The organism is Proteiniphilum sp. X52 (assembly GCF_003712195.1).
GTDB lineage: Bacteria > Bacteroidota > Bacteroidia > Bacteroidales > Dysgonomonadaceae > Proteiniphilum.
In genome coordinates this window covers 1-115,343 of record NZ_RDSD01000003.1, presented here as the reverse complement: position 1 = coordinate 115,343, position 115,343 = coordinate 1, and the positions used below count along the sequence as shown (strand labels likewise).

Here is a 115,343-nt window from a genome sequence, read left to right as displayed (position 1 = left end):
ACGGTAACATATCTCTTTTTCTCCAATTCATCTAAAATGACTTTATACCTTTGGGCACTGTTTCTTTTTTTAAGGGATTCTTTCATTGTATTATTACAAATTAGCTGTCAATTAATAGAATAACTTATTTTCTTCCGGCGTTCAAAGCGACGTACGATGTATTTATCTATGCAAAAGCAAAACTACTAAAAAGAATGCCCATCTCAAAATAACATTTGGAAAATAATAATGACAAGGGATGTTTAACCATATATTCAAAAATTTCCTATCTTTGTATTTCCAGCAAATGTGTAGACTACATGACTGTTCGGTGAGGGAGGCTGTGCCTTTCAGTTCCTGCGTACTAATTATTCGGTTAATAACAGTAGTGGGGAGGAACGCCCCCGGCCATTTATTAAATTCTTTATTTCAATGAGAAAGACTTATCTCTTTTTTTGCCTATTCTTTATTTCGGTATTGGTTCTTGCACAGGAAATAAGACCTGTGAAAAATGTGATCATGATGATCCCTGACGGAACCTCCGTGGGTGTTTATTCGGCGGCACGGTGGTTCAAGTATTATAACGGCATGGAAAACAGGCTCAATGTGGATCCCTATCTTACGGGGACGGTTTCCACTTTTTCCTCCAATGCACCGATCGGTGACTCCGCGCCCACCGGCTCCACCTACGCTACCGGGGTGTTACAACAGGTGGGCAATGTGGGGATTCACCCCGAAGTTTCCGATAACGACCTGTTCCGGGTGGATGCATCACGCACCTATCAGCCTGCCGCCAACATCCTCGAAGCTTCTAAAATTGAGAAAAAGAAAGCGGTGGGATTGGTCGTTACTTGTGAGTTCCCGCACGCCACACCGGCGGATTTTTCGTCTCATTATTACAAAAGAAGCAATTACAAGGCGATTGCCCCGCAAATAGCTTATCAGAACCTGGATGTGATGTTCGGGGGAGGTCACGGTATACTGACCGACGACATAAAAAATCATTTCGCGAACAATGGAACGACGCTTATCCAAGATGACAAAGAAGCGCTGCTCAGTTATAACGGCGACGGAAAGGTATGGGCACTGTTCGGCGAACGGGCTTTGCCTTACAATATCGACAGGAATCCGGATAAAGTGCCTTCTCTCGCGGAGATGACCGAAAAAGCGTTAGAAGTGCTATCGAAGAGCGAAAACGGATTCTTCCTGATGGTGGAAGGAAGCCAGATAGACTGGGCGGCACATGCCAACGATGCGGCGACCATCATCAACGAATTCCTTGCATTTGACGAAGCGGTGGGTAAAGTGATGGCGTTTGCCGAAAAGGACGGGAATACCGTAGTGGTGGTCGCTTCCGATCATGGTAACAGCGGCTTTTCCATCGGCTCCAGAAATTGCTCAGGATCCAGCAAACTTTCCCTTGAACAACTCTTCGGCGCCGTATCCAGATACAAGATCAGCGCGGTAGCCTTGGAGTCAATCCTGATCAATACCAAACCGGAAAAAATCAAAGAGACATTCAAAGAATATACCGATATCGATCTTACCGACGAAGAGATGGAAATGCTCCTCTCCTCGAAGAACTATAAGGAGGCCGATTACACCCAAGTAGGGACAAGCGACAACCTGGCATACAACATCGTAAAAATATTGAATTCGAAAACCTGTTTTGGGTTCACTACAGGTTCACACACCGGGGAAGAGGTGATGCTTGCCTCTTATCACCCACAAGACGATATACTCAGGGGAAATATAAAGAACACGGAATTGAACGAATACCTGCAAAAAGTAACAGGATTGGAAATATCACTCCGGGAATTATCCGACCGGATATTCGTCAAACACGACCAGGTTTTTGCAGGGATGAACTATTCGATAGAAAAGAAAGACCCTGATTTTCCGATACTTAAAGTGAGAAAAGGAAGAAATACCCTTGAAATAAAAGCTTTCTCTTCGGTGGCCCGGCTGAACGGAAAACCGTTCGACATAGGCTCCGTGACGGTCTATATCGATAAAAACGACACATTCTATTTGCCGACCGAACTTGCGAAGAAATTATAGATACCACCGGCCATAGCAAAAGGAAACAAATACAAAACAAAAAATCCACCGGAAAGTGGATTTTTTGTTTCGCATAGGCGGCGGGAGGGCTGTCAGCCTCACTCTTTGTCCGCAAGCCTCACTCTTTGTCCGCGATTACAAGATCGCCCTGAAACGCGATCGATTGCCTGTCCGTATCGTTCACATTGAGGCGGGCCGTTCCGTTCTCCCATATATCAAAGCGAAAGGCAAGGGGACGGTGCTGATCACGTATCATGACCGTTACATTCCAATTTCCCCTCTTGTCTCCCTCTTCCACACGGTAGTCAAAGTCGGTACTGGTAAACCGGTATCCGCCTTCGTCCGGATTCATGGGTGCGCGATAAGCACGGCCATAAAAAGGCAAATAAGCTTTCACCGTGTCAGGCGATATTTTCACATCATAATAAGGGGAAAGGTAGACCGACTTGTAACCGGTGGGGTAAGCATAGGTGGCTTTAAATGTAAAATCGGGTATTTCCACCGCGTTCCGTACATCTGCGGCGAGTTTTTCCTTCTCAGCAGATGTTTTCGCACTTCCACAAGCATGAAAAACCAATGCTAAAAAAAGCGCTTCGAATCCAAAAGACACCCATTTCTTCATCCTATGATCCTCCTTTGATAATTTGCATGGCGGTAATACCATGCCGCGGGTAAAGTAATCATATAATGAACAAATAAAAAGAGAATTTTGTTTACTCCTTCCCTGTTAACGTATTCTGAGCATTTCCTGTATTTCTGCCAGATTTTCCGCAATAATATCGGGTTTCAAGTCGGATTTGCCCACTATCTCCAAAGTCGTCTCGCCCGACATCACAAGGATGCCGACAGCTCCTGCATTGTGGGCCATACGCACATCCGTATAGATACGATCACCGACCATCGCCACCTCATACGGTTGGAGCGCATAACGGTCTAAAATTCCACTCAACATGCGGGGATCGGGTTTTCCGATCACGATATCCGGTTTTCTGCCGGAAGCACTCTCAATACAAGCGCAAATAGATCCGCAATCCACTAAAACGGTAGGTTTATCCGTAGGACAAACCCAGTCAGGATTGGTAGCTATATATGGGATCCCCAGGCTTGCCCACCAGGAGGCCCGACACAAGCGGGAATAGACCAAGGACATATCAAAACCCACCACCAACATATCCGGCACATCATCCGCATCGTCGGCCGTGGAAACAAAACCGGCTTCCTCAAATTCCCGTATCATACTGGGAGTTCCCAACATAAACAATCTTTGGACTTCCGGATGATGGACTTTGATGTAATCAATCGTTGCTTGAGCCGAGGTATACATTTCCTCTTTTGTCGCTTTTATCCCGATTTTCTCCAAATGGGCAAGGTAATCAGCAGTGCTTTTTGACGGGTTATTGGTGAGAAAAGAAAAGCCAATTCCATTCTTTTTTAAAAAATCAAGAAAAGGGATGGTGAAAGGGAAAAGAGTTCCCCCATTGTAAATCGTTCCATCCATATCCAAAGCAAAATGCCGGATTCTTCCCAAGCAATCCTTTAGCCGGGAGCTTGTATTAAGTCCCATTTTATCTATGTATTTAAACATACCTGCGTTAAATTTATCGGTTCCTTCTCATGCGTCACCCGTCTCCTCGTCGTATCCGTCAGCCTTGGCCTTCCACATCAGCAGGAAGACGAAAGCACACAAGACCGCTATCCCTATCATCCCCATGAACACATAATCCCAGCTCTTTTCCGGATTTATCCTGTTCATCACGTCCACGAAATAACCCACACCGACACCTGAGACAAGGCCGCTGGCATAGCCAAACAAACCAGTCAGTCCATTTGCCGTGGCTGCCGCGCGATTTGTCGCCTGGTTGGCCGCAGCTATCCCGATAAGAGCTTGAGGGCCGTATATGAAGAATCCGGCCATAGCCAGGGTAGAGATCATTACCCAGGAGGACGCCCCGGAAGGAAGGAGAAGGAAAAGGGTCATAAACACTGCCACACCGACCATACAGAAGACGCACGTGCGGTGGGCCTTACCCTTCAGGTATTTGTCCGTGAACCAGCCGGACAGCAGCATTCCCACAATTCCGAATATTTCAAACACCGCCACCGTCCAGCCAGCGTGCGACAATGACATCCCGTGCGCCTCCTTCAGGAACGTCGGGCCCCAGTCAAGCACGGCGAACCTCACGATATACACGAAGAAGTTGGCGATGCCAAGTATCCATATCCATTTGTTACGGTAGACGTACTTGCGCACAAACGCCCTGTATTCCGCCGAGGAATCCTTGCCTTTCCTGTTGACCTTGTGCAGTTCGGGAAGACCCACCGAGGAGGGGGTGTCCCTCAGGGAGAGGAACAGCCCGAGCGAACCCAACAGGGCTATCGCACCGGGTATCCAGAAGCACCATTTCCAGGCGCCCATATGAGAGGCCGACTCGAGCACGCTCCTCATCCTTTCGGCATCGCCCATGTCAACGTTCAGGTTGGCCGCAATCCGGGCGACGATCTCAGGATGGGCGCTCATGTCGGTTCCCATCGTGCCCATGATGTACCCGCAAAGGATGGCCACAAGGCTCGCCCCGATGGAGTGGGAGGTATTCCACACCGACATCTTGGTGGCCAGCTCCTGTGGCGGAATCCAGTGGGTCAACAGACGGGCTACGGGAGGAAATCCGCTCCCCTGGACGAAATTGTTCAACACCAGGATGACCCCGAAGGTCAGCACCATCGTGTTGGTGAACATGGGGCCCCCGGTCTCCCCCGTGAAGATCGAACTCAGGTCGGCCCCGAACCCGAAGGCGAAGTTGGCGATGGCACACAGGAACAGACCGACAGACATGTGGTAGCGGGCATTCATCCGGTCGGCAACGATGCCGTTCAGGAAACGCGAAACTCCGTAGACCACCGTCACCAGCGTCATGATGACACCGAAACTGGTTTTGGTGATGCCGTACTCGGCACTTAACCCGGGAATGGCAAAGGAGAAGTTCTTCCGCACGAAGTAAAAGAAGGCATAACCGATCATCGTGGCTATCAGGGTGCGTGTTTGCCAGTATTTAAAACTTTTGTGTGTCTTGGCTTGCATAAGTGGTAATCGTTGATGTAGTTGAGCTCATGTGGCGATATTGCCGGACAAAAATAATGCTTTATTTTATGTTGTCAAAATATTCTAAATTCAGCCGGTTGAAAGTCCTGTTTTTCCTAAATAACGTGAGCTCGATGCAAGCGGCTTAAAAATTAAGATCATAGCAGAAAAACCAGCAACTTTAGAGTGTTGAAAATAAACAAACTCGCGTTAAATAATTTTTTTGTTTTATAAAAAAGCCGCCATCGAGGGGAGAAGATGTGACAAATAGAGTAGCAACATCAATGAAAGCATGGCATATGCCACATAAATATGGTTTTTCAAGATCGTTCTCGAGTAGAAATAAGCGCTCAGATAGGAGGTCAATGCAAGGGAAAGCAAGAGGAAGAAAAATGTTTCCTGCCAGTACACCATCTGAAGAATCAATAAAAAAACAATCAGGAAAACCACAAACTGCATGAATGAAAGAGTGAGCGCCTTATCACGACTATATATCCTGATACTGAAAATCATATTGGATATAAAAAACAACCCCGCAAACAATACTCCTCCCCATTCCAGCATAGAAAACCGTGGGATTTCGGGTATTGAAAAGGAGACAAACTGCAGAAACGGCCTGACGAAACGGGGAATCTCATCAACCAGCCAATAAACAGAGAACAGCGTCACGTACACAAGGAAGAGACCGAACCAGGACGAAACAAACGAACGAAACTGGGGTCCCCGCATCGACCGCTCTCCGATCCACCATAAGGGAAATAACACAAAGGCATAGATCTGAAACAGTGAAGCTACCGCAATCAAGATGGATGCGCGAAAGGAAGAAAGATAAGCGTCAGGTTTCTGATACGACTCCAGAAGCGGAAAGAATGCCAGAAGAACAAAGATAATACTGATATAATCACCCGACATCACTAAAAAATAGGGATGAAGGCTCAATAAGCACAACGGCGCAGTAAAAGGCAGGTTGGAACGTGAACGAAGAAGATTGAACCTGCTGTTTAACAGGGAGAGGAGCCAGGCGATCACAAAAACAGCCAGCGTGGAAGTAATCAGCGAGACCAGTGGATGGACAAAAAGACACGCTATTGGCTCCCAAACATAATTGTCGCCAACGGAAGTAATCCGGGGCAACCCTCGCCTATGGAACAATGCAAGCCGCATACCCATCATTCCAAAAGCGGCGAGCAGAGGAGCAAAACGCCCCTCGACAAAAGCTGCACGAAACGACCTGACAACAGAATGCATGAGCGCCTTGGATTGTTATTTGCTGAGATCGAAACCTATATCTTTTCTGAAATAACTATTCTCAAATTTTATCTTCGCTATATTCTTATAAGAGGTCCCCAAGGCGTGATCCATGGTTTTCCCGTAAGAGGTGAGGGAAAGTACGCGCCCTCCCGAAGTAACCACTTTCTCCCCCAGCTTTTTCGTGCCGGCATGGAATACGATACTGTCCCGCACATCATCCAACCCCTCGATGATTTTTCCATTTTCATATCCTTCGGGATAGCCGCCGGAGACCATCATCACAGTGACGGCATGACGGTGGTCTGTCTCCAATGTTTTCTCATCCAATGTTTCGGTAGCTACCGCAGTAAATAATTCCAAAAGATCCGATTTGATCAGCGGCACCACCACTTCCGTCTCCGGATCACCCAACCGGACATTGTACTCAATCACTTTCGGGTCCCCTCCCACATTAATCAGCCCAAGAAAAATAAACCCTTTATAGTCTATCTTTTCTTTCTGTAATCCTTCGATAGTCGGTTCCACAATCCGGCTACGCACTTTTTCCATAAACATTTCATCGGCAAAAGGCACAGGCGACACCGCCCCCATTCCTCCGGTGTTCAGGCCGGTATCACCCTCTCCGATCCGCTTATAATCTTTCGCTACCGGCAGGATCTTGTACGATTTCCCGTCGGTCAGCACGAAAACCGAGCACTCGATGCCCGACAGGAATTCCTCTATCACCACGCTCTTGCTGGCGGCTCCGAACTTTCCGTTAAGCATCTCCCAGAGTGATTGCTTCGCTTCATTGAGATCATTGACAATCAATACGCCTTTCCCTGCCGCCAGCCCATCCGCTTTCAGCACATAAGGCGATGAAAGCAAATCGAGAAAAGCATTCCCTTCCATCACATTCTCCAGGGTAACTGTCTTGAAACGCGCGGTGGGGACATTATAGCGGGACATAAACCTTTTGGCAAAATCCTTACTTCCCTCCAACCGTGCCCCTTCTTTAGAGGGCCCGATCACAGCAATATGGCAGATATCCTCATCTTCATGGAAGTAGTCATACACACCCTCCACCAGGGGAACCTCGGGCCCGACGACGATCATATCTATGTCATGATCGAGCGAAAACCGCTTCATCGCTTCAAAATCCGCCACATCTATATCGATGTTCACACCCAACGATGCCGTACCGGCATTCCCCGGAGCGATGTAAAGATTATTCAGGAGTCTGCTCTTTTGAATTTTCCAGGCCAACGCATGCTCGCGTCCACCGGAACCAAGAAGAAGGACGTTCATATAATTTTCAATTACAAATTAGCCATCACCAATCACCAATCACCAATTACCAATCACCAATTATTAACTATTAACTGTCATTTACAGTATTCTTATTGACACATTGGCACATTAGTCACATTAGCACATTAGTCACATTGATTATGCAAAGCTACTAAAAAAATTGAAACTGTAATGTAACGAAAATTGAAATTCGGATGGATAGAAGCAGGGATAAAATTGATTTTGTCCTGCCACAATGCGGTAAAATTGTCGGGAGGTTGCTATCTTTGTGACTTCATACAACAAACTCCGTTCAACGGAGTGAAACGCAGTTAAATATCTCAAGCATGAATATAAACCGAATATCGGCTCTTTTTGGCATTCGCTATCCTGTCATCCAGGCCGGAATGGTCTGGTGCAGCGGCTGGAAATTGGCTGCGGCAGTAAGCAACGCCGGAGGGCTGGGACTGATTGGAGCGGGTTCGATGCATCCCGAAACGTTGCGTGAGCATGTTCAGAAATGCAAGGTGGCAACCGATAAGCCTTTTGGGGTGAACATCCCGCTGATGTATCCCCAGATGGATGAGATCATGCAGATCGTGCTCGGGGAGAAAGTACCGATAATCTTCACCTCAGCCGGCAACCCCAGAACATGGACAGCGACACTCAAAGCGGAAGGGATAAAGGTCGCGCATGTGGTCTCAAGCTCTAAGTTCGCGATCAAGGCCGCTGAAGCAGGTGTCGACGCCATCGTTGCCGAAGGGTTTGAAGCCGGGGGGCACAACGGGCGGGAAGAGACCACGACCTTTACACTTATTCCACAGGTGAGGAAAGCTGTCGATCTGCCGTTGATCGCCGCCGGGGGTATTGCTTCCGGCGAGGCGATGGCCGCCGCGTTTGCCCTGGGAGCCGAGGGGGTGCAGGTGGGTACCCGTTTTGCGCTCACCGAGGAGAGTTCCGCCAGCGACGCCTTCAAGCAGAAGTGCATCTCCCTGAACGAGGGTGACACTATACTATCGCTCAAGAAGGTGAGCCCCACGCGGATGATAAAAAATGAGTTTTACCGTCAGGTGCAGGAGTTGGAAGACCGGGGCGCATCCGCTGACGAGCTCCGCTCGTTGCTGGGGCGCGGTCGTTCCAGACGGGGCATATTTGAAGGAGACCTGGTGGAGGGCGAGCTGGAAATAGGGCAGGTCGCGTCGCTGATAGACGCTGTTGTTCCCGCCGAACAGGTGGTCGAGGGGATGATGAAAGAATATCACGAGACAGTGGAAAAGCTGAACAGGGAAGATCATAGGCTACTCCAACCGTGTGATAGAAAAAGCTTTGGTAAGCAAGACTCTTATCGCGACCAACGTATGGTCTGATTATTATGTCTTATTCATAGACGCCGCCGAGGAAGGGAAAGGGAGCGACATCATTACCATGCGGAATAAGGAAGGAGATTTGGCTGCGGTAAAAGTTATCGTGAAGTAAAAATCCCGTATAAAAAACAGACACATTTCGTGTGACCCTTACAACTTTCCGGCGGAAAAATGGTAACTTTGCATTTACAAATGCAATATAACTTGTTTTCTTCCGATAAATTCTCGTTTTTCAGTTTGAGCAGCGGCAGTTGCGGTAATTGTTATTACTTGGGAAACAGCCACTACGGGATGCTTGTCGATGCCGGATTGGGGCCGCGCGTCATCAAAAAGCGGCTTGCCCATTATGGAGTCGAGCTCTCCTCCATTATGGCGATTCTGGTCACGCACGACCATTACGACCATATCAAATCGGTGGGTTACCTGGCAGAGAAGCTGCATATCCCGGTCTATGCCACCCGTGAGGTGCACAGGGCGATCATGAACCACCCCCTTGTGCGCAACAGCCTCAACGGATCAACCCGATATATCGAGAAAGGAAAACCGTTTCAGATTGAAGATTTCCAGATCACCGCTTTCGACGTACCCCACGACAGTGTGGACAATTCCGGCTTCTTTATCCGGTTCGGCGACCATAGGTTTACCCTGGCCACCGATGTGGGCAGCATTACCGACGAGGTGGCCCATTACGCCGGAAAAGCCAACCACCTGGTGATCGAGAGCAACTACGACGAAGAGCTGCTCCACAACGGCCGCTATCCCTACTTCCTTAAACAGCGCATAAGTAACGGGACGGGACATTTGAGCAACCGGCAGACCGCCGAGTTCCTGGCAAACCACTGTGCATCGCATCTTCGCAATATCTGGCTTTGCCACCTCAGCGGTGACAATAACAACCCCGAACTGGCCTACCAAACGGTGGAGAACCGGCTGGCGGAAAAGGGTGTCAGAGTGGGACGGGATGTGACGCTGCATGTCCTGCTGAGAAACATTTTATCACAGAAGACAGAATTATAAACAGGCAAAGAGTTTTAAAAAAGTTGTGAAATCATCCGTTACACTTATACCTTACGGGGGACTGGCAAACCGCATGAAAGCCATTGAAGCGCTTATCGCCCTGACACTGGATACCGATATACATGCCACTGCCATCTGGTTTAAAGACCAAGGATTAAATTGTTCATTCGAGCAACTGTTCCAACCGTTGAAAATTCCACGTCTGACATTGCGGAATGCCACCCTCACGGATCATATACTGAACGACCGCCCACGGAAAAAGAATTTCTGGATTCCCTATCTGTTCCAAAAGACACGTTTCGGGAGTTGCTTGCATGAAGACCAGGTCACACAAAGAACATACAGGAATTTCGATTTTCGCCGGTGGGCACTGTCCCATAAAAGATCTTATCTGTCGGCGTGCCTGCAATTCCATCCCGGTGACGGGCAAAGGAGTTTCGCGTCTTTCATCCCTATTCCCGGATTGCAGGAGCGAATCGATGAAAGATGTAAAGATTTCACAACACATACCGTAGGCATCCATATCCGCCGCACCGATAATGTCATTTCCATAGAAAAAAGCCCTACGGAATTATTCATTCAACGAATGGAGGAAGAAATCGGAATGAACCCGGATGTACGCTTCTATCTGGCTTCCGACTCCGCCGAAGAGAAAAAAAGACTGGCAACTATTTTCGGAGACCGTATAATCACCCATTGGAGACCCGTTTCCCGTTCTACCTCCGAAGGAGTACAAGATGCTTTGGTGGAACTATATGCCCTGTCCCGCACACAAAAAATAATAGGGTCATACCATAGTTCTTACTCCGAAACGGCCTCCGAAATAGGCAAAATACCCTACGAGAAAATAGAACGGAAAGCATAAACGTTTTAATTCGCATTCAATCATTTAATATCCCGTTCATTTATGTCGCACGCCCCCATATTACTCTTTACGTATAACCGCCCGTCCCATACGCGGCAAACACTGGAAGCATTGTTGAAAAACAAACTTTGCAGTGAAAGTGAGTTATTCGTGTTTTCCGATGGATACAAAAATGAAACGGATAAAAAGCAGGTGGGGGAAGTACGGAAAATCATTCAGACTATCGAGGGATTCAGGAAAATCAACATTCTGGAAAACACCCACAACGTTGGATTGGCGAAAAACATCATTGGCGGGGTTAGCCGGGTGATCGAGGAGTACGGGAAGGTCATTGTACTGGAGGACGACCTGGTAACATCCCCCTATTTCCTTACGTTCATGAATGAAGCCTTGGATATGTTTGAGACCGAAAACAGGATCGGCCACATACATGGCTACTGCTATCCCCTGCCGGAATTGCCGGAAGCCTTTTTGATAAAATGGACGGGAAGCTGGGGCTGGGCCACATGGAAAAGGGCATGGCAACAGTTCAATCCCGATGGGAAAGCGCTGCTGGATGAAATAAAAAGCCGCAAGCTATCCCGGTCGTTCGATTTTAACGGGAAATATCCCTACACCCGGATGTTGGAACGACAGATAAACCGAAAGAACGACTCGTGGGCAATCCGCTGGAATGCTTCGCTATTCCTCAAAGATATGCTTTCGGTCAATGCCGGGAGATCGTTGGTAAAGAATATCGGGTTTGACGGCAGCGGAACACATAGCAGCAGCCAGAATATTTATGCGACGAATTTATATCCCAAAAAACTCTCTATCACTATTCCTGTAATAGAAGAAAACCAAGCTGCGCGAAAATCAATTGAAAAATATCATGTAAAAACCAATTCATTTTGGGCAAAAGTGAGACGAAGGATCCGAAAGCATTTGATATTCCGATAATAAAATGAACCGCACCCTCCCGCCTCTTGCCTATATTTAATTTTATTTAACCAACAAGGTGTTGCGAAATAGAGAGAAATTCCCCTATTTTGTTTTGCAAACGATTTACAACCTGTGCGCCACAGGTCATTATAAATATAATGGGCGGATCTATTTGGATGAACAGAACGGCGTACCTCCACGGTTCGGTTATCCCTAAAAAGCAAGAAAACGTATTACCCTTATCGAAGAAAGATGCAAAAATTCATCAACTCGGTTATGGCCATGAATCCGGTGGAATATAACCTCAAGCAGGTTGATATTGAACCGGTAGGTGATACTGCAAGCGTTCCACAAAAATTGTACGACCTGTCAATCACCGAGGGTAAGGACGACCGTTTTGGACGTGTGATGACCGGCAAATCGTTCAATGAAGACGCGACCTGATCAAGACAGCGTTGGCCCGCCGTACCTACCTGAATATAATCGTACTAAAAGCATCCATCAACATCCTGTGGCCCTCAGGGGGCCACTTCGGGCTGAAAGTGAACGACCTGTTCACTAATACAATGAAGAATTATTATGACACTAAAAGCCTATCAATCATTAAACAATTCTTTCAAAAAAGAACTTGTCTATAAAACCGGAATGAGCGCGGGTTTTTTCTCGGAATATAATTGCATGGTTCTCTCAATGTTATATTGTTTGGAACATAAAATACAGTTTAAACTTTGCTCCGGAGCTACGAACTTCCATCTGGAAGGTTGGAACGGTTTCTTTCTCCCTTTTTGTGAACAGGTAGAAGATAACAGTAAACATTTTAAGACTTGTAATTGGAATTATGCCCTTAAATTAATCATAAGAGACGGCAGGTTTTCCAACTACAGAAGCCTGATGCCATACCTGTTATGGACAAAAAAGAGACTCAAGACACAGGATGTCTTCGGACGCAGCAGATCCTCCCATAGGGCAAAAAAGAATTATCAAATACCGGGATTGGGAATCAACGGCAACATACAGGAAGCCTGTTCCAAATTGATCGAGATCACATGGCGTTATAATGAAAAAACAGAAAAAAGTATTGACGAATTGAAGAACTCAGTCAACATCTCAGGGGAATATATCGGGTTTCACATCCGTGGGGGAGATAAATTCATTGAACATAAAGTAGAGCCGGTAGAAGCCTACTTCGACAAAGTGAGTTACCCGAATATCAGGACGGCTTTTGTACTTACGGATGATTATTCAGTCATCGATTATATCCACAGGTCATACCCCGAATGGAATATCAAAACTTTATGCCGGGAGGAGGAAAGGGGATATTTCTTCAATGATTTCTTGTCGCAACCGGAGGAGGTGCGACAACAACAACATTTGAGACTATTCGCATCGGTTGATATACTTTCACAATCGCGACAGTTTATCGGAACATATAGCTCCAATCCAGGAATGTATTTAGGAATGCGTAACGCCAAAATATGCACCGGGGTTGATTATGACACATGGGTACTGCGGTGAATTAAAATAAACGATCGGTTTAATACTTCCGGGATGCATTATGAAAACATCCGGGATGAAGTAGCCTGGTCAGAAGAAGTCCGTTTTCCTGAAAAAACTGGTTTTACAGAAGGCATGCTGAAAAAATACTGGCCCCTGAAATTCCTTCTTTTCCCATATACCGGAATTTTGAAGTTCAGGAAATCCCGCCAGGTAATAATTCCGCTCCGTGTTATCCACCACCAGGTATCCGCCTTTCTTCACATGTGGAATAGCGCGTTTTATACAGCAATTACGCACTCGGCCGTCCACCACAACCATATCGAAATAATTATCGGGATATTCGTCAATGGCTTTTACATATCTCTCATAAGAAAGCCCGGCAGAATTCTTGTCACTGGAAACAAAATCATCGGGATTCCGGTAATCCCTTTCTGCCCAACCGGTAATTTTCTCTCCCGGAATCTCTGTATAATCCACATTATTCGCAGAAAAATCTTTCAGCTTATCGGTTAAAAGTGCGCTCCATTTCCGGTCATGCTCAATACTTGTTACACGACGGCATCGTCGTGCGAAAAAAAGGGTAGACCCGCCCGATCCCCACTCAAAGACCGTCATATCGGGTTTACAGATCGACGAGAGGAAGTCGATCGCATCATAGGTCATCCACGGCAATTCCCGCATGAGGGTAGTGTCTCCGGAACGTTTGTCTCCCAGCCACCGCCGGAATTGTTTAATATGTGACAGGGTAGCGTTTTGGAAAGCAAACGTCAAGGCAAAGCGGATATACAGTAAAAGATCTTTCATACGTTTGGATTATTTTTTCTTTGTGTTATTTGGAATCTTTTCAGACTTTTTTCTTGAGGCAAACCATTCATCGATTTCTTTTGTCATCTCCAATTTGAATAATTTGCATAACGCAATGTAGAGCAAGGCAATCAGTACCGGGTTTACAAGAACAAAAAGAAGGTTGTTTGTAACATAGCGGGTGGAAAAACAGGAAACAGCGGCACTGATCACAGCCATAAAGAGATAGGGAAATGTATCTTTAACGAATTCAGAGAGAGAGTAATGTATCACCTTTCCAGAAAATATTATTGACAGTATTAACGTTATAACCATATACACAACCCAACTGGCCGCCAACCCCATGATTCCTTTCGGAAAAAGAAGAACGATCAATAGGATCAGCACCCCCCCTTTTACGACTTCAAGTCCGAGAAAAAAAGCGGATCGTTCCTTTGCAATGAATAGCTCATTGAATATAAACGTGAAAGGCAAAAGCATCCCGGCCAGTGTCAATACCTGGAAATAAGGTACCGAAGCCAGCCACTTCTCCTGAAAAAAGAGATAGAACAGGGGCTCGGCAACCAATATCATCATAAGGCCTACCGGGAAAGAAAGGAATGCAATGGTTTTTACCAGTTTGCGCACTACCCGCTTCAGACGTTCGGTTTGGTCGTTGATTTCCGACAGGATCAGCATGGCCACCGAACGGAAAGTATTGGAAAGCGTAAGGAACGGGATCTCCTGGTATTTCTTGGCCTGGTTGAAAAACGCCACATGGTTCATCGGATAGAACACTGCGATAAGGCTTGGATAGATATTGTTCACCGTAGTGGAGATCATCGAGCACAACATTAATTTATAGCTGAATCCGAAAAAAGATTTCAACCGGGGAAGACTGAACTCTGTAATCGGCTTCCAAGATGTGGAAAACCACAAAAGCATCGTCCTGAAGAAAGCGAATAACACCATCTGCGCTACCAATGCCCAAACACCGTGTCCCATGAGACCCATCGCGATAGCAACGATATCGGCAATAAGCAAAGCCCACATATTTATCTTTGTGATCTCTCTGAAATTTGCTTTTTTTGTCAAGATGGTATAATGGATCGATCCGGCAGCATTGAAAACCAGCGCCAAGAATATAACCCTCGAAACGGGGACAAGCGCGGGGGCATTGAATAAGCCCGCAATAAAGGGGGCCAGAAAGAAAAGGATAAGGTAAAGGAAAACACTCAATCCGGCGTTAAAATAAAAAACGGAACTGTAATCCGTAGCGGAGATCTCCTTGCGGTTCAGCAACGCCCGCCCGAAACCACTGTCGATAAGGATCGTGGAGAACGCCGTAAACACAGCCAGCGATCCGATCAACCCGTAAGCTTCCGGAGCGACAATGTTCATCAGCACAAGCATGCTCGCGAAGTTGAGGATCTGTTGCCCGAACTTATCAACAAAGCTCCAGAACAGCGAACGGGTCGTTTTAGTCTTTAAAGCGGAATCAGCCATCAATACCATGAATTAATACTCCTGCAAAAGTACGCAACTTTTTAACAAGGATAAAGACAGAAGCCAAGAATGATGTGGAAGATGGGGTATTTTATGTAATCTTATGGGTGACAAGGAGTCGATCAGCAGGAATTTCCCCTCAACTATCATAATACGCTGAAATAAAAAAACGCATTATTTAACCTTTCTTAACCATAAATACACTGCAAAATACGGGTAGGACGGAAAACGTTATGTCGATTGTCTTTCCCGTGTTATTGGATACCAGTATGATGATACTACGTTACGACTCTATTACTCGGAAAAGGAATACCTGCAATACCGTCCCGCGGTCGACGACACTTCCTTCAAGGAAGAAATCGACCGGCTTTTCGGCGGAATAGCATGGTAATAAGGAAAGATCGAATTTTAACCATTCAAGAAAGGAGGCGTTGCCGGGAAAAGGGATGAATTCCCATAATTGTAACCTGAACAGTATAGTGACTCTGTTGCCAAGAAAATTACGGCTATCGGTAAATTACAGAGTTTTGCCCGCACTCTGTTATTCGCAACTCATTACGAATGAGGCACCTGTATCCTGGTCGTCACAGGATGTTTTGCTGCAAAGGCAAACACCCGACATACCCCAGGCTGTCGCTTCCCAGCTCGACTTAGCCAGGCTTCAACAGGAAGATCTCATGGACGAACAGAACGGCATACCTCCACGGTTCGGTTATCCCGAAAAAGTAACCATTACTCCCGCTGACGAAGGTATGTAAAAACCGCAACTTTTTAACAGGGATAAAGGCAGAGGTGTCGATCAAATATCACACAGCCTTATTTCATCACCGCATCCATATCAACGATCTGAATGAGCCCATTATACCGAACGTTGATTGCCGGAAGAGGATTTTATCATTCCATGATAGGAAGGGGCGGGATAACGCCTGATTTTTTATAGCTTTTCGACCTCCTCGGCGGAAAGACCGGTAAGGTCCGCAATAACATCCACAGCCATGTTTCTCGCTTTCATGTTCCGGGCGATTGCAAGCTGCTTATTCCTTTCGCCCTCCGCTCTACCTCTTTTCTCACCTCTTTTCTCACCCTTCTTCATACCCTCCTTCATACCCTCCTTCATACCCTCCTTCATACCCTCTTCTTTGGCTATCTCCTTGGCGGTACTCATTATGGATAAATAGTCGCGGTAAGCTTTGAGGTCGGCGTCATACAACCGGCGCTCCTCCCTCGTCAGGGAAGAGAGGTCGGCAATCTGTTCAAGTTTCTTGAAGACCTCCTTCTGGTCTTTGAAAGGGATTGTTTCCAATGTCTTCATATTTTTCAGGATATATAACCATTGTTCAACATTATTCTTGCATTCCTGTTCCTCTTTCGTGAAGAAAGGGAACTCTATAAATATAAAACGCAGCTTGTCGCTGAATTGTTCGCGCGTGTCGCGGTCGGCCAGGATGATATCGCTACGCAACTTCCCTGTTAATGCAAAACTCAGGAAAAACACCCCGTACACCGCTTTGACGTCGTAATTCCAGACGGATCCCGTTTCCCCTTGGTTGACAATCGTCTGGGAAAGGTAAAACAATGCCCTCTCGGGGAACGTTCGCTGTGGTTCATACTGCATTTCAACAATGAAATACTCTTTTTCTTCCGTCAGGCAGACGATGTCGCAAATTCCCCTGCGCCCTTCGGTGTGCAAAGGCTGCCGTTCCTTATCCATCAGTTGGATCTCCTTGATCTTTTTCTCTCCTTCGAGCAGGTCGTTCAGGAAGTCGAGCAGCAGGTCCTTACTGTTTTCCTGCCCGAAGAGCCGTTTGAACGCCGTGTCGTACCTAGGGTCAATAAACCGTGCCATTACACTTGTTTTTAATACCTTACAAAGGATTCATTGCTCCTTTGCAAAAGTAAATGAAAAACTTCTTATTCCAAAAGATTTCTTTGAAAAACAGCACCCTATGTCCTGCTCCTCCTCTTTGGGGACGGATCAGGGAAAGGCTTTTTTCTTCTCCATATCGACTTTACCGAAGAAATATGCAAAATACGATGCAAAATGTTTTTCCAAGAAATAACTTATCATCCAAAATCATTACTTTTGTAACAGTATAACAGATATTCAGACATGAAGGTACTTTTCATCAGCACATACGACATCCAGGGAGGGGCGGCCATAGCGGCAACCCGGTTACTGCATGCAGTGCGCCATGCCGGATGCGATGCCTCGATGGTGGTGCGTGCCAAACTGGGAGATGACACGACGGTATTTACCGCGGAAAGCAAAAAAAAGAGGAATACGTTCCCGTTCTATCGGGAACGCGGTGTGATTTATCTTTTCAATGGCCTGTCAAGAGAGGGCCTGTTCGATGTCTCAATCGCCAATACAGGAGTATCGATTACAAAACTTCCCCAATTCAAAGAGGCTGAGGTTATCCATCTGCATTGGATAAACCAGGGGATGCTCTCCATCAAAGAGATAGGAAAAATCTTCTCCTCCGGGAAAAAAGTGGTGTGGACGATGCACGACATGTGGCCAATTACCGGCATCTGCCACTATGCAGTCGCCTGTGACGCCTATACCTTCGGATGCGGGTATTGTCCTTATCTGAAGATACCCTCCCGATACGACCTCTCATTTATTATTTTCAGACGGAAGCATTCTACCTACTTAACCGGCAATATCACTTTCACTGCATGTAGCCAATGGTTACGGGAGTTGGCCGAGCAGAGCCCCCTTACATGGGGGCACAGGATCACGTCTATCCCCAATCCTATCGATACTGAGACCTACCGCCCGATGGATAAAAGCGAAATGCGTGAAAAACTGAATTTGCCACTTGATAAAAGGATTATCCTGTTCGCGGCAGTGAAAGCAACCGACAAGCGCAAAGGGATGGACTATCTGGTGGAGGCGAGCGGATTGATGGCACACCATTCGGAAAACCTGTTTTTTCTTATTGCGGGAGGTGGAGAGGAAGAGATAGAAAAACAACTTGCCCTGCCGGCAAGGAGTATGGGATATATTTCTCCCCAGCAGATGCCGGAGCTCTATAATGCCGTCGACCTGTTCGTCACTCCCTCCCTCCATGATAACTTGCCTAACACCATTATGGAGGCAATGGCCTGTGGCACGCCTTGTGTAGGTTTTCACACCGGGGGCATCCCGGAAATGATCGATCACCGGAAGAACGGATACGTGGCCGAATACGGAAACGCACAAGATCTGGCAAACGGACTACTCTGGACATTGTTCGAAGCAGATACCGGAACACTTTCCTCCAACGCCCGCAAAAAAGTGATGGAGCATTACGCGCAGGAGATAGTCGCGCAACAGTATAAAAAAATCTATGAATCGTGATGGTGACTAATGGACCAAGGAGACTAATGAGCCAATGAGAATAATGAGCCAATGAGAATAATGGGTCAATGAGAATAATGGGAATAATGTGCCGATGGAATTGAACGGTTCAATGATTTAATTGGCATATTGGCATATTAAATCATTGGCACATTATTGAATCTTGGCTCTAATTATTAATCGTATGAACGGAAACAACAATATAACCGATAAAGAATACTGGGACAACTATTGGAAGAATTACCAATACGACAAGATACCCAAAAAAGTAGTGTTCGAAAGGTTCATGCCGAAGCTGACAAGGGGAATAAGCTTTATCGAGATCGGCGGCTTTCCCGGGGTACATGCCGCTTATTTCCACCAACGGGGCATGCGCGAGGTGACCATACTCGATTTCCATATCAATAAAGAGATTGTCCGCAATTTCGAGAAAATCAACGGTTTGCCGGAGGGAACTATCCGGTGCGTCGATAGTGATTTCTTTACCTTCTCGTCCGAAAAGAAATACGATGTGGTTTTCTCGTCGGGATTTATCGAGCACTTTCAGGACACGCGCGATGTGATCGCCCGGCATGTGGACTTGCTCTCTGAAAAAGGGCAACTGTTGATCATCATACCCAACTTCCTGGGTCTGAACGGAGAGATCCAGCGACGGTATGACAAGGAGAACCTGGATGCCCACAACCTGCAATCGATGAAAATATCCTACCTGAAAAAGATCATGCAGACTTTCGATCTGTATGATGTTTCGGTAGATTATCTCGGAAAACCCATGCTCTGGCTCGAACCGAAACCGGAACACGTCAAGAGGAGAAAGTGGGTGAAAATGTTGAGTCACGCCATTAAACTATTTCCCATAAAAGGGAAATTATTATCGCCTTATATCGCCATATACGCCCGAAAATGATGAAACTATCCGTTATCACCGTCACCTTTAACGCTGAAGAAACGCTTGAAAGAACCTTGAAGAGCGTACAGGAGCAGACCTACCCTGACCTGGAACATCTGATCGTGGACGGAGCGTCGCGCGACGGAACAGGGGAACTGGTACACAAATATGCGAAGGGAAAGGGGAATGGACAAGAAGGAGAGGTGACTGCGGAAAGGAAGGCAAATGCGGAAGAGAAGATGAGTTCCCATACCCAGTTGAGATGGGTCAGCGAACCCGACCGGGGGCTATACGATGCCATGAACAAGGCCATCGGCATGGCTTCGGGCGATTATCTTTGCTTCCTGAACGCGGGCGACACTTTTCATTCACCGGATACGGTGGAGAAAATGATGCATTCACTCGATACAAACCAACCACCCGATATCCTCTACGGTGAAACAGCTATCGTGGACGACAGGGGCACTTTCCTCCATATGCGCCGCCTACAAGCGCCCGAGAAACTCAATTGGAAAAGTTTTAAACAAGGCATGCTGGTCTGCCACCAGGCCTTTATTGTAAAGCGTGAGCTGGCCGAACCCTACGACCTCTCCTACCGCTTCTCTTCCGATTTCGACTGGTGCATCCGCATGATGAAAAAAGCCACATCCATCCATAACACCCGTCTCACACTGATCAACTACCTGAACGAGGGGACGACCACGGCTAATCGCAAAGCGTCTTTGAAAGAACGTTACCGCATCATGGCAAAATATTACGGGCAGATCTCCACCTTTTCCCATCACGTCTGGTTTGTGATCAGGACAGTTTTGAAATAGCCGATTATTCTTTTGTATTTATTCCTTATGCAACGACGAAAACTAAAGATTGAAGAACTGAACCGCATCTCGGTCGAGGAGTTCAGGGAAGCGGAGAAGATACCGCTGGCAGTGGTGCTCGACAACGTACGCAGCCGCCACAACATAGGGTCTGTATTCCGCACGGGTGACGCTTTCAGAATAGAGGAACTGTTGCTCTGCGGCATTACCGGGACTCCTCCTGACGCGGAGATCCACAAAACAGCCCTTGGAGCCGAGGATTCTGTAAAATGGCGTTACTTCGGGGAGTCTCTCCCGGCTCTGGAAGCATTGAAGGAAGAGGGGTATACCGTCTTCTCCATTGAGCAGGCTGAAAACAGCATCTCGCTGGATACCATTGAATTGGATAAAGGAAAAAAATATGCGGTGATCTTCGGACACGAAGTGCATGGCGTAGCACAGGAGGTGATAGACGCGTCGGACGGATGTATTGAGATCCCACAGTATGGAACCAAACACTCCCTCAACGTATCAGTGACGGCAGGTATTGTAATATGGGATTTCTTCCAACAACTTAGAGGCTAGGGAACTTTTCAAACCAAAAATCGATATCCCTGAGGGAGCCCGCATATATCCCTATGTCCATTGCTTTAACTGTACACTCTCCCCGTCGAATTCCGCATAGGAAAAAAGAGTGATCCAATCACCCAGCATGATCACGCGGCTCTGCCCAGCGATAGGCAGATCGACCAGCACGTGGCGGTGCCCAAATACAAAGTAGTTGATATCGGGCATCTCTTTTAGCTTATCTTTCGCGAAACGGACCAAGTGCTCCCGCTCCTCTCCCAGATAGGGCGTTACCCCCCCGCTCTCACGGCTGCTGTTCGACCAGGTGTGTGCCAATGGGATAGTCCATCTGGGATGAATGCCTGAAAAACATTTCTGAAGGAATTTACTGTGAAACAGTTTCCGGAGAAGATGAAACGAACGGGAGTCATCGCCCAAACCGTCTCCATGGGCAAGGAAAAACTTTTTCCCTTCCATTTCGGTGATATAGGGTTCCAAATGCAGGATCATCCCGCACTCTTTGGAAAGGTAGTCTGTCAGCCATAGGTCATGATTGCCCGCAAAGAAATGGATTTCCACCCCCGAATCGGTCATCTCGCCCAGCTTACCCAGCAAACGCGTAAAACCCTTTGGCACCACATACCGGTATTCATACCAGTAGTCAAAGATATCTCCCATCAGAAAAATCACGGCAGCGTCATCGCTCACGCTATCGAGCCAGCGGCATAGTTTTCGTTCCGTCTCCATGGAGTCGGCATGCGATTTGGATCCTAAATGGGCATCGGCAAGAAAATAGATTTTATTTCTCACGATCAATTTGTTCAACTATCCCTTTCGACCAACTACATCATTCCCAGCTCCAACAATGCTTCTTCGCTCATCATCGACCGGTCCCACGGGGGATCGAAAGTGAGATTCAGGTCCACCTTATTCACCTCGGGGATCGATTCCACCTTCAATTGCACATCCATCAGGATATAATCGGCTGCGGGACAACTGGGAGAGGTAAAGGTCATCTCAATGGTCACATTATTCCCCTCATCGATATCCACATCATAAATCATTCCCAAGTCATAAATATTCACGGGGATTTCGGGGTCATACACCGTGCGGAGCATCACCACTATTTTATCTTGTAAAGCTTGTAATTCTTCGTTCATAATCTCATTTTTTTATTAAACCGATTGCCCGGCATATTGTTTAGTCGCTTCAGATGATTCCCTCATCGGCAAAACTGAAATAGTTCTCTCCACAGACGATAATATGGTCGAGCAGGGAGATGTCCATCCACTGGGCTGCCTCTTTTAATTTTTTGGTTAGATGCGTATCCTGGGGACTTGGCCGGCATTGTCCTGAGGGATGATTGTGTCCAAGAATAATCCCCGATGCATACCGGCTGAGCGCCTCCCTGAGCACCAACCGTATATCCACCACCGTTCCCGAGATGCCGCCCCGGCTCACCTGAATGGAACTCAACACCTTGTTGGAGCGGTCGGTCAGCAATGCCCATGTCTCTTCATGGTTCAAGTCGGAAAGCAGGGGATAGAAATGCTCATAGGCAGCCCTCGAGGAAGTGATTTTCTTCTTTTGGGGCTTTTCAACGCCCTTTCTGCGTCGTCCCAACTCAAGCGCGGCTATCAAAGCGACCGCCTTGGCCTGTCCAATTCCCCGGAAATTATTCATCAAATCCGACACACTCATCCGCGCCAACTGGTTCAAGTCATTACCGGCTTCCAACAAAATATGCTGTGCCAGTTCCACCGCACTTTGTTTATCGTTGCCCGAGCCGATAAGGATTGCCAGAAGTTCCGAATCGGAAAGCACTGAAACTCCTTTCAGCAGTAATTTTTCACGGGGACGGTCTTCCTCCGCCCATTGCTTGATACTTAACTTGCTCATAACGGACAATTTCGGGAGTAAACAGAGCAAATATACAAAGAAAATCCCGAAAAGACCTCCCTCTGTTTCAAATAGTTTTCACTCCCTGTCACTTACTTCAACTCTTTTCATTCTCAATTTTTCTCTCCTCACTTTTAACTTTTAATTTTGAGACTGTTCCGAAATCCCCAAAAACCGACTTCACAGGTTCCCAACTCATTGAAAAACAATAGTCGTTTTGAGGGAAATTTGGGTAAAAAAGACTTTTCGGAGGGAAGTCGATTTTTAACTTTTAATTTTTAATTTTTAACTTTTAATTGTCAGTTTTCAGCTTATCTCACAAACACCCAGGTGTCCTCTTTCGAAAGGGCCGGATAGAAAAAATATCCCTCGTAATCGAAAGCCTTCACCTCCTCCGGATCAATCAACCTGTTTTTAATGATGAAACGGGACATCAAACCGCGCGCTTTCTTGGAATGCACCACAATCTGCTTCAAAGCGTCATTCTCCTGCTGAAGAAACTGGATATCGATGATTTTCGCGCCTTTCGGCAACTTGTTTTTCCTGACTACCTTGGCGTACTCTTTGGATGCCACATTGATGATGGTTTTATCTCCTTTCCGGAGTTTTTTCGAGAGATGATCATTGACCGTGTCGCCCCAGAAATCGTAGAGTGTGTGATATCCCCGCGGCACAATTTTGCGCTGCATCTCGAGCCGGTAAGGTTTAATTGCATCCAAGGGACGGACAATGCCGTATAATCCGGAGATGATATTGAGATGCCGCTGCGCGAAATCGAAGTCCTCCGCGGAGAAATCATGTGCATTCAAACCCTTATAAGCAATGCCGTTATAGGCGAGCGCGGCCGGTTGTTCCGGCGTAGAACCGAGATCAAACGTCTGGAAATATTCATATACTTCACGCGCCTTTTTGGCGTTGATCTCCATTTCCGTGGCAATCTCCCTTTCCGACAGTCGCCGGCATACAGCTATCAGTTCTTCGGTTCTTTCCGCGAATAACGGTTTTGAGGGTTCCATGCCTCCCGTTTTACCGGAAAAGTCCATCAATTTGGCAGGTGAAAGAATGATTTGCATATTATCCAGATTATCAAACAATATATGTTATACCCAAAAATACAAACAACTTTGTCACAAACAATGTTGTCACAGCATGAAAACTCGTACGGAAAATCATTCCAAGATTTATCAACCTTTCACGGCCCTGTTCAAAAACGCATTAAGGGGATATTGTGTTTTGCAGAGTCGCACAAGCCGGTCGATCACCCCTTCTTGCAGGAAAAACTCATTTTCAAGAGCATAATGGGTAATAAAGTGTTTATTTTTCAATAGTTCGATTTCCTTGAAGTCTTTCGGATAACCTCTTGGTGGATTTTTAAGCCTGTCTTCAGCGGACAGTTCCGGGAAAGTTTTTTTGAATTTCCGGTGATCAAGGATACTCCTTATCTCCTCGGGCCGATGATAAATCTGGTTTCTGATGGATTCCAAGGCAGCCGGATCGGGACTATAAATACCACCGGCAAAGAATGATTCGTCCGGTTGGACATGGATATAGTAGCCTGCAAACCGGGTTTTCTTTCCCCCGTTTGCTATAAAGGCACTGAGATGTGTTTTATAAGGTGTTTTATCGGGAGAGAAACGGGTATCGCGATAAATACGAAAAACAGACTCATTGGCCGTGACCGATCCGATATCGGGATCGAGTTGGGCAAGCGGCACAATGAGCCTGTTAATAAAGTTTTCGAAATCGGCCCGGATTTTATCATACTCGAATTTATGCTCATGGAACCAGTTGCGGTCGTTATTTATCTGCAACCGGGCAAGAAAATCGAATGTATAGCAGAAATCCATACGCCTGAAGTTACACAACTACCCTCTGACACGCTCCACGTATGAACCATCACGGGTATCCACCTTGATCTTTTCTCCCGTATTAATAAAGAGAGGCACACGCACTTCCGCTCCTGTCTCCACAGTAGCGGGTTTCAGCGTGTTGGTAGCGGTATCGCCTTTGATGCCCGGCTCGGTATAAGTCACCTCAAGCACCACATGGGCGGGCATCTCCGCCGTAAGGATGGTTCCACTTTCGGCATGGATCTGTACTTCCACCACATCGCCTTCTTTCAGGAATTTCACCCCTTCGATCTGCTCTTCGGGAATAGGGATCTGTTCAAAAGTTTCGGTATTCATGAAATTATATCCCATATCATCGCGATAAAGATACTGGAAAGGACGGCGCTCGATACGCACCTCATCCACTTTCACTCCCGAGTTGAATGTTTTTTCGAGGATACGACCCGTAGTCACATTCCTCAGTTTGGTACGGACAAAAGCAGCACCTTTGCCCGGCTTCACGTGAAGAAACTCCACGATGAAATAGTACTGGCCTTCCAGATCGATGCACATTCCGTTCCTGAAATCAGCAGTTGTTGCCATAAAATATTAATTGTTATGATTTTATATTGATTTAGAGCGCAAAAATAGTCATTTTGCCTGAGATACACAAATGATTAAGTCCCGCAGAAATGAATCTGACGGGACTAATTATATTATGATAATAAAAAGAAGAAGGTGAAATTCAGATCACGTTCATTGCATCGAGGATCATCTTCGCAATAAACAGCACGAAAATCACCCACATGGTGATCGATATGTGCCTCAACTTCCCGCTCAATGCTTTCAGCAAGACAAAAGAGAGCATACCGAAGACAATTCCCTGGGCGATACTGAAAGCGAACGGCATCATCACGATGGTGAGGAATGCGGGTAACGCCTCAGTCATATCCTCGAAATTGATCTTCACTACGGAAGTAATCATAAACAGCCCGACAAGGATCAAGGCGGGAGCGGTCGCGGCAGCTGGCACCATCAGGAAGAGCGGGGCAAAGAACAGCGCCAGGGCAAACATAGCCGCGGTAGAAAGGGCAGTCAGCCCGGTACGGCCTCCCACAGCCACTCCCGATGCGCTTTCCACATAAGATGTAACCGTACTGGTTCCCAATATAGCGCCGAAGGTGGTACCCAACGCGTCGGCAAAAAGGGCGCGTTTCAATTGCGGGAAGTTGCCATTCTCATCAGTGATCCCTATTTTCGAAGCCACGCCCAACAACGTGCCGATAGTATCGAAAAGGTTTACGAACAGGAAAGTGAATACCACGATCAGCATGTCAAAAGTAAAAATATTCGTCCATTCGAATTGCACAAAAATGGGCGAAATATCGGGTGGAAGCGCAACCACGCTTCCTTCAGGAAAGTGTACCAGCCCGAGGACAACTGCGAAAATAGTGGCGGCGGCAATCCCGATAAGGAAAGCCCCATGCACCTTTTTGTAAAAGAGCACCGCTGTGAGGATAAGCCCCAGCAACGCCACCCACACATGGGGGTTAGACATGGCACCCAGCGTCACCATTGTGTTCTCATCCCTCACGATCAATCCCCCATTTTGCAGGCCGAGCAAGGTGATAAAGAGACCGATACCCACGGGGATAGCATTCTTAATAGCGCCCGGGATACTCTTCACTATCAGTTCACGGACGTTGAACAAGGTGAGAAGTACGAAGATAATACCTTGAATGAAAACAGCCGTCAATGCCATTTGCCAGGAGTATCCCAATCCTATCACCACTGAGAATGCGAAAAAGGAATTCAGTCCCATACCCGGTGCCTGCGCGATGGGCAGGTTGGGGATAAATGCCATAAACAGTGTACCCAATAAGGCGGCGAGGCCAGTCGCGGTAAAGAGCGCCTCCCTGTCCATTCCGGTTGCCCCCAGAATATTGGGATTCACCACCAAGATATAAGACATGGTAAGGAACGTAATGACCCCCGCCACGAGTTCCGCACGCACAGTGGTTTTATTTTGTTTCAGTTTGAATAATTTTTCCAGCATGACATTCTTGGTTTACGTTAAAAATTCCATTTGGTCGCAATGGTGGGAATGGCGTAAAACTTGCTTTCATTGAATTTATTGACAAAGTTATAACTCAGTTCAACTTCAGTGCCCAGTGCGAAGTGGGAGGTGAGATTGTACCAAAACTGAGGCTCGCTTAGGAACACAATTTTCTTTCCGGCAGCATCAGCACCTTCCGTGAAAGATTTATCCTCCGACCAGAGATCCATGAACCCCGCCAGTGAGAGTTTACCTCCGGCAAGAGTAGCGTTCCAGGTCACGGTCCACTGCGCATCATGGCTCAACTTCTGAAAAGCGTTCAGTTTATAGGCCACATAGGTGCTCATGAAAAAGCTGCCCAGTTGGAAAGGATAACCCAAGCCGCCAAGGTAAGAACTCGGTATGGAGAAACCATCACCTGTCCCCCTCGCCAACCCTAAACCGCCATTGTATTCAATATGGGGCAATAAGGGGAAATCGCCGATCTTGAATTCACGGGCAATCTCCGCATAAGCAAGACCGGGATTCCTTTTGTCAAAATTGAAATCGAAATCCACGAACATGAATGTGCTTCCCCACTGGTCGGGTTTGAACATCTCGAATGTGGCGGTCAGATAATTGACCGGAGCCACATTATCGCCATACAATGAGTTACGGGGATCGAAGTGCAGTTGCAGGTTCTGCGCTTGAATAGTCCCTGCCGCGCATAAAACCGCGACGGATAGAACAATGTTTCGTACCATAAAAGACTTTTTGTTTTAATATGTAAGTGAATCGAAAGAAGCGGCAAAAGTATTAAAAAAATGCAAAACAGCCTCATAAAAACCCCCCTTTTTCAGTTCAAGATTCAAAATTCAAGATTCAAGATTGGGGACATTCCAATCCCCATTCCTTTTTTCACCTTCCCTCCTTTCCCTCTTTCCTTCTTTCCCTCCTTTCCTCCTTTCCTCCTTTCCCTCCTTTCCTCCTTTCCTCCTTTCCCTCCTTTCCTCCTAATATTAGTCCCATTACAAAATTAATTTGTATTTTTGCCTCTCTTAAAAAAAATCATTCATTATGAGCGAAGAAAAGGAAAAAAGGTTGATAATCTACAACACACTCAGTAGGACGAAAGAACCCTTTGAACCGCTGCATCCCCCTTTTGTGGGCATGTATGTATGCGGCCCCACTGTTTACAGTGACGTACATCTGGGAAATTGCCGCACCTTTATCTCCTTTGACATGATCTACAGGTATCTTCTTCATCTCGGATACAAGGTGCGTTATGTGCGCAACATCACCGATGCCGGCCATTTGGAGGGTGACCGGGATGAAGGCGACGACAAATTTGCCAAAAGGGCCAAACTGGAACAGTTAGAACCCATGGAGATCGTACAGAAATACACCCTTGGATTCCATGAGGTAATGACACTCTTCAACACCCTCCCTCCCAACATAGAACCGACCGCTACCGGACATATCCTGGAACAGATAGAGATGATCAAGAAGATCATGGCTCAAGGCTTCGCTTATGAGGTCGACGGTTCTGTCTATTTCGATGTGGAGAAATACAGCAGAGAACATGATTACGGCCAACTCACCAACCGAAAGATGGAAGACCTGCTGGAAGGGACACGGGAACTGGGCGGACAGGACGAGAAGCGGGGCAGGCTCGACTTTGCCCTTTGGATCAAGGCGAAACCGGAAACCCTGATGCAGTGGCCCTCACCATGGGGATGGGGATTTCCCGGCTGGCATATAGAGTGTTCGGCAATGAGCACAAAGTATCTGGGCGCCACTTTCGACATACATGGGGGAGGGATGGATCTCCAGGCGACCCACCACACCAACGAGATCGCCCAATCAGAAGCTTGTAACCACACCGCACCCGCCAAATACTGGATGCATACAAATATGCTCACCGTGAACGGTGTCCGCATGTCAAAAACCGCCGGTAACGGATTCTCAGCCAAGGAGTTGTTCTCGGGAAACCACCCGCTATTAGAAAAGGGTTATTCCCCGATGACTGTACGCTTCTTCATGGCGCAATCGCATTACAGAAGCACGCTCGACTTCTCCAACGAAGCGCTGCAAGCAGCTGAAAAAGGATACAAAAAGTTAATGGAAAGTTTATCGGTACTAGGGAAATTATCTCCCGGGGCATCCTCTTCGGTGGATATCGCGGAGCTGGAGGAAAAATGCTATGCCGCCATGAACGATGATTTCAACAGTCCCGTGCTGATCGCAAATCTGTTTGAAGGGGTACGTATCATCAATTCGGCCAACGACAAAAAAGAAACCCTTACCGCCGCCGATCTGGAAGCACTGAAAAAACTGATGCATACCTTCATTTTCGAAGTATTGGGACTGCGTGACGAGTCAAAGAGCATGGCCGGCAGTGACGTGATAGAGGGACTGATGAATTTGATTATCGACATCCGCAAATCGGCAAGAGAAAAAAAAGAGTGGAGCACGTCAGACAAAATTCGCGATGAACTGAAAGCAATCGGCATTGAGATAAAGGACACCAAAGAGGGTGTGGAATGGAGAATCTAAAGAGATATTGTCAGAATTAACAAAAACGCAAGATGCCTGAGAAACGAGTAACATTTGCCTCAAAGATCGGAGTAGTGGCCGCGGCTGTAGGTTCGGCCGTGGGTTTGGGTAACATCTGGCGTTTCCCCAGCCAGACAGCCGACGGAGGAGGCGCCATTTTCATTCTGGTATACATCGGTTGCATCTTGTTTTTCGGCATACCGCTCATGGTGAGTGAATTTATGGTCGGCAGAGCCTCCCGGGCCAATACCGCCGGAGCCTTTCATAAATTGGCACCCGGCACTCAGTGGAAATGGATCGGCAGATTGGGCGTACTTACCGGATTTGTCATTATGGGATTTTACATGGTGGTGTGCGGCTGGACATTCGTCTTCATCTTTCAATCGGTTTCGGGACATCTCTCCGGTGTAAGCGACTTCCCAGCCAACTTCATGGACTTGCAAAGTAATCCCGTGAAACAGATTGTCTGGATGGTTATTTTCTCACTTCTCACCGCATTCTTTATCCTTTCCGGTGTGAAGAAAGGGATTGAGCGATCCGCGAAAGTAATGATGCCGATACTCTTCCTGCTGCTTATTATCCTGGCCGCTCGCGCCATCACCCTCCAGGGGGCCGTGCATGGGCTTAATTTCCTTTTCAAACCCGACCTGTCGCATGTGAAACCGACCGTATTCCTGGATGCCATGGGACAGGCTTTCTTCTCCCTCTCCCTCGGCATGGGTTGCATGATCACCTATGGCTCCTATTTTAATAACAGGACACCCCTGGTAAAAACGGCGGTACAGGTCTCCCTGCTCGACTCCCTGGTGGCTATTCTCGCCGGGGTGGTCATCTTTCCGACAGCATTCGCATTGAGTGCCAATCCCGGCACCATTGTCGACGAGTTGGTGGCAGGTGGCCCGGGATTACTCTTCATCACATTACCGGAACTATTCAACCAGATGCCGGGATCAATGGTATGGAGCACAATTTTCTTTTTCCTGCTCGCGCTGGCAGCACTCACTTCCACTATTTCCCTGATGGAAGCAGTGACATTGTATATCCATGAAGAGCACCCGATCTCCCGTAAAAAAAGCACCCTGCTGGTCACCGCGGGGGTGATCATTTTAGGTGTTTTCTCTTCATACTCTTCGTCGTTTTTCAACTTCCTCGATCTCTCTTCCGCTAAATTCATGTTGCCGATCGGTGGTTTTTTCATCTCCCTTTTCGTAGGATGGCATCTCGACCGTAAAGTTGTATACGCGCAACTCACCAATGACAGAACGCTCAAATTTGGCATGGGATTTCTGAGAACCTATATATTCCTGTTACGCTATGTAGTCCCCACTGCCATGCTGGCTATTTTTATCTATGGACTGGCCGGGTAACGCGATAATTGAAAGAGAAAAAAGTTTAAATCAATTAAAACAAAGTAAAAGCGGAAATAAACCGCTCAACCTTCGGTTTAAAGTATTATTTTTGCATCACTATTTCACCCGCAAATGCCGTTACAATATAAAATATTCCCACCCGATGCTCTGCGCGCGACAGTGCGGCTTCCCGCATCCAAGAGTATGAGCAACAGGGCGCTTATCCTGAATGCCCTCAGTTTGAGTTCATACCCCATCAGGAATCTGTCCGACTGTGAGGATACCCAAGTGCTTATAGACGCATTCAATTCCCAATCCAACCAGTTCGACATAAAGGCTGCCGGTACCGCCATGCGTTTTCTCACTGCCTTTCTGGCAGGGATGGAAGGCGAATGGATCATCAAAGGCTCCAAGCGGATGCATGAAAGGCCCATTTATCCGCTGGTGGAGACACTTATAGCCTTGGGAGCCGAAATTGATTATTTGGAAAAAGAGGGATATCCACCCTTGAAAATAAAAGGCAAAAGGCTGAAAGGAGGTGAAGTCTACCTGTCGGGCAATATCAGCTCGCAATTTATATCTGCCTTACTGATGATAGCTCCCGGAATGGAAAACGGACTGGTGATGCATATCGAACATGAAATTGTGTCCAAGCCCTATATACACCTCACGCTCAGCATGATGGAAAAATGCGGGGTGCAGGCCAAATGGGACGGCAACGACATCACCGTCAAACCGCAGGCGTACAATGCCGTGGAGTTTGTAGTGGAACCGGATTGGACTGCCGCTTCTTACTGGTATGAGATGGCATCCCTTATCCCCGGAGCGGAAGTAACACTAAAGGGTTTAGCAAGAAACAGCCTTCAGGGTGATTCCAACGTGACCAACCTCTTCAGCGATTTGGGAGTTACCACAGAATTCGTCCCGGAGGGCATTATCATCCGAAATACAAAAAAGAGAACCAAGAAATTTTTCTACGATTTTGTGAATGAGCCGGATCTGGCACAAACTTTTGCGGCCACCTGTTGTTTTATAGGCATACCGTTTCTTTTCTCCGGGATTCAAAGCCTGAAGATAAAGGAAACTGACAGGGTAGTCGCACTGATCAACGAATTGAAGAAGTTAGGCTACCTGCTCAAGGAAAATGAGATCGGGATGCTGGAATGGGACGGGGAACGTTGTCTGCCGGAAAAAGAACCGGCTATCGACACTTATGACGATCACCGTATGGCTATGTCACTGGCTCCCGGAGCCATTATGTCGGGATCCCTCATTATCAACGACCCCAAAGTAGTATCCAAATCCTACCCTGATTTTTGGAATGACTTGAAACAGGCGGGATTTACAATTGAAGAAAGGTAATTATCATGCAAAGTTTACTCCTTTTTACAGGTATTATACTCTTTTTCATGGCAGCCCTTAGCGTTACCAACTACCTGCAACGCAGGAAAGGAAATAACAGGGAGCGTGAAGCAACTCCCCCATCGATAGATCTGGGCGGCTGTTGCGGTGCACATGAAATTTGTGAACGGGACAGTCTGATTGCTGCTTTTGCGGAGAGACCGGAATATTTCGACGATGAAGAGCTCGACCGGTACGCTCACCGCGATTCTGACGATTATACTGACCGCGAAATAGATGAGTTCAGGGAAGTCTTTTATTCCGTGCTCGACCAAGAAAAGCCACGCTGGATCAGGAGCCTACAAATGAGAGACATCTCTCTTCCCGATCAGTTAAAAGACGAAGCGCTGATGTTTGTCAATGAATTGAGGGCGCAAAAAATGCACGCCTGTTGAACAGATGAATATCATCGAACTGCTGGATTATGCTTTCTTTCGCAATGCGCTGTGGGGCAGTCTTTTTGCAAGTATTGCCTGTGGTATCATCGGCACCTACGTGGTCACAAAAAGATTGGTGTTCATCAGTGGCGGCATCACCCACGCTTCGTTAGGAGGATTGGGAATAGGGTTCTATTTCAGCCTCTCCCCTATTTTGTCGGCAATGGTTTTCTCCATATTCTCGGCATTCGGCATCCAATGGTTATCACAGAAACAGGGAGTGCGTGAAGATTCGGCCATCGCCGTCTTTTGGTCGTTGGGAATGGCTATCGGAATAGTGCTCACCTTCCTCACCCCAGGCTATGCACCCAACTTGTCGGAGTACCTCTTCGGAAATATCCTCACCATCACCCGTAGTGATATTACCGCCCTGCTCGTGCTATCGTTGAGCCTTCTGCTTTTCTTTATCCTGTTCTATCACACCATTGTTTCCGTATCGTTCGATACCGAATTCGCCCGGACCCGGCGTTTACCCACACAGTTTATTGAATATGCCATGATGTTTTTCATTGCCGTCACTATTGTATTGAGCATCCGGTTAGTGGGCATCGTATTGCTCATGTCCCTGATCACAGTGCCGCAGATGACAGCCAATATCTTCACGGTGAACTATTCAAAGATAATTTCTCTCTCCATCCTGATAAGCTTTACGGGTTGTGTGACAGGATTATTGTTCTCCTATTATCTGAATGTTCCTTCCGGCGCATTTATCATTTTTGTGCTTATCATGATGTTTTTTATCGCCAAGGCAATAAAAGTTGTTACCGGCAAAACATTCAAGAGTGCGCCATAAGAGGATACCCGGGGAGACAAAAAATGCTGTTTACCCGACAGGGTTGACCTTCCATTGGGTTCAAACATACCAGAGAAGGCTATGATCAGGGCACAATTGGTGTCCAAGTTGATATTCCATTGGTTTCAAACATGCGGTAAGACAATAAAATACCATTTCTCGAGTTAATTAAAAGAGATAATTGGCCGGAAAGGAGATCATCAGTGTTGTCAATGGAGAAAATAAGGAGGAAAGGAAAAACAGGGTGTATGCTATGGGTATGGGCCTGTATTACTCTTTTTACAGGATGCTCCACCAGAAGGAACACGACAGCCACACGCGCCTATCATGAACTCACCACACGCTACAATATCTATTTCAATGCCGAAGAGGCTTACCACGAGATTTTAAGAGAGAGAGCGGAGAACTCACATGAAAACTATGGGGAATTGCTTCCTTTCTACCCTTCACTCCCTGATGCGGAGAAATCGCCCTCCGGAGGGATTTTCGATCCGGTGATCGAAAAAACCGAAAAAGCCATCCGTGAACACTCCATCACGGCAAAGCCGCGTCGCAATCCTGCCAAAGCCCACTCACAGGAATACCGGCAATGGCTACGGCAGGAGGAGTTCAATCCATTCCTGAAAAATGTGTGGATGTTGCGCGGAAAAGCCTTTTTACAAAACGGCGATTATGACAACGCGCTGACGGTCTTCTCCGGGATGCTGCGCCAGTTCGGTCACGATCCCGACCTGGTGAATGAAACGCAGATATGGATGTTACGTACATATACGGAGATGGAGAGAACATATGAGGCGGAAAAAACAGCGTACGCATTAAGCAATAAGAAATTGCCCATGCATTTAGAGAGACTGTTTACCGAACATTATACCTACTTCCTGATCCGGAAAAAAGAGTTTCCGGAAGCGATCCCTCCATTACAAAAAACCATAGCCGGGGAATCGGACCTCCTCACGAGAAAAAGATTACAATTCCTGCTGGGGCAAATCTATGCCATGACCGGGGAAAATGACAAAGCCCTCCGTGCCTTTGAAGAGGTGAAAGGACTTCGCACCCCTCCCGAACTGGCATCAAACGCCACTCTCTGGCAATCGGCCATAGCAAATGACTCACTGGCGCAGGTTTTCCGCCCTTCCGAACCCGATAACAACGCGGCAGGAAAGGTGACGGCCACGGTTACGCTTGCAACCGATTCCATTGCCGGAAATATGCAACACAGCCAAAATACTCACGCGCGGTTGTCTGATGGGAGAACTTTAGCGGAAAATGCCGCTTTGCACAGGCAATGGCGGTCCCGAAACGGATTATGGCAATCACCTCCCACCGGCTCCGCTGAGGGCCAGGACGGGCAAGTCATCCCTTTCAGTCCCGATAAAAACGGGCTGCATTATCTGTTGCTTACCTTCACTCCGGGTTCTATCGATAAAAACCAACTTCTCTTCACAATAGCCGATTTCAATTTTTCTCATTTCAAACTCCGCGGGTTCAACCTCTCCTATATATATCTGCCGGGGGCGGAAGCGCTTCAGATCGAACCTTTCCGGTCTTTTGAAGAGGCATCCCGATACACAGGGATAATTCTCTCCGACTCTCTTTTCCTGTCTGCCATCATGGAAACTACTCCCGTCATCATCTCCGAAGGGAACGCGAGACTCATGCAATCAGGGAAAAAATTGGATGAATACAATGCTTTCTATCAGGAAAATATGGCAACGGCCGCTGTGACTTTCCCATCAATAATAAAAGACGAAAGGATAGAAATTAAAGAAAAAAGGGATCAAGAACAGGAAAAGATTGTATCTTTGGAGGCATCTCCGGTCACTATTCCGGAACAAAAAGAGATATCCTCTCCACCGCAGCCACCCTATCAGGCTGATCAGACTGAAGGGATAACATCCGGGGAGAAGACTCTGCGGACAGAACCGGCCCGCCAGATTGAACGGGAAACGCCCGAATCGCTGAAGCGGAAACTCGAAGAAAATGCCGCCAAAGCATTACAGCAAGAGCAGGGAACGGCCTCCCGCAAAAACAGGGAACAATTGATAAAAGAGCGGGAGCGGGAACGGGAGGCCAGGATCCGGCAAAGGGAACAGGAATTGAAAGAGAGACAGCGGAAGCGGGAGGCTGCGCTGAAACAACGCGAGAGGGAAAGGGCCCGGAAAATAAGAAAGTAACAATGAGGGAAATAGTTTTTGCCACCAACAACCAACATAAACTCGACGAGATACGGAAAATTACAGAAGGACGGTTACGTATCCTCAGCCTCGCCGATATCGACTGTCATGAGGAGATCGAAGAAACCGGCAGCACCCTGGAGGAAAACGCGCTGATCAAGGCCGGATTTGTCAGGGAGAAATATGGTTACGACTGCTTTGCCGACGACACCGGACTGGAAGTGGAGGCGTTGGATGGCGCACCCGGTGTCTACTCGTCGCGGTACGCGGGAAACGGTTGCAACCCGACGGACAATATGGATAAGTTACTTACGGTTTTAAAGGGGGCAGAGAATCGGGCAGCTCAATTCCGCACCGTGATTGCATTGGTCATCAACGGGAAAGAGCATCTTTTTGATGGAGTGATCAGAGGGAAGATCATCGAAGAAAAAAGGGGCACGGCCGGTTTCGGATACGATCCCATCTTCATGCCTGAGGGGTATGATAAAACCTTTGCCGAATTGGGCAACGAAGTAAAGAACAGTATTAGCCACCGGGCATTGGCGATGGAGAAACTGGTCGGTTTTTTGCTGAGAAACTGATTGGGTCCTATTGAGCTCATCAGTATCACCCAGCAAATCGTCATATTTTTCACTTTTATTTTTTATTTTTTACTTTTAATTTTTAATTTAATAACCTATGTCAACCAACATTCGCACAGGTATTATCGGTTACGGACTTTCCGGCCGGGTATTTCATGCTCCTTTTATCGATGTACTGGAAGGATTTGAACTCACCAAGATCAGCACATCCGATCCCAACAAAGAAGCGTTGATTGAAGAACGGTACCCTATTACCGCGGTGGTTCCCGACGGAAAAGGGATCATCGACGACCCCGAGATTGACCTCGTTATTGTCACTTCACCCAATACCGACCATTTCCGCTGGGCACGGGAAGCCCTGCTGGCGGGTAAGCATGTGGTGGTGGAAAAACCATTCACCGTTGATGTAAAGGAAGCGGCCGAACTGATTGAGATCTCCGGGCGGCAGCAAAAAATCCTCACCGTCTATCACAACCGCCGTTTCACAAGTGATACCAAAACGGTGAAAAAACTGCTCGATAGCGGTCTCCTCGGTGAAATTGTGGATTATGAAACTCACTTCGACCGCTACCGTACCGAACCCCGCCCGAGAGGTGCATGGCGGGAAGAACCATTACCCGGATCGGGGATTTTCTATGATCTGGGTTCGCACCTTATCGACCAGGCCCTCTGGTTTTTCGGCATGCCGGAAGCGGTAACGGCCCAGATCAACGCGCAGCGCCCCTGGGCAAAAGCCGACGACCATTTCGATGTACGCCTCCACTATCCCACCTTTACAGCCACGCTGAAATCGGGAATGATATGCCGTATTCCAGGAGCCACCTACATGCTTCACGGCACCAATGGCTCATTTGTGAAGTATGGCCTTGACGTGCAGGAGGCGGCACTCGACGGAGGCGCCAAACCCGAAGGAAAAGACTGGGGACGCGAACCCGAAAACATCTGGGGTACTATCAATGCCGAGTATAAAGGAGTGAGGATACAGGGAAAACTGGAAAGTGAACATGGCGATTACCGCGATTATTTCATCAACCTGCATGACGCCATCCACGGTAAAGGACCTCTCGCCGTCAAACCGGAAGAAGCCCTCAATGTGATGCGAATCATTGAACTGGCTTTCCAAAGTAGCCGCGAAAAAAGAACGATAACGATTATATGACAAATCGAACAGAGATTTAACTTTTGTTGGGCAACATTGAAGGATAGTTTTTCATCTATTATAAAAATTACCGCCGCGGCAATTTGTCCGGCGGTAATTTTCATCTTACGAGCCCCTTCAAAATTCATTTTTAACATTCTCCCATTTTTACTATTTTTGTAATTGGGTTCATTGTTGGTTGCGAATGAGAGTTTTAGAAAAAAAGTTTTCCGTATATTTCCACACTTATTACCGTCAGCTTTGTCTGCACGCCTTGCATTTTACGGGTAACGCCGAGGATGCCGAGGATGTGGTGCAGGAAACATTCGCGAGTCTCTGGGATAAAAGGGAACAGATAGAATCGATCAGGTCGGTGAAATCATACCTCTACACAGCCGTCCGGAATAACTGCCTGACACGCATCCGTGACGCAAAACCCACTACTTCACTCGATATGGTCAGCTCTTATGAGGATCTCCCCGAAGAGGATCAGATAAGGCGCGCCGAAATGGAAGCCCGCATCTGGAAAATGATCGATGAACTGCCGGAGCGCCGTCGCGAGATTTTCCTGATGGCAAAACGCGATGGGATCAGTTACAAAGAAATTGCCGAACAAACCGGATTGTCGGTTAAGACCGTCGAGAACCACGTATTTCGCGCCATGCAATCGCTCCGTTCAAAGGATATCACGGCCTGGCTCTTCTTCTTTGCCTGATATTTTATCTCTTTTGAGTGAGGGATTTTGATCTTTTCGCATCTTATAAATAGCAACAGTTCGGCATTTTTTACTCAAAACTGCTTATAACCGACTGATTATTAACAGTAAATACACTTTTTAAAACAAATGTGACAATTGACTGATTATGTGGTTATGAAATAGAAATTTACCAAACTATTAAAATAGAAAATATCAATATAATCCAACATGATGAATAAGCTAATTATAATATCTCTTTCCCTTTTTTTACTATCTGTTCCACATATTGAGGCCCAGAGCGGGGACAGGGATATGGACGTACGGGTCGGGCTTGGAATTGGCAACCTCAAAAAAGAGAGTGATTTATTACTCCTAAGTGAATACGAGTTGAATGTGAAATGGTCAGACTATTTTACAATTGCCCCGTCCATCATGTTGAATCATGGCGGCAATTCGGATGCTGATTTGGCCGATTTTTTTCAGGTGAACCTCAATGCATTCGGTTCACCCCTTCGTAACGATCGTCGTAACGATTTCCGGATAGGTGGAGGATTAAGTTTTTACCGATTGAACAAGGGTGGCTTTTATGCCACCCGAAGCGCATTTGGATTGAATTTGATTATCGAAGACAGTTATATGATAAAGGACCGCTTTTTCATCGGAGTGAAAGCACTTATACAACCCTATTTCAATAAAGATTTCAATTCCGGAGTCTTTCTGAAAGCGGGCATAAATCTATAAAATATCCGGGAAACAGGAAAATTGACAATGGAAAAGAATAGGAATAACATGGATGAATCTATCGGTTTTGTGGCAAAACATTACCAAAAAGGGATGTTCAACACAGCGAAAGGGTGGAAACGGTTGTCCGCTTCGCTTCCCGGTTCTGGCAGACCACACCGCCAATTGCGCTTATCATGGATAGCTGCCGCAGTGATGCTACTTTGCGTGATAAGCGTGAGTGTCGTGAAAATAATGAATAGATCGGAGCAGTTATTCGCACAAACCGACAATACCTCTTTCACACTTCCCGATCAAACTGAGATCGTGATGCGGAAAGGGTCGGTATTGAAATACGACAAATATTTCGATAAAGCCGAACGACGGGTTTCGATGCAGGGGGAAATAGCATTCGCCGTCGCCCGCGATGAGGCAAAACCGTTCATCGTTTCCACACCTATGGCGCAAATAGAAGTGCTCGGCACGGAATTCACCGTCACAGCCGATGATGATGAAACCCGCCTCAGCGTAACGTCGGGCAAGGTACTTTTCACCCCTGATGATCCGGTGATCCCTTTAGTGTGCGCTGCCGGCATGACCGCGCATTACATCGCCGAGGGTAAAACCGTGAGAATCGCCTCCACCGACAGCGAAATGGAAATCAATGCCCAAACGAGATCTCTCACTTTCGAGAATATGAGACTGAGAGAGGTGGTGATGGTACTCTCACACTTCTATAAGATACGAATTGAATTGCCGGAGGGCGAATCGGAGTTGACTTTCAGTTCCTCTTTTACCCAGGCAAGCATTATCGAAATTATCAATATTATCAACCTCACACTCGACACGCATATTACTATTATAGAACCATAATGAGACGAAACATTCTTCTCCTGTTACTGGTCATCACCTTTCCATTGGCAGCAGTCAGTCAGGGAAAAATAGAATTGAATCTGGAAAACAGGCCGGTTACCGAGGCACTCCGGCAAATCGAAAAACAGTCGGGCTACACTTTCTCCTACAGTCCTTCTCTATTGAAAGACTTCCCTAAGGTCACCATCCGGATTGCGGATAAACCACTCGAAGAAGCACTGCAGGCACTTTTCGGAAAGACCAATATCCGGTTTGTCATACAGGGGAAATATATTATTCTGAAAAAACGCCCTGAAGAAATTACCATCAGCGGGTTTATCCACGACCGGGAATCACATGAATCGCTGATAGCCGCCAATGTGTACGACCTGATTTCAGGACATGGCGCCGTCAGCAATAATTTCGGATTTTACAGCCTCTCTGTTCCACCAGGGGAGGTAGAGCTTCGTCCCAGTTATGTGGGATATGCCTCCGGCGATTATTCCTTCACAGCTATGCAAGACACCGTAATTCATCTTTTTCTGCAACCGTCCTCACTCCTGAAAGAGGTGGTGGTGGACGGGGAGCTGAAAAATGCGGTACAACACGCCGAGACAGGCAAGATAAGCCTGAACGCCATGATGCTGAAAGCCATACCTGCTTTCATGGGCGAAAGCGACGTCCTCAAATCACTGCAGCAAATGCCGGGTGTGGCAGTCGGTACCGATGGTATGGCCGGGCTCTATGTGCGGGGCGGAAATGCCGATGAGAACCTTTACCTTGTGGACGGCAATCCCCTCTACCACGTCCACCACCTATTGGGGCTCTTTTCCACATTTAATCCCGAAGCGATGAAAACGATGGATTTCTATAAAGGCAGTTTTCCCGCCCGCTACGCAGGTCGCCTCTCCTCAGTGGTAGACGTGAGGATGAATGATGGCGATATGAAAAAGTTCTCAGGAACGGCTTCCATCGGTTTAATCTCATCCCGTGTGAATTTCCACGGGCCTATCGTCAAAAACAAAACGTCGTTCTCAGTCTCGTTCCGCCGCACCTATCTCGATTTGCTGGCCCGTCCGGCAATGTATTTTATCAGCAGGAAGAATAAAAAGAAAGACCCGGAGAATTACGATGAGATTGATTTTGCATACTACTTCTATGATCTCAACGCCAAAGTCAACCATAAATTCTCCGATAGAAGCCGCATTTATCTGAGTTTATATGACGGGAAAGACAAACTTTTCGCGAATAACAAAAGCAGAAGTAAAGACATACTGTACGGGGATTCGGGTTATACCTCTTCTCCCTCTGAAACAGGACACCCTGACATTCGCGCTTATCAATACGACTACAACACAAATATTGACCAAGGCCTAAACATAGATATAGGCTGGGGAACCCGTATGGCATCGCTCAACTGGACTTATGCGGTCAACAGCAAACTGTTCTCAAATGCCACGCTGGTATATAACCGATACCGGTCGGCTATCTCGCTTTTAAGTGAAAGCAAAGGAACTTATCTATTCAAAAACACGGAAAATCAGGAAGAAAAATCGGAAAATTTCTATCGCTCATTTCATCCGATATACAAGACCGGCATTGAAGATATAGGCTATCGCCTCGATTTTGATTATGCATACGATAATAATCACCTGATCCGGTTCGGGACGGCATTGTTGCGTCATGACTTCCGTCCTGAGGAGAGCCGTGTTTTCATGAGAATAAAGGGTGACAGAAGCAAGAACGACACCATTACTTATGCAAATGATCAGATCACGGTGCAGGAACTATCGCTCTATGCTGAGGATGAGATGGAATTAACCGAAAGATGGAGGGTAAACGCCGGCATGCATCTGTCAGGATTTTTCGTACAGGGGAAATCCTATTTGAGTGCCCAACCCCGCCTGGCAGCCCGCTACCTTTTGTCGGAAGAGTTCTCCCTGAAGGCATCTTACGGTAAAATGAGCCAATATGTCCATTTGTTGCAAAGTAGTTATATAAACTCACCCAATGACCTCTGGGTTCCGATCACCAAAAATGTGAAACCGCTCTCTTCGCACCAGTTTTCGGCAGGGATATTCGGACGTTACCGGGGATTTGACCTCTCGGCGGAGACATACTACAAAAGATCGACCAACCAGGTGGAATACAAAGACGGCGCGACCATACTTTCCAGCAACACAAACTGGGAAGACCGCATCGCCCAGGGTATCGGCATATCATACGGATTGGAGCTGATGGCAAAAAAAAGTCTCGAGAATACATCGGGATGGATCGGCTACACCCTCTCCTGGGCAAACCGTCAGTTCCCGAACGGAGAGATCAACCAGGGGAAAGTATATCCGGCCAAATATGATAACCGGCATAAGATCAACGCGGTTCTCTTGCATAAGTTTAATTCCAAATTCGACCTGAATGTCTCATGGATCTACGCTACCGGCAACTGGACAACCCTCCCGATAGAAGAGTATATTGATATGAACGGAAATAAGAGACAGTATATCCACCAGCGAAATAACCATAAGATGCCCAACTACCAGCGGCTCGATCTGAGTTTCAATCACTACCGCCACAAGAAAAAGGGCAGAGTGGGAATATGGAATTTCAGCATCTATAACGCATATATGCATCACAACTCTTTCCTGGTATTGCCTGATGAGGGTTTTGCTCCTAACCCCGACACTGTGGACGGTTATCCTCAAAAGAGTTACCCCACCTACCAGAGCTACTCTATCTTCCCCATTATCCCCTCATTTTCCTATACATATAGATTCTGACGAGATGGCAAAATCAATATACACCTATTTATCGATTGTACTGGCCGGCACATTGCTCTCTTTATGGGCATGCAAGAAAGAGATGCATCTTGATGTGGACAATCACAAGCCCAGGATTGTGATGAACGGGATTATTTCGCCCGACTCGATCATAGAAATAAGCCTCAGCAAGAGTTTTTTATATACCGACACGCTTCCGGAGAGAAGCCTGCTGAAGAATGCCTCGATGACCCTGTTCATCAATGGAGTGGAACAGGAAACGATGCGGATGGCGCGGGTGGACACTGTCCGCGGTCGCGACAGGTTTGGACATACCGCGCTAACCGGCATATATTGTTCCACGATACGCCCGCAGGCAGGTGATAAGATACGTATAGAGGCCTCCGCGGGAGAGCTTCAACCTGTCTGGGCGGAAACGACCATCCCCATTCCGGCTCAAATCCTCAGTGTTGACACAGCCACCTTTTTAACCTCCACGCATATCATCCATAACAGCCACGCGGATCCCGGCCTCACAGGAGAAGGTGCTTTCCGGAATATGCGTGTCAAAATGGCGGTGAGTGACAGCCACGCGGCAACAAAACGCTATTTCCGGCTTCAACTCAGGTTGATGGCCGAAAAGATCGGGGAATACCCCAACCTGCCGGAGCGATACCTTTATATATACACCGACGATGATCCCATTTTTAAAGAGGGTTATCGCAACAGCATCCTCGAAGACCTGATTTCAGAGGACTCTCCTTTTAAGGACACGAAATATTACAATTCGGCGCTGTTTTCCAATAAATTATTCCGTGACGACGGATATACTCTCGATTTTTCAATTGCCGACTATTACTATATCCACACCATTTACGAGAAAAAAGAGAATGATAACATATGGGGCTATCCGATCCATGTCCCCGTGAAAACCGAAATATTCAATCCGCCAATAGAAGTGATGTTCACGGCCATATCGCAGGAACTTTATCCCTATTTCCGGGAAGGGGATTCCAATCCCGACAGCGATAAAGAGTCGCTCAAAATAATCTCCGAACCGGAAATCACGTTCAGCAATGTGCACAATGGCATCGGGGTTGTCGGTTCGGTATCCGCGGCAAAAGCTTATATCCATATCCCGCCGTACCCCCTGTTTTAGCCGGTAAAAACCGGGCATTTTTTAGTTTTATTTTCAACAACCGCCCAATCCCTCGCTCAGCCCTTGCCAGTTTGGATTCCTCCGGGTTCTATTTGAACTTATGAAAAAACAGAACGGGGTTGTCTTCTTCCGACAGAGATCTATCATTATTCTTATCTGATTCGAACCGGCTATTAAAAGGAAGAATATGGGCAGCATGCAAGTAGCCAACTAAATACCCTTCGTGGAACATTACCGGAGTAGCAAATACGAACGGATAAATATCATTCAATTCTAGCTTAAGAGTTTCAGCAGTCAAGGTAGTTTTGCCTATTTTTGTGATATATCTGTTATGTTCGAAATTATATACCACATATAAAATATCATTATGTTTGTTTACATGTGTGACCCTTGTCACAACTGATTTATTTGACAACTCCGTATATATTTTATCAAATCCTTCTCTCTCGAAGTTCGGCGGAATTTTATCTTTTGTTATAAATTCCAAATTACATTCTTTCGATATAAAGCCCTTATTCAGATTGTAGATACAATAATCATATTGCTGACAAACTAACAACTCATTTTCAGTTGTTTTATTAAAAGGAGTGGGGGTAAAAGAAAAGCTCTGATTTTTAAGAAATGGCAAAAATTCTTTTGAATAGGAGATGGCATCTTCGTTTAAATTGGCCACAATAATATTGTAAAGCTTGCTATTGGAATAGTTTGAATACAAAAATAATTCTTTTCCCTCTATATGGAAGTAATCATAAAAATCATCCAGTACATACGATTTAACAAATGCCCCTGTTTCGGTATAAATAAAAAGTTTTTTCTCTATTCTGGATAATACATATACCAGCGTATCACTGATTGCGAAGTCAGCAATATCAAGATACTCATCGGGTCCTTGCCCTTTCCTGTCTATTTTAGAGATATAAAAACCATTCTTATCAAAAATGCTTATCACACAATTCCTTCTATCCAAAATATAAAATCTTTTATCTGTTATTTCTATTTTATCTATATCAGCAATAAGGTTTTCCTGCTTTGTTTCGAGGGTCACTGAATAATATCCATCAAAAACATTATCAATGGTGGCCTTTGCTTTTTGGGGATCAATAGCTATTGCTCCGTCTTCCATTTTTCCATTCTTGCAACTTACAAGAATAAAAACAAGAGTGATTGTTAGAATTTTTTTCATTAGATCATATTTATTAAGATATACTGTAGTTTTTACGCTTTACCCGCGCACCTGGAAACCTCGTAAAATTCGGCTTTTTCCCCTTCTTCCCCAAGGAAAAGAAATTTTTGATAATACGCGGCCCGGGCACCATCTTATTCACCACCACATGGTCGCCGGACATGATTGCAGGCTCCATTGAAGGAGTAGGGATAGTATAGGTATCGAAGAAAAAGACACGTAATGAAACAACAAGAGCAATGGTTCCCAAAATGATAAGCATCCATTGGATAACTGATTTTATCGTTTTTTTTGCTTTCAATTTTCTTAGATTTTTGAAGCAGTTAATGGCTAAGGGTAACTATCCTTGATTTAATAATTTTATATTTAGGCAATTTATGAATATCAACATTGTCATAAAACCACATTTTCCTGTTTGAATCCCAGGTCCATTTTTCATCATCAATCCGATAGAATTCCTCTATTTTATTCGTTTGAATCGTTTTTCGGTCATCACTATCGATTTTCATTTTCCCTACTTGGGCTTTTTTTGTAAAAGACGGGGGATATGAGCGTACGGTATCCCCGTTAAAGGTCCAAATCCCATTTTCCCATGCCCATCCATCTTCAGAAGTTTGATAACTGCCGGATGATTCTTCATAATTCGTTATCCGAATCTTTATTTCTGTCCCATTCGAAATATAGGTGCTATCTATCGTTTCTCTCAATATGTAAGATACTGGCACAACCATTATCCGATTGCCATAGTAATACCATACTTTCTTTTCTTGTGCCCATCCTTCTTCCATATTTAGGTATTCAATCTTTTCAGAAGAAATAATACGTTCATCTGATTCAGACGAATGTGTGACGGTTTGCGAATAAACTTCCATATAAGTAGTAACAAATAGGAGGAGTATTACAATACTTGTTTTCATAATCATACAATTTAATTAAATCTCTTTTACGAAAAATAATACCGGATTAGATTCCCTATATATTAGCCGCAAATTTGACCGAGCACAAAATAAGACAAGTAAAAAGCTTAACTTTGTATTCGTATGGCAAACGGAAGAAAATCAGCGAAGTTCAAGAGCACAGTGGTGCTGGAACTGCTACGCGGGGAGTCAGCTGAGGAGCTGAGCCGCAAGTATGGTATCACGATGGCGGAGCTGTCCGCCTGGCGTGATGAGTTCATTGAAAACGGGACGCAGGGGTTCAAGAAAAATCCGGACGAGTCCAAGCTGGCCAAGGCGGAGCGTCGCATCGGGCAGCTGGAGATGGAACTGGACCTTGTAAAAAAAAAGAACGCCTTGTTTGCGAAACTAAGAAAAGGATAGTTGCCCTCCTGTCTGAGGAGTCGTATGAGAAGACGGGCGAGCGGTATCCCATCAGCATGATCCTGCGTGTTGTAGGATGCTCCAGCGGTAACTGGTACGGCCAGAAGAGAGAGGCTCCACCCAAGAAGCGGGGGCCAAAGCCAACCCTGACGGACGAAGAAGTCCTTGCCGCTGTCCGTGAAGCGATTGAAGAGTCGCCATTTGTGAGCGAGGGATACATCAAGGTCTGGGTTCGGATGCGCCGCAATGGAAAGAGGGCGAGCAGGGAACGAGTGCTGCGCATTATGCGTGAGAACAACCTCCTGAGCCCGTACAGGCACGACAAGGCGGTGGTGCGGGTACGCAAACACGAGGGGAAGATCGTCCAAGGGAAGCCGGACTTGCTGTGGGGTACGGACGGGAAGAAGTTCTTTGTAGAAGACATGGGCTGGTGCTGGTTCTTCGGTGTTCTGGACCACTTCAACGACGAGTTGATCGCCTGGCACACCTGCAAGCCCGGAACGCGGTATGAGGCGATGGAACCGGTCAGGGCGGCCGTCAGGAAACGCTTCGGGACGGTGGAGAAGGATGTATGCAAGGGTACGGCCCTGAAGCTTCGCAGCGACCACGGCTCGCAGTACGACTCCAACGACTTCATGGCAGAGATGAAGTTCCTGGGACTGAACATGTCAAAGGCGTATGTGAGACAGCCGGAGTGTAATGGATGCATTGAAAGGTTCCATCGGACGCTTGAAGAGGAGGTCTTCAGCCTCAATCACTTCAAGACGCTTGAGGAGGCCAACGAGGCCATCCGGAAGTTCGTTGAAAACTACAACCGTCAGTGGTTGATCTACAGGCTCGGGTACAAATCCCCGCTCGAGTATAGAGAGGAGTACGAGCGTAAGGTGGCGTAAGCCCACTAAACACTATGAAAAACTTCTCAGGGGTAAGCCGCGGCGGCTGGGGCAGAATGCCCCATTGAGCCGATTGTTGAAAATAAAACTAAAAAATGCTCGGTTTTTACCGGCTAAAACACCCTATCTAATGTGGGTGCAATATTTTCTTTTAGTAAAGAAAAATCGTTATCATTTAAATTATCCGGACTAATTGAATATATTAATACATCTTCGTCCAATCCAACAAGTTCTGTAAAAGTTATACTTTCAAATGGCAACCCTGAAGGAATTTGAGGTAAATACTTTTTGAAACTATTAAAGACTTTAACGACTTGTTCTGATAAATCATAGATAGCGGTATATCGAATAGATGCTCCCGCAGTTTGAGAAAATGAAAAATAAAATTTGTCGTTAGTTATATGAGGATTAACCACATCGCCAAGATAATCGCAATTATATATCAGATCATTATATTCCAGAGGGTCCGACATTTTACGAATTTTCTCATAAGGAAGTGTCTTGTTCCGGAAATCAATATGAAAATATGGTTGAGGCTTTCCATTGTGCAGTTGATATATTATATTATCAAAAGGATAAATAAAATAAAAAACACCTTTTATGTCTTTTATGAATCTTGATCCATCAACTGCCGGAAAAAAGCTTTTCTGCGGAAGAAAACCTTCAATCCTTTCTGTAAGGCTGTCATTTAATAGCATTAAAGCATAACCTTCGGAATTTTCATCCGGATAACAACTGTATACCCAAAATCCATCTTCGTTCTTACAAAACCCTCTGAACCAGTATTTACAAGGCAATTCATTTATCAGATCTCCTGAGAGGTTGTATATAAGCATATTTCTTTTAATCCTTTCATGCGCGTAAATCAATTCGGAACCTTGATCAAAAAAAACATCGTTAAACATGATATATTCTCCGGGGCCTTGTCCTTTTTGTCCGATATTTCTAATAAATTCCCCATTAGATTTATTAAAAACGAAGATTTCACTCTTCATTAAATCAGCTATAAGAATAAATTGACTTGTCACATAAATCTTACTGATCTCTCTTATTATGGAATTCTCCGTCAACTCTAAATTAACAATATTAACAATCTCAGCACTTTCAGATATATCTAAACTCTCGCATTTGTTTATATCAACGCTAATGAAGTGAACTGGTCTTATTTTAATGTCATTTTTGCAACTTACTAAAAGTGTAAAAAGAACAAAGGCTATCGCCAACACTACAATTCCAAAAAAGATTTTCTTTTTCATTTTGAATCAAGTTTTTAAATTGATGTTTGAGTCATCTCCGAAAAGTTTTTTTCACCCAAATTTCCCTCAAAACGAGTATTGATTTTCAATGAGTTGGAAATTAAATTATCCTGATTCGTTTCTAATGGAATATATTGAACGGATTCTATGTATGTCGAAGCTTTTAGCATCACCTCCCTGTTAATTTCATCTCGATCAATGAAAATAAAAGTGTCTGCGGTTAAATTTCTTTTTTTGACATCTCCGACACATGAAAAACCAATGACAATCAATAGAACTAAATAATAATATTTTCTCATAATTGTTTTTTTGCACATGACATAGTATTATAGCAGACTCACAATGATGTGATAATTACAATTCTATGCCATGCACTTATTAAACCTCATTGATAAATGCTGAAATTTTTATAGAATTAGCCTTTTCTCAATAAAGTTATTGACTTCTTCTACATCTATAATAATCGCATTGGTTATTCAAATTCCCTGTAAATAGACAAGGATTCTCTTTTCCGTTATGCTTTACGACATAGTCAAAACCGAGTTTACAATATCCAATGCCTGGCATCCATATTTCAAAATCACAGCGGCTAAGTCTTTCTTCAGGATAAAAAAGGAAATCAATCAATATCAGGACACTGACGGGGCGGCTCTCCATAAGCCGTTCCGCATCTTCCAACAAGGCTGAAAACCCGGACTGCCGGGAGTTACATCCGGTCATCACGGTGATAACGAGTATCGCGCCGGCAAGACAATGAAACTTCGGTTTAATAATAGAGAAACATAGTTTTTACAATACCGACTATTATCCATTTATTAACATGTAAAGACAACAGGGTAACTTTTGTTCATCAAAAATAAGATAATTCTTAATATCCAAAGACGAAGTTAGCAACTTATTTTCATTTATCACTTACATTAATTAACAGATTTGCAATTTACAAAAAAACAAGAAAAGCGGCATTGTCGGATTGAAAGCCGTTACCGAATGGGAGATTGTGATCCCGAAATATAATCTACGCCGGGTGGTTCCTTATAAAAAAAATACTTGCTCCCGCGATACTGATCACCGCTCCGATTACCTGCCGGGCGGTAATTTTTTCTTTAAACATAAAGGCAATAGGCGTGCGGCGGATTGCTGTCAGCAATGAGGCCCGCCTAATGGTATAAACGAATTTCCTCAACGGATGGCTTCCACCAATTTCTTCACTGCCCCTCCAATGGTCTTTTCACTGCCCAGTAGGGAAATGAATTTACTTCCGATGATGGCTCCCGAAGCTTCCCGACAAGCGGCATCAAACGTATCTTTATTAGAAATACCGAAACCGATAAGACGGGGGTTTTTCAGTTTCATTGCATTCACCCGACGGAAATAGGCCAGACTCTGGTCACCAAAACTATTCTTAGCTCCGGTCACCGAAGCGGTGGAAACCATATAAATAAATCCGGAGGTGTGTTCATCGATCAACCTGATCCGCTCTTCCGATGTCTCCGGCGTGATCAGCATAATGACATGCAATCCATATTTTTCCGCAACCGGTTTATAACGCTCCATATATTCCGTAAAGGGCAGGTCGGGGATGATCAGCCCATCGATGCCGCACTTCACCGCTTCCGCGCAATAATTGTCGAATCCGAACTGGATGATCGGGTTCAGATATCCCATCAATACCAGCGGAATCGACACCTTTTCACGAATCGTGGCCAGCTGTCCGAAAAGACGTTTCACACTCATGCCGTTTTCCAATGCCCGGGCTCCCGACGCCTGGATCACCGGCCCGTCGGCCATGGGATCACTGAACGGCACACCGATCTCTATCAAATCCACACCTTGTTTTTCCAACGCCTCGATCACCTCTACGGTATCATCGAATTGAGGATATCCGGCCGTAAAGTAAACCGACAGGATACCGCTCTTTTTTTCTTCAAACAATCGATCTATTCTGTTCATTATCTGATTTTCCATTTGATTTTATCTTTTTCTTCGCAACTCCTAAAAAGCATTCACTTTGCTTTCTCCCTTCACAGCCTACCCAACTTAAAAGAAGTATGTTTCCGGCTTTATTACTCAGTGAATTATTATGCTATTAACCAAGAGACTGTTTCAATTCCACCGAAATATTTGTATAATTGTGCCGTTTATTTTCCTTGCCACTGTTTCTAACGAAATGCACTTATGAATCTCCGTAATAACTGTGTGTTTTTGACGGCGGGTGAGGTTTCAAATCCGCTGTTCAGGTCGATACCCACACATTTCGGATGTGAGAATCGTTTTACGGCCTCCACATCTTCGGGTGAAACACCTCCGCTCAACAGAAAAGGCGTACCTCCCCGGTAACCCGAAAGGATCTCCCATCCAAATTTCTTGCCTGAACCGCCATAAAGATTCGTACGCGTATCGAAAAGGAAATAGTCGCAACAACCTTCGTACTGCTCGGTGAGTCCCCAGGGGAATGGTTTATCGGTTGTGACCCCGAATACCTTGACCACAGGAAACCCTTTTTCCCGCAACGCTTTGCAATCATCGGGCGATTCATTGCCATGCAGTTGAAGGATATTTAACCGGTTTTTTTCGGCCAGTGCAAGAAGGCGGTCGGAATCTTCATTAACGAACACCCCTACTCTCTTCATCCTCTCAGGGAGATAAGCCAACACTTCTCCCACATAACGTGGTGACTGGGGATAGAAGATAAATCCCATCCAATCCGCACCCAACTGTTCCACCTCACGCACGTTGGCTGCCTCCCGCATGCCGCATACTTTGATTATCATATTTTTATTCAATCTCCAAACACCCAATACCAATTACTTATTACCAATTACCAATTACCAATTACGAATTGGCCAAATCATCACATCAGTCACTGCTTCCCGATTTATCGGGGTTGCCACAGTTAATTAGGTTTCACTCCAGTGAACGTTGTTTGCCATATTCGTCTCATTGGTCCTGCCGAATAACTTGTTCGATAAACTCCTTCAGGCTTTGCCCCGGATTGCCGCTTTTCATAAAATACTCCCCGATGAGGAAACCCCGGTAACCCGCATCCCGTAATTCCTTCACAATGCGCGCGTCCGATATGCCGCTTTCAGAAATCCATACCGCCTCTTTGGGCAATAGATCAGCCATCCTGAACGATTTTTTCAGATCGGTCACAAAACTCCCCAAGTTACGGTTGTTGACACCGACAAGGCTGTTGAGCGGCCCGACATGGCCGACCTCCCCCTCATCATGCAGTTCCAAAAGCACTTCCAGTTGCAGTTGATTCGCCAGTTCCGTGAATCGTCTACATTCCTCCCGGGTAATAGCCGCGGCAATCAACAATACTGCACTCGCTCCGGAAAGTTTAGCCTCGAACAACTGGTATTCATCCACAATAAACTCTTTCCGCATCACCGGTATCTTCACACCCCCGGTGGCTTGTCGCAGGTCGTTCATCGTTCCGCCAAAATATTTCTCATCCGTCAGTACCGACAGCGCTGAAGCGCCTGCCAATTCATAAGCCTTCGTAACCTCATCCACATCGGCAGATTGGAACAACCAACCCTTACTCGGAGAACGCCGTTTGAACTCGGCGATAACCCCCGACGGAGAATTCTTCAATGATTCCTTCATTGAGTAAAAGGGAATATCCCTTGTTTCCGTCAACATTTTCTCCAGCCGGGACAAAGGCAGTCGCTCTTTTTGCCCGGTAACCTCTTCTTTTTTGTGAGCGATAATTTCACTTAATATATCCAACATAATTAATGTGCTAATGTGACTAATGTGACAATGTGCCAATATGCTAATGTGCCAATGTGCCAATGTGCTAATTAAAATGCCCTGCTTTTACCCAGCCACCTTAGTCTCCCAGTCTTCCCAGTCTTCCCAATCTCCTCCTCTCCACAATCTCCACAATCTCCTCGTCTCCCGGTCAACCATTCATCTCAACAAATTTTTCCAGGGATCTCAACGCCTTTTTTTCATACAACGAGTCCTTGGCAATCTCGAGACACTCTCCGATCGGTTTTTCCTGCTCAATCGTCTGAATACCGAAAGCAGCATTGACCAGTACTGCGTTCGTCTGCGCCTCTGTGGCAGTGGCATGCAACACATTCCGGAATATCCGCGAAGCCTCCTCAAGCGTATTGCCACCATACAATTCTTCCTGGGAAACCCGCCGATAACCGAGTTCCTCGGGAATATAAAGTTGCTCTCCCTTGTTGGTGATCACTTTGAACTGACTTGTAAGAGATATTTCGTCATAACCGTCCATACTGTGGACGATACAGAATTTTTTCTTTTCCTCCTGATAGATATATCCGTATAAACGCGACATACCCAGGTTATAAACCCCCAGCATCTGGAATTGGGGTTGCACGGGATTTACCAATGGGCCCAATACATTGAAGAAGGTACGTACCCCCAAGCTTTTCCTTACCGGCGCGACCGCTTTCAAAGCGGGACTGAACAGAGGTGCGTGCAGATAAGCGATATGACACTCATCAAGACTTTTACGGAGTTTGTCACTGTCAGTGGTGAACTTCACTCCCTGCTGCTCAATCACGTTACTGGCGCCACTGATGGAAGTAGCGCCATAATTCCCATGTTTCACCACGTTATACCCCGCACCGGCAACCACAAAACAGGCGGCTGTAGAGATATTGAAAGTGTTCTTCCCATCTCCTCCGGTTCCGACGATGTCGAGTGCCCCATAATCAGACAAATCTACTCCCACCCGCATATCGAGCAGCGCATCGCGGAAGCCCAGTATTTCATCCACCGAGATACTCCGCATCAGGAAAGAGGTGATAAGCGAAGCGATCTGGGTGTCGGCCACATCACCGTTTACAATTGAGAACAACACCTCTTTGGCCTCTTCGCGTGAGAGGTAGTGGTAATCGAATAATTTATATAATATTTCTTTCATTTCTTTAGGATAAAGCATTCCAGAACCTTTCCACCGTTCAAAAAATGCGTTGCAACTTTTAATTCTTAAGAGACTGTGTGAGATTTGGGTTTGAGAATTCAACAACTTAACGGTCTAATTCCTCATTCTTACGTTCTTCGTCCTAATTTCCCAGTTCCAAGTTCTAAATTCCCAGTTCTTAGTTCTCATTTCCAAGTTCTTAGTTCTAAGTTCTCAGTTCCAAGTTCTCAGTTCTCAGTTCTTAGTTCCAAGTTCTTAGTTCTAAATTCTCAGTTCCAAGTTCTAAGTTCTCAGTTCCAAGTTCTAAGTTCTAAGTTCCAAGTTCTTAGTTCTTAGTTCCAAGTTCTTAGTTCTTAGTTCTAAGTTCTAAGTTCTAATAGTTCCAACTAAAAACCCCCTCAGCTTTCAATAAAATTCCTTATAATGTGAATCCCTTCCGGGGTGAGTATCGATTCGGGATGGAACTGCACTCCATGCAGATCAATCCGCTTATGTTTCATCGCCATAATACTGCCCGCCTCATCCAATGCGGTGATCTCTAATTCCGAAGGAAAATTCTCCCCCGATACGATCCATGAGTGATAGCGTCCCACAAGGATCTCCTCCGGCAAGCCGTGAAAGAGATAATCATTTCCGGTGATCTTTGCCCTTGTCTGTACACCATGAAAGACAAACGGAATATTTTCCAATGTAGCGCCGAAAACCACTCCGATAGCCTGATGGCCGAGACATACACCCAATATGCTCTTCGTTCCGGCATATTGTCCAATCAATGGCAGCAACAAACCCGCCTCCTCGGGGATACCCGGGCCAGGGGAAAGGATAACCTTGTCATACTGCGCTACCGATGAAAGATCGATCTTGTCATTACGAACCACGTCCACCTCGTTATATCCTAACGACTTTACCGCATGCACCAGGTTGTAGGTGAACGAATCGTAGTTGTCTATAATAAGTATCCTGCTCATTTCCAAATAGTTTAGGCGTTATACAATGTGACCGCCATATCGATGGCTTTTTTCAGTGCCCCCAGCTTACTATTCACTTCGCGTAACTCATACTCGTCGTTACTTTGTGAAACAACACCCGCGCCGGCCTGATACCACAACTCATTGTTTCTGCTTACAAAAGTACGGATAGTGATAGCCTGGTTCAGATCGCCATTCAGTCCGACGAAACCGATACATCCGCCATAAGCGCCACGGTTGTGCGACTCAATCCCGGAGATAAGCTGCATGGCACGTATCTTGGGCGCTCCCGAGAGTGTTCCGGCCGGAAAAGTATCAAAAAAGGCTTTGACAGGATCAGCGTCCTGGTTGAGTTGACCACTCACGCGTGACACTAAGTGTATCACATGCGAATAGAATTGTGGTTCCTTGAAAAAATCGACCTCCACATCGTAGGCATTCCTACTCAGATCGTTACGCGCCAGATCGACCAACATCACATGTTCGGCATTTTCTTTCGGGTCATTCAAGAGAAAATCCACCGCTTTCATATCTTCCTGATAATTGCCGGTCCGCTTCGTGGTTCCCGCAATCGGGTCGATACTGATACGTGATCCGCGGATCTTGCAATGTGTCTCGGGCGATGATCCGAAGATACGGAATCCGCCGAAATCAAAATAGAAGAGATAGGGCGAGGGATTGATGGAACGCAGTGCCCGGTATACCTTGAAGTCGTCACCTGAAAAAGGTTGAATGAATCTCCTTGAAAGCACTATCTGGAAAATATCGCCGCGAAGGCAATGCTCCACCCCGCTGCGTACATACTGCTTGTATTCCTCGTCGGTAATAGTACTCCGCTCCGCTCCTTCTGTAAAGAAGTTGTAGGTGGCAAAATTGCGCTGATTGATCAGCGACTCCACCTTGAAGAGCTTACTTATCTCACCCTCTTCCAATAATTCTATCAGGGTAATCTCATCGGTAAAATGGTTGAATACCAACAGGTACTTATAGAGGATATAAAGCATGTCAGGGGCATCATTCCTTGCCTCCTTGCTTTCACGCACAGGGATATTCTCGGTATATCTCACGCAATTGAATGTAGTATAACCGAACAGTCCGCACTGGTCTTCATTGTCGCCCGTCACCTCAAAGCGATCAATAAAATTTCTTAGCGCGTCGGAGATGGTAAAATCGCCTGACAGCGGCTTTTGCTCCTCCTTATCGTCCGGAGAAAGGAATGTGCATATCCCTCTGTTCACCTCCACCCGTGCGATTGGCTTCAATGCGATGTAGGACACGCTGTTCTCGTTGGCGTGAAAATCGGAACTCTCCAGAAGCGCCGACTGGGGGTAAGCATCTCTTACTTTGAGGTAAATACTGACCGGCGTGTGCAGGTCACCCATTATCTTCTTACTATTGGTTTTAAATTTCAGTTTCATCTGTTTTTTAGACATAAGAGCCAAGAATCAACACACAAGACACAAGAGTTTTTATTTAGGATATGCCTCATACCGATCCATTGGGGTAATTAGTAATTTGAATAATTGGTAATTGGTAATTAAAAACACTTTCAACTTCAGTACTTAAAATAAGTCTCCAGATCCTTTTCTCCCCTTCCCGATAGTGTCAACACCACAATATCGCCGGAAGAGAATGTAACCTTTCCGAGTGCCGCCAGGGCATGGGCTGATTCCAACGCCGGGATGATCCCTTCGTTGCGGGTAAGATCAAAAGCGGCCTGTAATGCCTCATCGTCGTTGATGGCCAATACCTGTGCGCGCCCTGTCGACGCGAGATGGGCATGTATAGGCCCGATACCGGGATAATCCAGTCCGGCGGAGATTGAATAAGGTTCGGTGATCTGTCCGTCTTCGGTCTGCATCAGGAGTGTCCTGCAACCATGAATGACGCCGGCACTTCCCAGATGAATGGTCGCCGCCGATTCGCCGCTATCGACCCCTTTCCCGCCCGCTTCCGCCAGCACAATACGCACCCTCTCGTCATTCAGATAATGGTAGATCGTTCCTGCCGCGTTGCTTCCTCCGCCGACACAGGCAAAGAGATAATCGGGATAATCGCGTCCCTCTTCCCGTTCAAGTTGTTCTTTTATCTCACGACTGATGACCGACTGTAACCTTGCAACCATATCCGGATACGGATCCGGCCCTATCGTCGATCCAATGATATAATGGGTATCACCCGGATGGGTACACCAGTCGCGTATCGCTTCATTGGTCGCATCTTTAAGCGTCATGTTGCCCGAAGTGACCGGCACGACTCTCGCCCCCAGCATCTCCATCTTTTTCACGTTCACCTGCTGGCGCTCCACATCGGTCTTTCCCATGTAGACAGTGCAGGGCATCCCCATCAGTGCGCAGACGGTGGCGGTAGCCACTCCATGTTGTCCGGCGCCGGTCTCGGCGATAATACGTGTTTTGCCCATCTCACGGGCAATCAATATCTGTCCGACCGTATTGTTGATCTTGTGCGCGCCCGTATGGTTCAAGTCTTCACGTTTCAGGTATATCTTGCAGCCATACCGCCCGGAAAGTTGTTTCGAATGGTATAGCGGGGAGGGACGTCCCACATAATCGCGGAGCAACTGCGCATAATCCTGCCGGAAGTGTTCGCTCTCCATAATGCGGAGGTACGACTCTTTCAAATCGGTCACACATTTGTGCAGGATCTCGGGGATGTACGCTCCGCCGAAGTCTCCGTAATACCCTTTTTCGTCAATTGCATAATTTTGCATATATCAAATTGTTAAATTATTTCCCAAACTACTATCCGGTGGATGATCCTATAATGGGACTTATTCGTTTCCCCATTCATTTCACTATGCAAACCGGCTCTATTAATGAAAAAAGCCTGTCGCAGGATTGCGACAGGCTTTTTATATTTCTGATTCACTATAAACGCATGATGCTCTTCCTTACGACTTCGGGAGTTGTAAGTAGCGCCACCAATATCCGTTTAATAATGAATTGCTCATTTTCGCTGAATTTTGTTTGCAAAGAAAAGTGTTTTGTGATTATGATGCAACTTTTTTTTCGTTTTTAACATTAATCATCGGCTAAACAACCATACAATATTCACAATCAACACGCATCTCATTAATTAATCTCTCGTAAGCTATTTCAAGTCCATATAAAATTTTATCGTACAGTTCTTTTTGTTTCTCTATTGTTTGCCATAAATAACTTTTCAAAAGATTAACTTCGCACTGTCCATAATAAAAAGTTGACCATCAATTGCCTTTGAACGAATAAAGTTCAAAGAATAAACGTTTCAATGCGTTCCCTTTATTAACATTAGTCTAATCCAGCTCAAAGGTGAATTCATCGTGAGCTTCGGTCCTCCAGGCATATTTCTGTGTGGTGGGGGAAATAGCGAACAGAGGCGAGAAAGTCTTTACCTTTATGGTTTTTCCGTCCGGTAAAAACTCAAGGATACGCAACCAGCCGTCGCCACCGTTACCATGCCATCCTCCACCAAGGGCCTGGGCGTTGAACACCATCTGACTCACCTTTTTTCCTCCCGCATTTTCATCTACCCTGAAAGCGGTATGACCTTTGGGATCGTCGGGAACTCCAATATGACCGGCAAAAACCATCCGGATATTCTTCGAGGGTTTCACTAACTTCTGCCATACGGCCTCCCCGTAGTTCGGGCCGGGAATCTTATAATTTTCATGCACGATATGCTTGTTGTTTCTATCCATATAGGAATGCGTGAGTAGGATCACGGTATGATCCGCATATTGCTCTTTTTCAATTACACCTTTCGCCCATTCCAGCGCTTCGTCACGCGGCGCAAATTCCAGCACAAGTATCAGAAACTTCCTTCCATGCGGACTGACAAACTCATAGGTTGCATTTGCCAGCGTAGGTCTCCCTTCGACATTCATTCCCACCTCACGGAGCATCTTCTGATTCAACCGGTTCTTATTAGGCGGAAAATATTTGTCGAAATGGGTATGACGGTTTTCCGCATTCACAATGCCATAATCGTGATTACCGATGGCCAGGATATAGGGCAGCTGCCCGTCTAAACGTCCGAAAGCCGCGGATACGGCCTCCCATTGGGATACACTTGTCTGGTTTACAACCCTGCCATTGGGATTGAAAAGGTCGTTCTGCTCCACCAGATCTCCCGGGCACAACACCATCTTTGTATTCAATACTTGCATATTATTTACTACCCAGGCAAGCATCAGATCCAAAATCGGCTGATTGTAATCGAATTTCACATAGGTCTGCACATCGGGAAGAAGAATAAGGCTCCACGAGTCCCCATCACTCAGCGAAGGTTTGGTATAATCGTTCTGTTGTGCCGAGAGTGTAAAACATAAGACAGAAACAAATAAAAGGAGTAACAACGATTTTTTACGCATAATATTCAATTCATTAATTGTATAACAAAAGGTAAATCAAAACACGGATATGCAAATATAACATAATCCAGCCACATTGACTTCAAAGTTTGCGGAAAAGAAATCTTTTTTGTATTTTCGTTGTTTACTTTTCAGATTAAGATTTGACTATGTGGATTTTGACTGCGGCAAGTATTAATTCAGATTCAATATCTGTGGATTTTATATTCAAAAATCTCCAGGTTCTCAATTATGAGTTTTGTCTTCCACGTGCTGACATCTTATTTCTGAACTTCACATTTTAAAATTCTGAATTATGCAACTTACATTTTTCATGGAAGGAATCCTCCGCAGCATACATAGCCGATGTACCGATAACAAACAAAGATTTGCTATACAGCCGCAAGTAAATATTACCCAATGGAAAATTGTCACGGGCGCCATGCCTTTCATGCTGGCTCTTCTCTTTTCAGGAGCCTGTGCGACAATACCGAAAGGGGTACAAGCCGTGTCGCCTTTCGATGCGGACAAATATCTTGGCAAATGGTACGAAATAGCCCGGTTGGATTTTAAATTCGAGAAAGACCTGAACAATACAACTGCGGAATACTCCCTGAACGAGGACGGAACTATAAAAGTGGTAAACCGTGGCTATAATTACGTAAAAAAAGAATGGAAAGAGGCTATTGGGAAAGCAAAATTCGTGGAGTCACCCGATATCGCCAAACTCAAGGTGTCGTTCTTTGGACCGTTCTATGCCGGATATAATGTGGTTGCATTGGATAAAGACTACAGATATGCCCTCGTCATCGGCAAAAGCCCGAAATACATGTGGATACTTTCCCGTGAAAAAACCATCCCCGAAGAGATACGAAAAGATTATCTCCGGAAAGCAAAAGAAATTGGAGTTAAAACCGAGAAACTTATCTGGGTAAAACATGACAAATGAAAGTCTCCGGCACATTGCCATAAGTGATGAGGGCAGGGAGCAAACAAACACACGCGCTCTGCAGACGGGAAATACACGGTAGGATCCAGAAAGGCTCCGATTGCTGAAAGACGGGAAGCGCGGATCAAAGTGAAGGCAATGCGAATGATCTACGGTTGGGAACAAAAGAAACCGATATGTTTGATGAAGTTAAAGAACTCAGAGCATTGACTAACGGGTCGGATAAAGCTTTCGAGAATATTTACGCGCAATATTCCGGAAAGCTTTACAACTTCATTATGACTATTTCACGCGGTGATACTTACATGGCGGAAGAGATCGTACAAGCCACCTTCATCAAATTATGGGAAGTTCGGGCACAGATCGATCCGGAAAGATCGATCCTCTCATATCTCTCAACCATCGCGAAAAATATGCTGATGAATAAATACCAGCGCCAAACAGTGGAATTTCTCTATCAGCAACTGCTATTGAAAGAACAGCCGGCCTATGATACCGCTACCGAAAAAGAAACCGACCGGAAATGGCTTGAAAATTATGTGGATGAGTTAATCGAACAATTACCTCCCTCACGCAAGAAAATTTTCATATTGAGCAGGAAGGAGGAATTATCGACCAGGGAGATCGCCCAGATGATGCATATATCTATAAGTACGGTTGAAACACAACTTTCACTCGCGACAAAATTTATACGAAAACAGTTCGAAAAGAATTACGACAAACTATTCCTCTTATCGATGCTCTTCCTCAATTTAACATAATTAATGATTGACGGATTAGTGGAAAACCGACCATAAACTGTATTAATAAACAGACAGACAAAAGAGATAATGAGAAAAAATCAACATATAGAGCTTTTTGAAAAATACCTGCGTGACGAGGCTTCGGAAGCGGAAGAGCAACTTCTCGCCGAAATGCTCCGGCATGACCGGCAGATCCACTCTATGCTGGAAGAGGGTTTGAGAAATGCCGATCCGGGGATGGACGAAGAAACGTTGAACCGTATGTATGAGCGCATCCGCACCTCTATCCCTGTCAAAAAGAAACCGCTCTTCGCCCAACCAATAGGGAGAAGATCGCTACGGTGGGCCGCTATTTTTGTCCTACCTCTTATCTCCGCATTCTCTGTATATTTCCTGATGAACGCCAATATCGCGGGAAACGGAACCCCTGTGACCGTTACCGCCGGCAAGGGCGAAAAGGCGGAAATAACGCTTGCCGATGGCAGCCGGGTTTGGCTAAACTCCGGATCTTCACTCACCTACAATGAAACGTTCAGCCGAAAAGAACGTGATGTATATCTCACCGGTGAAGCCTATTTCGAAGTGGCAAAAGATAAAAAACAGCCCTTTACCGTCAAGACGAATGAAATGGACATCCAGGCATTGGGAACGGCTTTTAATGTAAGCGCCTATGACACCGAACAGTTCTTCTCATCGGTCTTACTCGAAGGAAAGGTGAAAGTGTCAGCCTACGGACAAGAATATATATTGGAGGAGAATGAACGGGCAATATACGATAAAACTAATCACACTCTCACCACCGACAAAGTCTATGCTTCCGATTTCGTGGAATGGAAAAACGGCAACCTCTATTTCCAGAACCGTTCTTTCGAAGAAATTGCCCACACTTTATCACGCGTATTTAACGTTGATATCCGTTTCGTATCCGATGAATTGCGTTCCATTCGTTTTTCCGGAACATTAGGCAGCAATAGTATCCGTAATACCTTGGATATACTCTCTCTCACCTCTCCCATGCATTACGAAATGAACGGCACAACCATTGAATTGTATTACGAAGAATAAAAGCTATGGGTGTCCCGCGAAACATCTATAGGTCTCTGCTCGAGTAGGAATAAGATGGCTTTCGAAATTTAAGAGGGATATAATTACCAGAGTCTTTATTGTTAAAAAACCCTAATAAACGCTAACAGATTAGCGGTTTTATTTCACTCTTTTGTATTCTAAGTAGCAGGTTAAGGAATTGGTCATCCATTTTTATCCGGCTACCTAAAACAATATTTATTAAATCTATTTATTTATGGGGAAGAAACGATTTTTGAAGAAACATCCTTTTGCAAAACTCTCCATGCTTTTGCTTTTATGGATAGTAGCAGGTCAGCTCTTTGCGCAAATTACCGTGAATGTGCAGAATAAACCACTGCGTGAGGCATTAAAAGAGATTGAAAAAGTAAGCAGTTACAAATTTTTCTACAATGAATCTCTTGCCGGGCTGGAAAAGCAGATCAACCTACGGCTCACCAATTCAAGCATCGATGCCGCTCTGCAACAATTACTATCGGGCACCGATATCGAATACAGGCAAAATGAAAACAACATCATTGTATTGGTAAAAAAGGATGGCGGAAGTAACCAAGACCTGCCATCGGCCACAACACAGCAAAACAAGGTGACTGTAAAAGGAAGGATCATGGATGAGATCGGTGAGCCAATTATCGGTGCCAATATCATTGAGGAGGGTGTCCCAGGTAACGGTACTGTCAGCGACTATGACGGAGGTTTCTCGTTGAGTGTCACACGTAATGCCAAGCTGAAAATCAGCTATCTCGGATATGGCGATGTCATCCTAGACACGAGTGTCAGCACCATTTTCGATGTGGTGATGCAGGAAAACACGGCCATGCTCAACGAAGTGGTGGTGACCGCATTAGGCATCAAACGTGAGGAGAAAGCGTTGGGATATTCTGTCCAGTCGGTTACCGGAGACGGTTTACAGACGGTAAAGGGTGTCGATGTAGGAACTTCTTTAACCGGGAAGGTAGCCGGTCTGCTTGTCCGCAACAGCACCGAGTTTGCAGAAGCTCCCTCTATCCAGATCCGTGGGGAAGAGCCGCTCCTCGTTATTGACGGCGTAGCCTACGCCAATATGACATTACGTGACGTGCCTTCAGACGACATAGAGAGCCTCAGCGTATTAAAAGGAGCCACCGCCTCGGCCCTATATGGTTACAGAGGATCAAGCGGAGCTATCATGGTAACCACTAAAAAAGGATTATCTGCCACCGGTCTTTCTATCCAGGTCAATTCAGGCACAATGTTCGCTGCAGGCCACTTGGCTATTCCCGAGTTACAATCCGATTTTGGCCGTGTCGTTCGGATCAATGCGGACGGAAAAGCGGAATATGTCCGTACTGGCGACGGTTCGTGGGGCACACCTTTAGACGGACGGGAAGTCATCCAATGGGATCCCGTATCGAAAACAATGAGACCGATGCCCTATCTTCCTATCGGAAAGGATAACTTCAAGAATTTCCTTGAAACAGGATATATCCTGAATAACAACGTCAGCATCACGCAACAGGGTGAATACGGAAGTTTCCGCACATCCGCCACATGGATCAACAATAAGGGACAATATCCTAATTCAATCTATAACAAACTGACATTCGGTTTGGGCGGAGACATGAGAATCGACAAGTTCCTCCTGGCAGCGTCGATGACCTATAATAAGCAGGCCACACCCAACACCGGTTTCAGCGGATATACGGGTTATGATCCCATGTACTCGCTCCTCATTTGGTCTGCTCCTGATTGGGACTTAAGACAATACAAAGACTATTGGCTCATTCCCAATGAGGTGCAAAACAACAGCTACACGGCCGGCAATAACAATCCCTATTTCGACAGATACGAAAGGACGCGCAGCAGCAACAGGGACATCTTTAACGGGTCTGTTTCCATCGACTACAACTTTAACGACTGGCTCAAAGCGACAGCACGGACCGGGTTCGATATATACAGCGATAAAAAGGAGATAACCGTTTCAAAAGGGTCATTTCAGGGTGCAGGCAGTGCAACAGTGCTAAACGGTGGAACCGAGATTTGGGGAGAGTCCCAAAGAGGATCATTCAATACAGGTCTGGGAAGAGGATATAGTGTGAATAACGACCTGTTGATATCTGCCGACAAATCTTTCGGTGATTTCCGCCTTGAAAGTTTTATCGGGGGAACCATCTATTACAGACAGGATGACGGTATTGAAGCCCGTACCCAGGGAGGGTTGACTATTCCCGCTTTCTATTCGTTGAAAGCATCCGTCAATCCGGCGGCTGTGAGATCTGTCATTTACAGGCAACAGGTAAACAGTTTATACGGAAGAGTAGGTTTCTCATGGAAGAGCATGGTGTATGCGGAAGCAACATTGCGTAACGACTGGAGTTCGACACTCTCCGAATCCACCCGTTCATACCTCTATCCTTCAGTTTCGGGTAGCTTCATCGCTTCGGAACTGCTGCCTGATTACAATTGGCTCTCGTTATGGAAATTAAGAGGGTCTTGGACTTCATCCAAAACACCGGCCGGAATATATGCCATCAATTCGGTCTACTCCATCACATCCAACGCATGGGGTGATTTAAGTTCCGCCGCCTTCCCGACATCTATAAAAGGAACAGATGTACGTCCGGAATCAGCATCAACATTTGAAGTGGGAACTGCCATCAACATCTTCAAGAACAGGGCCTCACTCGACGTCTCTTACTATCAGAAGAGAATGTATGATTTCCTCCGGTCGGCAGCCATCAGTCCTGCTTCGGGTTATACATCCAATTTTATCAATATTGACGAAGAGATTACCCGGAAAGGAGTGGAGATCACGGCCAATGTGACACCGGTAAAAACAAAAGACCTTCAATGGGATGTAACACTGAACTGGTCTAAATATGCCCGCTATTATACACAGATCGACTCGGTTCATTCCACCGACAAACCGTGGGTAGCCGTAGGAAAAAGGGCGGATCATTATATATTGAACGACTACCAGAGAGACCCGCAAGGAAATATCATCCACAACAACGGTTTACCGTTATATAACTCATTCACATCACTGTATGGCTATGCCGATCCCGATTGGATTTGGGGCATAGGAACCTCTCTCAGCTACAAGGATTTCACCCTCGGAATCGCACTTGACGGACGTGTGGGCGGAATCGCGCAGACTACCACTGAAATGTATATGTGGAGGGCGGGGTCACATCCCAATTCTGTGGTACCGGAAAGGTTCCTCGATGCAAACAATCCCGGGACTAGTAATTATACCGGCCAGGGAGTAAAGGTTGTATCCGGGGAAGCGACTTATGATACCTACGGAAATATCACCAGCGACACAAGGGTCTATGCTCCCAATGATGTGGCGGTAACTTATCAAAGCTACATGAACGCCTACCACAAGGGTACGGCGTGGGGCGGTTCTCCCTCTCCGGTGGATGCCTATTCGACCACCTTCTTCAAGTTAAGGGAAATCTCTTTGACATATGACTTACCAAAAAAGGCAAGCAGTAAGTTCAGGGCAAAAAGTGCATCCATATCGGCTATCGGGCAAAATGTATTTCTGTGGGCTAAGCAGTTCAAGTTCTCCGACCCCGATGGCGGTTATGAAAATTTTAGCGATCCCTCGATCCGCTACTTAGGATTCAACTTAAAAGTGGTATTTTAACAAGCAATAAACTATGATTTTAAAGAAACAGCATATGAAAAGATTCAATAAATATATAACCCGCACCGGGGTTCCTATTTTGTCATTATTACTGCTTTTCGGCTGTAACAATTTTGACGAAATAAATTCTAATCCCGATGACACGACAACGGTCAGTGCTTCGCTATTGGCTACAAACGTGATATTGCGTTATACCAGGTTTTCCGGAAGAGACGCCAAAATAATGATTGGAGATAACGCACTTCCCAAATACGTGGGATATGCCAATGAAGGGCAAATGGATCAGCAGTACAACAAAATCGGAGGAGGTGATTTTGGGCTGATGACCATCCTGCCGAATATTGAAAAGATGATTGAATATGCAGAAGGAGGTATCATGGAGGATTCCTACAAGGGACTCGGTGCTTTCGCCAAAGCTTATACCTTTTACCGCCTCACCATGGAAATGGGAGATATTCCTTATAGTGACGCCGGACAAGGGGCACAAGGTATTTATAAAGTGAAATATGATCCGCAGGAACAGGTATTGAAAGGCGTGCTGGACGAACTTCGGGCGGCAGATCAATATTTTGCGAACGGAACCACTTTTCAAGGAGATCCCACTCCTTACAACGGAAATCCCGTCAAATGGAGGAAAGCGGTCAATTCTTTTGCCCTTAAAGTATTGATGTCTGTAAGCAACAAAGAGTCCATAGGTGGTATCAATGTGGGTTCTCGGTTTGCAGAAATTGTTTCAGCAGGAAATCTTATGGATGCTTCCACCGGATTTTACGGGCTTACTTACTCTTCCCAAAACAGGCATCCTCTTTCCGGCACGAACGATCTTTTTACCAGCCGGACTATCCTGAGCTCCCTGATGATAGACAACCTGAAGCTACTGAATGACAGAAGGATGTATTATTTCGCCGAGCCGGCAGGAGCACTTATTGCAGATGGATACGGAGCATCCGATCCGGCAGCGTACAGGGGTGTTGACGTAGAGATCGCATATGTCCAAATGAATGCAGGGCACAGCGCCAACCTCTATTCACTGATCAATAAAAGATACCTACAAGAAGAAGCTTCCGAGCCATTGAGGCTTATCACTTTTGCCGAACAGGAGTTGATCCTGGCAGAAGCCGTGCTGAAAGGATGGATATCGGGAGAGGCCAAAGCCTATTATGAATCGGGAGTGAAAGCTGCATTAACCGATATAATGACACAAGCCAATGGCAACGCTGCGCATGGCATGCCCATCACGCAGGAATATATCGACGCCTATTTCACCGGTGAAGCTGCGTTCAAAACCACGCTCGACGATCAACTGAAACAGATATGGATGCAGCGTTATATCCTGCAATTCATGCAAGATCCGAAAAGCAGCTATTTTGAATACCGCCGCAATGAATACCCGGAATTCCCCGTCAATCCGGAGACCAGCCTGAATGAGAACAACAAAAATGGCATTCCCATGCGTTGGCTCTACCCGGCAAGTGAAGCAAGCCATAACAGGGAAAATCTGGAACAGGCATTGAACCGTCAATACGACGGATATGATGAAATAAACAAAATCATGTGGATTTTGAAATAAACATTTAATTTTGATCGCTTGTTTTGAGAATTGTTCAGGAGTAAGTTCAGGAATAATTCCGAAAGAAGCGATTTTTTCACCGTTATATGATAACCATCATACGATTTTAATGACAAACAGATTACTTTCATTTATCCTTTTGGCTCCCCTTTTTATTGCCTGCGTCAACAAAAAAGCCGATACGCCCGATTACCAAACCATCACCACCCCTACCGGGACATGGGAATTGGTCTGGAATGAAGAATTTGATTACACGGGATTACCCGACTCCACCAAATGGAGCCACGACACCGAAGGCAACAAATGGGATTGGGGCAACAACGAGTTGCAGCACTATACTGCCTACGATTCCCTCAACACCTATGTGCATGATGGCCTGCTGACCATCACAGCCCGCGTCGACAGCATGGACGGCAAACGCTACACCTCCGCGCGTCTTATCACCAAAGGGAAAGGAGACTGGCTTTACGGCCGTTTCGAGATCAGGGCAAAACTCCCCACCGGAGTGGGTACATGGCCTGCCATCTGGATGCTTCCCACCGACAACGTGTATGGCGGATGGCCCGACAGCGGTGAAATAGACATTATGGAGAACGTGGGCTATAATCCCGATACCATTGTCAGTACCGCACATACCAAAAGCTACAATCATGTGCTGGGAACTCAAACAAGCGGATACATAGAGGTTCCCACTTGCCATTCCACTTTTCACACCTATATCCTTGAATGGGAAGAAGACGAGTACCGGGTCTATGTCGATGACCAGCCCCAACATTATACCTTCAGGAACGAAGGCACCGGATTTGCCGAATGGCCTTTCGACCGGCGGTTTCACCTCCTGCTGAATCTTGCAATCGGAGGTAATTGGGGCGGACGGATGGGGGTAGATGACTCTCTTTTCCCCCATCATTATCAGATTGATTATGTAAGAGTATATCAAAGAACCAGCCCATAACAGGGGAGGAAGTCATTAAAACCCTCGCTGCCGCATAGCTTCGAAGGTAAGCACGGCAGTGGATACCGACACGTTAAGCGAATCGATTTTCCCACGCATGGGGATTTTGATTCGCTTTGTCGCATTATTCAACCAGAAATCGGATAGCCCCTCTGCCTCGGTACCCATAACGATGGCCGAAGGATGTGTAAAATCTATGTTCTGGTAGAACTCGGCCGCTTGCAGCTCCGCCGCAAATGAACGGATCTTGTTAGCCTGTAGCCATGCTAACGCCTCTTCGGAAGAACAGACGGCCGTCTGCACGGTGAAAAGCCCTCCCACGCTCGAACGCACTACATTGGGATTATAGAGGTCGGTCTGCGGATCGCACACCAGCAGGGCGTCTACCGCGGCAGCGTCGGCGGTACGGAGGATGGCACCCAGGTTACCCGGCTTCTCCACAGATTCGAGGAGTATAAGGAATGGGTTGGCGGACAGGGTCAGATCACCCAACCCATGCGACTTTGGCCTGGCCAGCGCCACTATACCGTCGGAATTCTCGCGGTAGGCAATCTTGGAGAAGACCGTCAATGAGATGTCGAACACTCTCTCTTCGGAAAGGGAACTGAGCAGGCCGGGGTATTTTGTCTTTTGGAACATCTCCCGGCAAACATACACCGCTTCGGGCCGGTAACCGCCCTGCAATGCCAGCGATAATTCCCGCGCTCCTTCGATCACGAAAAGCTGCTGTTCCTTCCTCTCTTTACTTTTCGCTAACTTTACAATATTCTTTACCGCCGGATTCTGCAAACTTGTAATCATCCCCCTATCTCCTATCGTGCGGAGCACATTATCGCTGAAGCCATATTCGCGCGAAGCATACCATGATTGTAAGGCGCGAAGCGCGTTGCCATCAAAGGTGATCCTTTTTTAACAGGAAAGTGTCGATCACTTCTTTAAATGATTTTTTGGGAAGCGCCCCCATTCCCACCTGTGGCGTTTCATTCATGGGAATAAACAGGAACATCGGAATGCTTCGGGCCCCAAACAGGGCAGCCAATTCCGGCTCTTTATCCACATTTATCTTGTAGACATAAATCTCATCTCCATATTCCGCGGCCAGATCCTTAAGAATAGGCGATACGATCCGACAGGGACCGCACCAGTCGGCATAAAAATCCACTATCGCCGGCTTATCTCCATTGTAGCTCCACTCCTCGGGATTCTTCTCATAATCGAACACTTTCTCTAAGAAAGTTGCTTTTGTCAGCTCTATCGGTTTCGCGGTCTTCTTTTCCTTCGGCTCTGCCGCTGAGACGGAAACGATCACCATCAATACTGCAAAAAGTATGGTTATTTTTTTCATTTTTATCTTAATATTTCAGAGAGTAATATCCATCTTCTTTATCTATTCAACAACAACGTATGGACTAAAGTTTTATCTCAACGTTTAAAACTGAGCACGGTCTTTATATCTTGCCGCGTTTTTGCTCGGCACCCCGAACTCTTTGGCGGAAACTTCATCCGGCGCGACTTTCCATATCTTCACATTTCTAACCGCGGGGGCAGAATAACTGAATTCCCTGCCGGAATACTGACGCATGATGATATTCAACGCCTTCACTTTTTCATCGAAGTCTTCTTCAAACATGACCTTACCGTGACAGATTACACTCTCTGCCCGCATCCGATAGCTGCAAGCCACCTCTTCGTCCTGCCACACTAAACCGGGATCGGTGCAGAAAGTAATGCAGACCTGCGGATTCTTCTCCAATATGGAAATGGAACCTCCCTTCTGTGCGGAATGCAGATATACCACTCCCTTTTCATACCCGAAATTCATGGGCAACACATAAGGCCTTCCGTTTTCATCGGCCATCCCCAAGTAGCAAAGCTTGCACGCCCGGATCACTTTCTCGATACGTTCCTCACCCTCTAACGGATATGTTCTCATATGGCTTTACAATTCTTTTTGTGACGTGGAGGGGCCATCCACGGTAAGCACTCCGTTCTCATCGATTTTCATCTCATCGATGAAAACAACCCTTTCACTACCCGTGTTTTGGGTACGTCCATGATATACACAATACATCTTCTCACCATCTTTCGACCAGACCACCATATTATGTCCGGTACCGGTTACTTCTCCGCCCATTGCGACGTTCTTTTCGAGCACCGGATTGTTTTCCGCCTTGGTAAACGGCCCTAACGGATGATCAGCCACAGCATATCCTACCGCATAATTCTCCCCTCCGAAGAAATTTGCGGAATACATCATATAGATCTTACCGTTATGCTCAAAGGCGAACGACCCCTCGGTCCAACGGCGGTTCACCTCTCCCGAAGTCACGGAACGGCTCTCCCACTCCGTCTGCGGATCGTCCATGGTGGAGGGGGGTTGCAGAAGTAGTACCGGCTCGCCGACAACGGCGGTGAAATCATCGGAGATTTCCACGCCATACACCCAACTTTCCTCGATCTCATCAAAGAGATTTCGCTCACGCGCCCATTGGGCGACCTCGCTTTCCACCGGATTCTTGTAGCAACAACGGGAATAATAAAGATAAGTCCTGCCGTCATGCCGCAGTATATTGGCATCGATGATGGGATAGCCCGGATCGAACAACGGCTTGTCGGATATCTCGGTAAACGGGCCTGTGGGTTGGTTGGCCACCGCCACACCAATACGGAAGTTTTCCAGTTCATGGGTCGGATTTTCCTTCCAGTCGGCACTGAAAAACATATAGTAATGCCCGTCGATTTCATACACTTCGGGCGCCCAATAGTTCTTTACCGTCCATGAACCGGGTTGGTCTCCCGAATAGACCTGTCCTTCGAAATGCCAATCGACAAGGTTGCCGGAACTATAGGCAGCAAATCCTTTCTCCACACCACCCGTGCCATACATATAATATTTCCCGTCCGAAGCGGAAAGAATAAACGGATCACCAAAAGCCACCGGCAACGGATTTGAGTAGGTGACCGCAACCCGGCTCTGGGTGTTTTTATCGGAATTATGGCAACCGGTAAATATCCCAACCATTAATAATACGACTACTATCCCTTTGTACAGTTTCATACGATTATTTATTTTTTTTCTTGTCGGTGTATGTAACCTTTGATGTTCAAAATAATCATTTCCTTCGGGTGTGTAATGATTATTTTAAACATGTCGGTTTCATACGATTATTTTATTTTTTGTTCCTGAAAGGCGTTTCAGCGTTTGCCTCTATCTTTCCTCAAACCGATAACACCTTATCCTGACAGCAAAGATAAGTAAAATTGGTTAAGGCGGGAGACGGCGGAGTGTATTACTTTCAGGAAAGTATTTCAAAAATAAAAAAGGAGAACCTCATCAGATTCTCCCCTATCTCTTCCGGATCAACCCGGTGGAAGAGTGTGCCACTATTTCACCTTATCCACGATAGCCTTGAATGCTTCGGGATGGTTCATCGCCAAATCGGCAAGCACCTTACGGTTGATTTCAATTTCATTTTTGTGCAACGCGCCCATCAAACGTGAATAAGACATGCCGTGTTCACGGGCGGCAGCGTTGATACGTTGGATCCACAAAGCGCGGAAATTACGTTTTTTGTTTTTACGGTCACGATAGGCATAGGTAAGACCTTTTTCCCATGTGTTTTTGGCCACGGTCCACACATTCTTGCGGGCACCAATATAGCCTCTTGTTAATTTCAGAATTTTTTTTCTGCGGTTGCGTGATGCAACATGATTGACTGATCTTGGCATAATGTTACTTGTTTTGAATGATAGCGGCCCTGTCGCGCAGAGCTCTTGGAGGCATACATCCTGTTACTAAATCTTTTTTGGGGAAACTCACGCTTGCGAATTATTTCATCGCCAGCAGTGCCTTGATACTATTTACGTCAGATTTGTGAACCAGACCGGTTTGCGTCAGATTTCTCTTTTGCTTTTTGGTCTTTTTCGTCAAGATATGACTTTTGTAAGCATGTTTCCGCTTGATTTTTCCTGTTCCGGTAAGGGCGAACCTCTTTTTGGCACCGGAATTAGTCTTCATTTTTGGCATTTTGCTCTTTTTGAATTGATGATTATTATTATCTCTTTTCCCCGTTATCCGGTAAAAAAGTCTGCAAAGGTAATGATTTCATTCCCGTTACGCAAATAATTCAGTGTTTTTTTGCTTGCATTGTATTATTTATCACAACAACTCGGTATTTTTTCAAAGGGCCATTCATATCCAATGGATTATGACGGTAAAACACATTCTTCCTTCTATTGGTTGGTTTTTCCTGTTAAATACAGTATATTTGTAGAATATAAGATGCGTTTCGGGCAAGCCCAAGCAAGCTTGGCTTACCTCTCAACTTTCATTATATTTGTAGAATATAAGATGCGTTTCGGGCAAGCTCACGCAAGCTTGGCTTACCTCTCGACTTTCATTATATTTGTAGAATATAAGATGCGTCTCGGGCAAGCCCAAGCAAGCTTGGCTTACCTCTCGACTTTCATTATATTTGTAGAATATAATTGAGGGACGTTAAAATGCTTTGTTTTGATTTTCTTTTCAACACATCAGAGATACGGATTTTTCCTCAATTTATGTGCTTTTTCTATTAATAATGCGGATTAGCCACATTTACCGAAAAATCAACTTTTGAATTATAAATATCGAAGAGGTAGCATAATTATGGGTATTTCAAAATACATACTTCCTCCCCCGCTTTACAGACTAAGAAAGAGGAACTCCTCCATAAGGCGCCAAGGCAGAGTGGCCAAGGCCTGGAATCCAATTATTGATGCTTACTTTGAGGGGGAAATAGAAAAATATGATTTAAAACCGAAAAAACGGTTTGAAGAGGGAGAAAAAATAATCTGGCAGTATTGGGGACAGGGCATTCATGGCAGTTCGGTACCGGAATTGGTTCAACTTTGTTTTCACTCTGTGGATAAGTACAAGGGCGATTACAAAGTTATTCGGCTTTCAGACGAAACTTTAACGGAATATGTTGATATTCCGGATTTTGTCCTTTGGAAAAGGAAGAATAATCCGGAGTTTACCATCACCTTTTTTTCCGATTTATTGCGATTAATATTGCTGAACGTGTATGGAGGTGTCTGGCTTGACGCAACCGTTCTTTTAACGGGTTATTTGCCGCAGGAGTATACCGAAATGGAATACTTCTTATATCAACGCTCTGAAGAGGAGAAACATAAAAAATACTGGTCGAAAGTGGATCCTTTTTATTTCAACTGGCGTCCCGACTTCAAGGTGAAAATGCTCAGCAGCATTATTTTCGCGCGTCCTTCAAGTCAAGTTATTCGCGGTCTTCTCGACATAATGCTTTGTTTCTGGAAAAACAGCGATAAACTGTCCTATTATTTCACCCTTCAGGTTATCTACAATGAGATAATCACAAGAAAATTACCTCACCTGCGATGCCCCGTAGTAAACGATTGTATCCCGCATATCATTCAAAAGAAAATACAAAAAGGTTATCCTTACTTATCTTTTGAAGAGGCCGCGCATTTTACCTCCATTCATAAGATGTCGTACTATAAAAAAGAAGAACTTGAGGAGTTGAAAAAAAATTTGGCTCGCTTATAAAATTATAGAAAAGAAAACCGACTGGGATTATTATTCATGAGAAAATATTCCGGTAAATTTTACGAATAATATAAGATACCCGTCCCGAATTTACGCCAGGGATCTTTAAATTGCGCTCTTTGGCAAAACTAAGTACTTGCGCCTTGGCGTGTTTCTTGTCGGCGCGTCTTTTAGCCCGATGGGTTTTTTCTTTATTGGTAAGAATGGAATTTTCTGAAAGATTGTACAGGTATTCGGCTTTTGGCACCGTGACCAACTTTTCAGAAAGATAAACAGCCGAAAAAGAGAACAGTAGATCTTCAATAAAACGTCCTTCTTCAAATCTCAAATCATGCTCCCTGAGAAAATTCAACCGGAATAAATACCGCCACACATAACCCCATTTCCCAACATAGGTTACCGTTAATTTATCTTTGGTGGAAACATAGACCTGCTGCTTTTTAAAACGTTGGGTCTTATAACTTTTATGTTCTTGCACCATCCCCGCACAGGCAATATCCGCTTGTGTTTCAACAATGGCCTTCAACAGCTCCTCGTAGAAAACATCATTCACGTTGTCGTCGACATCAAAGAAGTGGATATATTCACCTGATGCCGCATCAATGCCCGAATTCCGGGCGGCGGATAGTCCCCTGTTTTTTATATGGGTGATAATCTTTACAGGATAATCGCGGATAATTTCGCTTGTTTTGTCTGTTGAACCATCGTCCACAACAATTACCTCCAAATGTTTGCAAGTCTGAGACATCAAGTTATCCAAACATGCCCTTGCATATTTTTCACCGTTATAAATTGGAACAATAACCGTAATTAATGGATTAATTTTCATTTACTTGATTTTTTCATTTTTTATGTCAAAGGTAAGGATGAATTTGAGGTTTTCACGCTTTTTGTTTTGTTCGAATTACAAAACTAAGCCAAATATATCTATAAACAAAAAAAGATATTAACGGATTTTCATTCTGGACAAGATATCAGCAGTTTCAAGGCAATAGAAAGTGATGTGGGATAACTGGCTTATACCCCACATAAAATTAATCCGAATCTGGATTTAAAACAGTCCATCGGAAAATAAATACTAAAATTACCGGAGAGATTTGGCAAGCGAAGGAGGAAGAACCCACTATTCTTCCTCTTTTTTATTTTCTTTTTTTGCTCCAGGTGCCGCCTTTTTCGGTGAGAACATGATCGACATACGCTTACCTTCCATGATAGGCATATATTCTACTTTAGCATACTCTTCCAGGTCGTTGGCAAAACGTAATAACAATACCTCGCCCTGCTCTTTGAAGAGGATGGAACGTCCTTTGAAAAATACAAATGCCTTCACTTTCGAACCCTCGTTGAGGAAGTTCATGGCGTGTTTCAGTTTAAAGTTATAGTCGTGATCGTCGGTCTGGGGGCCGAAACGGATCTCTTTTACTGTCACCTTTACCGATTTCGCCTTCTGTTCTTTTAACTTTTTCTTTTGTTGGTATACAAATTTCTGGTAGTCGATTACCCTGCAGACAGGTGGTTTTGCCGTAGGAGCAATTTCGACAAGGTCTAACTCCTGCTGCTCGGCAATTTTCAAAGCTTCCCTGGTGGGATAGATACCTTCCTGCACATTGTCTCCTACCAACCGGACTTCCGGTACCCGGATACGTTCATTGATCCGGTGTTGCTCTTTTGAGTCTTTTCTCATTCAAAAACTTTTAATGTTCTCTCTTTTACTGATGATCTCTCAATTATGTTCTTTTTTATATCAATATTTATAAACCTGATTTCCCGGGATTCATCATCTCTTCTACTTCACGGAAAATTTCTTCGGCAAATGTAATCAATTTTACCGAACCTTTGTCTTCCCCGCCCTGTTTTCTTACCGAAACCTCTTCATTTTCCACCTCTTTCTCGCCCACGACCAGTAAATAAGGAATCCGTTTCAATTCATTATCGCGGATCTTACGTCCTACTTTTTCATTACGGTCGTCCACCTCGGCACGGATATCGCGTTTCTTCAATTCTTTCACTACCTCGGAGGCATAATCGTTGAATTTCTCGCTGACGGGGAGTACCACTACCTGGGTAGGAGTAAACCATAGCGGGAACTTGCCGGCAGTATGCTCGATCAATACCGCCACAAAACGCTCCATCGATCCGAAGGGTGCGCGGTGGATCATCACGGGACGATGTTTCTGGTTATCTGCTCCGGTATATTCCAGTTCGAACCGATCGGGCAGGTTATAATCCACCTGGATGGTACCCAGCTGCCAGCGGCGTCCCAACGCATCTTTTACCATAAAATCGAGTTTGGGGCCATAAAACGCAGCCTCGCCCAATTCCACTTTTGCTTTCAGTCCTTTTTCCTGACAAGCCTCCACGATGGCATGTTCGGCTTTTTCCCAATTTTCATCAGAACCTATGTATTTTTCCTTATCATTGGGATCACGCAGGGATATCTGTGCTTCAAAATTCTCGAAATTCAACGCATTGAAGATGATGAAGATGATATCCATCACTTTCAGGAATTCATTTTTCACCTGGTCGGGAGTACAGAAGATATGCGCATCGTCCTGCGTGAAGCCGCGCACGCGGGTCAGCCCATGCAATTCACCGCTCTGCTCGTAGCGATAGACCGTCCCGAATTCCGCCAACCGCAACGGCAAGTCTTTATAGGAACGGGGAAAAGCTTTGTATATCTCGCAGTGATGCGGGCAATTCATCGGCTTCAGCAGAAACTCCTCCCCCTCTTCGGGAGTTTTGATGGGTTGGAATGAATCTTCACCATATTTGGCATAGTGGCCTGATGTCACATAGAGTTGCTTATGACCGATATGCGGTGTGATCACTTGCTCGTAATCGAACTCACGTTGTATCTTTTTCAGGAAATCCTCCAGGCGGAGACGCAATTGGGTCCCTTTAGGCAACCACAAAGGAAGCCCTGATCCCACAGTCTGGGAGAAATGAAAGAGTTGCAGCTCTTTACCTATCTTGCGATGATCCCGTTTTTTTGCCTCTTCGAGCAACACCAAATATTCATCCAGCATCTTCTTCTTGGGAAAAGTGATCCCGTAAAGTCTTGTCAACTGAGGACGCTTTTCGTCACCGCGCCAGTAAGCACCGGCGGAAGACAATATCTTTACCGCCTTGATATAGGATGTGTTGGGAAGATGGGGCCCCCGGCACAGGTCGGTAAAACCTCCCTGGGTATAGGTGGTGATGGTTCCATCTTCCAATTCGTTGATCAGTTCTACCTTATAGTTTTCATTCCGGTCGGAAAACATACTGACAGCATCGGGTTTGGATATACTCTGGCGTACTATATCCTCTTTGGCCGCGATCAGTTCCATCATTTTCTTTTCGATGGCGGGGAAATCCGACTCTTTGATGGTCACACCTTCACCGGGATCCACATCGTAATAGAACCCGTTCTCGATGGCCGGACCTATACCGAATTTTATACCCGGATAAAGTATCTGCAACGCTTCGGCCATCAGGTGAGCCGAGGAGTGCCAGTAGGCATGCTTACCCTCATCATCATCCCATTTCAGCAACCGGACAGAGGCGTCATGTTCTATGGGCCTTGTCAGATCCCACGTCTCACCATCCACGCTTGCGGCAAGCACTTCCTGCGCCAACCGTGGACTGATACTGTTTGCGATCTCTATGCCTGTTACTCCTTTTTCATATTCCCTGACAGATCCGTCGGGAAATGTAATCTTTATCATATTTGTCTCCATTAAAATGAAACTATCTGCCTCATCCTTTGCGAAATGGGTTCCAGGCAAGGCTTTGGTCGGCTTGTTCGGCTTATCGAAATAGTTCCATTCATTATTTCAATTCACATTACACTATTCCCGGGTACGGCAAAACGAGTGAACCCCTTCCGCCCTTTCTTATCGGAACAGTTTAAGAATGCAAAAATAGTGATTTTGTGCCATGTAAAGAAAAAAAGATCGCTTTTTCTATAGTGAAGCAGCGGATTGGATTATTTCTTCTTTGCCGTATGGCAATATTCTCCCGTCAAAGTGAACCCTTCGTCCCCTTGTACTCCACGTTTATTTGTCCGGCGAGCGCTTCTTAACCGTTCTTCACCGGTGAAGTGCCTTTGGAGGCATACATACCTTGCTACTGCATCCGTTTAATGATACTGTACGACTGCACGATACCCAGTTCGCCCGCTTTACGAAGATCGTCAAGCCCTTCCCGTGTCTCACCGATAGACAAGCGCGATATTCCCCGGTTAAAGTAGGCTTCGGCAAATTGCGGCTCTAACTCGATAGCTTTGGTATAGTCGGCAATGGCTGCGCGGTAATCTTTTTCAAGACTGAAAATCTCCGCCCGGTTGTAATAAGCATACATAAAATTGGTATCCAGGCGGAAAATTGTTTCATATTCCCTCAGTATCTCCTCATATTCAATCGATTTGGTGGAGATCTCCGGTAATCTGGGCTTGGCGGCTATCCCGCTCCCGGCAGACCCGGGAAGATCAATCCCCCTATTCCTGTCCATCATAAGTGGCTCGCTTTGCAGGCGGTCATACTCAATCTGCTTGGAGCGGATCACAGCCCATGCAAAATGGGCCACCAACAGGTCTGGATCCAACTCGAGAGCCCGGCGCATGTCCTTCAATGCATTTTCATAATCCTGCACCAGCATAAAATCCATTCCTCTTCCGAAATAAAGCGAAGCATCGCCCGGTTGCCTGTCGATCCGGGCGGAATAGTTATCGATCGAGCGGAAATGTGTCTGTACCTGAAGTTCATTCAGCGGCGCGTCCCGGTTTGTCATCTTCAGCAACCAGTTCAGGCCAAGTTCCCGATTGGCCTGATCCATCGTTTCGGAATAATATACCGGACGGCGTACTTCAACATCACGCTCATAATAAGTCAGCACGAATCGCGGCTCCAACTCGATCGGAGCACTCACATTTTGCACGCGTCCCCTGCTCTGGCGCTGGTATTTTGTATTCTCCGACTCTCCCCTGTCGGCTACCACCAAGAGGTTAAACTTGTCAATATCCCGGTCGGCCTGTTCACGGGTATCTTTGCTGCCCGATCTTTCTCTCGCCTGCTTGAAAGGCTCGGGGTTCGCCGTGGCCACCTTACGGGCTTTAGATTCTTCAGACCGCGCAAGCATGTAATCCTGCTCGGCTCCACGCAAGTCATTGAGTTCACGCTTCAACTGCGAACGCATATAATAACCGGTAAAGAAATCGGGATGCTCCTCCAGTACAACATTGAGGTCGTTCAAGGCATTGGCTTTGTCTCCTATTTCGTTGTGCAGCATCGCCCGGTTCAGGTAGGCGATGGTATTTTCAGGATCCAGTTCAATCACCTTGTCAAAATCGCGTATCGCCCTGTTATTATCGGCAACCTGAGCACGCAACAGGCCTCTGTTAAAACGGGCGATGAGGTTGTTTTCATCCATCTCTACCACCCTGTCGTAATCAGCCATGGCTCCACGCAGATCATTCAGATGATACTTCACCAATCCCCGGTTGATATAATTTCCCTCAAAATAGGGATCCAACCTGATCGCCTCATCCAGATCGGCAAGAGAGCTATTATAGTCGCCTTGTTGGAAATGAAGCAATCCACGGGCTGCAAAGGTCTGTGCAGTATAGGGATCTTTCTCTATCGCTGTGTTCAGGTCGGCCATCGCCTTCGTGGTATCCTCCATCTGGATATACATATGCGAACGGGCAAGGTATCCTGGGGTATAATCCGGGAAACGTCGTAAAAGCACATCAAAAAACTTCTCCGCGATATCATATTGCTTCATCTCAATATTTACGATACCCATATTGACCAGTGTAAGCCTGTCTTCGGGATAGAATTCGAGACTTCTCTGGTAATCTACCGCGGCCTCCTCATATTTCTCCTGATTCTGCCGGGCAGCACCGCGAAGCTGGTACGCGGCGGTATAGTAGGGATTACGCGCCAGACAGTTACTGGCATCTTCTTCGGCTCCCTGGAAATCGTCGAGCATAAACTTAGCTACCGCCCTGAAATAGTAAGGGTCGGCCAGATAAGGCTTGGCCGTGATCACCTGGTTAAAATACTGTATTGCCAGCACGTAATCTTCAAAATATAAGGCATTCTTCCCGATCATCATCACGCGGTCGGTATTGACCTGTGCGGATGCGGTGAGTGATGTGAGTAAAATAAAGGCAGCAACGATCGTTTTCTTCATCTTTTATCTTTTCAATGTGCGAATATATGGATTTTTCCGCATTTTTTGTCCCGATTCGCCTATTTGAGTGTTTCTTTTTCAATTCGTTTAATGGAACTTATCCCATTTTGCATGACGAATGCTGTCCGCGTTACGAAATACTCTCTATAATCCTGCTTCCATCACCGGTTTCCCGTATGGATAGCTTGACGGTATTCTCCGGCAATATTTGCTCCACCAGTTCCGGCCATTCGATAAAACAGGTATGCCCGCTGTAGAGATAATCTTCATAACCGAAATCAAACACCTCCTCGAGTTTGTGGATACGATAAAAGTCAAAATGGTAGATCGGTTCCCCGTTCCCTCCCTTGTATTCGTTGATAATGGCAAACGTAGGACTGGCAACAGTTTCCGTTACTCCCAGTTCTTTGCAGACGGCCTTGATAAAAGTCGTTTTTCCAGCTCCCATACCTCCGTAAAAGGCGAAAACAGTACGGTCGCCCATTTGATCGATGAATTCCCGCGCTGCCGGTTGAATTGTCTCCAATTTTTTTATTTCGATTTGCATCAGTTTAATGTGAATAATGTGAATAATGTGAATAATGTGAATAATGTGCTAATATGCTAATGTGCCAATGTGCCAATGTGCCAATGTGAATAATGAGACTAATTCGTAATTTATCTTGAATTTTGAATCTTGAATCTTGAATCCAACGTTATAACCGGAATCATCATCTCCTCCATAGAAATACCTCCATGCTGAAAACTGTTTTCATAATAGGACTGATAGTGATTATAGTTATTGGGATAAACAAAAAAATCATCATTCACGGCAAAGATATAACGAGTGCTCATGTTTGGGGATGGCAATCCGGCATTTTCGGGACGAATAACATCAAATAACACCTTGGGATCGTATCCCAGATTCTTTCCTGATTTATAGCGAAGGTTTACTCCGGTCTCCCTGTCGCCGACCACCTTCACCCCTTTTTTCACCCTTATAGAGCCATGATCGGTGGTGAGCACCACTTTATAGCCTCTCTCCGCTATTTTTCCCAGCAGGGCCGACAAAGGAGAATGCAGGAACCAGGATCGGGTAAGTGACCGGTAAGCCGATTCATCGGCGGCAAGTTCCCTGATCATCGTCGACTCTGTACGAGCATGGGAAAGCAGGTCGATGAAATTGAATACCAATAGGTTCAGGTCATATTTCTCCAGCTCCGGGAATCGGGCGACCAACTTTTCACCTTCCAGATTCCTGTTGATCTTATGATAGGAGAAGCGGCAACTTCTCCCCTGGCGTTGCAGATGCGTCTTAATAAATAATTCTTCATGAAGGTTCTTCCCTTCATCCTCCGATTCATTTACCCAAAAATCGGGAAACATTTCCGACAACTGTCTCGGCATCAATCCCGAAAAAACGGCATTTCTCGCATAAGGGGTGGCTGTGGGCAGAATGGAAAAATAGATATCCTCCCTACAGGTGAAAAACTCGCCTGCAATATCTTTCACTGCTTGCCATTGATCGAATCGGAAATTATCGATCAGTATAAAAAAAAGTTTTTCCCCCTTATCCACAGAGGGGAATACAAACCGCTCAAACAACTCGGGGCTCATCACAGGGCGGTCAGGATGGCCACGTCCCTCTATAATCCACCTTTCGTAGCTTCCGCGGATAAATTTCGCAAACAGGCGGTTTGCCTCTGCTTTCTGCGCCGCCAGCATCTCACGCATAGGACTCTGTATCTCATCGAGCTTCAACTCCCAAAACACCAGCTTCTTATACACAGATACCCAATCATTCACCGAGCGGCAATCCTCTATCTGGGCAACCAGAAGGCGGAACAGATCGCGGTATTCCTGTGTGACCACTTCCGCCATGCGGTCACCCTGTTCAAGTATTTTCTTTATGCTCATCAGCACCTGGTTAGGATTGACCGGTTTGATGAGGTAATCAGTGATCTTTTTTCCGATGGCGCGATTCATTATGCCTTCATCCTCGCTTTTGGTAACCATTACCACCGGCATTTCAGGATAGGATGAATGAAGCTCCGCGAGGGTTTCCAGCCCTGACAGGCCGGGCATCTGTTCATCCAGGAAAACAATGTCAAACCGTTGTGAACGGCATAGTTCAATCGCATCACGGCCGTTATTGACACACTCCGTCACATATCCCTTTTCTTCCAGAAAAAGAATATATGGTTTCAGGAGATCTATCTCATCATCTACCCAGAGCAATTGCGCTTTCACCATCGGTTTAAGTCCTGTTAATCTACTTGTTACCGGAAATTGAACATTTTCGTTAAGCAAGAGCAGAACAAATTTATTTGTTTTGCCGAGCGCAGAAAATGTCTAATGTAATTGAACATTTTCGTCAAGCAAGAGCGGAACAAATTTATTTGTTTTGCCGAGCACAGAAAATGTCTATTGTAATTGAACCATTTCGTCAAACTAAATGAGCAAAGATAAGCCCCATGATTTTTGCCATAACAAGAATTGAAAATCGAGGAGCCCGCGACTCAAATAGCCTGATGAAATAGAACAAATGTATCTATTTCCACGGTAACTCGCAATTTTTTTACTTTTTTTGGGACTCCATCCTGAGTATACGGAATTTTACAGATCATCATTCTTTTTATCGCATGAAAAAGCTTATATTTGCAGCTACTCAACCAGTAGAGCGGAAATAGGGCTTGCTTTGGGTTACCGAACGCCGATGAGGATCAATTTAACGAACTATATAATTTTAATTTATGCAGACGCGAACAACAAGACTATCAATTATGATCCTACTGGCCTTTTTGGCAGTAAGTTGCGGACAACAGTCCGGTGAGATTTTCAATGGTGAAGACCTGTCGAACTGGCATTTTGTCGTCGAAAACAACGCGGTACCGGGAGACCAGGTATACACGGTGAAAGAAGGAGTGATCTCGATAAAAGGCGAGCCGCTGGGTTACATGTATACAAAAGAGAAGTACCGCGATTTCACGCTCGAACTGGAATACCGTTGGGTGGGAGAAGCAAGCAACAGCGGTGTTTTTATCCTGATTGAAGATCCTGCAAATCCATTCCCCAGGGGGATAGAATGCCAGTTAATGGCCGGAAAGGCTGGAGATTTCGTATTACTGAACGGCGCCGAGTTGAACGAGTACTCGCTGCCCGAAGGAGTAACGGAGAGACCCAAATTTCCTGTAATAGAGAAACTACATCCTTCGAGCGAAAAACCTGACGGGGAGTGGAACAAAGTACAGGTCACAGTAGCAGACGGTGCCATCTCAGTCTACATCAATGATGTATTACAAAACGAAGCGACCAGCAAGGTGAAAGAGGGACACATAGGCCTCCAGAGCGAAGGTAAAGAGGTGCAATTTCGTAATCTGGTGCTCCGGAAAGTATAGAAAGGGAGAAAGAGCAAAATAATTAACCATTCATAATCATGAGTTTATCAGCTGCGACAAAACAGTATATCGACCTGGAAGAGAAATATGGGGCCCATAACTACCATCCTCTGCCGGTAGTATTATCCCGTGGCAAAGGGTGTTATGTCTGGGACGTGGATGAAAAGAGATATTTCGATTTTCTATCGGCCTATTCCGCCGTGAATCAGGGACACTGTCACCCTAAGATCGTGGAAGCCCTGAAAGAGCAGGCTGAGAAGCTTTGCCTTACTTCGCGCGCTTTTTACAACGATGCACTGGGACCATACGAAAAATTTATTCATAATTATTTCGGCTATGATAAGGTATTACCGATGAATAGTGGCGCAGAAGCGGTGGAAACGGCACTGAAACTGGCCAGGAAATGGGGTTATCTCAAAAAGGGAATTCCTGAAACGGAAGCGGTGATCATAGCATGTGAAGGCAATTTTCACGGCAGGACTATCTCTATTGTCTCTGCCTCCACCGATCCCGATGCCCGCGCCGATTATGGTCCTTATACTCCCGGATTCGAGGTCATCCCTTACAACGATCCGGAAGCCCTGGCCTCTGTTTTAAAGAAGAAAGCGGATTTTATTGCCGGATTCCTGGTGGAACCTATCCAGGGGGAAGCCGGCGTGAATGTGCCGGACGACGGTTATTTGAGGAGCTGTTACCAACTCTGTAAAAAACATAATGTGCTCTTCATTGCCGATGAGGTGCAGACCGGCATTGCCCGAACCGGCCGGAAACTCTGTTGCGATCACGAAGGGATCCGCCCCGATTTAGTGATCCTGGGAAAGGCCATCTCTGGTGGTGTGCTACCCGTCTCGGCAGTGTTGGCCGACGACGAAATCATGCTTACCATCCAACCCGGCCAGCATGGATCCACTTTCGGAGGGTTCCCTCTGGCCTGTAAGGTGGCAACCGCCGCATTGGAAGTAGTAGAAGAGGAAAAACTGGCTGAAAAGGCCGAATATCTGGGACAGATCTTCCGGGAAGAGATGAAAAAAATAGAAAGTCCTTTCATCAGTCTGGTCAGGGGGAAAGGATTGCTCAATGCCGTTGTGATTGAACCCTATAATGGAAAGCAAGCATGGGATGTCTGCCTCAAGATGGCTGAGAACGGACTGCTGGCAAAACCGACCCATGACCATATTATCCGCTGTGCTCCACCATTAATAATCACTGAAGAGGAACTCAGGGAAGCGATCGATATTATTAAGGAATCAATCAGATCACTGGAAACCAATGGATAAATGATTAGTTGATGTGATGATTAGAACTGGGAACTAAGAACTGGGAACTGAGAACTGGGAACTGAGAACTGAGAACTGGGAAATTAGAATTGGAACTGAGAATTGAGAAATTAGAAGATAGAAAGAAACGGTGAAGCCCGGGAAGTGGAGAAACGGGCAGGTAGGTGGGTGGATAAAATCCCCAATCCCCAAATAGCCTTGTAAATTAACCTTGGGCTTTCGCTCTAAAAATTAATTTTTATGCAAACAACATCCAAAATACTGATGGTTCGTCCCTTCAGGTTTGCCTTTAACGAAGAGACAGCACGGAACAACTACTTCCAGCAAGCTGGGGAATCCGGTTCTGTAGCCGTTAAAGCGCATGAAGAATTTGACGCTTTCGTGAGCCAGCTCCGCGGCAAAGATGTAGATGTGACGGTTGTACAGGACACATCCGAGCCATGGACTCCCGATTCGGTTTTCCCCAATAACTGGTTTTCGTCGCATATCTCCGGAGAATTGGTGCTCTACCCTATGTTCGCTGAGAACCGTAGACAGGAAAGAAAACGGGAGGTGTTGGACTTACTGACACGAAAAATGAATCACCGCAAAGTGATTGATCTCACACACTGGGAAAAGGAGGGTGAATTCCTGGAAGGTACGGGAAGCATGGTGTTGGACCGGGACAAACGGATTGCATATTGTTGCCGTTCACCACGCACTTCGGAGAAAGTGTTGGCTGACTTTTGCGCGCGGTTGAATTACGACGCGGTGGTATTCAATGCAAGCGACAAAAACGGGAACCTTATTTACCATACCAACGTGATGATGGCGGTGGGCAACCAAGTGGCGATTGCCTGTCTCGAGTCGATCAAAGATGATAATGAACGACGGAAAGTGGTTTCCAGACTGACTTCTGCGGGAAAAATCATTGTCGATATCTCCTTGGATCAGGTAGCCCGGTTCGCGGGAAATATGCTTGAAGTAAAGAGCCGGAACGGCCAACCCATCATGGTGATGTCGGCTTCCGCCCGCAATGCCCTGACGGCAGCGCAGGAAACGATCATATCCACCCACAACACCATCTTGTCCGCGCCCTTATCTACCATCGAGACAAACGGAGGAGGATCGGCGCGGTGCATGCTGGCGGAGATTTTTTATTAAAAAACAGGGCTTTTTATACTTTTTTTATTTACTTTGCAAAACGAATAATTTCGTCATGCATGTGCAAATGTCATTCGTCGGTTAGCGGATGACAATGTCAGGCTTGCAAACGAGTTCATAATCCAGCATTTTTTCAACCCAATTAATCAAAAACTATGTCATTCAGATCAGAACTAAAAGAATTCTTAATGCGCGGCAGCGTGGTGGACATGGCCGTGGGTATCGTGATCGGCGGCGCTTTCGGTAAGATCGTCACTTCTTTCGTGAACGACATCCTTATGCCTCCACTCGCATTGATCTCAGACCAGGGACAATTCGTAGACCTTAAACTTGTTTTAAGAGAGGCGGTAATGGACGGTGCGGAAGTGGTTACACCTGCCGTTACCTGGAATTACGGCGCTTTCATTCAGACGATCGTCGACTTCTTGATCATTGGCACGGCCATTTTCATGGTAATCAAAGCGATGAATTCTCTGAAGCGTAAGAAAGAGGAAGTGCCCGCACCCCCTCCCGCACCGACCAAGGAAGAGACATTGCTGACCGAAATCCGTGACTTGTTAAAGAACAAGTAGCCAAAGTCCATACCGTGTTATCCGGAGCGAAGCGGAACAATAAATCACCAAGACTGAAAATCCGCAACGCCCCGGGACAGGGTAACTGATACTCCGCCATTACTGGATCTCCGGAAGGTATTTCCAGTAACGTCTTGGCATGTGCTGCCGTTGCAGCTTAAGATTGATACGCTCCTTGACAGTGATACGCTGAAAATATTCTTTCCACATTTTTTGAAAAAAGGCCTCCTCGTCAGAGAGTTTCTCATTGTCGAGCCTGCCTGATTTTAGTTCCACAAGGTCTTTTTGAGAGAAGGTTATCTCCTGCACTGTACGCATATCATAGTACAGGCCTGTATTTCGCTCGGTATCGTAAATGATCCAGGGTTGACCGGCATAGCGCGATGTAAAATGCGGCACGATCAATGAAAGCACATTATAACGCGGGGAAACAGGAGCAAACCAGATGCCATCGGCTGTCTCCTGAAAACGGACGAACTGGATCAGTTTCCGGGCATCGGCACCCACCTTCTGTGCGATATCCTTTACTCGGAGCACATCGTCGTCACCGAAATTCATTTCAATCCCCTGCGGATGATCGATATTCTTACGGATATACCGGAACAGCAGCATGGTTGTCTCCGGCAGCTCCGATAACCAGACGCTCAGCAACATATTCCGCGCGAATTTCGATATTTTTTTCCCCAATCCTTTCCATACACGATTCGATTTCTCTTTTTCAGTATCCACATGGTACTGCTCATCTATGAACAGAGGTTTCTGATCCGATTCAGAAAGGATAAGATCGGGAAATTTTCTCTGCTCATACGCAAAAAAGACACATGAAAGTAATCCGTCGAAAGTATTGTCGTAAGTAAAAACAACCATATTATATTTCAAATTCTGCTGTGTCCAACCTCCACACCTCTGTTTCTACCGGGAACCCCGTCCCGGAAGAAGACACCTAAACTGCGGGAGATGCTTTGCTCCCTGCTATTCACCCCAATCTATCGGATATTGCAACAGTTCTGCCGCTGCTTTCTTCTGCTTTTGTGAGACCTGACGACGTACATACTGGGGCGTAAGCTCATTCACGGTCTGCATAGGCAATTCACGGCATGCGATAAAATACTGCGCCCGTTTCATCACCACACCGATCTTTTTGAGCTGTTCTGAATTCAACCTGCCGTACCGCCGCGAAGTGACGATCAGTTTAGCCGACTTCACGCCGATACCCGGCACGCGAAGGATCATCTCGTAAGGGGCCGTGTTCACATCGACAGGGAAAAATTCGGGATGGCGCAGCGCCCATCCCATCTTGGGATCGACATCCAGATCCAGATCGGGATGGGAGTCATCCACCAACTCTCCGGCCTTGAACTCGTAAAACCGCATCAGCCAGTCGGCCTGGTACAATCGGTTTTCACGGACCAGCGGAGGTTTGGACAGCACAGGCAGGCGGCTATCTCCGGAATTTACCGGAATATAGCCCGAATAATAAACCCGCTTAAAAGAGGGACGTTTGTACAGTGCCGAAGCTAACGAGAGTATCTGTTTATCATTGTCGGGCGTAGCGCCGATGATTACCTGGGTACTCTGCCCCGCCGGTACAAACTTGGGGGCGGAACGGAATTTTTTGCGGTCTTCCGCACTTTCCAGCATTCCCTGCTGGATAAACCGCATGGGAGCGAATACGCTGGGATAATCTTTTTCGGGCGCAAGCAATTTCAGGTTCTGTTCCGACGGAATTTCGAGGTTCACGCTCATACGGTCGACCAGCACTCCTGCCTGTGCGATCAACTCGCTACTTGCACCAGGAATGGTTTTCATATGGATATATCCGTTGAAGCGATGCACCTCACGTAATAGCTTCACCACCCGTACCATCCGTTCCATCGTATAATCGGGGTTACGCATCACCCCGGAACTGAGGAATAGCCCTTCTATATAATTCCTCCTGTAAAATTCGATGGTCAGCTCTGCCAGTTCTTCGGCTGTGAAAGCCGCACGTTTCACATCGTTGCTCCGTCGATTACCACAATAGGCGCAATCATAAATGCAGTGATTGGTCAGCAGTATCTTAAACAGTGAAATACAACGCCCGTCAGGAGTGAAGCTATGACAAATACCCCACCCTGTGGCCGTACCAATCCCTCCCTTCACATTGCCACGCGACGTGCCGCTCGATGCGCAAGATACGTCGTACTTGGCGGCATCGGCAAGGATTTGTAATTTTTCGAGCGTCTTTTCGTTCATTTTCACACAACTCTACCAGAACACTTATTGGAATGGATGCAGCTAAATCGGAAACTTTTGGATGTTTTGCGGAGACCTGCATATGTGGAATTAATTATCATTCCATTTGCAAAGAAAAGAAATAGAAATCAGATTGACGAATTTAAATTCTTAAAAAACCCATCGCTGTCAATAAGTTATTAACTTATTGATTTTCAATCAGAATAGACAAATTATAAAAATAATTACTTATTTTTGTAACCGATCGGTCGAAGTGATAGTCCTATGGATGTAAATAGATTATTAATTCACTTTTTAAATATAACAATTATGTGGAATGATTTAATACCGGCACTTAAACCGGCCTGCATCAAAACACAAAATTAAGCCATAGAGAGTTGAATAGCTGGATTCACGCTCGATCAAACTCGAAGGAGAAACTAATGAAAAAATTATTGCTTGAGTAAAATTTCGCGTGCTTTCGCCAGTATTTCGGGCGATTCCGCGGGCGGGTAACGCAGGTCGAGTGACCTGAACAGCGCGAGGATGATATCACCCACTGCCACACGTGCGAAGAATTTCTTGTCGGCCGGGATCACATACCATGGCGCATAGGGCTTCGAAGTCTTCTCCAGCATCTCTTCAAACGCCTTTTCGTAATCATCCCATTGTTCACGGGCCTGCAAATCGGCCGGACTGAATTTCCAGTTTTTATCCGGCTCGTCAATACGGGAGATAAACCGCTTTTTCTGCTCTTCTTTGGATATGTTCAGGAAAAATTTAAGGATAAGCATCCCATTGCGGTGAAGATGTTGCTCAATCGCATTAATATCTTCGTATCGGGCATCCCAGAACTGTTGATCGATATTCTCCACCGACCCATAACCGGGAATACGCTCATTAAGTATCCACTGCGGGTTGACTTTCGTCGCCAGCACATTCTCATAATGCGAGCGATTGAAGATCTCTATCATCCCACGTTGGGGTAACGCAATATAGTGGCGCCAAAAATAGTCATGTTCCAGCTCATTCTTGGTAGGGGTTTTAAAACTATGTACCCGGCAGCCCTGAGGATTAATACCCGACATCACATGACGGATTACGCCGTCTTTTCCGGCAGCATCGCGTGCCTGCAGGATGATCAGCAGTGAATAGCGGTCGTCGGCATAAAACATCTCCTGGAATGTCTTCAACTCCTGGATGTTCCGCTCGATCTCCTCTTTGGCCGTTTTCTTGGTGTGTCCTCCGTCTTCACAGGTAGGAAAATCCTTCAGGCTGACTTTCGCACCCTCCCGCACCCGCAATTTACTGTAATCGAATTCCATACCTTATCTGTTTTTTCCCGCATTGCTCCCCACTCCATCCAGTAATCCCTGATACCGGTTATCGTCGGAAATAATCCTCAACCCTTCCATAAAGATGTCGTTCTGTTCATTGATGATCCGAAAAAATGCCGACGAATCATACAGATCCCGGGCGATCAATGCTTTCAGTTGCGCGAATATCAACGGGCGGGAAGAGACGAATTCTTCCTCATCCCATTCTATCTTCTCCTCGGCGGCAAGTTTCTTTATTCTAGGGATCATTGCCTCGGTTACCTGATAATTCGCGTTGAAGCTATTGGCATCCGGATATTTTTGCAGCAACTCCCGGCGATGATTATCCACCTCGGATATGGCCAACTTGTAAATCACATTCATGCCGTTCAATCGGGCGTGCAGCATGGTGCCTCTCGTCGTGTCAATCGGCACAAAATAATCGGGCATAATGCCTCCGCCGCCGTACACGGTGCGTTTGTTCACCAATGTAGTGTATTTAAGCGAATCAGGGAAATGGATACTGTCAGCCTGAAACAGTTCGCCATGATTGTAACGATTCACAAAATCCCGGTTGTATGTATCCTGGTCGCCGTTCTCATACGGTTTCTGGATACTTCTGCCGGTAGGAGTATAATACCTCGCCACGGTCAGACGGATCATAGTACCGTCGGGAAGCGGCAACTGGCGTTGCACCAATCCTTTCCCGAAAGTCCTTCTACCTACTATCACACCTCTGTCCCAGTCCTGGATGGCGCCGGCCAGAATTTCACTCGCGGATGCCGAGGCTTCATTGACCAGTATCACCAGCTTTCCTCCTTTCAGTTGATCATCACCGGTAGCATTCATCGCATAGCGCGGCTGATTCTTTCCTTCGGTATATACAATCAGTTTACCATCCCCCAAAAACTCATCCACGATATCATTGGCTGTCTGCAGTATGCCTCCACCATTATCGGTCAGGTCCAGGATGAGGTGATTCATACCCTGCGATCTCAAATTCTGCTCTGCCTGCCGGAACTCATCACCCGAAGAAACACCAAAGCGACTCAGACGGATATACCCTATATCAGCGGTTACCATATAGGAAGCATCGATACTGGTGATGGGAATTCTATCCCGGACAATCCGGAAAGGCATTAATCCCGGCACACCTCGCCGAAGCACTTTCACATTCACCTCCGTTCCTTTTGGTCCGCGAAGCATGGAAACGATATCCTGGTTGTTCTTCTTCACCCCGGCAATAAGCGTGTCGTTCACGAAGATGATCTTATCTCCCGGCATGATACCGACCTTCTGCGAGGGGCCACCGGAAATAATCTCCATCACGTAAAGCGTATCGGTCAGCATATTGAACGATATGCCGATCCCCTCAAAATTTCCCTGTAAGGGCTCATTCATGGCCTTTACTTCTTCCTTGTTGAGATAGGTGGAATGTGGATCCAACTCTTTCAACATACCACGTATGGCTGCCTCGGTCAGTCCCTGCGCGTCCACGTCTTCCACATACAAACCCTGGATAAGTTGGAGAGTCCTTTCTAACTTCACACCTTCGGGCGACGGTCTGAATTGTCCATAAACACATCCGGTTAAAAACAGCGTACCTAAAACAATCGGTATTATTCTCTTTAGCATTTTTATTTTTTTGAGGATTTGATTTTTTTTAATTCGATTCCTTTGGGGATAAATCCACTCACATCGTGCCCGTAACGCAGCAATTCCCTCACATGTGAGGAACTGACATGGGTCAGAGCAGGTTCGGTAAATAGCACAAACGTCTCAATTCCCGAAATGGCTCGGTTCATGTCGGCTATCGTTTTTTCATATTCGAAATCCATTACCGACCTGATACCCCGCAGAATATATTGTGCCCCCACCTTTTGCGCAAATTCTATGGTGAGGCAGTCGTAACTCTCCACCCTTACCCGCGGCTCGTTTTCGTATAATCCGCGGATCATGCTGAGTCGTTGATCCAGGGGGAAAAATGACTTTTTCGCTTCATTAACCCCTATCGCGATCACAATCTCGTCTACCAGCGACAATCCCCTTCTTACGAGCGACTCATGACCTATGGTGAAGGGGTCGAATGTGCCGGGAAACAGCGCGATTCTATATTTAGCGACATCCATCTGAGACATATTTATTGGGGATATGGGATGTGGGAATTACTAATTTTCACCAAATCAAGCCACCTCGTCTTCTTCAACCACCAGGTTTTCAATAATAAAGGACTGGCGTTCCGGAGTATTTTTGCCCATATAGAATTCGAGCAATTCTTTCAGGAGGTCTTCTTTCCGCATGGTCACCCTGTCGAGGCGGATATCCTCACCGATAAAGTTACGGAACTCGTCGGGCGATATCTCACCCAGCCCTTTGAATCGGGTTATTTCGGGGTTGGGCCCCAGCTCATCAACAGCGCTGAGACGCTCTTCCTCGGTATAGCAATAAAGAGTTTTCTTTTTGTTACGCACCCTGAAGAGAGGTGTTTGCAGGATATAGACATGTCCCTTTTTGATCAGGTCGGGGAAGAACTGCAGGAAGAAGGTAAGCAGCAGCAGGCGGATATGCATCCCGTCGGTATCGGCGTCGGTGGCAATGATCACTCTGTTATACCGCAAGCCGTCCATATTCTCCTCAATATTGAGTGCTGCCTGAAGGAGATTGAATTCCTCGTTCTCATAGACGATCTTCTTTGTCAACCCGAAGCAGTTCAAGGGTTTTCCCCTTAGGCTGAATACCGCCTGCAGGTTCGGATCACGGCTTTTGGTGATGGATCCGCTGGCAGAGTCCCCCTCGGTAATGAAGATGCAAGTCTTATCCCTGTCATCGCCTTTGGCATCGTTGTAATGGATACGGCAGTCCCTCAGTTTCTTATTGTGCAGGTTGGCCTTTTTCGCCCGTTCGCGGGCCAGTTTGGTCACGCCTGCTATGGCTTTACGCTCCTTTTCCGAATCGAGGATCTTTTTCTGCAATGCCTCCACCGTATCGGCATTTTTGTGGAGATAATTATCCAGTTCTTTTTTGAGGAAGTCGTTAATATGTTTGCTCACTGAGATACCGTTGGGTGTCATCTCCTTGGAGCCGAGTTTCGTCTTTGTCTGCGACTCGAACACCGGCTCTTCCACCTTGATACTGATGGCTGCCACCATACCGTTGCGGATATCGGAGTACTCAAAGTTACGGTTGTAGAACTCTTTGATCACCCGCGCGGTCGCCTCCCGGAAAGCGGCGAGATGGGTTCCTCCTTGGGTAGTATGCTGTCCGTTGACAAACGAATAATACTCTTCACCATACTGGTGGGTATGGGTGATAGCCACCTCTATATCTTCACCGAAAAGATGGATAATAGGGTAAAGTTCTTCGGAGGTGAGGTTTTCGTTCAGCAAATCCTCCAACCCGTTTTTCGAGCTGAATTTTTTATCGTTGAAAACGATGGTCAGGCCGATATTCAAAAAGACATAATTCTTCAGTAACGGCTCAATATGCTCGTCGCGGTAATGATACTCTCCAAATATTTCCACGTCAGGGGTAAAACTCACATAAGTTCCGTTTGGATTGGTGGTCGACACAATCTCCCTGTCATTCGAGAGCACACCTTGCACAAACTCCACCGCCTTCATTTGACCCTCCCGGAAACATTCCATCGCGAAAGAAGAGGAGAGCGCGTTCACAGCTTTGATACCCACACCATTCAATCCCACCGACTTTTTAAATGCCTTGGAATCATATTTGGCGCCGGTATTCATTTTGGAGCAGACATCCTTCACTTTACCCAGTGGCACACCACGCCCGTGGTCACGCACAGCCACTCTTCCATTTTCAATGGTCACCTCGATGGTCTTACCGTATCCCATCATAAATTCATCAATGGCATTGTCCAACACCTCTTTCAGAAGGACATAGATACCATCGTCATACGAAGATCCGTCGCCCAGCTTCCCGATATACATTCCGGGCCGCCGGCGGATATGTTCTTGCCACTCTAAGGTGACAATATTCTCTTCCCTGTAATTATTATCGGCTATTTGTATGTCTTTTTCCGTTTCGTTCACTATTTTATTTCATTAAAATCAGACTATTTTCCACCATGAAATGGCTCAAGCAAACTTTACCCGCCCCACTCGGCTTATAAATAGCCCCTATAAATTCTTGATAAATGCCCTCCGTCTTTTATGCTGCTTCGTTTCAAGGCCATTCCACATGGAATGCACCTTACTGTTTGCTTCCAGTTCGGGATTGCTTTCAGCATATTCGAATCCCAACCGGTTGGCAGCCGGAATAAACTCATTGAACATCAACGCATTCAATCCTTTGCCCTGATATTCGGGGTCGACAGCCACCATCAACAGGTCGAGCACATTGGTACTTTTCCCTTTCAACGCTTTGTAGAGATGATACCAACCGGTAGGGACAAACCGCCCCCTTGCCTTCTGGAGTGCTTTGGCTATGCTGGGAAGCCCTATGCCCACGCCTACCAGTTTATTGTCTTCCTGACGGATTACCAGGGTGAGGAACTCCAGGCGTAGCATCGGAATATACATATCCACATAATAGTCAATCTGACGGTCGGTCAACTCCACATATCCGTAAAGATCTTTATAGGCATGGTTAATCAGTTTAAAAATATCCCTCGCGTAAGGATAGACTTCCTTTTTACTCTGTAAATGCTTCACATCGAGCCCTGACCGTTTCTTCACGATCTCCGAGGCGCGTAGGAATCGCTCCGGCATCTCCTTGGGAATGGTAATGAGGAATTCCAACCAATCCTGATCCTTTACATATCCCATACGCTCCATATGGTCTACGTAGTAGGGATAGTTGTATATGGCGGAGAGGGTACCCATCTGGTCAAATCCCTCTACCAGCATCCCTTCATGGTCGAGGTCGGTGAAGCCGAGCGGCCCGTGCATCTTCTCCATTCCCCGTGACCGCGCCCAGCTTTCGGCCGCACCAAAAAGGGCATCCACCACTTCATTATCATCAATAAAATCCACAAAACCGAATCGGGCATTGCGCTCGTTCCATCTCTCATTGGCTTTATGGTTGATGATAACACCAATCCTGCCCACGATTTCATCGTCGCGGTATGCCAGGAAATAGTTCGCGTCACAATGATCGAATGCCGGATTTTTACTCCGGTCGAGTGTGGCTCTCTCATCGTAGATCAACGGAGGAACAAAATATTCATTCCCTTCATAGAGATCGATACCGAATCGGATGAATTTCTTCAAATCATCTTTCGTCCTGACTTTATTGATTATAACTGACATGTTTTGCTTTCGTAAATATGATTTTTACACCGATGGCAAAGATAGTGATTTTTTTATTGAAAGATCAACAGGATTTTCATTCTTTCAACTTCTCCTTGTATATCTGCCATCTGTCTATCACGTCACGTACATAATTGATCGTTTCGTCGGCCCTGAAATAACCGTTCTTGCAAACCGGATCGCTGTAATACTGCTTTAAACGTTTCAATTGCAGATAACGTTCCACATTCCCTTCCCAGACCTCTTTGTCGCCACCGTGTTTTTCGGTGAGCGCCAATGCGTCGAACAGATGGCCGAGGCCTCCGTTATAGGCAGCTAAAGCCATTTTTATCCTCTCATCAGGGTTATTGATAAAACGGAAAATATGAAGCAGATTTTTCAGGTATGCCGCGCCTGCGCTGATGTTTTTCTCAGGATCAAAGAGCTGCTCTCCTTCCGCTCCCAACGAAGCGGCAGTAGCCGGCATTAACCCCATCAGCCCTGTGGCGCCCGCCCATGATTGTCCCTCCATCTCGAATCGCGACTCCTGATAGGAGACCGATGCAAGCAGCCGCCAGTCGATTCCCGACTCTTTCCCATATCGTTTGAAATAGGAATCAAAAGGTGAAATAACCCCATGGCCTGAAATCTCCCGGAAAGAGGGTTTTGAGGAGAGGGAATAACCTTTTGTTTCTTCAAAATAGCGTTTGATGATGCGCAGAAAAGCAGGTCCGGAAGACCGTTTCCCGATCCAACTGTCGAGCGAATCAGCAAGCAGGGGGGTATCTTTTCTCACCACCCACGAAGAACGCTGGTCGAAGCTGACCGGAAGATCCACATTCAGGTTTCCGAAATAGGTGTGATTGAGCAGGGCCAGGTCATCGTCAGCCACTGTATAGGCGACCTCTCCCCGGGAAACCATCCGGATCAGATCTTCCACAACAATCGTGTCACTGTCTACCCTGTCGATCAGAATACCTCCTCCCAGTTCGTCATTAAGGTTATTCATCCTCTCCAGGTATTTCGACTTATCGATCACCGTCACCTGCTTACCGATCAATCCGGTCACATCGGTCAGCAAGGTATCCCCCCGTCCCGCGCGTTGCACCAGCACCTGATGCGAAATCTGCTGGAGCCCGCAATAAAGCACCGAGTCTTTCAAGGCATTGGTGAAGGGCATGCCGTAGGCAATCAGATCGGCCTCCTTATTGTGTAGCATTTGCAACATAGCACCTGTATTTCCGGCGACGATGATCTCCGGGACTAACCCGTGATATTTGCAGAAATCACGGATCATATCGTAATGGTATCCCATAGGTTGATCCCGATAGATGAAATAGGAAGTGGAGGTGTTCAGGGTAAGCACGCGTAACGTATCCGACTGCAAAATATGAGGAAAGTCATACGCCCCCTCCTGCCTGTTCCATTTTCCGCATGACAGGCACAGGCCGGCGAGAAGCAGTGAAAACAACAGCACTCTGTTCCTTCGATTTGAACTATTCATTTTCAACAGCGTATCATGTAACTTCAGCGAACAATCCTTATGTTCGTCGCATACTTTTTTCAAGTAAAAAACGGGACAAATATAGTGAAATCCGGGAGAAAAGCCAAACTTGTTTGAGCTTATCCGAGGCGCACCCATGTTATGAAAAGATAGAAAAATAATCGGGTATTCCTTTGGTGCTCTTACAGCTATCCGCTATTTTTGCAATGAATTCACAATTGTTGCCTATTGATTGTATGAACGGGACAATAAACCGCATCCTACTATGCTTGTGCCTTTTATTTTCCGTTTCCTGTAGCCGGGAACGGGATGAAGGTCCCTACGACCAATCGGTGGAGAATGGGCTCGATACCCGAATCCGTGAACTCGAAATCCGGTACAACCTGGCGGAATCCGAGAACAAAGCGCTGAAAGCCGAAGCCCGGAACCGTTTAATGCTGACAGTAGGAGGTTTTGTCCTGTTGTTGGCAGTCATCCCCACAATTTATTTTGCCAAACAACGCAGTATTGTCAATCACCTAATTAATCAAACCGTTATGGATATGAGGAAAGTGTGTTACTCAATAGTTTTGATTTTCCTGTTCGGTTTTTCATGTGGAAATCAAGAGAGGAGCTCGCGCGATGAAACGTACGCGAGCACATTGCAAGAGTTGAGAGAGTTTATCGAGAAACCAGATAGCCTGCTTACTCAAAATGAACTCGTGAAAAGAGACAAACTGTTCAATCTGGTCTTAGAGAAAGTCGCTATTAAAAACAATCAGTTTTACAGCTCTGCTACTGCCAAAGATTTTATTGACAAAGGCCTTTCAAAATATTATTACGATATTTTAGAAAAATCGCTTGCGGAAACAAATCAATGGGTGAAAGATGAAAATATAACTAATCTGGATTCAATGGCCCAAAGTTCAATGAATTTTCTTTTCAAAAAGGAATGAAGCCTCCTTTCATTCATGTCATTCATGGCAGGATTGCCTTTTGGATCTTCGGAATCCAAGGACGCTCCTGCCTACATGAAGAAAGGCGGCACAAACATTTTCCCATTCCGGCAAGCCGCCTGCCGGACATACACACATGTCCAGCAGCAATCCAAGTGACGCAGATTATTACGTTAAAATAACTATCAAGGGATTGGACACTTTATTTATTACAATGGCGCATTTCATTATTATTAAAACTTGCCAAACTGTTGATTTTAAAATATTTTCTCAACTTTTGAATTTTGAATAAATGAGGATTTTTATTATTCTATCCATTCTATTCTTATTTCCAAAAAATATCGTCATGTCCCAATCAATAGATCATATAGGTGGAGGACGATATTTAAAGACAATTGAAAACAATGTGCTTCATCCGGGAGTAACGGAAGAGGGAAACAGGTATAATCTGGAACATAAATCGGTAATTGATCGGTTGTTTTTCGGAACACAAAACTCTTTTGTAGAGTTTGTTTTTACGGATTCTCCCGAGGGGAGCAATGACGCTGTTGCATTCCGTATTATAAAAAAACAGCAAGACAACTCCTATGAATTGGAAGTGACGCGTTTGCAAAATGTGCTTGATGTGTATTATAAAAAATTAAAGTATGTGGTATCGGAAAAGACCACACCAATAACTACTCCTTTTTGGTTATCAACAGCGATTTCTAATGAAACCAAGGATCAGATAAAGGAACACAACAAGCAAGCAGCCCTTCTAAAAAATAGTGATGATCTATACAAACCTTATCGTCCCACACCCTTGAAACTTCAGATTAGTAAAGAGTTCGCTGAACAATTGCACAAAAGAACTTCAATACTGATCGAAAATTTCAAAGGAGTAGGAGTTCCCTTAAATATTACGGATGGCTCCGAAGTTACATTCCGTTGCGTTATGGACGATGAATTATGGACTTTATGGATTCATTGCCCTCAGGGAAAGGCGCTCCGGTTGTCCGATTTTTTCAGAAAGATGATAACAGACGGATTCGACAATCGATTCATTGAGCTGGAATACCTCAAATTATTGGAATAAATTGAATGAACTACCTCGTCCTCTTGCGCCGAGGTAGTTCATTATGGAGGAGCTGTTCAAAGTGAAGATAACGCCAAAAACTTATTACAAAATGAAATATTTTCTCGAAAGTGTTCTTTTCGCGTTTTTCGTCTTTTCCTCGGGCTGTTCCCATAAAGAGGACAGCCCGTTGGAAGAGGTTCTAACGGAACGTCCATTGACCTGTTTGTAGAGAACTATACCGAACAGGTAGAAATATTTATCCGGGAAAGCCCCATTTACCATATTGTGGAAATAAAAGAATTAGAAGACGAAGGATTAATATAGTAAACACCCTATCTTTACATTTAATAAAGATAAGGAATTTCACATAAATAAAATGATATATATACATAAAGTAAAGAATATTAAACCTATTGAGGAACGGAACACTTTTCCCTACAATATTCACTCGATCGTGAATTTAAATGAATTGGGATTTCGGAAAAGCGTCACATTTATCACGGGTGAAAACGGATCAGGCAAATCCACATTGGTTGAGGCCATAGCCATCAATGCGGGGTTCAATCCTGAAGGGGGAGGTCGTAATTTCAATTTCCGGACGCGAGATTCACATTCAAATCTGTTTTACCATTTAAAACTGATCAGATCAGCATATCGTGAAAAGGATGGTTTTTTTCTTCGAGCGGAGAGCTATTACAATTTTGCATCAAATATGGATGCATTAGACGCTGAACCCGGTGGTACCCCGATAAAACAATATTATGGGGGAAAATCACTTCATGAACAATCACATGGGGAAAGTTTCTTGGCTTTACTCGTGAACAGATTATATGGGAAGGGACTTTACATATTTGATGAACCTGAAGCCGCATTGTCGGTAAGCAGCCAGTTCAAGATGCTAGTCAGAATGAAAGAATTGGTGGACAAAAATTCACAGTTCATCATCGCCACGCACTCTCCGGTCTTAATGGCATACCCCAATGCTGATATATACGTAGTTTCAGAAAGAAGGATTGAATTGATTGATTACGAAAGTACGGAACAATACAAATTAACGAAGTACTTTGTCAATAACTACCGGAAATTCCTTTCTGAGTTAGGTCTATAGTAATAGCTATGCTACAAATAACACTTTGCCAAATCATGCTTAGAAAAATTCGGGAATAATTTCAAAACAGTTTCTAATAATATTATTCATATATGAAATCATCAAGGAAAGTGCCATTCATTTTTGTTTTTTGCCTTGCCAATATCTTTATGTTGACTTCTTTCACGGGCAAGTATAGTAAGGAGAAAAAAACAAATTTATTCGAATATGGCAGTGTAATGACAAGTGAGGATAACTTGAAAAATCTTTTCAAGAATTTTCCCATTTTTATAGAAAACGGAAAAGATATTGATTTTATCTCCTATCGGTTCGTAGGAACGATACGGGATAAAAAGGATGCGAAAAAATATGTTCAAAAAAATTTTGATGATTTAATTCCTATCGGATGGCTTATGTCTTATCCTGATAAAAACGGGCACCTCAAAGAAACGTCTTATGTCAGATTAGACATACAACCAATTCGTGAAACCAAATCAGAATTAAAAAAAATGGCAAAAACAATCTCCGAAGAATATATACACCCTGGGGATGAAGTATATATGGTTAGCTATGTTTTCAATTTGCAAAAGCATGTCCATTACATATTTATAAATCCAACGACTAAAAAGGTTTTACTGAAAGGAAATATCTTTGGAATAGAAATACCCTCATCACATTTTGAAAATATTGAATCAAGGAAGAATAAACCATAAGTTATTTTTTAGATTTATTCTTTATTTTAGAGATTACGACAATTTATGGACAGATGGATCCCTCTACACCCGGTTCGGGGAAAATTACCAGAATAAAGGATTCAAGTGGGAATACGGTTCTAACATTTGATACTGTTCCAAAAAGTGTGTCCGAGTAGGTAAAAATAAGAAAGTCTGTAAATTTAAAGTACAAAAATTATACACTAAATTATAGCTTCGACTCTTCGGAGGGGACTCATCGGCAGTTTTTCTGTTACACAAACAGGGGGGTATCGTGCAAAGCACCTGTAGATTAATCGTGTGATTTGAAAAACGGATAAAAAGATGAGACATATAGAACCAAAATTTCTCATTTTCCCGCTATTTTTCTTATATTTGTCCACTTGTCTTACACCGGACTCACGTTGATTAAAAACATAAAAACGAATGATTATGAAGAAGTTATTTTTATTATCGATTTTGACAATCGCTTTCACCGCGAGCGTTGTCGCCCAAGACAAGCTCTCGGATATAAAGCACTTATTGGAACTGATCAATTCCGAGCAAATGAGCCAGAACATGCTCAATGCAATGATTCCAGCTTTAAAACAACAGATTGCCTCGCAGGTCAAGGAAAACAGCGCGAAGGAGAAAATCGATAAAATGATGGATGCCTTGACGAACGAGATGATGGAAGAAGTGAAAGAATTAACGCATAAACTGAATAGCGTGGAGTTGGTGAATATCTACGACAAGCATTTCACTCAAGAGGAGATCAAGGATTTAATCGAATTTTACGAGTCTCCTACAGGCAAAAAGATCCTCGTAAAGAGTCCCGAAATCGCCCAGGAGTTGATGAACGTCATGATGATCAAGTATATGCCCGAATTTCAAATGAACTTAAACAAAAGATTTGAAGAACTCAAACAATGAGGATATCAGATAATACAATATAACTATAAAAGCAATTAAGAGATGTACATCATCTCTTTCAAGAAAGAGGTTTTGAACAATTCAGGAGATTTGGCGGAGGAGTTGTATTATTGTCCGGTAAATCTTTTCAAATTAACCATATTTTAATGGGGGCGATAACAATGAAACATCCATAAGTTGCGGGCATTTAGACACAAATAAAGGCTCTTATGCGCAAAAAGACAACTTATTAATGCATAATCAATATTTATAAAATAAGAAAAAATCGCTATTTTTGCAGGGAACCGGGTGCGAGTTGAGTAATGACTATGAGTGCGTCATTTACAGTGAACCATTGAATTGAGAAGTGAAATATCGAAAATGAAATGAAGATGTTACAATCAAAAATCAAGACCGATGAAACCCTGTCTCAGGATCCTTCTCCTTGTCTTATTCTTCGGCTTCACAGGCATGGCGCGGTCGCAACAGCATGAGGATTGGCGTGAATTCATGGAACAGCTGGCCGAGGAGGAAATGAACGAAACCGCCATTGAAAACATGCATGAAGAGCTGCTGCAACTGGAGAATAACCCCATGAACCTGAACATGGTATCCCGCGAACAACTGGAAAATTTCCCGTTGCTGTCCATAGAGGAGGCCGATGCCATTTTCCGTTTCCTGGAAAGGAATCGCCCCCTTTACACGGTGTTTGAGTTGAGGAATGTACCTCTTCTCAATATCAAAACCGTGGAAATGATTCTTCCCTTTTTCCATGTAGGGGAAATGGGAAAAAGAGAAACCCGCTTACAGGCGACTGATATGCTGAAATACGGCCGCCAGGAAGTCCAGTTCCGTTTTGACAAAACCTTGACGCCCCGCGCCGGCTACGGCGAGTTTCCGGACAGTATCCTTGAACGGTATCCCAACCGGAAATACCGAGGGGAGGATTTTTACACCTCTCTCCGCTATTCATTCCGTTACCGCGACAGAATACAGATGGGTTTTACCGCGGAAAAAGACGCGGGAGAGCCTTTCTTCCAACCAGACTATCCTAAAGGATATGACCACTATGGCGCCCACTTGATCATTCATGACATAGGGCGACTAACCACGGTCGCCCTGGGAGATTACCGGCTCTCTTTTGGCCAGGGATTGGTATTGAACAACGACTTTATGATCAGCAAATCATGGAGCAGTGCCAATATTGCCCGACGCACATTGCCACCCAAACGCCATTTCTCCACCGCCGAAAATGGCTTCTTCAGGGGTGCCGCCGCAGTAGCAGAATTGGGAAATTTCTCCGTCACCGGCTTTTATTCCGATAAAAGGATCGACGCCAACCTGTCGGACGAAGGCGATATCACCTCTTTTAAAGTGGATGGCCTGCATCGCACCCCACTGGAAATCGAGAAGAAAAAGAATACGCGGGAACAGGTGGCCGGAGGCAACATCAATTTCCGGAAAGATCGCCTGCAACTGGGTATCAGCGGCATATTCCATCGATACGACAAGATGTATAACCCCACACTCCGGGACTACAATCTTTACTCCTTACGGGATTCCTCTAATCTCAACGCAAGTATCGATTACTCTTTTCAATTCCCGGGATTGATTTTTGCAGGAGAGACAGCCATTGCCAGAAACGGCGCGGTGGCCACGTTGAACACCCTGCGGTACCGCTTCTCCGGCAACCTCTCTTTTTCCCTGCTCCACAGGCATTACCCCATCTCTTACAATGCCCTGTATGCCCAAGCGTTCTCGGAAGGGGGCAACGTACAAAACGAACAGGGATTGTATGTCGGCGCGGAATTCAGTCCATTTTCAAAATTCTCAGTGACCGCTTATGCTGATTTCGTCCGGTTTCCCTGGTTGAAATATGGAATAGACACGCCGTCGAATGCGGTGGACCTCTATCTTCTGGGAACCTATACCCTGTCGCGTCAATCATTTCTGGAAGCACGATACAAGTACAAACAAAAGGAGAAGAATACCGCCTGGCCGGATGAAAACAGCCGGTCGGTACTCCCCTATGCCACCCATAAATTCCGCTTCAGGTACTCCCTCGATCTCCGGAGCGGGTGGAATTTCCAGACTACCGCCGACAGGGCGCATTATAAAGAGAAACACTTCCCTGCCGAAAACGGATTTATGCTCTCACAAAATATCGGCTACCGGGGAAGGGGACCGTTAACCGGAGACGCTTATCTGGCCTGGTTCAATGCCGACACCTACGATGCAAGGCTTTATTCCTACGAACGGAACCCGCTGAACACCTTTCACATGCCCTCTTTTTACGGAAAAGGCTACAGGCTGGCATTTTCCGCGAAATACGCGGTCAACGGCAATCTCTCTTTCTCCGTGAAATTCGGACACACCCGCTATTTCAACCGCGACACCATCGGAACCGGTACCGAACTGATCGACGGGAACAACCGTACCGATATCTTCACCTACATCAGATGGGTGTTTTAGGGATGCGAAATAGTTTGTACATTTGTGCACAAAATCAGAAAAGGCATGCCCACTCCACTCCTTCAAATCGACAAGCTGACCAAAAGCTTCGGTGATCTGGTATTATTCAGCGATATCTCTTTCGGCATTGCAGAAGGGGATAAGATAGGACTGATTGCCCCGAACGGATCGGGCAAAACCACCCTGTTGAACATACTGTCCGGCAAAGAGCCGTACGAGAACGGAAGGGTGGTATTCCGCAATGATATCCGACTGGCTTATTTGGAACAGTCCCCGGTTTTCGACCCTGAAATGACGGTGTTGGAAACCTGCTTCAGCACCGATAGCGAAACAGTGAAGCTGATCGCCCGCTATGAAGAGATGATCTCTTCCGGCAACCAGAAAGGGCTGGATGAACTGCTGGCACACATGGATCTCCACAACGCGTGGGATTACGAACAGCGTATCAAACAGATATTGACACAATTAAAGATCACCGATTTTCATCAGAAAACAGGAGAGCTCTCCGGCGGACAAGTAAAACGGGTGGCGCTGGCCAATGTGTTGATCAGCGAACCGGAACTGCTGATCATGGATGAGCCGACCAACCACCTCGACCTGGAGATGGTGGAATGGTTGGAAGAACATCTCACCCGCAATAATATCAGCCTGCTGATGGTGACGCACGACCGCTATTTCCTCGACCGCGTCTGCAACCAGATACTCGAGATCGATGAAAAACGGCTCTTTTCCTATAAAGGCGGCTATTCCTATTATTTAGAGAAACGGGATGAGCGGGTCATGGCGCAAAATGCCGAAACCGAAAAGGCCAGGAACCTGCTCAGGAAAGAGCTGGACTGGATGCGGCGGCAACCACAGGCCAGGGCCACCAAAGCCAAATCGCGCATCGACGCGTTTTATTCGCTCGAGGAGAAAGCCCAACAGAAAAAGGAGGAACAAAATATCCGCCTGGCCGCAAAGGGCAGCTATATCGGGAAAAAGATCTTCGAGGCGAAAGAGGTCGGCAAGCGGTTCGGCGAGGTCAGGATCACCGAGAAATTCAACTATATCTTCACCCGTTATGAAAAGATGGGCATCGTGGGAAATAACGGTACCGGAAAAACCACATTCGTGAAGATGCTGCTGGGACTGGAAGAACCCGACAGCGGCGGTTTTGACATCGGCGAGACGGTCAATTTCGGCTATTACAGCCAGGAGGGGCTGCAATTCAACGAACAGACAAAAGTGATCGATGTGGTACAGGCTATTGCCGAAGTGATCGACCTGGGTGACGGCCACCGCCTGACCGCCTCCCAGTTCCTGCAACACTTCCTCTTCCCGCCCGAGAAACAACATAATTATGTATACAAACTCAGCGGCGGTGAAAAACGGCGACTCTACCTTTGTACGGTGCTGATCAAAAATCCCAATTTCCTGGTGCTGGACGAGCCGACCAACGACCTTGACATTCTTACCCTGAATATACTGGAGGAGTATCTTGCAGGCTTCAAGGGATGCCTTATCGTAGTGTCGCACGACCGCTATTTCATGGACAAGGTGGTAGACCACCTGCTGGTCTTCCATGGCAACGCCCAGATTCAGGACTTTCCGGGAAACTATACCCAATACCGGGAATGGAAAGTGGCGGAGGAGAGAAAAACGGCAAAAGAAGAAAAAACGGCCGGCGGCAACCCCAAAACCCCCACATCAGTACAGGAAACGCCATCCCACAAGAAAAGACCCGAAGAGAACAAAAAACTCTCCTTCAAGGAAAAACAGGAGTTCGAAGGGCTGGAACAGCAAATTGAACAATTGGAAACGGAGAAGGCTCAGATCAGTGAAGAGCTCTCCTCCGGAAACCTCTCTACCGAAGAACTGATGAACCAATCGAACCGCCTGGCCGAACTGATCGATCTTATTGATGAGAAAACCATGCGCTGGCTCGAACTCAGCGAACGCGATTAAAAACAAAAATGCAGTACAACGAACTATTTGCCCGCACAGAACTGCTGATTGGCAGGGAAGCGATGCGATCGCTCGCCGCAAAAAAAGTAATCCTTTTCGGGGTGGGCGGCGTAGGCAGCTGGTGTGCCGAAGGATTGATCCGCGGCGGGATCATGCACCTTACAATTGTCGACCCGGACAAAGTGGCGATTGCCAACAGCAACCGACAGCTAACCGCTACTACCCGAACAATGGGACAGTTGAAAGTGGAAGTACTTAAAAAGCGGCTTCAGGAAATCAACCCCTCCGCCACTATCAACGCAATCCCGGAAATTTACAGCGCCGGCTCATCCTCCTCATTTCAACTCGAACGGTATGACTACGTGATCGACGCTATCGACTCACTAGCACACAAAGCGCACCTGCTCACCGCGGCATCGGAAAGCGGAGCCACGGTCTTCTCCTCTATGGGCGCGGCACTCAAGATAGACCCGCAACAAATCAGGGTGGCGGAGTTCTGGAAAGTACGTGGGTGCAAGCTGGCATCGGCATTACGTGACCGCCTGCGGAAAGGAGAAAAATTACAAAAACCGATCTTGTGTGTCTACAGCGAGGAACGACTCCCCAACAGAGGCAGGGAAGCCCTGCCCCATGCCGATGAAAAAGGCAGCTTCCGTAAGGCGCAGACCAACGGCACCATGGTGCAGGTGACCGCCGTCTTCGGCTTCACTCTCTCGGGCCTGGTAATTCAGGATATCATCAAGAACGGGAATTCCGGCAAACCATCACCATTCCTTTAACTTTCGATGCCAATGGATTGAGTGACACCCGGATTATGGAGTTACACACAGATAGAAGCAACGCGGTTCCATTATTTTTCCTGACTTTATGAATACGTCACCCATTTTGGTTTAGCCATTCATCGGTCTCGATGATGTAAGCGATGTCTCGCTCTCGCTTCGATGTGTAGATGGTCTTGGTCAGAGTCTTTCCGTTTTCTGGAAGGTCGACGTCAAGGGTTACGATGACCTCAGCGATTCTCACGACGCTATCGACAGAGTGCGGGCATCCGGAGGCTTTAAGCAACCTTTCAAGTTTCTCGTATACCTTCAGGACGACGAAGCTGATGCATACATGCGCTTCAATCCGCCTCTCGGTGAATTGGAACATCGGCCGCACTTGCGGATGGCCTCATTGGCCTCGTCCAGTGCTTGAAATGATTGAGGCTGAAGACCTCCTCTTCAAGTGTCCTGTGGAACCGTTCGATGCATCCGTTGCATTTTGGCCACGTCACAAACGCCTTTGACATGTTCAGCCCCAAGAACTTCATCCCAGCCATGAAATCGTTTGAGCCATACTGGGAGCCATGGTCACTCCTAAGTTTGAGGGCCATGCCCTTGCAAACATCCTTTTCAACCGTTTCCGACTCGCCGCGTAACAGTTCCAGCACCACTGTGCTCTTGAACTTCGCTGATTTTCTTCCGTTTGCCATATGAACACAAAATTACTCTTTTCTTGGTCTTATTTTGTGCTCGGTCAAATTTGCGGCTAATATAGTCAAGTAGAACATCTTCTTTGCATTTCAAATCGTCACGCAATTAAAATCTCTCAAAACTGCGATCTACAAAACATTTTAATGTGCTATTTTTGATTTAAGTGCCCACTAATGTCATAATTTATCAATTAAATCAACAGGCAACTCAATAATTTTAGCTATTTCTTGTGAATGATACCCCTTTGATTTCATGTTACGAGCTACCTTTAGTAGCTTTGGGGTCAATTTTTTATCATCGAAAAACATATTACCTAAATACTCTAACGCTCTTTGAATCTTTTCTTTACCCTCCTTGCTATTTATATCAATTCCTGCAAATTCAGATAGGCCGGAATGTAGAACAAGATAATATATTCCTCCAATAACCAAAGCGGAAACAGCATCTATCTCAACCTGCGAATTCTCAAATATTTTTTTATATTTATCCACGAGTGGCAATGTATGAAATTCACGTAATCTGGCGGTTCTTATAGTAGTATCATTGAATGAATCTATTTCCCAGCGTAATAACTGTTGCATTCCTTTATTGCCTTGCAGCGATTCGAGTAAATTAGTCAGTATAGATATATACTGCTTTTGGGGATTATCTACAAACTCAATCTTTTTTATGACTTCACCAAACCAATAATCGTACTTTTTTACAAATTCATCTATAAATTCATCCAAATCCTTGTAACGATTATAAAATACTATAGGTTCAATTTCTGCCTTTTGCATAATTGATGTTACGGTGATATTATGAAATCCCTTTTCCTTAATAAGCTCTAATGCGGCATTATTAATGATGTCCTCTAATTCTTGTTTAGTACGCCGCTTTCTGCGTATTTTTAACTGGCTCCCCATTTGATATGAAATTAATTTTTCTATTTATCTCAATCAAAGCATTGACAAGTTGGTCTAAATGCTGCTTTTCATGAGTAGCAAGAATACTGACTCTAATTCTTGCTTCTTTAATCCTGACAGCCGGATATACAATACCAACTGTAAAGATACCACTTTTCTGTAACAAATTTGCTACTTCATAGACTTTATTGTTATCTCTTATCATAATAGGAAAAATAGGAGAAAGTGATTTTCCAATATCAAAACCATTCAAAGTCAGATTCTTTCTAAGGTAGTTCACATTATCCCATAATTTGTGCCGGATTTCAGGCATATTTCTTATAAGTTCCAAAGACTTCAATATGGAAGCTGTAACCTGTGGTGTTATTGCTGCCGAGAATACATTACTATCGGCATAATACTTGAGGTATTGTATCAACTTCTTCGATGATGCAACAAATCCTCCCACACAACCAAAGGCTTTGCTGAATGTTCCGGAAATAATATCCACTTTACCCAAACAATCAAAATGTTCCGCAGTTCCACGGCCATTTACGCCCATAACTCCCATGCCATGTGCATCATCCATCATTAGCATTGCATCATACCTCTGACAAAGATTGATAATTTCCGGTAATCTGGATAAATCTCCATCCTGAGAATAAACACCGTCAATAATTACCAGTTTTGTCAAATATTTATCCTGTACATCTTTTAATACTGTCTCCAGATGTTCTAAATTATTATGCCCTATACGTTTCACATTAGTCCCTTTTAAACCGGACAGTGCACTTGTATGAATAAACGGGTCTATAATAGCGATGTCATTCTTTCCCAGAAGCGCATTTAAAACACCTGCATTTGCACCAAAACCGGAAGAAAACAGTATGGCATCTTCCTGGCCGGTAAAATCGGATATTTCCCTCTCTAACTGTTCGTGAATATCAAGGTATCCTCCAATAACTTGTGCCGCACAAGCCCCGGTTCCATACATAGTAAGTGCTGATATACCTGCCTGAATAGTTTCAGTACGTTGGGACATTCCAAGATAGTCATTGGATACGAAAGAAATGACTTCCCGATCCTGGCTTAACTTCATCTTGGCTCCTATTCCTGAATATGATTTGATCCAATAAGTCTCATACCCAAATTGCGCCAACTGGTTAATATACTTCTGAAATTCTTCTGCACGCTCTGTGGCAGATAGATTCAACGACAATTCAAAGTCTTTTAAAGAATAATAGGTAGTTTGATTTTTCATAATGCAACGATGATTGTATTTTATAAATTGCAAATGTATGAATTTTACAAGAAAAAAACATATAATATGCTCGTAAATTATAATAATGATATCCCTCTGAAAAAGTTTGAATACATTAGAGATTGTAGGGTAAATCCTTTTTGATCTTCAAAATGGTTAGAACGTAAAACCCAAATATAAAGCCGTAACGTCACATAAGATATCTCGTTTCCATGAAAAGGATGTTTAAATATTCAGGCAATAGAGTCATCAGCATCCATCTTTATAGTTAGTATATATTTATAATTCTAAATTGTTAAGCTTTATAAAGCTGTTTTTGTTAATAATTACAAATTAAATGTAAATTGGATACTATTTAAGCAACAAAATTGATATCAAATACATTTATACAATATAAATTGTATATATTTGGATGCGCTATGAGAATACGTGATTAGCAATTTAAAATTTACCACTTATGAATTACAGTAAAACACTAAACAAGAAACATCAATTGGTAGTTTTGTTGACTATCTTGATCAGTCTTTGTATGGCATTCTCCATATATGGACAAGATTTCCCACAAAACAATGACATGCGCAAATCTCTGGACTTCATGTTCGAGCATTTAGACAGAAATTCTGTCCCAAAGGGTCTACTAAGAGACTATGCGGTTGAATATGAAGATCTTGATCTTTTTATCGGTAGAGGTCCACTGGAAGATGATAATATCGGAACAGTAGTACGCTTTGGAAACTTACTCAAAACTATTAGCTCTTCTGCAGTAAAAGAAGACCCCCTTGAGGGTCTTGAGAATTCTATCAAAAACATTAAACGAAAAAATAATTCTGGTGAATTGACTCTAGGAATTATGCTTTATGAATATGCAAGAATTAAAGCAAATGCTTTGACCGACGGACTTATTCGGTATGAAAATGGACAAGTTTATAATACTAATAAGAAGGAAAGCCCATATCAGTCAGAATTTGTATTTGCCGGATCTTGTCTGGAAACTTCAACCCAACAATCTAATGTGACCTTTTCTTTACCTTCCGCTTTATTTCTTACAAATTGTAAAATAAAGAATTTAGAAATTGATTTCGGTACGGGATTTAAGAATATCAATCCGGATAAAAAAGTAAATGCAAATTTGAAAACAGGCATCAATAAAGTAATCATAAGAGCTACATTACAAGATGGTCAAATCTTATCTGCTCATACTATAATACAAGTAGAAAACTTAGTTTCAGAAATCCAAACTCGTGCTATCACAAATAAAGATAGTTTGATTGCACATTATTCTACAACTATCCAAGGTCAAAATTACAGAGGTATCTCAACTTCTGCTGAAGTTACCATCAGCTATGCACCGGGAAATTATTCTCTTAGAAAGCCCTTAATCATAGTTGAAGGATTCGATCCACGTGTTGATGCAGCAACACCAAAAGGTAGCTGGAACTTTAACAGGATCAAACGTGAATCGAATATTATTGCTTTAAATAAAATATATGGTTACGATATTGTATATGTAGACTGGGTTAAGTCTCAAGAATATATACAAGCAAATTCTTATACACTAAAAAGTGTAATAGAGTGGATCAATAGTAATAAAATAGGTAATGAAACTAATGTAATAGTGGGACATAGTATGGGAGGATTAATAGCTAGGTATGCCCTTAAAACAATGGAGAACCAAGGTGTTCGACATCAAGTTTCGACATACGTCAGTTATGATTCACCACATCTGGGAGCACATGTCCCTTTAGGTGTACTCTATGCATTCCATGGCATATTATCCTTTCTTGAAGGACATAGTGTGATGGATGCGCTTATCAACACATTTACACCTGCGAATGCATATATCGGACTAGGTAAATCTATGGCTTATTCCACTGCTGCTCAACAAATGCTTGTACACTATGTAGATCCAGCCGGTAACTATAACAATCAGGAACATATTCAATGGCAAAATGAGTTGAAGACGCTTGGCTTTCCTAAAGGTGATCTGGGGACAAGTTTTAAGATGCTTGCAGTATCTAATGGTAGTTACAGTCAAGTAAGCGTTCCCCCATATTATTTACAAACAAGTTTTTCAGCAGGAACAGATATTGGAAGTACATTTTTGCCAAGAGTATTAGGGTTAGCTGTGGGAATTGGACTTAATGATATTGTGGCAGGTCTTCTTACTGTCTTACCAGGAAGAACAAGTATTAATGGTTCATTCGATATTTATCCTGCTCACGCGAGTGGGGATTTAGTAACTAGAATCAGGCTTCAATATAAAAAGACATTTCTGTGGATTGTTCCCATTTCAAAGAATTTATTTTCTTATGATAAAAACTATCAAGGGGGTCTTTTCTATGATACTTATCCAAGTTCTTCTTATGCACTCATTCAAGATGATCAAGGTTTACCTATTACAGAAAAAGATAAAATGGGTATTCCTCTCATTTTTGATTTTGGATATGATGTGAAACTAAGTCCCCGTATTCCATTCGTTCCGAACTCAAGTGCTTTAGCCTATGGAGACGGTATAAACATCATTCCGGCTAACTTCCTTTCACCTCCTCATGGTACTTCCTCCCCATTTGGTGAGAATTATTATACACACTCAACCACTCGTTCACATTCGTTTTTTACGGATGATGCTTTAATCTGGATGATTCAAAGACTCTCTACTTCTATTGTTGGGCCTAAAGTTGGTACTAATGGAGCTCAATATAGCTTATCGAACACGACAGGAAGCGTAACCTGGAGTAGTAGCAATACTTCAATTGCAACGATTAATTCGAGCGGAGTTCTTACAGTTAATGGAACAGGTATAATAACTCTTACAGCTAAACATGGAGGAAATACATATAGTCAAATGATAATGGTTGGAATGCCACGGTATATACTAACCGCCTCCCATGAACCTGGTGGTTATGAAATAAATGCCGAGTGCATTGATAATCAATTTAAGGATTATCTATCAAATCTTAATGGAGTTCTAACATATAATTGGGGTGTAAAATATCCTAGTCGGGAAATTCGTTGGCTTGAAGCAGATGTTCCAAGTTTGAAAATAGATTTACGAGGACAAAATGAAAGAGTAATTGTATACTTGGAAGTAATAGATGCCCTCGGAAATAAATCGGCACTGCAACATATCGAAATAAATTCACAAGATGTATATGTAGCAGAGAATCAAAACTTATATATAGACGCACAAGGTGTGTTATACAAAGAGAATAAAACAAAGTATTTATATAATTCAGCAAGATTATATATTTCATATAGAGCAAATATTCCCGACAAATACAAGGAAAGAGAGTGGATGGCTACAACCACCATGGTTCTAAAACCCTTTAGTGTTACTAGTGTAGTTGACGCTCGAAGTGGGGGGCCTCTGATTAAAAATATTCTTCCGCAAGATGAATTAGATTATATTAAAAATAATTCAACCAATAACCAAGTATATAGGTATACTCTTATATTGTTGAATTATAGTAGCCGGGCAATTCAATTTGTACCTGTAACATTTACATACGTAACTAATATATAAGATTATGAGTGAATATAGGCTTTTAATAAAACACTTTGTTTGGATTATCGTGCTTTCCACATTTATGTGCGGATGCGAGAAAGAACTTAAAGGATACGAAAAAATAGTTGGTACAGCAACAATTAACGGTAAGGATTATAAAGAGTCAACTTGGTGGGCTTGGAATTTCAAAGGATATCCTTCGTCCATGAGACTTTATGAAAACTATAAGATTTTTCATTTTATAGCAAGATTGTCTCCGGAAAAAGTCGATGAACCCTCTTATTCGATTTACTTTTATGTTACTGTTGAAGAGAATCAATTCAAAACAAATCATCCCTATAAGATTGATTTTTATTCCGATGAATTGGTTGTTGAATCATTAGACTGGTGGGATATATTACCTTATCTTTCCAAGAATAGGAACAATGTTCTTATTGAAGATGTAGATGGAATTGCTTATGCATTTTCAAACACATCCGATTTATCTACACCATTTAAAGGTGAACTTGTTTTGGAAAGTATTGATAATCAATCAAAGGTTTGTCATGGATATTATTCCCTTATCTCTCCTGAGAATGGTTCAGTGAAACTTGTGATTAATGGAAAATTTGAGATTGTGACGGCTATTATTAATCATGAATATTAAAATTTTATTGCTATGAAATCAAATAATAAATTTTCGTTTTTTCTTTTAATTATGTTAGTTGGTTTAGTATTGTCATGTAATGATGAAATACCACGTGACAATAATGAAACCATTGTCCCGGACGAGAGAGTATCTATAGAGTCAGATAATGAAGCCCTTTATAGATATCAAACGAATAAGGAAATCATACTTCACAGTTTGATTCAATATGATGAAAATAAGCAAATATATTTTCTTGATGCTAGCGAGAAAGATATTGAAAAACTTGGTATTTCCAGTGAAGCTTATCAAGACGGACTATTACGAGTAGAACAATTGAACCAAATTAATATAGAACGTCAATGAGTTGTTTAATTTTTAAACTATTAAGCGTATGAAAACATTACTTAGAACATGGGTTGTAACCCTTTTAGTATTCGCAGGTATATTGTATTCCTGCTCGGATGAAGATTATCAGTCTTTGGATAATCTCTCCGCAACTGGTGAAGTTGAGTATAAAGATGCTCTCGATTTTATCGCGACGCTATCACCTCAACAGCAAGAGAATCTCGAAAAAACTGGAGATATTTTTCTTCCAGAGCAACGAAAGGATTCTTGGAACGATATTATAGCTGAAGATGTCCCAACCCGTTGGGGTGTTTTCGATAATCCATTCAAGCCACAGACTAGAGCTGCCGGGATTTGGGGGTCTTATCCGGCACAGTATTGGACAATGGTCAGGTTGAAGATAGCAGTCCTTAGTTTACGTGTTAGGGATGCAATTAATGCTGCAGTAGATGAAATTGAAACCGAAACTAATGTGAGGTTCTACAATTCACAAAATGACCCAAAATATTATGAACCCGGTCATATTGAATTTCCAAACGTTTTCATTGATTATTCAAACGGTAATAACGAGGGTAGTGGCAGTTTTGGTTTAGTCGGTGGCGAACAGAAGATTTTTGTTCCACGTGACTTTGATAATCCAAATCTATATACGGATGAAGAAGTTATTGCTTTTTTGATGCATGCTTTTTGTAATGCTGCTGGTATGTTCAATGAACAAATGAGAAAAGATAGGGACAGTTATGTTAGTATTAACTTAAACAATGTGAAGGACGGTTGCAAAATTCAATTCACTAAACAAGACAAAAACTATACGATGTTGGGGAATTTTGACTATAACTCTATAACAATGGCATCTTCCAAAGCATACAGTAAGAATGGACTTAATACTATAACTAAAACAGGAGGTGATTTAATCGCAAAGAATTATCATCTCTCTCAGTTAGATAAGAATTTCCTGAATAATTTTTATTTACCCTATATTGCTCGAAATGATCTTTGGATTGAACTGGATAATACCGTTTACTATAACGGTAGAATTCTAACAAATGCAGAGAGATTGGATTTGCAGAGGCAAATGAATCAGCAAAGAGGGCTATATGGTGATCCTCCTGCAGGTGGGCGCATAGAAAGTCAACCGTGGTAGTTATATCGTCTTATTATTGATCTGAATCAGGTGCAATCATCTCTACCTTTAAAGATAGGCTCCGAAACTGACAACCCTATTTTTCAAAAGCAGATTTTAATGCCTGTATAGAAGAACAGGGCTGTATTCTATGTTTGAATTGATAATTTTAGAAACATCTATTCTTGTAATAACACCTGTTGATATTGTACCGTAATACATTCTTATCATAAAGTACTGTTAGATTATAATTTAAAATTTTATTTGTATGAAAACAAAAAAGCAAAGTATCGTTTATCTTTTAATGACGTTTCTATTATTTTACTCTTCAACGTCTGTTCTAAATGCTCATTCCGGTAGTGAAATCGAAGCCAGTAGTGAAATCCAATCCGGGACACCCATCTATATGCGACCAAATACAACTACGCGCATTGGATATGTTTTTTACCCGCAGGCAACCAAGCATGAGTCTTCAATTGATATAATGGTTTATAACTGGGATCACGAGGCTGTGGTTTATATTGAAGGAACCAATATTTATTATAGATTTAATGTTAATGGAACGGGTTATTGTGGCATAGATATTTCGAGTTTGATTAAAGGAAGGGCGTATAACATTCTTGTAGATTTTGATGGTGTGGAATATATTGGCACCTTTGTGAAATAAAATAAAGCTGCTTTTTTATATTTTTTATAATAATGTTTCCTTGGCCAGTTAATGCTATTAAAATATTATTTTATCCATTTCACATGCAAGCCTCAATAGTTGCCTGATAATCGCATAATTAGGATAATAAAGTAGGTGGTACTACTTTATTATCCTACTGCTCAAACTACTCCCCGAAAGAACGGCTGTACTGTTGACAGATTCCAATCGTAGGACGGACCTTCCTCCACCAAACTTAGTATTGGTTACCCGTTAATTGTGTGGGAAAAACTTGCGATCTCCAAAATCTGAACCTGATAAGAATGAATACATCCCTACAAAGACAGCAGATAAAGGTGGTATCCTACCCTATCTGAACAATCAGAGAGAGAGAAAGTGAAACAGAATTTAATTTATATTACCAGTACTTTCTGTGACGAGACTGTGCCATCTCGGGTCCTGACTTTTACTATATAAACTCCTTTAGGAAGATGGGATGACGAATAGGAGCCCCTGTTTATACTGATATCAATGGTCTCGTGATGGATCTTTATCCCCGATGAATAGAAAATCTCCCATTCGACCAATTCATAGTTTGATTCGATAAATATCCGTTT

At 45.0% G+C, this 115,343-nt stretch carries 106 protein-coding genes (1 of these 106 running past the window's edge); 52 read left to right on the top strand and 54 right to left on the bottom strand.

What is annotated here, in order from left to right; genetic code table 11:
- Window positions 1–86: the 5' end (the start) of a DeoR/GlpR family DNA-binding transcription regulator gene (locus D7D25_RS04195; RefSeq protein WP_122967710.1), read on the bottom strand. It extends 697 nt beyond the left edge of the window; the window shows 86 of its 783 coding nt (coding positions 1–86); it begins with the start codon at window positions 84–86; its stop codon lies off the left edge, out of view.
- A gap of 325 nt (window positions 87–411) precedes the next feature.
- Between D7D25_RS04195 and D7D25_RS04190 the strand changes: the two genes are divergently transcribed.
- Window positions 412–2,040, top strand: coding sequence for an alkaline phosphatase (locus tag D7D25_RS04190; protein ID WP_122967709.1), 1,629 nt, complete (start codon window positions 412–414; stop codon window positions 2,038–2,040).
- Between the two features lie 118 nt (window positions 2,041–2,158).
- Here D7D25_RS04190 and D7D25_RS04185 read toward each other — a convergent pair whose 3' ends face one another.
- The 5 genes from D7D25_RS04185 to purD form a co-directional block, all read right to left on the bottom strand.
- Window positions 2,159–2,662, bottom strand: coding sequence for a DUF4251 domain-containing protein (locus tag D7D25_RS04185; RefSeq protein WP_158602535.1), 504 nt, complete (start codon window positions 2,660–2,662; stop codon window positions 2,159–2,161).
- 105 nt (window positions 2,663–2,767) lie between these two features.
- A complete protein-coding gene (locus tag D7D25_RS04180; protein ID WP_255417169.1) occupies window positions 2,768–3,604 on the bottom strand; it encodes an HAD-IIA family hydrolase in 837 nt (278 codons plus the stop codon).
- Window positions 3,605–3,652: 48 nt separating this feature from the next.
- Window positions 3,653–5,119 (bottom strand): MFS transporter, encoded by a 1,467-nt coding sequence (locus D7D25_RS04175; protein WP_122967706.1) that lies wholly within the window; start codon window positions 5,117–5,119, stop codon window positions 3,653–3,655.
- A gap of 228 nt (window positions 5,120–5,347) precedes the next feature.
- Window positions 5,348–6,367 (bottom strand): hypothetical protein, encoded by a 1,020-nt coding sequence (locus D7D25_RS04170; RefSeq protein ID WP_122967705.1) that lies wholly within the window; start codon window positions 6,365–6,367, stop codon window positions 5,348–5,350.
- Window positions 6,368–6,382: 15 nt separating this feature from the next.
- Entirely contained in the window at window positions 6,383–7,657 is a 1,275-nt protein-coding gene (gene purD, locus D7D25_RS04165; RefSeq protein WP_122967704.1) for a phosphoribosylamine--glycine ligase, read from the bottom strand.
- Window positions 7,658–7,986: 329 nt separating this feature from the next.
- On the opposite strand from purD, the gene D7D25_RS04160 reads away from it, so the two are divergent.
- The 7 genes from D7D25_RS04160 (at window position 7,987) to D7D25_RS04135 (ending at window position 13,321) form a co-directional block, all read left to right on the top strand.
- Window positions 7,987–9,006, top strand: coding sequence for a nitronate monooxygenase family protein (locus D7D25_RS04160; RefSeq protein ID WP_122967703.1), 1,020 nt, complete (start codon window positions 7,987–7,989; stop codon window positions 9,004–9,006).
- A 189-nt stretch (window positions 9,007–9,195) separates the two neighbouring features.
- Window positions 9,196–10,020, top strand: coding sequence for an MBL fold metallo-hydrolase (locus D7D25_RS04155; RefSeq protein ID WP_122967702.1), 825 nt, complete (start codon window positions 9,196–9,198; stop codon window positions 10,018–10,020).
- Between the two features lie 25 nt (window positions 10,021–10,045).
- Window positions 10,046–10,885 carry a glycosyl transferase gene (locus D7D25_RS04150; RefSeq protein WP_122967701.1) on the top strand — a complete coding sequence of 280 codons (840 nt, stop codon included), beginning with the start codon at window positions 10,046–10,048 and terminating at the stop codon, window positions 10,883–10,885.
- A 42-nt stretch (window positions 10,886–10,927) separates the two neighbouring features.
- A complete protein-coding gene (locus D7D25_RS04145; protein ID WP_122967700.1) occupies window positions 10,928–11,824 on the top strand; it encodes a glycosyltransferase in 897 nt (298 codons plus the stop codon).
- Window positions 11,825–11,882: 58 nt separating this feature from the next.
- Window positions 11,883–12,023 (top strand): hypothetical protein, encoded by a 141-nt coding sequence (locus D7D25_RS17935; RefSeq protein ID WP_158602533.1) that lies wholly within the window; start codon window positions 11,883–11,885, stop codon window positions 12,021–12,023.
- A gap of 35 nt (window positions 12,024–12,058) precedes the next feature.
- Window positions 12,059–12,250: a hypothetical protein gene (locus D7D25_RS04140; RefSeq protein WP_122967699.1), complete on the top strand. Its 192-nt coding sequence runs from the start codon at window positions 12,059–12,061 to the stop codon at window positions 12,248–12,250.
- 258 nt (window positions 12,251–12,508) lie between these two features.
- Window positions 12,509–13,321 carry a hypothetical protein gene (locus tag D7D25_RS04135; protein ID WP_148038846.1) on the top strand — a complete coding sequence of 271 codons (813 nt, stop codon included), beginning with the start codon at window positions 12,509–12,511 and terminating at the stop codon, window positions 13,319–13,321.
- Between the two features lie 69 nt (window positions 13,322–13,390).
- Here D7D25_RS04135 and D7D25_RS04130 read toward each other — a convergent pair whose 3' ends face one another.
- Together D7D25_RS04130 and D7D25_RS04125 are read right to left on the bottom strand one after the other, a co-directional pair.
- On the bottom strand, window positions 13,391–14,107 hold the full coding sequence (locus D7D25_RS04130) for a hypothetical protein (RefSeq protein WP_122967697.1): 717 nt from the start codon (window positions 14,105–14,107) through the stop codon (window positions 13,391–13,393).
- A gap of 9 nt (window positions 14,108–14,116) precedes the next feature.
- Window positions 14,117–15,592: a lipopolysaccharide biosynthesis protein gene (locus D7D25_RS04125; RefSeq protein WP_158602532.1), complete on the bottom strand. Its 1,476-nt coding sequence runs from the start codon at window positions 15,590–15,592 to the stop codon at window positions 14,117–14,119.
- A gap of 446 nt (window positions 15,593–16,038) precedes the next feature.
- Between D7D25_RS04125 and D7D25_RS04120 the strand changes: the two genes are divergently transcribed.
- Window positions 16,039–16,350 carry a hypothetical protein gene (locus D7D25_RS04120; RefSeq protein ID WP_122967695.1) on the top strand — a complete coding sequence of 104 codons (312 nt, stop codon included), beginning with the start codon at window positions 16,039–16,041 and terminating at the stop codon, window positions 16,348–16,350.
- Window positions 16,351–16,526: 176 nt separating this feature from the next.
- Here D7D25_RS04120 and D7D25_RS04115 read toward each other — a convergent pair whose 3' ends face one another.
- Window positions 16,527–17,438 carry an Rpn family recombination-promoting nuclease/putative transposase gene (locus tag D7D25_RS04115; protein ID WP_122967694.1) on the bottom strand — a complete coding sequence of 304 codons (912 nt, stop codon included), beginning with the start codon at window positions 17,436–17,438 and terminating at the stop codon, window positions 16,527–16,529.
- Window positions 17,439–17,702: 264 nt separating this feature from the next.
- Here D7D25_RS04115 and D7D25_RS04110 point away from each other — a divergent pair, with 264 nt between their 5' ends.
- The 4 genes from D7D25_RS04110 to D7D25_RS04095 all read left to right on the top strand — a co-directional run bounded on the left by D7D25_RS04110 (window position 17,703) and on the right by D7D25_RS04095 (window position 21,206).
- Window positions 17,703–18,935 carry a glycosyltransferase family 4 protein gene (locus D7D25_RS04110; protein WP_122967693.1) on the top strand — a complete coding sequence of 411 codons (1,233 nt, stop codon included), beginning with the start codon at window positions 17,703–17,705 and terminating at the stop codon, window positions 18,933–18,935.
- A gap of 184 nt (window positions 18,936–19,119) precedes the next feature.
- Complete coding sequence (locus tag D7D25_RS04105) at window positions 19,120–19,842, top strand: bifunctional 2-polyprenyl-6-hydroxyphenol methylase/3-demethylubiquinol 3-O-methyltransferase UbiG (RefSeq protein ID WP_122967692.1); 723 nt, start codon at window positions 19,120–19,122, stop codon at window positions 19,840–19,842.
- Window positions 19,839–20,642, top strand: a complete 804-nt coding sequence (locus D7D25_RS04100; protein WP_122967691.1) for a glycosyltransferase family 2 protein — start codon at window positions 19,839–19,841, stop codon at window positions 20,640–20,642. The genes D7D25_RS04105 and D7D25_RS04100 overlap by 4 nt, the downstream gene beginning before the upstream one ends.
- Window positions 20,643–20,669: 27 nt before the next feature.
- The gene (locus D7D25_RS04095; protein WP_122967690.1) at window positions 20,670–21,206 is read left to right on the top strand and encodes an RNA methyltransferase; all 537 of its coding nucleotides are present in this window, start codon (window positions 20,670–20,672) and stop codon (window positions 21,204–21,206) included.
- Between the two features lie 51 nt (window positions 21,207–21,257).
- Here D7D25_RS04095 and D7D25_RS04090 read toward each other — a convergent pair whose 3' ends face one another.
- From D7D25_RS04090 to D7D25_RS04055, 8 genes are all read right to left on the bottom strand, one after another.
- Window positions 21,258–22,004: a UDP-2,3-diacylglucosamine diphosphatase gene (locus D7D25_RS04090; RefSeq protein WP_122967689.1), complete on the bottom strand. Its 747-nt coding sequence runs from the start codon at window positions 22,002–22,004 to the stop codon at window positions 21,258–21,260.
- A 26-nt stretch (window positions 22,005–22,030) separates the two neighbouring features.
- Window positions 22,031–22,348: a metal-sulfur cluster assembly factor gene (locus D7D25_RS04085; RefSeq protein ID WP_122967688.1), complete on the bottom strand. Its 318-nt coding sequence runs from the start codon at window positions 22,346–22,348 to the stop codon at window positions 22,031–22,033.
- Window positions 22,349–22,397: 49 nt separating this feature from the next.
- Window positions 22,398–23,087 carry a DNA repair protein RadC gene (radC, locus tag D7D25_RS04080; protein WP_185140210.1) on the bottom strand — a complete coding sequence of 230 codons (690 nt, stop codon included), beginning with the start codon at window positions 23,085–23,087 and terminating at the stop codon, window positions 22,398–22,400.
- Between the two features lie 311 nt (window positions 23,088–23,398).
- Entirely contained in the window at window positions 23,399–24,160 is a 762-nt protein-coding gene (locus D7D25_RS04075) for a YaaA family protein (protein WP_122967832.1), read from the bottom strand.
- Window positions 24,161–24,271: 111 nt separating this feature from the next.
- A complete protein-coding gene (locus tag D7D25_RS04070) occupies window positions 24,272–24,934 on the bottom strand; it encodes a DUF2461 domain-containing protein (protein ID WP_122967687.1) in 663 nt (220 codons plus the stop codon).
- Window positions 24,935–24,952: 18 nt separating this feature from the next.
- Window positions 24,953–25,519, bottom strand: a complete 567-nt coding sequence (gene efp, locus D7D25_RS04065; RefSeq protein ID WP_122967686.1) for an elongation factor P — start codon at window positions 25,517–25,519, stop codon at window positions 24,953–24,955.
- 142 nt (window positions 25,520–25,661) lie between these two features.
- A complete protein-coding gene (locus D7D25_RS04060; protein ID WP_122967685.1) occupies window positions 25,662–26,972 on the bottom strand; it encodes an NCS2 family permease in 1,311 nt (436 codons plus the stop codon).
- A gap of 17 nt (window positions 26,973–26,989) precedes the next feature.
- Complete coding sequence (locus tag D7D25_RS04055) at window positions 26,990–27,715, bottom strand: DUF5020 family protein (RefSeq protein WP_122967684.1); 726 nt, start codon at window positions 27,713–27,715, stop codon at window positions 26,990–26,992.
- Window positions 27,716–28,028: 313 nt separating this feature from the next.
- On the opposite strand from D7D25_RS04055, the gene cysS reads away from it, so the two are divergent.
- From cysS to D7D25_RS03990, 13 genes are all read left to right on the top strand, one after another.
- On the top strand, window positions 28,029–29,507 hold the full coding sequence (gene cysS / locus D7D25_RS04050; RefSeq protein WP_122967683.1) for a cysteine--tRNA ligase: 1,479 nt from the start codon (window positions 28,029–28,031) through the stop codon (window positions 29,505–29,507).
- 32 nt (window positions 29,508–29,539) lie between these two features.
- Complete coding sequence (locus tag D7D25_RS04045) at window positions 29,540–30,874, top strand: sodium-dependent transporter (RefSeq protein ID WP_122967682.1); 1,335 nt, start codon at window positions 29,540–29,542, stop codon at window positions 30,872–30,874.
- A 114-nt stretch (window positions 30,875–30,988) separates the two neighbouring features.
- A complete protein-coding gene (locus tag D7D25_RS04040; protein ID WP_122967681.1) occupies window positions 30,989–32,218 on the top strand; it encodes a 3-phosphoshikimate 1-carboxyvinyltransferase in 1,230 nt (409 codons plus the stop codon).
- Between the two features lie 5 nt (window positions 32,219–32,223).
- Entirely contained in the window at window positions 32,224–32,652 is a 429-nt protein-coding gene (locus tag D7D25_RS04035; RefSeq protein ID WP_122967680.1) for a phospholipase, read from the top strand.
- Between the two features lie 13 nt (window positions 32,653–32,665).
- Complete coding sequence (locus D7D25_RS04030) at window positions 32,666–33,487, top strand: metal ABC transporter permease (RefSeq protein WP_185140217.1); 822 nt, start codon at window positions 32,666–32,668, stop codon at window positions 33,485–33,487.
- Between the two features lie 212 nt (window positions 33,488–33,699).
- Window positions 33,700–35,661 (top strand): tetratricopeptide repeat protein, encoded by a 1,962-nt coding sequence (locus D7D25_RS04025; protein WP_148038845.1) that lies wholly within the window; start codon window positions 33,700–33,702, stop codon window positions 35,659–35,661.
- A gap of 2 nt (window positions 35,662–35,663) precedes the next feature.
- Window positions 35,664–36,242, top strand: coding sequence for a non-canonical purine NTP diphosphatase (locus D7D25_RS04020; protein ID WP_122967677.1), 579 nt, complete (start codon window positions 35,664–35,666; stop codon window positions 36,240–36,242).
- A 97-nt stretch (window positions 36,243–36,339) separates the two neighbouring features.
- On the top strand, window positions 36,340–37,401 hold the full coding sequence (locus D7D25_RS04015; RefSeq protein ID WP_122967676.1) for an oxidoreductase: 1,062 nt from the start codon (window positions 36,340–36,342) through the stop codon (window positions 37,399–37,401).
- 184 nt (window positions 37,402–37,585) lie between these two features.
- A complete protein-coding gene (locus D7D25_RS04010) occupies window positions 37,586–38,095 on the top strand; it encodes an RNA polymerase sigma-70 factor (protein ID WP_122967675.1) in 510 nt (169 codons plus the stop codon).
- Window positions 38,096–38,305: 210 nt separating this feature from the next.
- On the top strand, window positions 38,306–38,818 hold the full coding sequence (locus tag D7D25_RS04005) for a hypothetical protein (protein WP_148038844.1): 513 nt from the start codon (window positions 38,306–38,308) through the stop codon (window positions 38,816–38,818).
- A 27-nt stretch (window positions 38,819–38,845) separates the two neighbouring features.
- Window positions 38,846–39,670 (top strand): FecR family protein, encoded by an 825-nt coding sequence (locus tag D7D25_RS04000; RefSeq protein WP_122967673.1) that lies wholly within the window; start codon window positions 38,846–38,848, stop codon window positions 39,668–39,670.
- Entirely contained in the window at window positions 39,670–42,426 is a 2,757-nt protein-coding gene (locus tag D7D25_RS03995; protein WP_122967672.1) for a TonB-dependent receptor, read from the top strand. The genes D7D25_RS04000 and D7D25_RS03995 overlap by 1 nt, the downstream gene beginning before the upstream one ends.
- A gap of 4 nt (window positions 42,427–42,430) precedes the next feature.
- Window positions 42,431–43,564, top strand: coding sequence for a DUF4249 domain-containing protein (locus tag D7D25_RS03990; protein WP_158602531.1), 1,134 nt, complete (start codon window positions 42,431–42,433; stop codon window positions 43,562–43,564).
- An 88-nt stretch (window positions 43,565–43,652) separates the two neighbouring features.
- Here D7D25_RS03990 and D7D25_RS03985 read toward each other — a convergent pair whose 3' ends face one another.
- The 3 genes from D7D25_RS03985 to D7D25_RS03975 all read right to left on the bottom strand — a co-directional run bounded on the left by D7D25_RS03985 (window position 43,653) and on the right by D7D25_RS03975 (window position 45,664).
- Complete coding sequence (locus D7D25_RS03985) at window positions 43,653–44,687, bottom strand: 6-bladed beta-propeller (RefSeq protein ID WP_158602530.1); 1,035 nt, start codon at window positions 44,685–44,687, stop codon at window positions 43,653–43,655.
- A gap of 73 nt (window positions 44,688–44,760) precedes the next feature.
- Complete coding sequence (locus D7D25_RS03980) at window positions 44,761–45,048, bottom strand: S26 family signal peptidase (RefSeq protein WP_122967669.1); 288 nt, start codon at window positions 45,046–45,048, stop codon at window positions 44,761–44,763.
- A gap of 22 nt (window positions 45,049–45,070) precedes the next feature.
- Window positions 45,071–45,664, bottom strand: a complete 594-nt coding sequence (locus tag D7D25_RS03975; protein ID WP_148038843.1) for a hypothetical protein — start codon at window positions 45,662–45,664, stop codon at window positions 45,071–45,073.
- Window positions 45,665–45,787: 123 nt separating this feature from the next.
- Here D7D25_RS03975 and D7D25_RS03970 point away from each other — a divergent pair, with 123 nt between their 5' ends.
- A complete protein-coding gene (locus D7D25_RS03970) occupies window positions 45,788–46,066 on the top strand; it encodes a transposase (RefSeq protein WP_122967667.1) in 279 nt (92 codons plus the stop codon).
- A gap of 56 nt (window positions 46,067–46,122) precedes the next feature.
- Window positions 46,123–46,959 carry an IS3 family transposase gene (locus tag D7D25_RS03965; RefSeq protein ID WP_122967666.1) on the top strand — a complete coding sequence of 279 codons (837 nt, stop codon included), beginning with the start codon at window positions 46,123–46,125 and terminating at the stop codon, window positions 46,957–46,959.
- 113 nt (window positions 46,960–47,072) lie between these two features.
- Here D7D25_RS03965 and D7D25_RS03960 read toward each other — a convergent pair whose 3' ends face one another.
- The 10 genes from D7D25_RS03960 to D7D25_RS03910 form a co-directional block, all read right to left on the bottom strand.
- A complete protein-coding gene (locus tag D7D25_RS03960; RefSeq protein ID WP_122967665.1) occupies window positions 47,073–48,215 on the bottom strand; it encodes a 6-bladed beta-propeller in 1,143 nt (380 codons plus the stop codon).
- A gap of 14 nt (window positions 48,216–48,229) precedes the next feature.
- Window positions 48,230–48,514: a hypothetical protein gene (locus D7D25_RS03955; protein ID WP_122967664.1), complete on the bottom strand. Its 285-nt coding sequence runs from the start codon at window positions 48,512–48,514 to the stop codon at window positions 48,230–48,232.
- Between the two features lie 880 nt (window positions 48,515–49,394).
- Window positions 49,395–50,165 (bottom strand): tryptophan synthase subunit alpha, encoded by a 771-nt coding sequence (gene trpA / locus D7D25_RS03950; RefSeq protein ID WP_122967831.1) that lies wholly within the window; start codon window positions 50,163–50,165, stop codon window positions 49,395–49,397.
- 209 nt (window positions 50,166–50,374) lie between these two features.
- Window positions 50,375–50,986 (bottom strand): phosphoribosylanthranilate isomerase, encoded by a 612-nt coding sequence (locus D7D25_RS03945; protein ID WP_122967663.1) that lies wholly within the window; start codon window positions 50,984–50,986, stop codon window positions 50,375–50,377.
- A 166-nt stretch (window positions 50,987–51,152) separates the two neighbouring features.
- Window positions 51,153–51,953, bottom strand: coding sequence for an indole-3-glycerol phosphate synthase TrpC (gene trpC, locus D7D25_RS03940; RefSeq protein ID WP_122967662.1), 801 nt, complete (start codon window positions 51,951–51,953; stop codon window positions 51,153–51,155).
- 172 nt (window positions 51,954–52,125) lie between these two features.
- Window positions 52,126–53,121 (bottom strand): anthranilate phosphoribosyltransferase, encoded by a 996-nt coding sequence (gene trpD / locus D7D25_RS03935; protein ID WP_122967830.1) that lies wholly within the window; start codon window positions 53,119–53,121, stop codon window positions 52,126–52,128.
- A gap of 398 nt (window positions 53,122–53,519) precedes the next feature.
- On the bottom strand, window positions 53,520–54,089 hold the full coding sequence (locus D7D25_RS03930; RefSeq protein WP_122967661.1) for an aminodeoxychorismate/anthranilate synthase component II: 570 nt from the start codon (window positions 54,087–54,089) through the stop codon (window positions 53,520–53,522).
- A gap of 11 nt (window positions 54,090–54,100) precedes the next feature.
- Complete coding sequence (locus tag D7D25_RS03925; protein WP_122967829.1) at window positions 54,101–55,507, bottom strand: anthranilate synthase component I family protein; 1,407 nt, start codon at window positions 55,505–55,507, stop codon at window positions 54,101–54,103.
- A gap of 137 nt (window positions 55,508–55,644) precedes the next feature.
- Entirely contained in the window at window positions 55,645–56,820 is a 1,176-nt protein-coding gene (gene trpB / locus D7D25_RS03920) for a tryptophan synthase subunit beta (protein ID WP_122967660.1), read from the bottom strand.
- 564 nt (window positions 56,821–57,384) lie between these two features.
- On the bottom strand, window positions 57,385–58,461 hold the full coding sequence (locus D7D25_RS03910; protein WP_122967658.1) for a metallophosphoesterase: 1,077 nt from the start codon (window positions 58,459–58,461) through the stop codon (window positions 57,385–57,387).
- A 421-nt stretch (window positions 58,462–58,882) separates the two neighbouring features.
- On the opposite strand from D7D25_RS03910, the gene D7D25_RS03905 reads away from it, so the two are divergent.
- The 6 genes from D7D25_RS03905 to D7D25_RS03880 all read left to right on the top strand — a co-directional run bounded on the left by D7D25_RS03905 (window position 58,883) and on the right by D7D25_RS03880 (window position 67,371).
- Window positions 58,883–59,389, top strand: coding sequence for a lipocalin family protein (locus tag D7D25_RS03905; protein ID WP_185140216.1), 507 nt, complete (start codon window positions 58,883–58,885; stop codon window positions 59,387–59,389).
- 176 nt (window positions 59,390–59,565) lie between these two features.
- Window positions 59,566–60,150, top strand: coding sequence for an RNA polymerase sigma-70 factor (locus D7D25_RS03900; RefSeq protein ID WP_122967827.1), 585 nt, complete (start codon window positions 59,566–59,568; stop codon window positions 60,148–60,150).
- A 69-nt stretch (window positions 60,151–60,219) separates the two neighbouring features.
- The gene (locus D7D25_RS03895) at window positions 60,220–61,197 is read left to right on the top strand and encodes a FecR family protein (RefSeq protein ID WP_122967657.1); all 978 of its coding nucleotides are present in this window, start codon (window positions 60,220–60,222) and stop codon (window positions 61,195–61,197) included.
- A gap of 235 nt (window positions 61,198–61,432) precedes the next feature.
- Window positions 61,433–64,846, top strand: coding sequence for a SusC/RagA family TonB-linked outer membrane protein (locus tag D7D25_RS03890; RefSeq protein ID WP_255417166.1), 3,414 nt, complete (start codon window positions 61,433–61,435; stop codon window positions 64,844–64,846).
- A 34-nt stretch (window positions 64,847–64,880) separates the two neighbouring features.
- Window positions 64,881–66,416, top strand: coding sequence for a SusD/RagB family nutrient-binding outer membrane lipoprotein (locus D7D25_RS03885; RefSeq protein WP_122967825.1), 1,536 nt, complete (start codon window positions 64,881–64,883; stop codon window positions 66,414–66,416).
- 109 nt (window positions 66,417–66,525) lie between these two features.
- Complete coding sequence (locus D7D25_RS03880; protein ID WP_122967656.1) at window positions 66,526–67,371, top strand: family 16 glycosylhydrolase; 846 nt, start codon at window positions 66,526–66,528, stop codon at window positions 67,369–67,371.
- 15 nt (window positions 67,372–67,386) lie between these two features.
- Here the strand turns inward: D7D25_RS03880 and D7D25_RS03875 are convergent, their stop codons facing one another.
- The 6 genes from D7D25_RS03875 to rpmI all read right to left on the bottom strand — a co-directional run bounded on the left by D7D25_RS03875 (window position 67,387) and on the right by rpmI (window position 71,398).
- Window positions 67,387–68,172 (bottom strand): RNA methyltransferase, encoded by a 786-nt coding sequence (locus D7D25_RS03875; protein WP_122967655.1) that lies wholly within the window; start codon window positions 68,170–68,172, stop codon window positions 67,387–67,389.
- 91 nt (window positions 68,173–68,263) lie between these two features.
- Window positions 68,264–68,716: a co-chaperone YbbN gene (locus tag D7D25_RS03870; protein ID WP_122967654.1), complete on the bottom strand. Its 453-nt coding sequence runs from the start codon at window positions 68,714–68,716 to the stop codon at window positions 68,264–68,266.
- Between the two features lie 84 nt (window positions 68,717–68,800).
- Window positions 68,801–69,304, bottom strand: coding sequence for a pyridoxamine 5'-phosphate oxidase family protein (locus D7D25_RS03865; RefSeq protein ID WP_122967653.1), 504 nt, complete (start codon window positions 69,302–69,304; stop codon window positions 68,801–68,803).
- Window positions 69,305–69,310: 6 nt separating this feature from the next.
- Window positions 69,311–70,429 (bottom strand): glycoside hydrolase family 43 protein, encoded by a 1,119-nt coding sequence (locus D7D25_RS03860; protein WP_122967652.1) that lies wholly within the window; start codon window positions 70,427–70,429, stop codon window positions 69,311–69,313.
- 326 nt (window positions 70,430–70,755) lie between these two features.
- Window positions 70,756–71,100 (bottom strand): 50S ribosomal protein L20, encoded by a 345-nt coding sequence (gene rplT, locus D7D25_RS03855; protein ID WP_019541450.1) that lies wholly within the window; start codon window positions 71,098–71,100, stop codon window positions 70,756–70,758.
- Between the two features lie 100 nt (window positions 71,101–71,200).
- Entirely contained in the window at window positions 71,201–71,398 is a 198-nt protein-coding gene (gene rpmI / locus D7D25_RS03850) for a 50S ribosomal protein L35 (protein WP_122967651.1), read from the bottom strand.
- Window positions 71,399–72,019: 621 nt separating this feature from the next.
- Here rpmI and D7D25_RS03840 point away from each other — a divergent pair.
- Window positions 72,020–72,937 (top strand): capsular polysaccharide synthesis protein, encoded by a 918-nt coding sequence (locus tag D7D25_RS03840; protein WP_122967649.1) that lies wholly within the window; start codon window positions 72,020–72,022, stop codon window positions 72,935–72,937.
- A gap of 34 nt (window positions 72,938–72,971) precedes the next feature.
- Here D7D25_RS03840 and D7D25_RS03835 read toward each other — a convergent pair whose 3' ends face one another.
- The 6 genes from D7D25_RS03835 to D7D25_RS03810 form a co-directional block, all read right to left on the bottom strand.
- The gene (locus tag D7D25_RS03835) at window positions 72,972–73,766 is read right to left on the bottom strand and encodes a glycosyltransferase (protein ID WP_122967648.1); all 795 of its coding nucleotides are present in this window, start codon (window positions 73,764–73,766) and stop codon (window positions 72,972–72,974) included.
- A 294-nt stretch (window positions 73,767–74,060) separates the two neighbouring features.
- Window positions 74,061–74,621, bottom strand: a complete 561-nt coding sequence (gene infC, locus D7D25_RS03830; RefSeq protein WP_122967647.1) for a translation initiation factor IF-3 — start codon at window positions 74,619–74,621, stop codon at window positions 74,061–74,063.
- A gap of 67 nt (window positions 74,622–74,688) precedes the next feature.
- Window positions 74,689–76,644, bottom strand: coding sequence for a threonine--tRNA ligase (gene thrS / locus D7D25_RS03825; protein WP_122967824.1), 1,956 nt, complete (start codon window positions 76,642–76,644; stop codon window positions 74,689–74,691).
- Window positions 76,645–77,044: 400 nt separating this feature from the next.
- Entirely contained in the window at window positions 77,045–79,111 is a 2,067-nt protein-coding gene (locus tag D7D25_RS03820; RefSeq protein ID WP_122967646.1) for a tetratricopeptide repeat protein, read from the bottom strand.
- 130 nt (window positions 79,112–79,241) lie between these two features.
- Window positions 79,242–79,658, bottom strand: a complete 417-nt coding sequence (gene tsaE, locus D7D25_RS03815; protein WP_122967645.1) for a tRNA (adenosine(37)-N6)-threonylcarbamoyltransferase complex ATPase subunit type 1 TsaE — start codon at window positions 79,656–79,658, stop codon at window positions 79,242–79,244.
- A 110-nt stretch (window positions 79,659–79,768) separates the two neighbouring features.
- On the bottom strand, window positions 79,769–81,343 hold the full coding sequence (locus D7D25_RS03810) for a PglZ domain-containing protein (RefSeq protein ID WP_122967644.1): 1,575 nt from the start codon (window positions 81,341–81,343) through the stop codon (window positions 79,769–79,771).
- A gap of 500 nt (window positions 81,344–81,843) precedes the next feature.
- Between D7D25_RS03810 and D7D25_RS03805 the strand changes: the two genes are divergently transcribed.
- The 4 genes from D7D25_RS03805 to mscL all read left to right on the top strand — a co-directional run bounded on the left by D7D25_RS03805 (window position 81,844) and on the right by mscL (window position 85,480).
- Complete coding sequence (locus tag D7D25_RS03805) at window positions 81,844–82,488, top strand: DUF1080 domain-containing protein (protein WP_370453827.1); 645 nt, start codon at window positions 81,844–81,846, stop codon at window positions 82,486–82,488.
- A 38-nt stretch (window positions 82,489–82,526) separates the two neighbouring features.
- Window positions 82,527–83,765, top strand: a complete 1,239-nt coding sequence (rocD, locus tag D7D25_RS03800) for an ornithine--oxo-acid transaminase (RefSeq protein WP_122967642.1) — start codon at window positions 82,527–82,529, stop codon at window positions 83,763–83,765.
- A 240-nt stretch (window positions 83,766–84,005) separates the two neighbouring features.
- Window positions 84,006–84,908: a citrulline utilization hydrolase CtlX gene (ctlX, locus tag D7D25_RS03795; protein ID WP_122967641.1), complete on the top strand. Its 903-nt coding sequence runs from the start codon at window positions 84,006–84,008 to the stop codon at window positions 84,906–84,908.
- A gap of 155 nt (window positions 84,909–85,063) precedes the next feature.
- Window positions 85,064–85,480, top strand: a complete 417-nt coding sequence (gene mscL / locus D7D25_RS03790; protein WP_122967640.1) for a large-conductance mechanosensitive channel protein MscL — start codon at window positions 85,064–85,066, stop codon at window positions 85,478–85,480.
- A 99-nt stretch (window positions 85,481–85,579) separates the two neighbouring features.
- On the opposite strand, the gene D7D25_RS03785 is transcribed toward mscL, so the two are convergent.
- The 8 genes from D7D25_RS03785 to D7D25_RS03750 all read right to left on the bottom strand — a co-directional run bounded on the left by D7D25_RS03785 (window position 85,580) and on the right by D7D25_RS03750 (window position 95,763).
- On the bottom strand, window positions 85,580–86,347 hold the full coding sequence (locus D7D25_RS03785) for a TIGR03915 family putative DNA repair protein (protein WP_122967639.1): 768 nt from the start codon (window positions 86,345–86,347) through the stop codon (window positions 85,580–85,582).
- A gap of 105 nt (window positions 86,348–86,452) precedes the next feature.
- On the bottom strand, window positions 86,453–87,715 hold the full coding sequence (locus D7D25_RS03780; RefSeq protein WP_122967638.1) for a putative DNA modification/repair radical SAM protein: 1,263 nt from the start codon (window positions 87,713–87,715) through the stop codon (window positions 86,453–86,455).
- Window positions 87,716–88,146: 431 nt separating this feature from the next.
- Window positions 88,147–89,019, bottom strand: a complete 873-nt coding sequence (locus tag D7D25_RS03775; protein WP_122967637.1) for a polyphosphate kinase 2 family protein — start codon at window positions 89,017–89,019, stop codon at window positions 88,147–88,149.
- A gap of 3 nt (window positions 89,020–89,022) precedes the next feature.
- The gene (locus tag D7D25_RS03770; protein ID WP_122967636.1) at window positions 89,023–90,645 is read right to left on the bottom strand and encodes a S41 family peptidase; all 1,623 of its coding nucleotides are present in this window, start codon (window positions 90,643–90,645) and stop codon (window positions 89,023–89,025) included.
- A 2-nt stretch (window positions 90,646–90,647) separates the two neighbouring features.
- Window positions 90,648–91,148 carry a pantetheine-phosphate adenylyltransferase gene (coaD, locus tag D7D25_RS03765; protein ID WP_185140209.1) on the bottom strand — a complete coding sequence of 167 codons (501 nt, stop codon included), beginning with the start codon at window positions 91,146–91,148 and terminating at the stop codon, window positions 90,648–90,650.
- Between the two features lie 45 nt (window positions 91,149–91,193).
- Complete coding sequence (locus D7D25_RS03760; RefSeq protein WP_122967635.1) at window positions 91,194–93,062, bottom strand: DNA topoisomerase IV subunit B; 1,869 nt, start codon at window positions 93,060–93,062, stop codon at window positions 91,194–91,196.
- 87 nt (window positions 93,063–93,149) lie between these two features.
- The gene (locus tag D7D25_RS03755; RefSeq protein ID WP_122967634.1) at window positions 93,150–94,280 is read right to left on the bottom strand and encodes a GNAT family N-acetyltransferase; all 1,131 of its coding nucleotides are present in this window, start codon (window positions 94,278–94,280) and stop codon (window positions 93,150–93,152) included.
- Window positions 94,281–94,356: 76 nt separating this feature from the next.
- Window positions 94,357–95,763 carry a transglycosylase SLT domain-containing protein gene (locus D7D25_RS03750; RefSeq protein WP_122967822.1) on the bottom strand — a complete coding sequence of 469 codons (1,407 nt, stop codon included), beginning with the start codon at window positions 95,761–95,763 and terminating at the stop codon, window positions 94,357–94,359.
- Between the two features lie 236 nt (window positions 95,764–95,999).
- Here D7D25_RS03750 and D7D25_RS03745 point away from each other — a divergent pair, with 236 nt between their 5' ends.
- From D7D25_RS03745 to D7D25_RS03705, 8 genes are all read left to right on the top strand, one after another.
- Window positions 96,000–96,698, top strand: coding sequence for a hypothetical protein (locus D7D25_RS03745; RefSeq protein WP_148038842.1), 699 nt, complete (start codon window positions 96,000–96,002; stop codon window positions 96,696–96,698).
- A 346-nt stretch (window positions 96,699–97,044) separates the two neighbouring features.
- Window positions 97,045–97,773 carry a hypothetical protein gene (locus D7D25_RS03740; protein ID WP_122967632.1) on the top strand — a complete coding sequence of 243 codons (729 nt, stop codon included), beginning with the start codon at window positions 97,045–97,047 and terminating at the stop codon, window positions 97,771–97,773.
- 358 nt (window positions 97,774–98,131) lie between these two features.
- A complete protein-coding gene (locus D7D25_RS03730; protein WP_122967630.1) occupies window positions 98,132–98,863 on the top strand; it encodes an AAA family ATPase in 732 nt (243 codons plus the stop codon).
- A 92-nt stretch (window positions 98,864–98,955) separates the two neighbouring features.
- Window positions 98,956–99,555 (top strand): hypothetical protein, encoded by a 600-nt coding sequence (locus tag D7D25_RS03725; protein ID WP_122967629.1) that lies wholly within the window; start codon window positions 98,956–98,958, stop codon window positions 99,553–99,555.
- Window positions 99,556–99,987: 432 nt separating this feature from the next.
- On the top strand, window positions 99,988–100,467 hold the full coding sequence (locus tag D7D25_RS03720; RefSeq protein WP_158602529.1) for a DUF2059 domain-containing protein: 480 nt from the start codon (window positions 99,988–99,990) through the stop codon (window positions 100,465–100,467).
- Window positions 100,468–100,863: 396 nt separating this feature from the next.
- Window positions 100,864–102,918 (top strand): helix-hairpin-helix domain-containing protein, encoded by a 2,055-nt coding sequence (locus tag D7D25_RS03715; RefSeq protein ID WP_122967627.1) that lies wholly within the window; start codon window positions 100,864–100,866, stop codon window positions 102,916–102,918.
- 45 nt (window positions 102,919–102,963) lie between these two features.
- Window positions 102,964–104,862 carry an ABC-F family ATP-binding cassette domain-containing protein gene (locus D7D25_RS03710; RefSeq protein WP_122967626.1) on the top strand — a complete coding sequence of 633 codons (1,899 nt, stop codon included), beginning with the start codon at window positions 102,964–102,966 and terminating at the stop codon, window positions 104,860–104,862.
- 8 nt (window positions 104,863–104,870) lie between these two features.
- Window positions 104,871–105,641 (top strand): ThiF family adenylyltransferase, encoded by a 771-nt coding sequence (locus D7D25_RS03705; protein WP_122967625.1) that lies wholly within the window; start codon window positions 104,871–104,873, stop codon window positions 105,639–105,641.
- 341 nt (window positions 105,642–105,982) lie between these two features.
- Here D7D25_RS03705 and D7D25_RS03695 read toward each other — a convergent pair whose 3' ends face one another.
- The 3 genes from D7D25_RS03695 to D7D25_RS03685 form a co-directional block, all read right to left on the bottom strand.
- Window positions 105,983–106,333 (bottom strand): hypothetical protein, encoded by a 351-nt coding sequence (locus D7D25_RS03695; RefSeq protein ID WP_122967623.1) that lies wholly within the window; start codon window positions 106,331–106,333, stop codon window positions 105,983–105,985.
- Window positions 106,334–106,510: 177 nt separating this feature from the next.
- The gene (locus tag D7D25_RS03690) at window positions 106,511–107,239 is read right to left on the bottom strand and encodes a TetR/AcrR family transcriptional regulator (RefSeq protein WP_122967622.1); all 729 of its coding nucleotides are present in this window, start codon (window positions 107,237–107,239) and stop codon (window positions 106,511–106,513) included.
- Window positions 107,199–108,479, bottom strand: a complete 1,281-nt coding sequence (locus D7D25_RS03685; RefSeq protein ID WP_122967621.1) for an aminotransferase class I/II-fold pyridoxal phosphate-dependent enzyme — start codon at window positions 108,477–108,479, stop codon at window positions 107,199–107,201. Before D7D25_RS03685 ends, D7D25_RS03690 begins: the two co-directional genes overlap by 41 nt.
- A gap of 457 nt (window positions 108,480–108,936) precedes the next feature.
- Here D7D25_RS03685 and D7D25_RS03680 point away from each other — a divergent pair, with 457 nt between their 5' ends.
- The 5 genes from D7D25_RS03680 to D7D25_RS03660 all read left to right on the top strand — a co-directional run bounded on the left by D7D25_RS03680 (window position 108,937) and on the right by D7D25_RS03660 (window position 114,747).
- Complete coding sequence (locus D7D25_RS03680) at window positions 108,937–112,002, top strand: Mbeg1-like protein (RefSeq protein WP_122967620.1); 3,066 nt, start codon at window positions 108,937–108,939, stop codon at window positions 112,000–112,002.
- Window positions 112,003–112,006: 4 nt separating this feature from the next.
- Window positions 112,007–112,630, top strand: coding sequence for a hypothetical protein (locus D7D25_RS03675; protein WP_148038841.1), 624 nt, complete (start codon window positions 112,007–112,009; stop codon window positions 112,628–112,630).
- Between the two features lie 12 nt (window positions 112,631–112,642).
- Window positions 112,643–112,975: a hypothetical protein gene (locus D7D25_RS03670; RefSeq protein ID WP_122967618.1), complete on the top strand. Its 333-nt coding sequence runs from the start codon at window positions 112,643–112,645 to the stop codon at window positions 112,973–112,975.
- A 28-nt stretch (window positions 112,976–113,003) separates the two neighbouring features.
- Complete coding sequence (locus D7D25_RS03665; RefSeq protein WP_122967617.1) at window positions 113,004–114,101, top strand: M12 family metallopeptidase; 1,098 nt, start codon at window positions 113,004–113,006, stop codon at window positions 114,099–114,101.
- A gap of 247 nt (window positions 114,102–114,348) precedes the next feature.
- Window positions 114,349–114,747, top strand: coding sequence for a hypothetical protein (locus D7D25_RS03660; protein WP_122967616.1), 399 nt, complete (start codon window positions 114,349–114,351; stop codon window positions 114,745–114,747).
- 392 nt (window positions 114,748–115,139) lie between these two features.
- On the opposite strand, the gene D7D25_RS03655 is transcribed toward D7D25_RS03660, so the two are convergent.
- Window positions 115,140–115,343: T9SS type A sorting domain-containing protein (locus D7D25_RS03655; RefSeq protein WP_148038840.1), on the bottom strand; the 204-nt coding region annotated here is incomplete at its 5' end.

Coding starts and splice junctions, on each gene's coding strand:
- D7D25_RS03780 (WP_122967638.1), bottom strand. CDS start 87,715: ATGAACGAAAAGACGCTCGAAAAATTACAAATCCTTGCCGATGCCGCC.
- thrS (WP_122967824.1), bottom strand. CDS start 76,644: ATGATAAAGATTACATTTCCCGACGGATCTGTCAGGGAATATGAAAAA.
- D7D25_RS03875 (WP_122967655.1), bottom strand. CDS start 68,172: ATGATTACAAGTTTGCAGAATCCGGCGGTAAAGAATATTGTAAAGTTA.
- D7D25_RS04110 (WP_122967693.1), top strand. CDS start 17,703: ATGAAGGTACTTTTCATCAGCACATACGACATCCAGGGAGGGGCGGCC.
- trpA (WP_122967831.1), bottom strand. CDS start 50,165: ATGAACAGAATAGATCGATTGTTTGAAGAAAAAAAGAGCGGTATCCTG.
- D7D25_RS03975 (WP_148038843.1), bottom strand. CDS start 45,664: ATGAAAACAAGTATTGTAATACTCCTCCTATTTGTTACTACTTATATG.
- D7D25_RS03840 (WP_122967649.1), top strand. CDS start 72,020: ATGGGTATTTCAAAATACATACTTCCTCCCCCGCTTTACAGACTAAGA.
- D7D25_RS04120 (WP_122967695.1), top strand. CDS start 16,039: ATGAATTCCCATAATTGTAACCTGAACAGTATAGTGACTCTGTTGCCA.
- D7D25_RS03670 (WP_122967618.1), top strand. CDS start 112,643: ATGAAATCAAATAATAAATTTTCGTTTTTTCTTTTAATTATGTTAGTT.
- D7D25_RS03890 (WP_255417166.1), top strand. CDS start 61,433: ATGGGGAAGAAACGATTTTTGAAGAAACATCCTTTTGCAAAACTCTCC.
- D7D25_RS04160 (WP_122967703.1), top strand. CDS start 7,987: ATGAATATAAACCGAATATCGGCTCTTTTTGGCATTCGCTATCCTGTC.
- D7D25_RS04015 (WP_122967676.1), top strand. CDS start 36,340: ATGTCAACCAACATTCGCACAGGTATTATCGGTTACGGACTTTCCGGC.
- trpD (WP_122967830.1), bottom strand. CDS start 53,121: ATGAAAGAAATATTATATAAATTATTCGATTACCACTACCTCTCACGC.
- infC (WP_122967647.1), bottom strand. CDS start 74,621: ATGAGAAAAGACTCAAAAGAGCAACACCGGATCAATGAACGTATCCGG.
- D7D25_RS03690 (WP_122967622.1), bottom strand. CDS start 107,239: ATGGGGAGCCAGTTAAAAATACGCAGAAAGCGGCGTACTAAACAAGAA.
- D7D25_RS03995 (WP_122967672.1), top strand. CDS start 39,670: ATGAGACGAAACATTCTTCTCCTGTTACTGGTCATCACCTTTCCATTG.
- D7D25_RS03925 (WP_122967829.1), bottom strand. CDS start 55,507: ATGAAACTGAAATTTAAAACCAATAGTAAGAAGATAATGGGTGACCTG.
- rplT (WP_019541450.1), bottom strand. CDS start 71,100: ATGCCAAGATCAGTCAATCATGTTGCATCACGCAACCGCAGAAAAAAA.
- D7D25_RS04190 (WP_122967709.1), top strand. CDS start 412: ATGAGAAAGACTTATCTCTTTTTTTGCCTATTCTTTATTTCGGTATTG.
- D7D25_RS04130 (WP_122967697.1), bottom strand. CDS start 14,107: ATGAAAGATCTTTTACTGTATATCCGCTTTGCCTTGACGTTTGCTTTC.
- D7D25_RS04055 (WP_122967684.1), bottom strand. CDS start 27,715: ATGGTACGAAACATTGTTCTATCCGTCGCGGTTTTATGCGCGGCAGGG.
- D7D25_RS04100 (WP_122967691.1), top strand. CDS start 19,839: ATGATGAAACTATCCGTTATCACCGTCACCTTTAACGCTGAAGAAACG.
- D7D25_RS03870 (WP_122967654.1), bottom strand. CDS start 68,716: ATGAAAAAAATAACCATACTTTTTGCAGTATTGATGGTGATCGTTTCC.
- D7D25_RS03740 (WP_122967632.1), top strand. CDS start 97,045: ATGTCCCAATCAATAGATCATATAGGTGGAGGACGATATTTAAAGACA.
- D7D25_RS03900 (WP_122967827.1), top strand. CDS start 59,566: ATGTTTGATGAAGTTAAAGAACTCAGAGCATTGACTAACGGGTCGGAT.
- D7D25_RS04185 (WP_158602535.1), bottom strand. CDS start 2,662: ATGAAGAAATGGGTGTCTTTTGGATTCGAAGCGCTTTTTTTAGCATTG.
- D7D25_RS04045 (WP_122967682.1), top strand. CDS start 29,540: ATGCCTGAGAAACGAGTAACATTTGCCTCAAAGATCGGAGTAGTGGCC.
- coaD (WP_185140209.1), bottom strand. CDS start 91,148: ATGTCTCAGATGGATGTCGCTAAATATAGAATCGCGCTGTTTCCCGGC.
- D7D25_RS04000 (WP_122967673.1), top strand. CDS start 38,846: ATGGAAAAGAATAGGAATAACATGGATGAATCTATCGGTTTTGTGGCA.
- D7D25_RS03985 (WP_158602530.1), bottom strand. CDS start 44,687: ATGGAAGACGGAGCAATAGCTATTGATCCCCAAAAAGCAAAGGCCACC.
- D7D25_RS03755 (WP_122967634.1), bottom strand. CDS start 94,280: ATGTCAGTTATAATCAATAAAGTCAGGACGAAAGATGATTTGAAGAAA.
- D7D25_RS03660 (WP_122967616.1), top strand. CDS start 114,349: ATGAAAACAAAAAAGCAAAGTATCGTTTATCTTTTAATGACGTTTCTA.
- D7D25_RS03705 (WP_122967625.1), top strand. CDS start 104,871: ATGCAGTACAACGAACTATTTGCCCGCACAGAACTGCTGATTGGCAGG.
- D7D25_RS03725 (WP_122967629.1), top strand. CDS start 98,956: ATGAAATCATCAAGGAAAGTGCCATTCATTTTTGTTTTTTGCCTTGCC.
- D7D25_RS03680 (WP_122967620.1), top strand. CDS start 108,937: ATGAATTACAGTAAAACACTAAACAAGAAACATCAATTGGTAGTTTTG.
- tsaE (WP_122967645.1), bottom strand. CDS start 79,658: ATGCAAATCGAAATAAAAAAATTGGAGACAATTCAACCGGCAGCGCGG.
- D7D25_RS03685 (WP_122967621.1), bottom strand. CDS start 108,479: ATGAAAAATCAAACTACCTATTATTCTTTAAAAGACTTTGAATTGTCG.
- D7D25_RS03715 (WP_122967627.1), top strand. CDS start 100,864: ATGAAACCCTGTCTCAGGATCCTTCTCCTTGTCTTATTCTTCGGCTTC.
- rpmI (WP_122967651.1), bottom strand. CDS start 71,398: ATGCCAAAAATGAAGACTAATTCCGGTGCCAAAAAGAGGTTCGCCCTT.
- D7D25_RS04005 (WP_148038844.1), top strand. CDS start 38,306: ATGATGAATAAGCTAATTATAATATCTCTTTCCCTTTTTTTACTATCT.
- D7D25_RS04125 (WP_158602532.1), bottom strand. CDS start 15,592: ATGGCTGATTCCGCTTTAAAGACTAAAACGACCCGTTCGCTGTTCTGG.
- D7D25_RS03880 (WP_122967656.1), top strand. CDS start 66,526: ATGACAAACAGATTACTTTCATTTATCCTTTTGGCTCCCCTTTTTATT.
- D7D25_RS03710 (WP_122967626.1), top strand. CDS start 102,964: ATGCCCACTCCACTCCTTCAAATCGACAAGCTGACCAAAAGCTTCGGT.
- D7D25_RS04115 (WP_122967694.1), bottom strand. CDS start 17,438: ATGGCACGGTTTATTGACCCTAGGTACGACACGGCGTTCAAACGGCTC.
- D7D25_RS03965 (WP_122967666.1), top strand. CDS start 46,123: ATGATCCTGCGTGTTGTAGGATGCTCCAGCGGTAACTGGTACGGCCAG.
- D7D25_RS03775 (WP_122967637.1), bottom strand. CDS start 89,019: ATGGAATTCGATTACAGTAAATTGCGGGTGCGGGAGGGTGCGAAAGTC.
- D7D25_RS04060 (WP_122967685.1), bottom strand. CDS start 26,972: ATGCTGGAAAAATTATTCAAACTGAAACAAAATAAAACCACTGTGCGT.
- D7D25_RS03745 (WP_148038842.1), top strand. CDS start 96,000: ATGAACGGGACAATAAACCGCATCCTACTATGCTTGTGCCTTTTATTT.
- purD (WP_122967704.1), bottom strand. CDS start 7,657: ATGAACGTCCTTCTTCTTGGTTCCGGTGGACGCGAGCATGCGTTGGCC.
- D7D25_RS04020 (WP_122967677.1), top strand. CDS start 35,664: ATGAGGGAAATAGTTTTTGCCACCAACAACCAACATAAACTCGACGAG.
- D7D25_RS03895 (WP_122967657.1), top strand. CDS start 60,220: ATGAGAAAAAATCAACATATAGAGCTTTTTGAAAAATACCTGCGTGAC.
- D7D25_RS03805 (WP_370453827.1), top strand. CDS start 81,844: ATGCAGACGCGAACAACAAGACTATCAATTATGATCCTACTGGCCTTT.
- D7D25_RS03905 (WP_185140216.1), top strand. CDS start 58,883: ATGCCTTTCATGCTGGCTCTTCTCTTTTCAGGAGCCTGTGCGACAATA.
- D7D25_RS04040 (WP_122967681.1), top strand. CDS start 30,989: ATGCCGTTACAATATAAAATATTCCCACCCGATGCTCTGCGCGCGACA.
- D7D25_RS03960 (WP_122967665.1), bottom strand. CDS start 48,215: ATGAAAAAGAAAATCTTTTTTGGAATTGTAGTGTTGGCGATAGCCTTT.
- D7D25_RS03785 (WP_122967639.1), bottom strand. CDS start 86,347: ATGGTTGTTTTTACTTACGACAATACTTTCGACGGATTACTTTCATGT.
- ctlX (WP_122967641.1), top strand. CDS start 84,006: ATGCAAACAACATCCAAAATACTGATGGTTCGTCCCTTCAGGTTTGCC.
- D7D25_RS03865 (WP_122967653.1), bottom strand. CDS start 69,304: ATGAGAACATATCCGTTAGAGGGTGAGGAACGTATCGAGAAAGTGATC.
- D7D25_RS03910 (WP_122967658.1), bottom strand. CDS start 58,461: ATGCGTAAAAAATCGTTGTTACTCCTTTTATTTGTTTCTGTCTTATGT.
- D7D25_RS03810 (WP_122967644.1), bottom strand. CDS start 81,343: ATGGTGAAAGCGCAATTGCTCTGGGTAGATGATGAGATAGATCTCCTG.
- D7D25_RS04085 (WP_122967688.1), bottom strand. CDS start 22,348: ATGAACGAAGAATTACAAGCTTTACAAGATAAAATAGTGGTGATGCTC.
- D7D25_RS04025 (WP_148038845.1), top strand. CDS start 33,700: ATGGAGAAAATAAGGAGGAAAGGAAAAACAGGGTGTATGCTATGGGTA.
- D7D25_RS03770 (WP_122967636.1), bottom strand. CDS start 90,645: ATGCTAAAGAGAATAATACCGATTGTTTTAGGTACGCTGTTTTTAACC.
- D7D25_RS03955 (WP_122967664.1), bottom strand. CDS start 48,514: ATGAGAAAATATTATTATTTAGTTCTATTGATTGTCATTGGTTTTTCA.
- D7D25_RS03665 (WP_122967617.1), top strand. CDS start 113,004: ATGAAAACATTACTTAGAACATGGGTTGTAACCCTTTTAGTATTCGCA.
- D7D25_RS04010 (WP_122967675.1), top strand. CDS start 37,586: ATGAGAGTTTTAGAAAAAAAGTTTTCCGTATATTTCCACACTTATTAC.
- D7D25_RS04180 (WP_255417169.1), bottom strand. CDS start 3,604: ATGGGACTTAATACAAGCTCCCGGCTAAAGGATTGCTTGGGAAGAATC.
- D7D25_RS03695 (WP_122967623.1), bottom strand. CDS start 106,333: ATGGCAAACGGAAGAAAATCAGCGAAGTTCAAGAGCACAGTGGTGCTG.
- D7D25_RS03970 (WP_122967667.1), top strand. CDS start 45,788: ATGGCAAACGGAAGAAAATCAGCGAAGTTCAAGAGCACAGTGGTGCTG.
- D7D25_RS04145 (WP_122967700.1), top strand. CDS start 10,928: ATGTCGCACGCCCCCATATTACTCTTTACGTATAACCGCCCGTCCCAT.
- D7D25_RS03820 (WP_122967646.1), bottom strand. CDS start 79,111: ATGAAGAAAACGATCGTTGCTGCCTTTATTTTACTCACATCACTCACC.
- D7D25_RS04095 (WP_122967690.1), top strand. CDS start 20,670: ATGCAACGACGAAAACTAAAGATTGAAGAACTGAACCGCATCTCGGTC.
- D7D25_RS04035 (WP_122967680.1), top strand. CDS start 32,224: ATGCAAAGTTTACTCCTTTTTACAGGTATTATACTCTTTTTCATGGCA.
- rocD (WP_122967642.1), top strand. CDS start 82,527: ATGAGTTTATCAGCTGCGACAAAACAGTATATCGACCTGGAAGAGAAA.
- radC (WP_185140210.1), bottom strand. CDS start 23,087: ATGAGCAAGTTAAGTATCAAGCAATGGGCGGAGGAAGACCGTCCCCGT.
- D7D25_RS03730 (WP_122967630.1), top strand. CDS start 98,132: ATGATATATATACATAAAGTAAAGAATATTAAACCTATTGAGGAACGG.
- D7D25_RS04105 (WP_122967692.1), top strand. CDS start 19,120: ATGAACGGAAACAACAATATAACCGATAAAGAATACTGGGACAACTAT.
- D7D25_RS04070 (WP_122967687.1), bottom strand. CDS start 24,934: ATGGATTTCTGCTATACATTCGATTTTCTTGCCCGGTTGCAGATAAAT.
- D7D25_RS03675 (WP_148038841.1), top strand. CDS start 112,007: ATGAGTGAATATAGGCTTTTAATAAAACACTTTGTTTGGATTATCGTG.
- trpB (WP_122967660.1), bottom strand. CDS start 56,820: ATGCAAAATTATGCAATTGACGAAAAAGGGTATTACGGAGACTTCGGC.
- cysS (WP_122967683.1), top strand. CDS start 28,029: ATGAGCGAAGAAAAGGAAAAAAGGTTGATAATCTACAACACACTCAGT.
- D7D25_RS03930 (WP_122967661.1), bottom strand. CDS start 54,089: ATGAGCAGGATACTTATTATAGACAACTACGATTCGTTCACCTACAAC.
- D7D25_RS03835 (WP_122967648.1), bottom strand. CDS start 73,766: ATGAAAATTAATCCATTAATTACGGTTATTGTTCCAATTTATAACGGT.
- D7D25_RS04140 (WP_122967699.1), top strand. CDS start 12,059: ATGCAAAAATTCATCAACTCGGTTATGGCCATGAATCCGGTGGAATAT.
- D7D25_RS04155 (WP_122967702.1), top strand. CDS start 9,196: ATGCAATATAACTTGTTTTCTTCCGATAAATTCTCGTTTTTCAGTTTG.
- D7D25_RS03860 (WP_122967652.1), bottom strand. CDS start 70,429: ATGAAACTGTACAAAGGGATAGTAGTCGTATTATTAATGGTTGGGATA.
- D7D25_RS04075 (WP_122967832.1), bottom strand. CDS start 24,160: ATGCAAATCATTCTTTCACCTGCCAAATTGATGGACTTTTCCGGTAAA.
- efp (WP_122967686.1), bottom strand. CDS start 25,519: ATGGCAACAACTGCTGATTTCAGGAACGGAATGTGCATCGATCTGGAA.
- D7D25_RS03885 (WP_122967825.1), top strand. CDS start 64,881: ATGAAAAGATTCAATAAATATATAACCCGCACCGGGGTTCCTATTTTG.
- mscL (WP_122967640.1), top strand. CDS start 85,064: ATGTCATTCAGATCAGAACTAAAAGAATTCTTAATGCGCGGCAGCGTG.
- D7D25_RS04170 (WP_122967705.1), bottom strand. CDS start 6,367: ATGCATTCTGTTGTCAGGTCGTTTCGTGCAGCTTTTGTCGAGGGGCGT.
- D7D25_RS03945 (WP_122967663.1), bottom strand. CDS start 50,986: ATGATAATCAAAGTATGCGGCATGCGGGAGGCAGCCAACGTGCGTGAG.
- D7D25_RS03720 (WP_158602529.1), top strand. CDS start 99,988: ATGAAGAAGTTATTTTTATTATCGATTTTGACAATCGCTTTCACCGCG.
- D7D25_RS03750 (WP_122967822.1), bottom strand. CDS start 95,763: ATGAATAGTTCAAATCGAAGGAACAGAGTGCTGTTGTTTTCACTGCTT.
- D7D25_RS03990 (WP_158602531.1), top strand. CDS start 42,431: ATGGCAAAATCAATATACACCTATTTATCGATTGTACTGGCCGGCACA.
- D7D25_RS04175 (WP_122967706.1), bottom strand. CDS start 5,119: ATGCAAGCCAAGACACACAAAAGTTTTAAATACTGGCAAACACGCACC.
- trpC (WP_122967662.1), bottom strand. CDS start 51,953: ATGTTGGATATATTAAGTGAAATTATCGCTCACAAAAAAGAAGAGGTT.